The sequence below is a fragment of the Bradyrhizobium sp. CCH5-F6 genome, from assembly GCF_001556045.1.
Lineage (GTDB): Bacteria > Pseudomonadota > Alphaproteobacteria > Rhizobiales > Xanthobacteraceae > Bradyrhizobium.
Genome location: NZ_LSIC01000073.1, coordinates 57,672 through 170,041 on the forward strand (window position 1 = coordinate 57,672; position 112,370 = coordinate 170,041).

Genomic DNA, 112,370 nt, shown 5'->3' on the forward strand with positions numbered 1-112,370 from the left:
GACGGCACCTTCCGCAAGCTCGCCAAGGAGATCGGCAAGCCCGAGCTCGGCACCGATCCGCGCTTTGCCCGCAACAAGGACCGCATCGCCAATCGCGAGGCGCTGCGCGCCGAGCTCGCCGCGGTGTTCAGCCAGCACGAGGCCGAGCCGCTGTGCAATCGCCTGCTCGCCGCGGGCCTGCCCGCAGGCCCGGTGCAGAAGATCGACCAGGCGTTGACCAACCCGCACACGATCGCGCGCGGCGATATCATCGAGAAGGACTGGTACAAGGGCGTGGCCTCGCCGATCCGGCTCGATCGCAGCAAGCCGAGCCTGCGGCGCCTGCCGCCGAAATTCAGCCAGCACGCGGCGGAGGTGCTCGGCGAGTTCGGGTATTCCAAGGCCGAGATCGACGCGATGGTCAAGAACGGCACGGTCTGCGGCCCCGAGCGCAAGCGCTAGGGCTTCAATAAGCTTCAGTGTTGCCGCATCGGCAGTGCGCTCCCTCCCTCGCTTGCGGGGGAGGGCTGGGGAGAGGGTGTCTCCGTGAAGAGACAATCCCCCAGAGGATAAAGCCCTCACCCGGCGCTGCGCGCCGACCTCTCCCGCAAGCGGGAGAGGTTTGGAGCCCGCGGCCTGACCGTCAGCCTCACACAACGATGCCGCACTGCGGCGCGGACTGCGCATATGCAGCGTGGGCGGAGGAGTGCGCGCACGGCTTGGCCTATTTTCCGGCTTCCCCCTTGCCGCGCTTGCCGCTTTCGTTTCGGCCGCTTACACAGTCATGTGAACGTCATATGGCGCTGCTAGCGCAAGCGATCATTTTTGACGGCCCAAGGGAGGTTACTTGATGGCTCTTCGACATTTTGGCGCAGCTGCTGCTGTTGCACTCGCGGTGGGTCTCGGCTCCTCGCCGGCCCTCGCCGTGACCGAAATCCAGTGGTGGCACGCGATGACCGGCGCCAACAACGACGTCATCGTCAAGCTCGCCAACGACTTCAACGGGGCGCAGAGCGACTACAAGGTGGTCCCGACCTACAAGGGCAACTACGCCGACACGATGAACGCCGGCATCGCCGCGTTCCGCGCCGGCAATGCGCCGCACATTATGCAGGTGTTCGAGGTCGGCACCGCCACCATGATGGCCGCGACCGGTGCCGTGAAGCCGGTCTACAAGCTGATGGCCGAGACCGGCGAGAAGTTCGATCCGAAGGCCTATCTGCCCGCGATCACCGGCTACTATTCGACCTCGAAGGGCGAGATGCTGTCCTTCCCCTTCAACTCGTCGTCGACCGTGATGTGGGTCAACCTCGACGCGCTAAAGAAAGCGAACGTCGAGATCCCGAAGACCTGGCCTGAAGTGTTCGACGCGGCCAAGAAGCTGAAGGCGGCCGGCCACGCCACCTGCGGCTTCTCGAACTCCTGGGTCACCTGGGTCAATCTCGAGCAGCTCTCGGCCTGGCACAACGTGCCGCTGTCGACGAAGGCCAACGGCCTCGACGGCTTCGACACCGTGCTCTCGTTCAACGGACCGCTGCAGGTCAAGCATCTCGAGAATCTGGTCGAGCTCCAGAAGGACAAGACCTACGACTATGCCGGCCGCACCAACACCGGCGAAGGCCGCTTCACGTCGGGCGAATGCCCGCTCTACCTGACCTCGTCGGCCTTCTTCGGCAACGTCAAGGCGCAGGCCAAGTTCGCCTTCACCGCGGTGCCGATGCCCTATTATCCCGACGTGAAGGGCGCGCCGCAGAACTCGATCATCGGCGGCGCCTCGCTCTGGATCATGGGCGGCAAGTCGACCGAGGAGTACAAGGGTGTCGCGAAATTCCTGACCTTCCTCTCGGACACCGATCGCCAAGTCTACATCCACAAGTCCTCGGGCTATCTGCCGATCACCAAGGCGGCCTATGAGAAGGCCAAGGCCGAAGGCTTCTACAAGGACCAGCCCTATCTCGAGACGCCGCTGCTCGAGCTGACCAACAAGGAGCCGACCGAGAATTCGCGCGGCCTGCGCCTCGGGAATATGGTGCAGCTCCGTGACGTCTGGGCGGAAGAGATCGAGCAGGCGCTGGCTGGCAAGAAGACCGCCAAGCAGGCGCTGGACGCGGCCGTCGAGCGCGGCAACACCATGCTGCGTCAGTTCGAAAAGACCGCCGTGAAGTAAGGCGACAGGCGGCAGGCCGGTCAACCGGCCTGCCGCTGCTGCGGGCATCATGCAAAAGCAAGCCATTTTCCAGTCGAAGCTATTGCCCTACGCGCTGGTTGCCCCGCAGCTCGCGATCGTGCTGATTTTCTTCTACTGGCCGGCCTTGCAGGCGGTGATCCAGTCCTTCCTGCTCCAGGACGCCTTCGGGCTCTCGACCACCTTCGTCTGGTTCGAGAACTACGTCGATCTGTTCAAGGAGCCCGCCTATTTCGAGGCGATCCTGCGGACCTTCTTCTTCTCCTTCGCGATCGCGGTGTCGTCGCTGTCGTTCGCGCTGCTGCTCGCCGTGATGGCGGACAAGCCGCTGCGCGGCTCGATGCTGTACCGGACGCTGCTGATCTGGCCCTACGCGGTGGCGCCGCCCGTCGTCGGCGTGCTCTGGATCTTCATGCTGCATCCCTCGCTGGGCGTGCTCTCGCGCTACTTGCGCGCCCTCGGCATCGACTGGAATCCGCTGCTCGACGGCGACCAGGCCGCGGCCCTGATCATCCTCGCCGCCGCCTGGAAGCAGATCTCCTACAATTTCCTGTTCTTCCTCGCCGGCCTGCAGAGCATCCCCAGAAGCGTGCTCGAGGCCGCAGCGATCGACGGCGCGCGCCCGATGCGGCGGTTCTGGACCGTGACCTTCCCGCTGCTGTCGCCGACCATCTTCTTCCTCCTGGTCGTCAACATCGTCTACGCCTTCTTCGACACGTTCGGCATCATCGACACCATGACCCGCGGCGGCCCCGGCAAGTCGACCGAGACGCTGGTCTACAAGGTCTATACCGACGGTCTGCTCGGCGGAAATCTCGGCAGCTCGGCGGCACAGTCGGTGATCCTGATGATCATGGTCATCGTGCTGACTGGCATCCAGTTCCGCTTCGTCGAACGCAAGGTGACCTACTGATGGTCGAGGAAGAGGGCTTCCGGCGCTACGTCGCCCACATCATCCTGTGGATCGGGATCGCGATCGTCGCCTTCCCGGTCTATCTCGCCTTCGTGGCCTCCACCCAGGACAACGCGGTGATCGCCAACGGCCAGATGTCGCTGCTGCCCGGCGGCCATTTCCTCGAGACCTACTACCAGACGATCTTCGTCGGCACGAGCGGCTCGACCCGCGAGCCGGTCGGCAACATGATGCTGAACTCGCTGGTGATGGCGCTGCTGATCGCGGTCGGCAAGATCGCGATCTCGATCATCTCGGCCTATGCGATCGTCTATTTCCGCTTTCCGTTCCGAATGCCGATCTTCTGGCTCATCTTCATCACGCTGATGCTGCCGGTCGAGGTGCGCATCTATCCGACCTACAAGATCGTCGCCGATCTGCACATGCTCGACAGCTATGCCGGCCTGTCGCTGCCGCTGATCGCCTCGGCGACCGCGACGCTGCTGTTCCGCCAGTTCTTCATGACGGTGCCGGACGAGCTCCTGGAAGCCTCGCGCATCGACGGCGCAGGTCCCTTCCGCTTCTTCTGGGATACGCTGCTGCCGCTGTCGCGCACCAACATGGCCGCGCTGTTCGTGATCCTGTTCATCCTCGGCTGGAATCAATATCTCTGGCCGCTGCTGATCACCACGCGCGACGACATGCAGACCATCCAGATCGGCATCCGCAAGATGATCACCACCACCGACGCGCTGACCGAATGGCCGATCGTGATGGCGACCGCCGTGCTGGCCATGCTGCCGCCGGTGTTCGTCGTCGTCGTCATGCAGAAGCTGTTCGTGCGCGGACTGGTCGAGACGGAAAAGTAAGAAGTGAGTTTCCATGGCTAACGTCACCCTGCGCAATGTCCGCAAGACCTATCCCGGCGGATTCGAGGCCATCAAGGGCGTCGACGTCGATGTCGGCGACGGACAGTTCTGCGTGCTGGTCGGCCCCTCCGGCTGCGGCAAGTCCACCTTGCTGCGCATGGTCGCGGGGCTCGAGACCGTCACCGGCGGCGAGATCGACATCGGCGGCCGGATCGTCAACCAGATCGAGCCCGCCGACCGCGACATCGCGATGGTGTTCCAGAACTACGCGCTCTATCCGCATATGAGCGTCTACAACAACATGGCCTACGGCCTGCGCAACCGCGGCATGGCGGAGGCGGAGATCAGGACCCGCGTCGACGAAGCCGCGCGCATCCTCGAGCTCACGTCGATGCTGGAGCGCAAGCCGCGCCAACTCTCCGGCGGCCAGCGCCAGCGTGTCGCCATGGGCCGCGCCATCGTGCGCCAGCCCAAGGTGTTCCTGTTCGACGAGCCGCTCTCCAACCTCGACGCCAAGCTGCGCATCGCGATGCGGGTCGAGATCCGCAAATTGCAGCGCCGGCTGAACACGACGTCGATCTATGTCACCCACGACCAGCTGGAGGCGATGACGCTCGCCGACATTCTCGTGGTGATGAATGGCGGCCAGGTCGAGCAGGTCGGCAATCCCCTGGCGATCTACGAGAAGCCGGCGACGACTTTCGTCGCGTCCTTCATCGGCGCGCCGCCGATGAACCTGATGTCGACGCGGCCGGAGGAGATCCGGTCGCAGCTCGCCGGCAGCGCCGCGGCCGACGCCGGCATTCTCGGCATCCGCCCGGAAGACTTCGTCATCACCGACCAGACCCCGGACGGCGGCGTCGCCCTGCCGCTCACCGTGGAAGCGATCGAGCGCGTCGGCGCCGAAACCTTCGTCTACGGCTCCCGCGAGCAGGAAGACCAGCGCGTCGCGGCCACGCCCGGCGAGCTGCCGCCCGGCGAGATCATCGTCCGCATTCCCGGGACCGAAGCGCCCGCGATTGGCGCGAGGATCCGCGTCGCGGCGGTGCGGGCGAAGCTGCACCTGTTCAGCGGCGATGGGCGGACGCGGATCGAGACCTGACCGGTTCCGCAAGGCCGATCGATCAAAACTGCGAAAACAACCCCATGCACAGTAGAAGGGAGCTTGTTTTCATTGGGGAAATTCAGCGGCATTTTCGTCACCCCCAGGCCTGATCACTGAAAGCATCCGCGCGATGTCCGGGCTCGGCGACGGACGGCCCTGGCCCATCCACAGCCCTCGGCTACGTCCTTGAACCCACAAGGGAACGTGCCCATATTGCTGATCAAGGGGTGCCGCTTCCGGGCCCCGACACACCAAAGTCGCTTCTGCGAGGACTTTGTAAACTATGTCTCGTGTTCCAACGCTCTCCAGTCCCTTCCTGCTGGGCTTCGACGAGATCGAGCGCGTGCTCGACCGCGTCGTCAAAGGCGCCGACGGCTACCCTCCCTACAATATCGAGAGGTGCGGCGGCTCGGATGGCCAGCCCGAGCGTTTGCGCATCACGCTGGCGGTCGCCGGATTTACGCGCGACCAACTCGATGTAACCATTGAGGAAAACCAGCTCGTGATCCGCGGGCGGCAGCAGGACGACAAGACCCGGCAATACATCCATCGCGGCATCGCCGCGCGCCACTTCCAGCGCACCTTCGTGCTGGCGGAGGGGATGCTGGTGCTGGGTGCGGACCTGAAGAACGGGCTGTTGTCGATCGATCTGGCCCGGCCAGAACCGGAGAGGATCGTTAAGACAATCGCTATCAATGAGCACGAATAATGGAACGAGTAGCGGACTCGACCGCTTAGTGTTCCAGAGGAGTCGAGACCATGAGTGAAGGTCACGTTGCGTTCGAATACGAAGCCAAGAACGTCTCTCCGGAGACGCTGGCAACTCTGGGCGAAGGGCATATCGCCTATGTGAAGCAGATCCGCTCGGAGGACGTTCCGGGCCTGTTTCCCGAGGCGCCGAAAATCGCGCCGGGCCTCAAGCTTTTCGCGCTCCACGCCGCCGACGGCACGCCGATCATGCTGACCGACAGCCGCGAAGCCGCGGTCGCCAACGCCTGGAGCAACGAGCTGCAAGCGGTGAGCGTGCACTGAGCGCTCCAAGAGTCGCAGGAATAGAGTTTCAAGCGGGCACGCCTTCACGCGAGGCGTGCCCGTTTTGCTTTGACCCATCAAGGCCATTTTCCCTTGAATGGCTGCCCGCGAAAGACTCTATCGACAACCGTTGTCACCATATTTTCCGAGGGCCTGTCTTAAAGGGGGCCAGCTGTCCGAACTCCACAAAGTTCAATATCACAGAACAGCAAGCTTGATGGACCAGGATCGACGACGTCTCCGATAACGCCACTACCGAAATAGACTTGCGGCTGCCGCCCGACGGCTTTCTTGCGGCCACGGTAGTAAACGAAGGGGATGCCCGGCTGTATGATTCTTCGATACTTTCTCGGAAACTGATAAGAGACGCCCGTCTTGTCGGCGCACTTTGATCTTCGATTCCGTGGCTTCATTTTGCGAAAGAACGAGCGGCATCTATCTGTCTCGCGCGAGTGCGGCTTGTAGTAAGAAATCTTTCAATCGATCGCTCAAGTCGAGCTGGCTTCTTGAGTTCGCACTCCCAAACGGTATGTACGCGCCAACCCAACCGACGCAGTGCGCTTTTGTTGCGGAGGTCTCGAGCTACGTTATGCTCGAACTTGAGCGTCCAAAAATCGATGCGGCTCTTGGGAGTTGAAGCTTTCTTGCAATTGTGATGGCGATGCCAAAAACAGCCGTGCACAAAAATGACTGCTCTCAACGAAGGAAAGACGATATCAGGCGTGCCCGGCAAGTCCCGGCGATGGAGGCGGAACCGAAAGCCGAGCCGATGTGCAATCCTTCTTACAGTTATCTCGGGCGATGTATCGCGTGACCGAACCCGCCTCATCAGAGCGGACCTTCGTTCAATCGATAATCGGTCTACCATCCAGTTATTCTGCCGCTTGACTCATTATCGGAACATCAAGTTTGGCGCGAATACGAGACAGCAATGCGGCGGCCAATATGGGGCTAACGCTGTTCCCGATCATTCGAAAGCTGTGCCACACCGTGGGATGGAATCGAAATCCGTCCGGGAAGCCTTGAAGACGGGCCGCCTCCCGAACGGTGATCACCCTATGTTGCGATGGATGGATTGGCCGAACGGCTTGGTAGGACCCGCGGTCGGCCCCAGTGCCCGCTCGCAATGTAGGGCACTGCCCCTTCCAAGAAAGCCGGACATGCTTTCCGACTTCGTCTTTGCCGCCCTGCTTTACAGACGCGAACCTTTTGGAAATCTCTGGACGGTGCGGTGTTTTCTTGTGACCGGTTACAATTTGCGTCCGACCCCGCAAGCTCTGTGCGTATCGGGAGCGCTCACTGTCAGCACTCGACCGCCAAAGATCATAGCCGCCAGAATCGGTACCAATCTCAGTAAGGTCGGCGAGGTCGGATATCGCGTCTCTCACCGTGGCCGGTTGCGATGTGCCAACGAACATTGTCGCATCCATCGGCGCCATGCGATCGGAGTCGAATCCGTAAACAAAAAGCCGTGGACGTATTGTTGCCGCTCCAAAATCCGCGGGGCTTAGGAGCATCGGCCCAATGACCTTGTAAGTGCTCGGCAGCAATGCGATGCCGCAATCAAGAACATGCCTGTTATGTGCAAACCCCAGACCCCTAACATTCTCCATGAGGAAGAACTTTGGGCGTAAATCTCGAACAAGTCTGAAGAAGTCCGTTAGTAGATCGCGTCGAGGATCGGCAGCATCCTGGCGTCCAATTGCACTAAAGCCCTGGCAGGGCGGTCCGCCAATGATCCCATCAATTGATCGGGGTATTGCCCGCCTGATCGTTGACGCGCTGGTGCTCGCAATGTCTGCAATTTGCAGCGGAGCAGACGAGAAGTTCCGCGTAAACGAATGAGTAAGGTTTCGATCTATGTCGATAGAGAGTGCGGTCTCGAATCCGGCTCGGTGCGCTCCAAGCGTGAAGCCGCCGCAGCCACAGAAAAGGTCGAGCAGGATTGGGCGATCAGCAGCGGCTTTCGGCATCAGACTAAGGTGTAACAGGTTTTGGTTAAAAAGTTCGATGCCGGGATTGGCTTTAACCTCTGGCTCGCGCAAGTTGTAGGCGACGATTTTAACGCAAAATACTAGCGGGCTCGGTTAATTGCAACCGACCTAGGGCTCGCGAGCGGGGGATAAAAATGGCGAAGAAGGCGGTTCTGACCGGGACTAATCCTTCTCTGACGATGCGAATCAATAAGCGCTTCTTCGTGGAGATGCTTACCAGAGACATCGAACTCGAAGATGCAATCCTGGACTTACTCGACAATTGCCTCGACGGAATCATTCGCAGTTCGAAAAAATCGACAACGTCAGCCAAGGCTTTTCGGGGGTATTGGAGCAAGATCACCCTGTCCGCAGATCGATTTACGATCGAGGACAACTGCGGCGGCATTCCCCAAAAGCTAATCGAACGGGCGTTTGGCATTGGACGAAACGTTGATCCGAACGAGCATTACAAGACCATAGGCATCTACGGCATCGGTATGAAGAGGGCGATCTTCAAGATGGCGCTCGAAGCGTCCGTTGAATCGCACGGCGATTTTGGTTTCGAAGTCAGCATAAACGAGAAATGGCTTCGTAGCGAGGACCTGTGGCGGCTGGACTATAAGCGAAAGCGCCTTCCCTTTGAGCATGGTACGCGGATTACCGTTACGAAGCTGCGCCCGGAAATCGGGAAGATGTTTGATACGAAGTCGTTCGTGACGAGGCTAAACTCGTTCATCTCACAGCACTATGCCATTATACTCAACAAAGGCTTCCGAGTTGAGCTTAACGGTGTCGATGTGGAGCCTGCGCCGGTTGCCATTCTGTCTGCTTCTGCAGAAGAAATTGCGGCGGGTAACGCTGCGATGGCGCCTTACATGCTCAAGTTTGAAACACCCACCGTGAAAGCGTCGCTATGGGTAGGCATGTATCGGACTCCTTCTGATTCTGAAGGTGACGAGGAAAGCGAAACGGAGCAGAGACAAACGCGAGACAACTCGGGCTGGACGATTATCTGCAACGACAGGGCTATCGTTTCAAATGACACAACGATTCTGACTGGATGGGGTGAGGCAGGCGTTCCTCGATTTCATCCCCAGTTCATCGGAATCCGGGGCATTCTTACGCTGGACTCGGATAAACCTCTCGATCTTCCGCTCACGACCACTAAGCGCGGCCTCGATGCATCGTCGACTCTCTATCTGAATTTAAAGGAGTACATGCGGGAGGGGACTAAGCGCTTCACGAACTTCACCAACCATTGGAAAGCTGATCGCATTAAAGCAAAGAAGCTGTTCCAAGATGCGGAGCTCATGGAATTGCCCGCACTCAAGGCACTCCAGAGTAAAGTCACATTCGACGCGTTGCGTAAGCTTCACGGAGCGGAACGCTTTACGCCCAATCTTCCGGCCCCAGAGCCAAGCCAGATGAAGCGAATAAGCTTTCTCAAAGATCAGTCAGATATCGCGCGCATTGGCAAAGCGCTCTTGGATGATCCTACGGCGAAGCCATCGGACGTAGGTGTCGCGTGCTTTGATGATGTAATGAAGCGGATTTCAAAGAAATGATTGACGCAACCGAGCTCACCCCGGCAGGAGCAGCGGGAGCATTCGGCGTAAATTACGCTCTGCGCCCGCACAAGTTCGTTGATCGACGGATTTTCGTGGAAGTGCTGTCTCGCTACGCCGCGTACAGATCCATTCAGGATTTTGTCTACGTGGGACTCGGCAGCTTCGCCATGGAAGATCACAAACTGATGAATGCGTCGTTTGGCATGGTGAAGTTAATCTCGCTTGAGATAGATGCGGACGTGTTGAATCGACAGAAGTTCAACTTACCGCTCTCCTGCATCGTACCTACGGCCTACTCGACGGAGGATTTCGTGTCGCAGAAGGCCGCAATCCTCAAGGCGGCCGGAGTAAGCGCAGATCACAACTCGGCGGTTTGGTTCGACATGACCGATGCCACGACATTGCGGGCTTGTCTGGATACGTTTGAAGGACTGCTTAGGGTGAGTGAGCCGGATGATGTTGTCCGGATAACTGTGGATGTAGACGAGAAGACATTAGCGAGAGTATCCAAAGAGGTCTCATTCGAGGAGACAACAGAGCTCCGATTTGAAGCGTTGCGGGAGATGTTGGGTGATCAACTCAAGCCTGGCGCGAAGGCCAAAGACCTCGGCGATAAGTTAGGTGTCGCTCGCTTGGTCGTCTATGCGTTCAATATGGCGGCAGAATCTGCGTTCAGCGCGGGCGGCCAGTTCGTATTCGAGCCGCTATCCATCACGACTTATGCCGATGGCCACCGGATGCTCAGCGTCACGGGTGTGGTCATACAACAAGAGAAGGTCAAGAAGTGTCGCGAGCAGATGGGACTGGACTCAGTTCCAGGAGCCGTCCGCAACTGGGATGAATTGGTCGACGTTGAGATTCCTCAGCTTACCATTTGGGAGAAGCTGACTCTCGACAGGGAAATTCATACGAAGAGTTCGGTAGACTTGGCTGCCATGATGAATTTCAAACTTCACGAAAGCATCCCGACGACGGCCCTAATTGATGGCTTCCGCAGCTTTCAAAGATTCTACCCAACATTCCGACACGTAATACTATGAAGCGCAGCGGCTTTCCTATCTGCTTTCAAGGCTTAGGAAGCGACGGAGACCGTAAGTCCTTAGCCTCAGAACCAATCGCGATTCGAGCCCGTCACAAAATTCCTGCGCGTCAATACCTCGACTGTTTGATTTGTAGCGAAATGAGTCGGTCAAGGTCCGCCTTAATTGTGCAGACAGTCTGTTGGCGTTTGTAGATATGATCGACTCGAATTCTTTGGAGTTTCGGGAGATGCCGGTCTCCAGATGTTCAAGATCGAGTCCCTTCAGGGTGAAGCGCATAAACAGCATGCATTGGTCGTTGTCGCGCGAAATGTGGAACTTGACATTCCAATCTTTGAGCGTCGCTAGTGATCGATTGAAGGTGATTTCTTCCACCTTCAAGAGGTGCCCTCCCAGACGCAAGCGTTCGCTTTGAGGTGTTAGATCCATACCAAATCGTGTAAGCCGCGTCTTATTCAGTGCGGGCCATCCGAGCTTTCCTGTCTCCGGTGCCACCAACAGGTATCGTTGCCGCTTCGTAAGCACCTCCGCCGCTCCATCAATTATCCACTGCGTGAGGTCTACGTTAGGCGAGGCAAGCAGTGTGTAATGGGAGTTCCAGGAGGACCACATGTCGCTGCCTAGATGCTGAAGGGTCAGAAACGCTCTGCCGCTCGCAGGCGCTGAACGAACAGCTGATCGCAGCGTCGAATATACGTTGGCTGTCTTTTCAAGGAGTGCCCGCCGCTCGCGCCGCTCCTTCTCTTCTTTCTCCCAACGAAGTCTCCGCGCTCTAAGCGCCTCTGCGGTGCGAACGGACGAGTCGACGTCACGGATGGCAGCCTGAAGTTCCTCGAACTTCGCTCGGAGCGGTTCAATCTGCTTTTCCATGTCATCGATCATCGAAAGGGTAATAGGATGCGAGGATTGCAACCATCGATCCAACTCCTTCCGCACCTCTGCCGCTCTGGCAGGTTCAACGATCAGTACGGAAGCTTCTCGGTTCTGAAGGCCGCCCTCAGTCAGATTTTGGCTTCCGATCGAGCAGAAGACTTCAGAAGAGACCACTTTGGCATGCAAATTATCGGAATGGCTCAGTTGAAAGCCAGCCAGGACGATTCGGCGAAGCGTGGCCAAGGAGGATGCGCCGGAGGCAAAGTTCTCTGCCCGGAACGTCGTGAGAATTTTCACGGTTGAGGGCGCGACGCCCGTTAAAAGGTCCTCCGCGATGGTCGAAGTCAGGTACGGCGATGCCACAATCAAATTATGTTCAGGCGAACACCGCAATTGCTCTCCTACCGCTTCCAGCATTGATCGGAGGAGGGGGCGGACTTCTGGGGACGGATCGATTTCCATGGCGAGCTTCTTAAAAGGAGTGCGCTGAAGTCACGTTTACCCAAGGTGGCGTCTCCGGCGGCAGCCTTCATCGAGGCTCCGATGGCAGAGGGAACGCGTCACGAGGCTGGTAAACAATGATGAAGAATAGTAGAAAAACGACAGTAAAATCAATGACCTTTGCCGGCGCTACAGCAATCCTTTCCTGAGCACCGGTTTATCCAAGTCCTGCCTTAGTCTAGTCCGTCGTCACATCCTCCACGCCGAGTTCAGGTCGCATAACCTTCCCGCCTCAACGCACCGCCGGCATCAGCGCCCGCAAAATGTCCGGCTTCCAGGCTTGGCGCTCGCTGTCGAAGGCCGCGAAATCGTGGTCGAACTGCCAGTAGGCCCATGCCCAGCCGAGCCGCTCCGCGCTGCGCGCCACGAACGACAGATATCTCGTCCGTGCTTCGGCTGGCGCGGCTTCGTACACGCCGAACTCGCCGACATAGATCGGGCGCTTCTCCCTTTCGGACCAGGACCGGATCTTCTCGAAATCGGCGCGAGCCTTGCTCTCGTCCTCCGCAGTGCCCCAATCAAGCGGACCGATTCGCGAGAACGTCGGCGACCACGGCGCGCCCTGATGCGTGAAGCGTATCGGCGCGTAATAGTGAAACGTGACGATGAGGTTTCGGTCGTCCGACGGCAGGACCAGATCGTCGACAGGCATTTCATCGACGTTGAGAACCGCGGCAATGACCGTCCGCCTTGGGTTGGTGGCGCGGATGATGCCGAGACACTCGTTCAGAAGGGCGTTCCAGCTTGCGGACGTCATCTGCCCGCCCGGCTCGTTGAGGACCTCGAAGACGAGCTTCGGATATTTTCCGGCGTAGCGCGCGGCGATCTGCGTCCAGAACGCTTTCAGCTTCTCGGTGCACTCGGAGACGTCGCGCTGGCAGACATGGGTATCGTGCTCGTCCAGAATGGGGATGAGCTTTCGGGCGAGCACCTCCTCGATGACGGCATCAAGCCGCCTCAAGACGGTTTCTTCCAGCAGATTTCCCTCGCCCATGAACTTGAAGCCGAAGAAATTGATGCGGACGTGCGAGAACCCGGCCTTCCTGATCGCAGTGAGGTTATCCAGCCGGAATGGCGCGTTCCGGCCTCCCTCCCAGATGCCGTCGTAGCCAAGGATGTTGATGCCGCGCCCCAATGCCACGGGAGCGGGCGCGGTGCCCTGCCCGGCCGCGTCGGCCCGGGAGCAGATTGCGAGGACGGATATTGCCGAGGCGATAGCGAAGGTCACCCACCGGCGGGCGGCGTAGACGGTGCGCATCCTTGTTTTCCCCATCATTGCCGCAGCTGTTGCTGAGGCACCGGCCTGCACACCGCGAAGAAGAAGGCGACGAGAAGCACCGAGGTGAACATCGTCGAGCGAAGGAACATCGTCTCCGTGAAGTTGGTCTGAAAGCTCAGGACGACGAAGCCGATGATGAGAGCGCAGTGGCCGCGATCGATCGACCGGGTCGCGATCAAATACAGGACCTTGTCCGAGAACAGGAAAACGCTCGCGACGAACAGCACGTATCCCAGAAATCCCGTTTCGATCATCACCGCGATGTAGCCGCTATGATAATTGTCGAGCACCCAGCCATGGTTCTGGTTGAAATAGTCGTAGATCGAAGGACGCGTCCAGAATCCGTTGATGCCGAAGCCCAGGAGCGGCGCGTCGTTGAAATGGCTGATCGCATACTGCCAGATGAAGGTCCGCTCCGTCAGATTGATCGTGGTTTCGCCGAGATGGATGGAATCGTAACCGGTCACATAGAAATACAGGATCAGCAGCGCGGCCAGGATGCACATGATGAATGGCAGCACCGCATAGACTTTCATGCAGCGGATCGACCACATCGAGGTGAACAGCAGCGCGCCCGCGGCGACGGCAACGGCACCGGCGCCGCGCGACTCCGAAGCGACGACGCAGGTCGATGCCAGAAGGAACATCGAGAGGAAGGCAATCCATCCCTGCCCCGTCATCTTCCGATAGCAGGCAAAGAACATCAGATAGGCGCTGATGAAGCCGAGCGTCTGCTTCGATTCGTATATTCCTTGCCACTGGCCATTGTGCATCCAGCTCTGGTCCACGCCGATCTCGGGCACGAAGACGGCGCAGAATGCCGAGGCGGCAACCAGGATGAAGAGTCCCAGCGCCGTCGATCCGACGATCTCGTCGATGTCGATGCGCGTGATGAGGCAGTACGCACCGAAGGTCGTCACCACGAGTGCGGCGCTCTTCATGATCGCCGCGGCGGCGAGGCCGGCCCAGAGAACGGAAATGGCGGCGAAAGCGTAGAAGGCGACCAGCGCGATCAGATCGGGATTGGGCTCCACCCGCACGCGCGGGCGTACGAAGGCACTGGCGTAGATCAGGATGCCCCACATCAGGAGCGCAACGGCCTGTTGCACATAGCTCCACTCCGCACGAAGCAGCGCGGGATTGAAGACGCCCATCGACGCGACGACGTTGACGGTGATCGAGACACGGATCACCCCTCTGGCAAGCTTCTCCACGCCGACGCCGGGCGCTTTCGAGATCGCGCCGTCGCCTGCCGTGGAATCCGCCGCGGGGTGTAGGCTGGTCATGAGCCGACCTTCCCGAGGCACGGTTAATAATTGCTTACCGCGCGGCGCGACCGCCTCCGCGGCCGGCGTTTCCTCGGGCGTTCGGTTTCAGCCGGGGCGGCGAACCGTGTCCCGGAGTGGGCCCTAAGCCGCGGTCGCCGGCGGCAGCGCCAGCACCGAATAGATCGCCTGGGCATCGCGCGAGGCGCGGAGCTTCTTGGCGATGTCCTGGTCGCGCAGGAGGCGCGCGATGCGGGCGAGCGCCTTGAGGTGATCGGCGCCGGCGCCTTCGGGTGCGAGCAGCAGGAAGACGAGATCGACAGGCTGGCCATCCATCGCCTCGAAATCGATCGGGCGATCGAGCCGCGCGAACAGGCCGAAGATCTTTTCCAGCTTGGGCAGCTTGCCGTGGGGAATGGCGACGCCATAGCCCACCGCGGTGGTGCCGAGCTTCTCCCGCTGCAACAGCACCTCGAAGATCGAGCGTTCGTTCTGCCCGGTCAGCTCGGCGGCCCTGGCCGCGAGCTCCTGCAGCGCCTGCTTCTTGCCATTGACTTTCAATGCCGGGAGAATCGCCTCGGGTGCGACCAGATCGGTAATCGGCATGGAAGCTTTCCGAGGTGAATTAAACCGTCAGGTTCCGATGTGGCCGTCTTGGAAGCCAAGCCTGGCCGGTGTCAATAACACGAAGCAGGAAGAGGACTTAGCCCAAGTCCCCGCAAGATCCTGATGTGGGGCGCTTCTACTCCAACGCAATCCCGGTGCCAACTCCCGCGTGCGGCTTTGCCGCGGTCATTGTTAAGGGCGGAATCGTAAGGCTTCCCGCCCGGGCCTAACCGTCCGCCTTGCCGTCGACCTTGGCTCCCGGCGGGTCGATCCAGCCCACATTGCCGTCCGCCCGGCGGTAAATGATGTTCACCCGGCCCGACGAACCATGCTGGAATACCAGGCAAGGCGCACCGGTGAGGTCGAGTTCCATGACCGCCTCGCTGACCGAAAGCTGCTTCAGCGACGTGGTTTGCTCCGCGATGATCACGGGGCTGTACCCGGTGACGTCCTCCTCGCCCTCGCTGGGGGCCTCGAGCACATAGCTCGTCGCGTCCAGCGCAGCCATTGCTTCGGAGGCGACATGGGCCTTGCGCGCGGAGCGGTCCTTGAGCCGGTTCTTGTAGCGACGCAGCCGCTTCTCGATCATCACGAGCGCCTGGTCGGCGCTGGCATAGGCATCCGGCGCGTTCGAATCGGCCTCCAGCGTGATTCCCGAATCGAGATGCAACGCGCAATCGGTGCGGAAGCCGAAGCCGTCCTTGCTCAGCGTGATGTGACCGGAATAGTTGCCGTCGAAATATTTGCGCAGCATCTCGTCGGTGCGATCGGCAACGCGGCCGCGCAAGGCCTCGCCGACGCTGATGCTCTTTCCCGAGATTCGAAGAGTCATGTGATGCCTCGCCTGGATTGACCGCCTAGCCTGGACCGCTCGCGCAGGGGGAAATGAGAGTAGCGCGATTTCGCGCCAGCGCAATCAGGCCGGCTCGGTGTTGCGGGAGCGATCGGACATGGCGGTGGCAAGGACGTTACCAAGAGCGCTCTGCTTGTCGCGGCGGCGTTGCACCGAGGAGGGAATGCGCATGGCTTCGCGGTATTTCGCGACCGTGCGGCGGGCAATATCAATGCCCGAGGCGCGCAAGCGTTCCACGATGGTGTCGTCCGACAGGATCGCCGTGGGCTCTTCCGCGTCGATCAGCTGCTTGATGTGGTGACGCACGGCTTCCGCCGAATGCGCCTCGCCGCCATCGGCCGAAGCGATCGAGGCCGTGAAGAAATATTTCAGCTCGAACGTGCCGCGGTTGGTCGCCATGTACTTGTTGGCGGTGACGCGCGACACCGTGGATTCGTGCATCTGGATGGCGTCGGCGACGGCCTTCAGATTGAGCGGCCGCAAGTGCGCGACGCCATGGGTGAAGAAGCCGTCCTGCTGGCGCACGATCTCGGTTGCAACTTTCAGGATGGTGCGGGCTCGCTGGTCGAGCGCGCGCACGAGCCAGGTCGCGTTCTGGAGCGCGTCGGTGAAATAGGACTTGTCGCCGTCCTTGCCGACCTTCTTCGACAGCTCGGAATAATAGGTCTGGTTGACCAGCACACGCGGCAAGGTGTCGCTGTTGAGCTCGACATGCCAGCCGCCGTCGGGCCCCGGACGGACATAGACGTCGGGCACCATGGTCTGCAGGCGCGCCGAGCCGAACTTCATGCCGGGCTTGGGATTGAGGCGGCGAATCTCGCCGATCATGTCGGCGATGTCCTCGTCGTCGACGCCGCAGACTTTACGCAAGGAGGCGATGTCGCGCTTGGCGAGAAGATCGAGATGCTCGACCAGGGCCTGCATCGCCGGGTCGTAGCGATCGAGCTCGCGGAGCTGGATCGCCAGGCATTCGCTGAGAGAGCGTGCGCAGACGCCGGGCGGATCGAATTTTTGCAGAACGGCGAGGACGTTCTCGACCTCCTGCTGCGACGTGCCAAGACGCTCGGCGGCCTGGCCGAGATCGGGCGGCAGATAGCCGGCCTCGTCGACGAGGTCGATCAGGTACTGGCCGATCATGCGCTGCGCCGGCGCGGTGAAGGCGACCGAGAGCTGCTCGGCGAGATGGCCCGACAACGTTGTCTCGGCCGCGACAAAAGCTTCGAGATTGTAGTCTTCGTCACCAGAGGCGCCGCCGCCCCATTCGGTGTAGGTGGTCGGCGCGGCGTCCTGGGCGTTGCGCGCCGCAGCTTCGGCCGGCTCCTCGGAAAAGACGTTGTCGAGGCCGGTGTCCAGGGTCTGCTCGATCTCGGCGCGGGTGCCGAGATCCTTGCTCATCCACTCTTCCTGGCCCGGCTCGAAACCGTCGGCGCTGCCGCTGAAGCCGTCCTCGCCCTGACCGTCGCCCTGGCCGCCCTCGGAATCGCCATAACTCCCGGCCTCGGCCGGAGCTTCTCCTGCGGGGGCCTCGTCACTGGCCCGTTCCAGGAGAGGATTACGCTCGAGCTCCTCTTCCACGAAGGTCGTGAGATCGAGATTGGACAATTGCAGCAGCTTGATCGCCTGCATCAGCTGCGGCGTCATGACCAGCGACTGCGATTGCCGGAACTCTAGTCTCTGCGTGAGGGCCATGAAGCAAGAACCGTTCCCAGAAAATTGGTCCGATTTTTGCTTATCCTAGTCCGAGCCCGATGTACACGTCTTGACGAAACGCAAAAACGGGCTAGAGGCGGAATTCCTCGCCAAGGTAAAGACGGCGAACGTCCGGATCGGCAACGATCTCATCCGGAGTTCCCTCGGTCAAGATTTCCCCGGCATAGACGATATAGGCACGATCGGTCAGGCCGAGCGTCTCGCGGACATTGTGGTCGGTGATGAGCACGCCGATGCCGCGGTTGGTGAGGTGGCGGACGAGGTCCTGGATGTCGCCGACTGCGATCGGGTCGATGCCGGCGAAGGGCTCGTCGAGCAGCATGTAGTTCGGCCGCGTCGCCAGCGCGCGCGCGATCTCGACGCGGCGGCGCTCGCCGCCGGACAGCGCGATCGACGGCGATTTTCTCAGGCGCGTGATGTTGAACTCGTCGAGCAGCGAATCCAGCTGCTGCTCGCGCTTCTTGCGCGAGGGCTCGACCACTTCGAGCACCGCGCGGATGTTCTGCTCGACGGTGAGGCCGCGGAAGATCGAGGCTTCCTGCGGCAGATAGCCGATGCCGAGCCGCGCCCGCTGATACATCGGCAGCTTGGTGACGTCGTGGCCGTCGAGCTCGATCGCGCCGTCGTCGGCCTTGATCAGGCCGGTGATCATGTAGAACACGGTGGTCTTGCCGGCGCCGTTCGGGCCGAGCAGGCCGACCGCTTCGCCGCGGCGCACATAGATGCTGACGCCGCGCACCACCTGGCGGCTGCCAAAGGACTTCTTCACGCCATGCACAGCCAGGAAGCCCGGCCGCTTCAGAAGCTGCGGTCCGCCGGTGCCGTTGGACCTGCTGGCCGCCCTGACGGGGTGAACCGCCTGCGGACGCGACGGCTCGGCCGGGTAGTCTCCCTGGAACTGGTCGGGTGCGCGCATCGGCTGGTCGCGGGCGGTCGGCGGCGCGTCCCTGACAGGACTGGCCACGAGGCCCCCGACGCTGTCGCCGAGCGAGGTGATGTCCTGACGCGCAAATCCTGGCCGGCCGCGCTTGGCGGGGCGCCGACGGAACATGCTGAAGAGATCGACCATCCCCGCCTTCTAGCCTTGCGCGGTTTTCCTGCGCGTTTTCCTGCGCGCTCTCTTGCGAAGTTCGCGCGTTCGGCCGCGCCGGCCTTGCGATTCGCCGGTGCAGCATGAGTGAAGGGATGTCTCATGCCCAGTGAAACACGCCCGAAAAGCGGCGGACCCCGCTTCGAAAGCCCTGCGCGCTAGATACAGTCTCGCCGGGCAAGCTTCAACCTCGGATCGGGGATGTCCGACACAAGTGATTGAATTTACTTTTGTTTACTTGCGCCCGGCAATTGCATGGGCGGCGCCGCGGCGGGCTTGGCCCCCGGGCCGCAATCATTGCTGCCGCCCTGCGGCAGCAGCGCCTGCACGCGGCCGTTGTCGGATTCCACGCGCGATACGCCGGTCGTCATGTCGACCATCAGGCGATCGCCGCGCAGCACGTTCCTGCACTGCGTCAGGACCACTTGGCCGCCCGAGCCGCCGAGCATGGTGATGAGGTTGGTCCTGGTGTCGAACACGGCGGTATCGCCTGTCACCACCTGGTCCTTCTGGGTCACCACGACATTGCCGCGCGCCTCGAGCCGCTTGATCGAGGAACTGCCGCCCGGCCCCGGCGTCGCCGACTGCATCGGCGCCGATTTCGTGCCCTTCGCCGCGGGCTGCGGCGCGGCGGGCTTGTCGCCCGAATCATAAAACACCACCAGCGATTTCGAGGTCATGGTGGTGTCGCCCTGCACGACCTTCACGTTGCCGGCGAAGGTCGCCTCCTTCTTCTTGTCGCGCATCTCGAGCGAGGCGGCTTCGATCTGGATCGGCTGGTCGCGGTTCTGCGAAAAACCCTGCATCGCGTTGGGCACGCCTTGCATCGTGCTCTGTGCGACGGCCGCACCCGTGACGAGCAGCGCGAGGCCGGCGGCAAGCGCGGCCTTGCTGACAACAGCGTCACGCGTAAAGCAGTTCATCATGGAAATCACTTTGAATTGGCAGATTTGTTCTGTGGCGTACGTGTCTTGGCCGGCGGTGCAGGCTCGGTGGGCGCCGGCTGTGCGGCAGCGGGCTCGTCCAGCTTGTCGAGGTGCATCACCACGTTGCCCTCGAAGCGGATGAGTTCGCCGCCTTCCGTGATCCGCAAGCGATCGGCGGTCAGCGTGCCGTTGGTCAGCTTGACGTCGACGCGTTCATCGGAAGTGACCATGCCCTTGTTCATGTCGACGAAGGCCGAGTTCAGCCGCGCCTCGTAGCCGGTCGAAGTGCGCAGGAAGATGTCCTTGTGCAGCTCGAGCTGCTGCTGCTTGTTGTCGAAGCGGCCGTTGCGCGCATCGAGGAATAGGGTCGACTGATCCTCCATCAGCACCTTGGCGCGGAGGTCGGAGAGATCGACATGGTCGGGGTCGGTGATGTCCTGCGTCGCGGCCTTGGCCCAGAGCTCGTAGGGCCGCTGGTCCGGCGTGAAACCGGCGAGGTGCGGAGATTCCATCGTGATCTTGGTACCCGAGACCACCAGGTTTCCGGAATCGAGCGGCAGCTTCGGAATCAGCATGCGGAAGGGATTGAACACCGACACGCCGACGATGGCCGCCATGGACAACAGCACCGCGCCCGGCACCGCGACACGCAGAATCCGCACCAGGCGGCTGTGGCGCGCCGCGCTGGCGAACTTCGCCGCAAGCGCGGCGTCGTAGGTGGGATTCTGGGCCGAATTCACCTGGGCTCCTGAAGTCCTGGGCTCCTGACGTATCGCTCGTCCGGTTGGCGGGCACCCCCATTGTATCCGGCACCGCCCAAATATGCAGCCGGCGACAGGCCGTTACGAAAGTGTCCGAAACGGGGCGGCAATCTCAGGCTAACCGCCGCACGGGACCTCAGGAATGCGCGAAAATGTCCTCTTCCGCCCAGCCCTGGAGGTCGAGCAAGGCGCGGGTCGGCAGGAAGTCGAAACAGGCCTGCGCCAGCTGGCTGCGGCCTTCCCGGACCAGCATGGCATCGAGCCGCTCGCGCAAGCCGTGCAGATGCAGCACGTCGGAGGCGGCGTAGGCGAGCTGGGGCTCGGTCAGGCTGTCGGAACCCCAGTCGCTGGATTGCTGCTGCTTGGAGAGGTCGATGTTGAGCACCTCGCGCACGAGGTCCTTGAGGCCGTGGCGGTCGGTGTAGGTGCGGGTCAGGCGGGAGGCGATCTTGGTGCAGTAGATCGGCCCGGTCATGACGCCAAAGGTCTGGTACAGCACCGCGACGTCGAACCGCGCGAAGTGGAAGATTTTCGTGACGGCGGGATTGGCCAGCAGCGCCTTCAGGTTGGGCGCATCCGTGTGCCCCTTGGGGATCTGCACCACGTCAGCGCTGCCGTCGCCGGGCGAGAGCTGGACCACGCAGAGCCGGTCGCGGTGCGGGTTCAGCCCCATGGTCTCGGTGTCGATCGCCACGGCTCCGGTGTAGCGGGCCAGGTCGGGCAGGTCGCCGCGGTGCAGGCGTACGGTCATGGCGTGTCAAAACCTCGGGTCGAATCGGTGCGTCGATATCATAGGCCAATCGGATGGGTCGCGATGTAGCCACTGGCGGCAGGTCACGCAAGCGGCGGCGAGCGCGATGACGGTGCCCGCGCCTCCGAGCCACTGCTCTTTTCGAGAAACAGATTTTCAGCGCCCCATGGACATCGTGCCGGTCCGCCCTATTGTTGCGGGCTTCCCCCTCCCGCCCTGAATCAGGTGTCATGACCGAACAGACGTCAGCCGCGCCCGCCGACGACCGACAGCAACGGCAACGCGGCTTCTCGCGCTATCAGGCGCTCCTCATCGCGCTGCTCGCGTTCACGCAGTTCACGATCATCCTCGACTTCATCATCATGTCGCCGCTCGGCGCCATCCTGATGCCCTCGCTCGGCATCACGGCCGGGCAGTTCGGCGTCGCGGTGTCGGCCTATGCATTCAGCGCGGGACTCTCAGGCATCCTCGCTGCCGGCTTCGCCGATCGGTTCGACCGCAAGCGCCTCCTGCTGTTCTTCTATGTCGGCTTCACGCTCGGCACTGCGCTCTGTGCGGCCGCGCCAAACTACCATGTGCTGCTGCTCGGCCGGATCGTGACCGGATTGTTCGGCGGCGTGATCGGCGCGGTGGTGCTCGCCATCGTCACCGACCTGTTTCCGCTGCAGCTGCGCGGCCGCGTCATGGGCTTCCTCCAGACGGCGTTCGCCGCGAGCCAGGTGCTCGGCATTCCCGCCGGACTGTTTCTCGCCAATCACTGGAACTGGCATGTCTGCTTCGCGGCGATCGTCGTGGTGTCGATCGCGGCGATCGCGATCATAGCCCTCGTGATGGAGCCGGTCGATGCGCATCTGAAAGTGAGGCAGGACAAGAACGCGTTCCGTCATCTGATCGCGACGCTCGGAGAGCCGCGCTACACGCTCGCCTTCGCCGTCACGACGCTGCTGGCGACCGGCGGCTACATGCTGATGCCGTTCTCCAGTGCCTTCACCGTGCACAATCTCGGCATCGACATCGCGCATCTGCCGACGATCTATCTCGTCTCCGGCCTGTTCAGCATCGTCACGGGACCGCTGGTCGGCAGGGCGAGCGACACGTTCGGCAAATATCCGACCTTCGTGTTCGGCTGCGCGATGACCGTGGTCATGGTGCTGATCTACACCCATCTCGGCCATGTCTCGCTCGCGACCGCGATCATCGTCAACGTCCTGATGTTCGTCGGCATCTTCTCGCGGATGATCCCCTCGCAGGCGCTGATGTCGGCGATCCCCGATGCGGGCCAGCGCGGCTCGTTCAGCGCGGTCAGCGCCTCGCTCCAGCAGCTCTCCGGCGGGCTCGGCTCGGTGCTCGCCGGCGCGATTATCGCGCAAGCGCCCGACGGCACGCTGATCCATTTCGACCGGATCGGCTACGTCGTCGTCGCGACGACGATCATCACGCTGGTGATGATGTATTTCGTGCAGAAGTCGGTCGCGGAGCGGGCGGGGAAGCGGGTGGTGTGATGATGGGGGCGCAGAGGCCGATGGTCCGCCTCGATGGGTGAAACCGCTCGAAGCATCTTCGATCACGACGAAATTACGAGCGGCGTTGCCAAACCAACGGATCGCGGCTCGTGTGAAAAACCGCGATGACGTAGACCGCATCATGCAGCTCGCGAAACACGACAATGTAGGGGAACCGGCGCAGCATAGCTCGACGCGTGTCCTTATAGGCGAACGGAAACTGCCTGGGGTGCTCAGCAATCCGGATCAGCGCTGCGCGCAAGGCGTCGCGAAATTGCGGCACGACGTGTGGAGCGTGAATGTCGTACCAACGGATTGCATCGATGAGGTCGGCCCGGGCGGCTTGTGTAAAGAGAAGCCTGGCCACTTATGGCGACCGACGATCCAGCTCCGCGTCGATATCCTCCCAAGGGACGGCTTCGCGGCGGTCCGCGTCGAAGGTCGCGAGCCGACGGTCGAGTTCGGCCTCGTGAGCCGGGGTTAACGGCACATCGGCAGGGGAGAGGCTGTCCCAAAGCTCACCGATGAGCTCGAGCCGCTCCTTGGGCGTCAAACGGCTGATATCGAGTGTCGCCATGATCCGACCCCTTTGGTCCTTTTGCCAACGAAATCACAATCTTCTCAGTCGCGTCGAGAAAAATATCGTGGCTGTGGCAGGCTCCGGAAAGAGGCGAAGTCCGACAATTCCGGACCTATCTCGCAATATTGAATCAGACTGGATTGCCTCCGACCCCGCGGATTGCGCGTCGCAGGGAATCGGATTGGAAAAGATGGTGCCCAGGAAAGGACTCGAACCTTCACGGCCGTTAAGCCACTGGCACCTGAAGCCAGCGCGTCTACCAATTCCACCACCTGGGCATGCCGTTTGGGGCACGGAGGCGGTTACTACGGTTCGGTGACGCCGTTGTCAATTCATGCGTGAAGCCGGTTCGGGATGCCGATTGCGCATCGCAAACCGGGTCGATACAAGCCTGACGACACGCTACTCAGCTGCAGGAACCGACCCCATGGCATCGAATCTGGACACGCTCGTCACGGTTTTCGGCGGATCGGGGTTTTTGGGCCGGAACGTGGTCCGGGCCCTGTGCAAGCGCGATTACCGGGTCCGGGTCGCGGTGCGGCGGCCGGAACTCGCCGGATACCTCCAGCCCTCCGGCAAGGTCGGGCAGGTCCACACCGTGCAGGCGAACCTGCGCTATCCGGCCTCGGTCGAGGCGGCGCTGCGTGATTCGCACGTCGCGATCAACCTCGTGGGCGTCCTCACCGAGGGCGGCGCGCAGACCTTCGACGCCGTCCAGGCCAGGGGCGCCGAGACCGTCGCCAAGGCGGCGGCCGCGGCCGGCGCCAGGCTGGTGCATGTCTCCGCGATCGGCGCCGATGCGCAGTCGCCCTCGAGCTACGCCAGGGCCAAGGCGGCCGGCGAAGCCGCGGTGCTGGCCGCCGTGCCGTCGGCGACGATCTTCCGCCCCTCCGTGATATTCGGGCCCGAGGACCAGTTCACCAACCGCTTCGCGGCGCTGGCCCGGATCTCGCCGGTGCTGCCGTTGATCGGCGGCGACACGAAGATGCAGCCGGTCTATGTCGGCGACGTCGCCACCGCGATCGCCGAGGCCGTCGACGGCAAGACCAAGGCGGGCGCCACCTACGAGCTCGGCGGGCCGGAAGTGCTGACCATGCGCGAGATCATCGAGACCATCCTCGACATCACCGACCGCGAGCGGATGCTGATTCCGCTGCCGTTCGGCCTCGCCCGCTTCCAGGCCAACTTCCTGCAATTCGCGCCGGGCGCGCTGAAGCTGACGCCGGACCAGGTCACGCTGCTCGTGCGCGACAACGTCGTGTCGGATGCGGCGAAGGCAGCCGGCCTGACGCTGGAAGGGCTCGGCATCACGCCGGATTCGCTGGAGGCGATCGCCCCGCAATATCTGTGGCGCTTCCGCGCAGCCGGCCAGTTCCAGCGCAAGAGCGCGTGAGGCCGGTTAACGTCTCCCGTTTGCGGGCAGCGTAGGCCGCCTCTGGCGGCCGTCCTCGAGAACCCCTCCCCAGCCCTGGGAGCCGCACCAACCGGGTTGCTGCTCTACCGTCCCAGCGCCAGCGCGATCAGGCCGAGCGTTCCGACGATGACGCGCCACCAGGCGAACACCACGAAGCCGTGACGGGTGAGGTAAGTCAAAAACGTCTTCACCACGATGATGGCGGTGATGAACGACACCACGAAGCCGATCGCGACGATGTTGATGTGGTCCATCGTCATCTCGGCACGGCTCTTGTAGAAGTCGTAGGCGAACGCGCCGATCATGGTGGGGATCGCAAGGAAGAACGAGAACTCCGCCGCGGCGCGCTTGTCGGCTCCCAGCAGCATCGCCGCGACGATGCTGGCGCCGGAGCGCGACACGCCGGGGATCATCGCCACGCACTGCGCGATGCCGATATAGAGATACATCAGCAGCGGAAATCTGGTGGCGTCATGCTCGCGCGGCTTGAGATCGAGCTTGTCGACCCAGAGCAGGATGGCGCCGCCGACGATCAGCGTGAAGCAGATGACCCATGGATTGAACAGCAGGCTCTTGATGTACTTGCCGGCGACGAGGCCGACGATGACGGCCGGCAGGAACGCCACCAGCACGCCGATCACGAAGCGCCGTGCATCAGCGTCGCCCGTGAACAGGCCGATCACGACGTCCCACAGCTTCCTGAAATACAGCCCGACGATCGCGAGGATCGCGCCCAACTGGATCAGGACCGTAAACGAATCCCAGAACGCGCCTTCGCCGAGATGGAAGAAGCGCTCCGCAAGCAAGAGGTGGCCGGTCGAGGATACGGGAAGGAACTCGGTCACACCCTCGATGATGCCGAGGATCACTGCCCGTATTGCGTCTGACATATTTACGATCCATTTCGGCTGGAAAAGCGGGGCCCTTCTCGCCTATTCGTTCCCATGCCGCAATCGCAAAAATGCGACATCACGACCTTGCTTCGCGGTTTTGTCGGACTAGTGTGGCGCCGCACAAACATTGATGGATTCTTAAGCACCATCAAATAGTCAAAGGCTTCATGTTTACGCTGTTTCATCATCCGTTCTGTCCGCATTCGCGCTTCATCCGCCTGATCGCGGGCGAATACGGGCTCGACCTGAAGCTGGTCGAAGAGCGCAGCTGGGAGCGGCGCGAGGCGTTTCTGCTGCTCAACGCCGCCGGCACGACGCCGGTGCTGGTGGACGAGGAACAGCCGCCCGTACCGGGCGCGGCGATCATCGCCGAATATGTCGACGAGGCCTATGGTGCCGCGATGGGCCCCAAGCGGTTGATGCCGGAGACGCTCGCCGAGCGCGTCGAGGTGCGCCGGCTGATGGCCTGGTTCAACGAGAAATTCTTCGAGGAGGTTTCGCACCCGCTCGTCACCGAGCGCATCTACAAGCGCTTCATGAGCGAGGAGAACGGCGGCGGCCCGCCCTCGGCCGACGTGATGCGCGCGGCAAAGGCGAATGTACGCTATCATCTGGCCTATATCGGCTGGCTGGCGCAGACGCGCAACTTCCTCGCCGGCGACCGGCTCACCTACGCGGATCTCGCCGCCGCGGCGCATCTCTCGGCGATCGACTATCTGGGCGACGTGCCATGGAGCGAGGACGACGCGGCAAAGACGTGGTACGCGCGGGTGAAATCACGCCCGTCGTTCCGTCCGCTGCTGAGCGAATGGCTGGCCGGCGTGCCGGCGTCGCGGACCTACGTGGACCTGGATTTCTGAGTGCCGATCCGGCTGAACTGAAGTCGGCGCTCACACGCGAGGCGCGCGCGCTCGGGTTCGACTGCATCGGCGTCACGGCACCCGGCACGATCGAGCGCGCCGGACAATACTTCCTCGAATTCATCGCCTCGGGCGGCCATGGCGACATGGACTGGCTCGCCGCGCAGCCGGAGCGCCGCGTCGATCCGCGCGGACTCTGGCAGGACGTGCGCAGCGTGATCATGCTCGGCGTCAATTACGGCCCCGACTCCGATCCGCTGGCGATTCTCAAGCAGCCCACGCGCGCGGCGATCTCGGTCTACGCGCAGGGCGACGACTATCACGACATCATCAAGAAACGGCTGAAGGCGCTGGCACGCTGGCTGGTGGCAACCGCGCCGTCGGACGTGAAGGTGTTCGTCGACACCGCAGCGGTGATGGAGAAGCCGCTGGCGCAAGCGGCGCATCTCGGCTGGCAGGGCAAGCACACCAACCTCGTCTCGCGCGAGTTCGGTTCATGGCTGTTCCTCGGCGCGATCTACACCACGCTCGACCTGCCGCGCGACGACGCCGAGATCGACCATTGCGGTTCGTGCCGGGCCTGTCTCGACATCTGCCCGACGGCGGCATTTCCCGCGCCCTACAAGCTCGATGCGCGGCGCTGCATTTCGTATCTCACCATCGAGAACAAGGGGCCGATCCCGCACGAATTTCGCAAGGCGATCGGCAACCGCATCTATGGCTGCGACGATTGCCTCGCCGCCTGCCCCTGGAACAAGTTCGCGCAGGAAGGGCGCGAGGCCAGGCTCGCCGCGCGCGACGAATTGCGCGCACCTCGTCTTGCCGAGCTCGCACGGCTCGACGATGCGGCGTTCCGCGCGCTGTTCACGAAGTCGCCGGTGAAGCGCATCGGCCGCGACCGCTTCTTGCGGAACGTGCTGATTGCGATCGGCAACTCGGGCGAGGTCGCGCTGGCGGAAGAGACGCGGCGATTGCTGGGGGACGCGAGCCCGCTGGTGCGTGGCGCTGCGGTGTGGGCATTGGAGCAGTTGGTTTCGCGAGATGAGTTTGCGACGATCAAGAGCGCTGCGATAGCCGACGAGCACGACGAGAGCGTGCGAGCGGAGTGGCACGCCGCATCCTAACTCTCCACTGTCATGCCCCGCGAAGGCGGGGCATCAAGTACGCCGCGGCCCATCGATTCGATCACGACCGCCTCGGAATACTGGATCGCCCGGTCAAGCCGGGCGATGACACCTGTTGTGTAGCGACGACGAACGCTCTCGCCGCCCTTGATTTCCCTGCGCGTTTCTTCAATCTCGCGCGTCATGACAAACATGCCTTTCTTCACCCGCGACGGCGAGACATTCCACCCGACGGAAGTCGCCAATGGCCCGTGGGATCCGAAGTCGCTGCACGGGCGCGTCATCATCGGCCTGCTCGGCTTCGCCATCGAGGAACGACATTCCGGGCCCGAATTCGTGCCGGCGCGGCTCACCGTCGACATGTTTCGGCTGCCCACCATCGACAAGCCGATCCAGGTGACGACGCGCCTCGTGCGCGACGGGATGCGCATCCGCGTGGTGGAAGCAGAGTTCGTCTCCGGCGGCGTCAGCATGGCGCGCGCCTCGTGCCAGCTGCTGCGGCGGACGCAAAACCCTGAAGGCAATGTGTGGTCGCCGCCGAACTGGGACGCGCCGAAGCCGGCCGAGATTCCCAAGCCGACCGATCCCAGGCTCGGCATGAACGGCAAATGGGCGACGCGGCCCATCGTCGGCCACATGGGTTCGCTCGGACCGCGACGGCTGTGGATGAGCGAGGTGCGCGAGCTCGTCGCCGGCGTGCCGATGACGCCGTTCGTCCATGTCGCAACCGGCGCCGATTTCGCCAGCCCGTTCGCCAACGCCGGCGACAAGGGGCTCGGCTACATCAACAGCGACGTCACGATCTATCTGCACCGCCTGCCGATCACGGAGTGGATCGGCTTCGAAGTCGTGAACCACCACGCCACGGACGGCGTCGCGATCGGCGAATGCTGGCTCTATGACGAACAGGGGCCGATCGGCACCGCCACGGTCGCAGCGCTGGCGCAGCGCAAGCCGATGGTGAATCCATCGAAGCGATAGCTCACCGCCGTCATTCCGGGGCACGCGTAGCGTGAGCCCGGAATCCATCGAGCAGCAAGAATGGTGTCGAAATGGATTCCGGGTTCGTGCTTCGCACGCCCCGGAATGACCGCATGGAGAGAGCCGGCTCAGCGCAAATGCCGCTGCATCTCCGGCCGCGCCTTCAGCTCAGCGCCCTGCCTGCCAGCGATCTTCGCAATTCTTTCAGGCGCGAACTTCAGATCGACGAACGCCGGCGCGGTGTTGGCGACCTCGTGATAGCTCGCGATCTTGCCGACGCGCAGCGTCATGATCGCGACGCCCTCGAACATCGCGCGCGCGCCGTTTGCTTCCGGCAAAGTCGATTTGTAGCTGAAGGTGTAGCGCGCATAGAGCGTGGTGCCGTCGGTGACGGGATCGTGCATGTCCCAGCGGAAATCCGTCGCCGTGCGATAGAACCAGTCGTCGATCAACGCCGCGATCTTCTCGCGACCGGCGAAGGCGCCGTAGAAGACGTCGTGATAGACGCCGTCCTCGGTGAACAGTTCGGCGAACGCCTTGCCGTTGCGCTGCTCGACCGCGTCGCAGAAGGCGCGCAGCATGGCGGTGGTGGTCATTGTTGCCTCCCTTCCCATTGCTGTCGTGCCCCGCGAAGGCGGGGCATCCAGTACGCCGCGGCTCCTCGGTTCAACCGCGACGGCCTCTGGAATACTGGATCGTCCGCCCCAGTGCGCAAGGGCGCACAAGGCGGACGATGACATCGAATGCCGGGCAACAGTTTCACCCGATCTCGGCGACCGCGGCAAGAAGGCGCGCGATGTCCTGCGGGCGGGAGAGGCGGTGATCGCCGTCCTGGATCAGGGTCAGCACGACGTCGTCGGCCGGCAGGCGGTGGGTCAGCGCAAACGCGTGCTGCCACGGCACATCAGGGTCTTTCGCGCCTTGCAGGATGCGGACCGGGCAGCCGAGATCGATCGCGCTGCCGAGCACGAGATGGTTGCGGCCCTCCTCGATCAGGTTCCGCGTGATCGGATAGGGCGAGCCGTCGCCGTACTCCGACGGCCGCAGCCAGACGCCTTTGGTCTCGATCTCTTTCTTCACTGCGGGCGGAAAATTCTTCCACATCAGCTCCTCGGTGAAGTCGGGCGCCGGCGCGATCAGGACGACGCCGGCCAGCGAGGCCTTGCCGGGACGCTTCTTGATCTCGCGCGCGAGCAGGAGCGCCATCCAGCCGCCCATGGAGGAGCCGATCAGGATCTGCGGGCCGTCGCAATATCGCTCGAACACCGCGACGCTCTCCTCCAGCCAGCGCCCGATGGTTCCGTCGGCGAAGTCGCCGCCGGATTCGCCGTGGCCGGAATAGTCGAACCGGACCATTGCGCGGCCGTGATCACGTGCGAAGGCGTCCAGCGCCAGGGCCTTGCTGCCCTGCATGTCCGACTTGAATCCGCCCAGCCAGACCAGTCCGGGCCCCTGTCCACGCCGACTGCGTACCGCGATCCGGCGGGCGGACAGCCCCTCGCCCACATCGATGAAGTCGAGCATGGCATCGGGATTTGCATCGGTCATGGAACGTTTACTCTGGCTGTGCGGTTTGAGCTGTCCCGGCGCGGTCGCAGGATGCAACCTGATGCCGACATTGGCCCTTTGGGACGCTTGCGGAACAGAAGCAAGGTGTCTATGTCGTCAGCGTGCCCAGGCGTGACCAAAATGCCTCGCATTTAACGGTTTTTCACGTTTGCACGAGCGACTTGCTTGCCGGCTAACGCTTCTTCCTTCAGAATACCCGCTTCCTTCACAACATTGGAGAACCACCCATTCGCCGTCCTAATAAAGCTCCGCCCGCTGCCAGCAAAGACGGGCCGCGCATCAATGATGATATCCGCAATGCGCAGATCCAGCTGATCGACCAGACCGGTGAGAACAGGGGCACGGTCGAGACCGTCCTCGCCATCCGGATGGCTCAGGAAGTCGGCATGGATCTGGTCGAAATTTCGCCGAATGCCAGCCCTCCCGTCTGCAAGATCATGGACTACGGGAAGTACAAGTATTCCGCTCAGAAGAAAGCAGCGGAAGCGCGCAAGCGGCAGAAGACGGTCGAGATCAAGGAGATCAAGCTCCGCCCGATGATCGACGACCACGATTACGACGTGAAGATGCGCGCGATGCAGCGGTTCTTCGAAGAGGGTGACAAGGTCAAGATCACGTTGCGCTATCGTGGTCGCGAAATGGCGCACCAGGAGATCGGCACCAAGCTGCTGGACAAGATCAAGACCGACGTCGCCGAGCTCGCCAAGGTCGAGCAGGACGCAAGGTTCGAAGGTCGCCAGGTCGTCATGGTGCTGGCGCCGCGCTGATTGCAGCTGTTTGGGGCTTGGGAGTTCAACGGCCCGTCCGGATGTCCGGCGGGCCGTTTTGATTCAGGTCCGCGTCGCCCGCCAGGTGCCGCTGCACTGGTCGCCGGAGATGACACCTCTCCACGAGCCGGCGCCGTTCACGCCGGCAAGCCGGCCGCCGCCGCTGGCGTGGGAGGCGCCGACCGAGACCTGGACAGCCACAGCGCCGGAGCGGTTGATCCGGCCCGAGACCCGGCCGCCGCCCGCGGACGAGACGCGGCTGCCTGTTACGGTGAAGGGAACGCTGTAGCCGGAGCTGCAATTGCCTCTGGTGGTGGCGAAAGTGACGTTCCAGACTCCGTCATAGCCGCCGCGGGCCTCGGCGGTCGAGGGCAACGCGGCTGCGGCGAGCACGGTGAGGAGCGCCAGGCGGCGCGGGCGAGCAAAGACGGACGAGAACGAGATCGATTGCGGGAAATGGGCCATTTTGGTCCTGCTTCAGGCGGCACGGCTTGGACATGAGGCGGCAACACCGGATAGTCGCCGGGCCGGTTCCGCCGGTTCATCGTTGCCAATCGGCCCGTCCTCTGTCATAAGCCCAGCCTTCATCGCCCGGCTGATCAAGGGCTGCCGTGGCGGTGTCTCGTGCGGGTTTTGCGCTCGTTCGCAAAACTTGAGCACAATCAACGCTCTAACGAGCATTTTAGACGGCCAACCGCCTTCACGGGCGGATTTCTGTTGTGGCCATAGGAGAGCCAAATGCCCAAGCTGAAGACCAAATCGGGCGCTAAAAAGCGCTTCAAGGTGACTGCCACCGGCAAAGTGATGCACGCCCAGCGCGGCAAGCGTCACGGCATGATCAAGCGGACGAAGAAGCAGATCCGTCAGCTCCGCGGCACCCGCGTGCTGTTCAAGACCGACGGCGACAACGTCAAGAAGTACTTCTTGCCGAACGCCTGATCGCGTCCACGATCACTGCCACCTCGCGCCGCATTCGCGCGGCGATCCGAAAACCAAGTCATCTCTGAAGGATTTTTGTCATGTCTCGCGTCAAACGCGGTGTGACCGCCCACGCCAAGCACAAGAAAGTCTACAAGGCCGCCAAGGGCTTCTATGGCCGCCGCAAAAACACCATCCGCGCCGCCAAGCCGGCGGTCGAGAAGGCGATGCAATATGCCTTCCGTGACCGCAAGCGCAAGAAGCGGACGTTCCGCGCGCTCTGGATCCAGCGCATCAACGCGGCCGTCCGTCCGTTCGGCCTGACCTACAGCCGATTTATCGACGGCATGGCCAAGTCCGGGATCACCGTGGACCGCAAGGTGCTGTCGGATCTCGCGATCAGCGAGCCCGCCGCGTTCCAGGCGATCGCCGAGAAGGCCAAGGCTGCGCTGGCGGCGTAACGCGGCGACGGCTGCGCTGGCGGCTTAACGCGGTCAGGGCTGCGTTGGCGACCTGAGGCTTGCGTTAGCGGGCCTTCTGGCCCGTAGCCTTCGGTGCGCGCTGCGCGTAGCGCTTGGCGACCTCTGCCCGACAGAAAGCAGCAAACGAGACATACATGGTACCGGACTTGTTCCGGTATTTCTGGTCGCAGGCGCGCATCTCCCTTTTGTAGGCCTGCTGCTGCGCCGTGTTGAGTCCGGGCAGGAAGTCGGCCTCGCATTTCCTTTCGACGGCAGCGCCAAGCTCGACATCGCCGCTCGCGCCCGATTGGCAGTCCCGAAACACCTTCATCGCGCTTTCGCAGCTGGTCTGCTTGTTGATGGCGTCGACGACCTCGTCCGACGTCATGGATGTTTCCATGCAGACCATGGCGTGCGCAGGGGTGCCAGGGTTCGACAAAACGATGGCCAGAAAGGCAGAAAGCACGGCAAGGCAAGATCTCGAGATCATCGGGGTGGTCTCCTCGTCTTCCCTTCGTGCCGTGCCGATGCGCCAGGTTCAACCCAACCTGCCGCGGCCCGAAATGACCGGCTTTTTGCTTGACGTTACTGCCTTCGGGCGGCGACAACCCAGCCGAATTTTGGCAGCAAGGATTTGACTGTGTCCAACCTCGCAACGCTCGAAACGTCCATTCTCGACCAGATCGCCGCCGCCGGAGACGAGGCCGCCCTCGAGGCGGTGCGCGTCGCCGCCCTCGGCAAGAAGGGCTCGATCTCGGCGCTCCTTGCCACGCTCGGCAAGATGTCCCCGGACGAGCGCAAGACGCAGGGCGCCGCGATCAACCTCACCAAGGACAAGGTCAGCGAGGCGCTCGCCGCGCGGCGCGACGTGCTGAAGTCGGCCGCGCTCGATGCGCGGCTGGCGTCCGAGACCATCGACGTCACGCTGCCGCTGCGCGATGCGCCGACCGAGGCCGGCCGCATCCATCCGCTAAGTCAGGTCTGGGACGAACTGACCACGATCTTCGCCGACATGGGATTCTCGGTGGCCGAAGGTCCCGATATCGAGACCGACGACTACAACTTCACCAAGCTGAATTTCCCGGTCGGCCATCCCGCGCGCGAAATGCACGACACCTTCTTCTTCCATCCGAAGGAGGACGGCTCCCGCATGCTGCTGCGAACCCACACCTCGCCGGTGCAGGTGCGCACCATGCTGAGCCAGAAGCCGCCGATCCGCGTCATCTGCCCGGGCCGCACCTACCGCATCGATTCGGACGCGACCCATACGCCGCAATTCCACCAGGTCGAAGGCCTCGTCATCGACAAGACCTCGCATCTCGGCCACCTCAAATGGATCCTGCACGAGTTCTGCAAGGCCTTCTTCGAGGTCGACCACATCAACATGCGCTTCCGTCCCTCGTTCTTCCCGTTCACAGAGCCGTCGCTGGAAGTCGACATCCAGTGCCGCCGCGACAAGGGCGAGATTCGCTTCGGGGAAGGCGAGGATTGGCTCGAGATTCTCGGCTGCGGCATGGTGCACCCGAACGTGCTGCGTGCCTGCGGCATCGATCCCGACGAGTACCAGGGCTTTGCCTGGGGCATGGGCATCGACCGCATCGCCATGCTGAAATACGGCATCGCCGATCTGCGCCAGCTGTTCGACAGCGACGTCCGCTGGCTGTCCCATTACGGCTTCAAGCCGCTCGAAGTGCCGACGCTTGCTGGGGGGCTGAGCTCGTGAGGGCGGCGATCGGCCATACGAAGACTCTCTCCGTTCCCTCCCCCCTTGTGGGGGAGGGTCAGGGAGGGGGGTAGCCGCGGATGCCGCACGCAGTTGTAAGCGAACGTCAGCGCAGCCGGGCGAAACAGCTTCGCCGAGCGATGACGCGCGCCGAAACACTGCTATGGCGCCACCTGAAAGCTAACCGCATGGATGGTGTTGGCATCCGTCGCCAATCGCCAATCGGAAACTACATCGTCGACTTCGTGTGCTTCTCCTCAAAACTCATCATCGAGCTCGATGGAGAATCCCATGATTTCGAGGAACGTCAGAAGAAAGATGGGCGTCGTGACGCTTTCTTCGCAGCCGAAGGCTTTCAGGTTCTGCGCTTCACCAACGATCAGGTGATGACGAACCTTGAGGGAGTTGTTGAGGCAATTCGCCAGGCAACTTCTGTCAGAGCCCGCGGCTTACCCCCCTCCCTGACCCTCCCCCACAAGGGGGGAGGGTCAGGGAGGGGGGTACAAGATCAATTCGTAAACACCGACAAGAGCCGAGGCACACAGCCATGAAATTCACCCTCTCCTGGCTGAAGGATCATCTCGAGACCGACGAGCCCTTGGAAAAACTCGCCGAGAAGCTCACCATGATCGGACTCGAGGTCGAGAACATCGAGGACAAGGCGAAGGCGCTGAAGCCGTTCACCATTGCGAAGGTGATCTCGGCCGAGCAGCATCCGAATGCGGATCGCTTGCGCGTCTGCATGGTCGACACCGGCGATGGCGGCGCGCCGGTGCAGGTGGTGTGCGGCGCGCCGAATGCGCGTGCCGGCCTCGTCAGCGTGTTCTCCCCGCCCGGCACCTACATTCCCGGCAAGGATATCACGCTCGGTGTCGGCACCATCCGCGGCGTCGAGAGCCGCGGCATGCTGTGCTCGGCGGCGGAGCTGCAGATCTCGAACGACCATAACGGCATCATGGAATTGCCAGCGGATGCGCCGGTTGGCTCTGCCTACGCCGAATGGGCAGGGCTCGGCGATCCCGTGGTCGAGATTAACCTGACGCCGAACCGGCAGGACTGCACCGGCGTGCACGGCATCGCGCGCGACCTTGCCGCCGCCGACATGGGCAAGTTCAAGGACCCGACCATCAAGCCGATCAAGGGCGAATTCCCGTGTCCGGTGAAGGTGACGGTCGAGGACGCCGCGCTGTGCCCGGGCTTTGCGCTCCGCCTCGTGCGCGGCGTCAAGAACGGACCGTCGCCGGAATGGCTGCAGAAGCGGCTGACCGCGATCGGTCTGCGCCCGATCAACGCGCTGGTCGACATCACCAACTTCATGACCTTCGACCGCGCGCGGCCGCTGCACGTGTTCGACGCGAAGAAGGTCAAGGGCAGCCTCGTGGTGCGCCGGGCCCGCGACGGCGAGAGCCTGCTCGCACTCGACGGCCGCACCTACAAGCTCGATCCCTCGATCTGCGTGATCGCGGATGAGAACGGCGTCGAATCGCTCGCCGGAATCATGGGCGGCGAGGCCTCTGGCTGCGACGAGAACACCACCGACGTGCTGATCGAATCGGCGCTCTGGAACGAGATCAACATCGCCCAGACCGGCCGCAAGCTCGGGATCAATTCAGATGCGCGCTACCGCTTCGAGCGCGGCGTCGATCCCGCCTTCATGGTGCCGGGGCTGGAGCTCGCGACCAAGCTGGTCATGGAGATGTGCGGGGGCACGCCATCCGAGACCGTCGTGGTCGGCAAGGCCTTTGGCGACGACCGCCTGATCGAATTCCCCATCACCGAGGTCAAGCGGCTCTCCGGCATCGACGTGCCGCAAACCGAGATGAAGCGCATCCTGACCCATCTCGGCTTCATGATGGCCGGCCCGGGTCCGGTCGTGAAGGTGGCGGTGCCGTCCTGGCGCACCGACGTGCACGGCAAGGCCGACATCGTCGAGGAGATCGTGCGCATCTTCGGCGTCGACAAGGTGCCGGAGACGCCGTTCGAGCGCGGCGAGGACGCGCGCAAACCGGTGCTCACCCCGCTCCAGCTCCGCACCCGCCGCGCGCGGCGCGCGCTGGCGAGCCGCGGCATGGTCGAGGCCGTGACGTGGTCGTTCATCGCCAAGCCTGCGGCGGAATTGTTCGGCGGCGGCCAGCGCGAGCTGGAAGTGGCCAACCCGATCGCGTCGGACTTGTCCGACATGCGCCCGACCCTGCTCGCGGGCCTGACCGCGGCCGCGCAGGCCAATGCCGATCGCGGCTTCGGCGATGTCGCGCTGTTCGAGGTCGGTCAGATCTTCAGGGGCGATCGCCCGCAGGACCAGTTCATGGCGGCGAGCGGCGTACGCCGCGGCTTTGCGTCCTCTGAAGGTCTCGGACGGCACTGGACCGGGTCGACGCAGGCTGACGCCTTCGATGCCAAGGCCGACGCGCTGGCGGTGCTGGCAGCCAGCGGTGCGCCGATGCAGGCGCTGCAGATCGTCGCCGGCGGACCTGGATGGCTGCATCCGGGGCGCTCCGGCACGATCCAGATCGGTCCGCAGAACGTGCTCGGCTATTTCGGCGAGATGCATCCGCGCGCGCTCGAGGCGCTCGGCGCCGACGGTCCGCTGGTGGTGTTCGAGGTGATCCTCGACCGCATCCCGGAGGCGAAGAAGAAGCCGACCCGCGCCAAGCCGCTGATTGAGCTCTCGGCCTTCCAGCCGGTGTCGCGCGACTTCGCCTTCATCGTCGACCGCGCCGTGAAGGCCGGCGATATCGTCCGTGCCGCGCAAGGCGTCGACAAGAAGCTGATCACCGGCGTGAACGTATTCGACGTCTACGAGGGCAAGGGCATCGACGACGGCAAGAAGTCGATCGCCATCGCAGTGACGATCCAGCCGCGCGAGAAGACGCTCACCGACCAGGAGATCGAGGCGGTCGGAGCCAAGATCGTGGCGGAAGTCACGAAGAAGACCGGCGGTACCCTGAGAGCATGATGCCGAAAAGCGTGACGCGGTTTTCGGACGACATCATGCTCCAGAAGCAACCAGCATGAGCCTTGCGGACTTTCTTCCGAAGGACGTCAGCCTCACCATTGCGATGGCGCTCTGCGCCGTCGCTTTCGTTTCGGGCACGGCGCGCGGCTTCTCCGGCTTCGGCTCGGCGCTGATCTTCATGCCGCTGGCGAGCAGCATCGCTGCGCCCCGGCTCGTTGCAGCCCTGCTGCTCGTCATCGATTTCGTCGCGGCAGCCCCGATGCTGCCTGACGCATGGCGCCAGGCCGACCGCAAGGCGACCGCGGTGATCGTGCTGGGCGCACTGATCGGCGTTCCGATCGGAACTTATCTCCTCAGCGTGCTCGAGCCCGTCACCACGCGCTGGATCATCTCCTGCTTCGTCGCGGCGCTGCTGCTTCTGTTGCTGTCGGGCTGGCGCTATCGCGGCAAGGACCACGCCTGGCTCTCTGTCGGAATCGGCGGCCTGTCCGGTTTCTGCAGTGGCCTCGCGCAGACCGGCGGCCCGCCGATCGTGGGCTACTGGCTCGGCCGCCCGATCGCGCCGATCGTCGCGCGCGCCAACATCGTGCTGTTCTTCGGCGCCTCGGATTTCTTCTCGATGGTCAGCTACGCGTCGACGGGTCTGATCAGCCGCGAGTCGCTGGTGCTCTCGCTGATCGTCGGGCCGGTCTATGCGATCGGCGTCGCCTTCGGCGCGTCGCTGTTCGGCCGCGCCAGCGAGAAGGTGTTTCGCGGGATCTGCTATGCGCTGATTGCGACGGCGGTGGTTGCCGGACTGCCGGTGCTGGACGGGATTTTGCGTTAAACCTCCGTTGTCGGTGGCTTAGCTGCCCTTACTGCCGCGGCGCGCGGCGCTTCTTGGTCGACTGTGTCGGCACGTCCGCCGAGTCGTCCTTGAGCGCGCCGATCTTGCGCAACGCCGCGTCCGCCGCGCGTTCGCCGCTTTCCCAGGCGCCGTCGACGGTACCCCACAATGTCTCATGGGTGGCTTCGCCGGCGATGAACACATTGCCGATCGGCTCGCTCAGGATCTTGCGCGAGAGCTGACCGCCGGGCGAAGACGCCGACATCGCGCCCATGACATGGGGCGAGGCATTCCAGCGCGTCGCGCTGGTCTTCTGCACGGCGGAAGCGGCTTCGCTGCCGAACAGTTTCGTGATCCACTCCTTCGCGAAGGCGGCCATGGCCTTCTCGCCCTGCTCGGAAAGATCGCGGCCGAAGGAGCCGCCGACATCGATCGAGCACAGCGAGGAGCCGCCGATATTGGCGAACATGAGCGCCGTGCGCGTCGAGTTGCTCTGTTCGATGAGGATATCGTCACGCGACAGGCCGAGCGGATTGCCCGGCAGTTGCAGAAAGATGTGATCGTAGCTGCCGAGGCCGAGCTTCGATGCCGCGTCCAAGGTCCGTTTGGGCATGTCGGGTGCGAACTTGATCGCGCCCGATGTCAGCACGTTGGTCGAGACCGTGACGATGGCGGCACGCGCCGCGATCCTGCCGGCTTGTGTCTCCACGCTGACGTCGCGGTTGCTCCAGGCGATGCGGTTTGCCGGCGTCGACAGCGCCACCGGGGTCTGCTCTGCGAGCCTGGTGATCAGGGTGCCGAGGCCCTGACGACAGGCGATCGCCGCGTTGCGGTCCTGCGCACGTCCCTTGTCGATCGCGGACAGCTCCTTCAGGTCCTTGCCGGCAAAGTTCGGGCCCAGCATGAACTCGACCGCGCCGGCCCAGTCGCCGAGATCTTTCGGCAGCGCGGACGCGCAGGATGTATCCAGCTTGCCGCGCGCGGCCTCGTCGATGGCGCGGTTGGCGCGCACCAGCGCTGCCAGGAACTGCTCGGTCTCGCCCGCGCGCGCGTTGCGGCGGCCGATGCGCATCTTCTGGCCCGATGGCGCCGGCAACACGTCCAGCCCGGCGCTGCGCGCCAGCCGGATCATCGGATTGGTGTCGGCATTGTGCATCCAGCGTGCGCCGCGGTCGAATGGCGTATCGAAGGTGGTGCTGTCCGTGATGCAGCGGCCACCGATCTGGCCCGCGGCTTCCACCACGATGACCTTGCGGCCCGTCGCCATGATGCGCCGCGCTGCGGCAATGCCCGCAACTCCCGCCCCGATCACGACGATGTCCGCCTCGCGCGGCAGGGGCGCGGCGCTCGCGCCCAGGACCGGCATCGCCGCAAAGGCCGCCGACGCCGAAAGGAAACCGCGGCGCGTGATTGTCATGTCATGGTTTCCGGGGACTTGCGGCAAACGGGAACAGCCCGCGAACCTTGCCGTATCTGACGTTGCACGGCAACCATCACGGTGAATCAATCGTGCTTGATCTCACAGAGTGATGAACCGAATTGCAACACGTTTCGACCATGATACAGAAGGGAAAAAGGCGGCTGGAAAAGGCCGTGGGGGGAGTTCGACATGGGGACGGTCCTGGATTCGGTCGGCAAGCTGATTGCCGCGTACCTCTCGAAGGAGGTGCCGGGCTATGAGCCGTTCACACCAAGCGATCCCGAGCATCTGCGCGGCGTCATCGAGCCCGGCGACGTGCTGCTGGTCGAAGGCAACAACCGCATCTCCGGCATCATCAAATATCTGACGCAGTCGACCTGGTCGCATGCCGCGCTCTATGTCGGCCCGGTCGCGGGTGCGGAGGAGCCCGACGGCGAGCCGCATGTGCTGATCGAGGCCAATATCGGCGAAGGCGTCACCTCGGCGCCGCTGTCGAAATATTTCCCCTATCACACCCGCCTCTGCCGCCCGGTCGGGCTGTCCTATGAGGACCGCACCACGGTCTGCCGCTATGCGATCAACCGCATCGGCTTCGGCTACGATACCAAGAACATCGTCGACCTGATGCGTTATCTGTTCCCGATGCCGATACCGCAGCGCTGGCGCCGGCGCATGATCGCGATCGGCTCCGGCGACCCGACCAAGATCATCTGCTCGGCGCTGATCGCGCAGGCCTTCGACGCGGTGCGCTATCCGATCCTGCCGAAGATCACCAAGGCCGGCAGCCGTGCCGCCCGCCGCGAGATCCTGCACATCCGCGATTCCTCGCTCTACATGCCCCGCGACTTCGACATCTCGCCCTATTTCGAAGTCGTCAAACCCACCATCGTGCACGGGTTCGACTACACCGCCCTGCACTGGGCCGACAAGCAGAAGCCGCTCGAGGAGGTAGCGGGCTCATTCGGTGTGTTTCCAGAAACGGTCTTGGCGCCGCCGCTCGTTCCTGAAGCGATTGACGAAGAGACGCCGGCTGAGATTCGGCTTACGCAAATGATGGATGAAGCCGCGGAGATCAACGCCACTTTCTCCGAGCATTTTGTGCAGCTGAACGAACTCGCGCAATATCGGGCAGGGCGTCGCAGAGATATGTGCGAGGTCGCGGCGTAGCTTCGCTGTCGACCCCGCGAAAGCGGTCATTGCGAGCCTATGCGAAGCAATGACAGCGGAATACCGTGCTAACGCTCCGCCCGGCCGATCACCGCCATCAGCTCCGCGATCTTTTCGCGCTGATCGGCCTTGTCGCCGCTCGCAATCGCGTGCTCGACGCAATGGGCGACGTGATCCTTCAGGACCTCCTCCTCGACCCGGCGCAGTGCGGCACGCACGGCCGAGATCTGCGTCACGATGTCGATGCAGTAGCGGTCTTCCTCTACCATTTTCGACAGGCCGCGAACCTGGCCCTCGATCCGGCCGAGACGTTTTCCGACGGATGTCTTGATGTCCTTGCGCATGCGGTCTATATACCCCTACCGGGTATAGGTTTCAAGACCGGAGCATGGCAATGAACAACAGCGAGCCCCGTCACGACGCGGAAACACATTCCGGATGCGGCTGTTCCGCGAAAGCTGCACCGCCGCCGGCGAAGCCCGCGGCATCCTCGTGCTGCGGCGGCGATCATTCCAGCCATGCCCATCATCACGGCCACGACCACGGTGATTCCGCGAACAAGGTGAAGGACCCGGTCTGCGGCATGACGGTCGACCCGGCGACGTCGAAGCATCACCTCGCATATCACGGCGAGACCTTCCATTTCTGCTCGGCCGGCTGCAAAACCAAATTCGCCGCCGATCCCGCCAAATATCTTGCGAAGGAGAAGGCGCCCGAGCCGGAAATGCCTGCGGGCACGATCTACACCTGCCCGATGCATCCGGAGATCCGCCAGGTCGGACCGGGCAGCTGCCCGATCTGCGGCATGGCGCTGGAGCCCGAGGTGGCGAGCCTCGAGACCGGACCCAACCCTGAGCTCGCCGACATGACGCGACGGTTCTGGATCGGCGGCGCGCTGGCGCTGCCGGCCGTGGTGCTGGAGATGGGCGGCCATCTCGCGGGCCCGCACAATTGGATCTATGCTACGGTCTCGAACTGGATCCAGCTCGTCTTCGCCACACCCGTGGTGCTGTGGGCCGGCTGGCCGTTCTTCGTCCGCGGCTGGCAATCGCTGCTGACGCGCAACCTCAACATGTTCACGCTGATCGCCATGGGCACGGGCGTCGCCTATGTCTACAGCATCATCGGCACCGTGGCGCCGCAGCTGTTCCCCGACACCTTCCGCGGTCATGAGGGTGCCGTCGCCGTCTATTTCGAGGCGGCTGCCGTAATCACCGTCCTCGTGCTGCTCGGCCAGGTGCTGGAGCTGCGCGCCCGCGACGCGACCTCGGGGGCGATCAAGGCGCTGCTCCAGCTTGCGCCGAAGACCGCGCGCCGCGTCGCGCCTGATGGCAGCGAGCATGAGGTCGAGATCGACACGCTCCATGCCGGCGATTCCTTGCGTGTTCGCCCCGGCGAGAAGGTGCCGGTCGACGGCATCATCCTGGAGGGGCGCTCGTCGCTCGATGAGTCCCTGGTCACCGGCGAATCCATGCCGGTCACCAAGGAGACCGGTGCGAAGGTCATTGCCGGCACGCTGAACCAGTCGGGCAGCTTCGTGATGCGCGCCGACAAGGTCGGCCGCGAGACGCTGCTGTCGCAGATCGTGCAGATGGTCGCGGACGCTCAGCGCTCCCGCGCGCCGATCCAGCGCCTGGCCGACCAGGTCTCCGGCTGGTTCGTGCCGACGGTGATCGTCGTCGCCCTCGCTGCCTTCGGCGCCTGGGCCTGGTTCGGACCGGAGCCGCGGCTGGCGTTCGGCCTCGTCGCAGCCGTCAGCGTGCTGATCATCGCCTGCCCCTGCGCGCTCGGACTTGCGACGCCGATGTCGATCATGGTCGGCGTCGGCCGCGGCGCGCAAGCGGGCGTGCTCATCAAGAACGCCGAGGCGCTGGAGCGCATGGAGAAGATCGACACGCTCGTGGTCGACAAGACCGGCACGCTGACCGAGGGCAAGCCCAAGGTGGTCGCGATCGTGCCGGCGGCCGGCTTCGCGGAAGATGACATCCTCCGGCTGGCGGCCAGCGTCGAGCGGGCCAGCGAGCATCCCCTGGCCGACGCCGTCGTGCGCGCGGCCAGGGAGAAGCAGCTCGCCCTTGGCCAGGTCGAGCAATTCGATTCGCCGACCGGCAAGGGCGCGACGGGCAAGGTCGACGGCAAGACCATCGTGCTCGGCAATGCCAAATACCTCACGTCGATCGGCATCGAGACCAGGACGCTCGACAATGAAGCCGAAAGGCTGCGCGGCGACGGCGCGACCGTGATCAACATGGCCGTCGACGGCCGGCTTGCCGGCCTGTTCGCGATCGCCGATCCGGTCAAGGCCTCGACGCCGGAAGCGCTAAAGGCGCTCGCGGCAGAAGGCATCAAGGTCATCATGCTGACCGGCGACAACCGGACGACGGCAGAGGCGGTGGCGCGCCGGCTCGGCATCGCCGATGTCGAGGCCGAGGTGCTGCCCGACCAGAAGAGCGCGGTGGTCACCAGGCTGCAAAAGGCCGGCCGCATCGTCGCGATGGCCGGCGACGGCGTCAACGACGCACCGGCGCTGGCCGCCGCCGAGGTCGGCATCGCCATGGGCACCGGCACCGACGTCGCGATGGAGAGTGCCGGCGTCACCCTGCTCAAGGGCGATCTCACTGGCATCGTGCGGGCGCGCAAACTGTCGCAGGCGACCATGAGCAACATCCGCCAGAACCTGTTCTTCGCCTTCATCTACAACGCCGCCGGCATTCCGATCGCCGCGGGGATCCTCTATCCGGCCTTCGGCGTACTGCTGTCGCCGATCATCGCCGCGGCGGCGATGGCGCTGTCGTCGGTGAGCGTGGTCGGCAACGCGCTGCGGCTTCGTGCGACGCGGCTGTAGGGACACTGCGTAGTCCGGATGGAGCGCAAGCGAAATCCGGGTTCTGCCAACAAATCGAGACTGCCCCGGATTGCGCTTCGCTCCATCCGGGCTACGGTTCATGGACTATACAGGCGGCACGCACGGAGAGGACCTGATGCAGCGGATTACGATCACGATCGAGGACGATCTCCTGGCGGAGATCGATGCCGCAGCCGAGGCGCGTGGCTACCAGAACCGCTCCGAGATCATCCGCGATCTCGCCCGCGCCGGCCTGCAGCAGAGCACGGAAGACACGGCGCAGACCGGCCAATGCGTGGCCGGTCTCGTCTATGTCTACGACCACGCCGCGCGCGATCTGTCAAAACGCCTGGTGCAGGAATTCCACGGACATCACGATCTCGCGCTGGCGACGCTGCACGTCCATCTCGACGATGACAATTGCATGGAGATGACGGCGCTGCGCGGCGATGCCGACGAGGTCAGGCATTTCGCGGACCACATCATCGCTGAACGCGGCGTGCGCTACGGCCGCGTGGTGATGATCCCGACCGGAGAAGGCAAGCCGGCAAAGGCGCGGAAGCACGGGCACCGGCATGGCTAGCTGGGCGCTTGCGTGCCCCCGACCGGGACACGGTCGTGCCTGGGGCAGCCGGTCGCCCTTGCCGAAGCCGCATTGGGTGTCTACCTCTCGCGAAGTGTTGACCTGAGAGGATCCCCCATGCTGGATGCCGCCATCAAGGCGCTGTCGCAAATGATCTCGCCGCCGATGCGCTCGATCCTGTGGCGATCGATCGGCCTTGCGCTGGTGCTGATCACCGTGCTGGCGATCGGTTTGCAACGGCTGCTCAGCTGGTTTGCGACCTCCGGTGAGGTCTGGCTCGAAGGCCTGCTCGGACCGGGCTGGCATTCATCGATCGAAGTCCTGTCGTGGATCGTCTCGATCGCGGCGGGCCTCGGCGTCGTGTTCGGCGGCATCTTCCTGATGCCCGCCATCACCTCGCTGGTGGCGAGCCTGTTCGTCGACGACGTCGCCGACATCGTCGAGCGCGAGCATTATCCGGCCGAGCGGCCGGGCGTGGCGCTGCCCTTGGGCCAGGCGATTCTTGAAGGCGTCAGGACTGCCCTGCTGACGATCGTGGTCTATCTGGTCGCGTTGCCGCTGGTGCTTTTCGCCGGCGCCGGCTTCCTGGTCTTCTTCCTCGCCGCGGCCTGGCTGCTCGGCCGCGAATATTTCGAGCTCGCGGCGATGCGCTTCCGCCCGCCGGAGGAAGCCAAGGCGATGCGGCGCGACAACGCCGCCACCATCTTCACCGCCGGGCTCTTCATCGCCGCCTTCGTCTCGATCCCGATCGTCAATCTGGCTACGCCGATCTTCGCCATGGCCTTCATGGTCCACATGCACAAGCGCCTGTCCGGCCCGCGGCCCGAGCTGATCGAGCCGGCGCGGCAGGTGCGGTGACGCTTACGTCACCGTCAGTCCGCATTTGCGCAGCAGCATCCTGGCGAAGCCGAACGGCGCGGGCGTGAATGGGCCCGTCGGCGCGCGGGTGACCAGCGCGACGATTGCGAGCGCGGCTATCGCCAGCCAGAAGCACAGCCAGAAGCCGTCGATATAGGCGAGCACATTGGCCTCGCGCTGGACGATGCCCGCCAGCGTGCCGACCGCGCGCGGCTGCGCCGATCCCGTGCCGTGGGCGGCGAAGCGATCGGCGAGCTGCTTCAGTCTCTGCACCACATCGGCATCGCCGACTGCAAGGTTCTGGCCGAGATAGAAGGAATGGACCTGCTCGCGCACGCGCAGCCAGGTGCCCATCAGCGCCACGCCGATCTCGGCGCCGCCGAGCCGCATGATCTGGATATAGGCGGCAAAGGAGGTGGCACGGCTCGGATCGGAGTTGGACAGCAGCGTGATGATCAGCGGCAATAGCGTCAGCGACTGCCCGATCGCCTGGAGCAGCACGATGCCGATGAAATCCTCGCGCGCCCAGACGTGGGTGAGTTGCGTGCCCCAGAGATTGGCCGCGGCGAAGCAGGCAAAGCCCACGACGACCACCGTCCGCGCATCGAAATGCCGCAGCAGCCAGATCGAGACCGGGACCAGCAAGAACATCGGCAAGGCGCCATGGGTCAGCAGCAGCATGCCGCTCTGCTCGGGCCTGAGCAGCGCGATGGTGGCGAGGAAGTTCGGCACCAGCGACGCATTGGACAGGCTCGTCAGCGTGTAGAGCAGGATCAGGACCAGCCCGAAGCCGATGTTGCGCGAGAACAGCACGTTCACATGCGCCCAGGGCTGCCTGACCAGCGATTCGTTGACGAGAAATGCCAGAAACAGCACCGCGCCCGCTGCGAGCAGTGCCATCACCGTGCCGGAGCCGAGCCAGTTCAGCCGGTTGCCCTGGTCGAGCCCGGCATAGATCATCGAGACCGAGGCCCCGAGCAGCAGCATGCCGCCCCAATCGGCCTCGCGCAGCAGCGCGCGGTTCACCGGCTCGTTCGGCGTGCCGAGATAGACCATCAGGCCCATCAAGGGCGCGATCACCACGCCCTGCCAGTATAGCCATTGCCAGCCGAGATGGTCGACATAGAAGCCGACCAGCGAGGTCGATGTGTCCAACGCGAAGCCGACGCGGATCGCATAGATCGAGATTGCCGGCAGCCACCAGCGGATCGGCAGATTGCGGAACACGATCATCAGCGTCGCCGGCACGAAGGTGCCGAGCAGGAGGCCGTGCACGACGCTGAGCACGAGCAACGTCGTGTATTCGTGCACGAAGGGAATGACGAACGAGACGGCGGCGTAGACGAGGCTGGGGATGCCGAGGACGCGGCGCAGGCCGAACACCGTGGCGAGCCAGGCCACCGCAGGCGCGATGAAGATCTGCGAGCCGATGCCGGCCGTCGAGAGCCAGGCGCCCTCGTCGAAGCCGAGCGAGAATGCGCCGCGCAGGTCGGGCAGGCCGACCGTGGTCAGCCGGCTGTCGAAATTGGCGAGGAACGAGCCGAGCAACACCGCCGCGACGGCGAACAGGGGCTGCGGCGCGACGCCGCCGCGCGAGAGCGGCCCGCGATCGGCATCGTCATTTTCCGCCATTTGCGCCCTTGGTGTCGATGCTGGTGACCACCGACATGCCCGGCACCAGCCGCGCCAGCAGCGGCTGGTCGTCGTCGAACTGAATGCGCACGGGAATGCGCTGAACGACTTTTGTGAAATTGCCCGTCGCGTTGTCGGGCGGCAGCAGCGCCACCTGTGCGCCCGTTGCCGGCGCAATGCGCGCGACCCTGCCGCGCAGCGTCTCGCGCGGAAAACTGTCGACGGTGATCTCGACCGGCTGGCCCGGTGCCACGTGCGTGAGCTGGGTCTCCTTGTAGTTCGCGATCACATAGACCTTGGGCAGCGGCACCACGTTGATGAGGTTGGTGCCGATATTGACGTAATCGCCGGGCTGCACCTGGCGCTCGCCGACAACGCCGTCGAACGGCGCGGTGATCTTCGTATAGCCAAGCTTGAGCCTCGCACCCGCAAGAGTCGCCTTGGCCGCCGCGACATCGGCGGCGCGCTGCTTCCTGGTGCCTTGCAGGACCTCGAGCTGGTGCTGCTGGGCCGCGATCACGGCGCGGCTCGCGCGCACGTCGGCCTGCGCCTTGGCGTAAGCGGCCACTGCCTGCTCGAGGCGCTGCCGCGTGCCGGATTCGGTCTGCGACAGGGACTGCTGGCGCTCCTGCTCCTGTCGCGCCTCCACTTCCAAGGCTTCTGCGGAGAGACGCGCAGCCTGGGCCTGCGCGATCGTCGCATATTGCAGCTCGATCTGGTTGGCGAGATTGTCGAGCGCGGCCTGCGCCGCGGCGACGGCGGCTTCGGCCTGCGCGACTTGCGCCTCGTAATCGGCGGGGTCGATCTGGATCAGGAGATCGCCGGCCTTGACGCGCTGGAAATCGGTGACTCCTACGGTGAGCACTTCGCCCGAGACGCGGCTCGACAGCCGCGTCAGCTCGGCGCGCACATAGGCGTCATTGGTGGTCTGGACCACGGCATTGCCGACCCATTCGTCGAAGCGCAGCGTCGCCAGCGCGACGAAGGCGAGCGCAACGACGACTGCAAACAGCGGGATCGCGAGCCGGCTCCAGAGCGAGGTGGCGGGGCGCTGCGTCGGCTTCGGTGGTGGGGCAGGCGCTGCGGCGGGAGGCGACGATGGAACTTGCTCTTGTTGACTCACGACTGAACCTCAAACGAACTCACCGCGATCTCACACCGTCTTCTCCGGCCACCGGCAGAGATCGTTGATCAGGCAGACCTCGCAGCGCGGCTTGCGCGCGAGGCAGGTGTAGCGGCCGTGCAAAATCAGCCAATGATGGGCATGCAGCATGAACTCGGCCGGGATGACCTTTTCGAGGCCGAGCTCGACCTCGAGCGGCGTCTTGCCCGGCGCAAGTCCGGTGCGGTTGCCGACCCGAAACACATGCGTGTCGACCGCCATGGTGTGCTCGCCGAAGGCCATGTTGAGCACGACGTTCGCCGTCTTGCGTCCGGCGCCGGGCAGCGATTCGATTTCAGCACGGGTGCGCGGCACCTCGCCGCCGAACTCGGTCAGCAGCTTTGCCGACAACGCGATCACGTTCTTCGCCTTGGTGCGATAGAGGCCGATCGTCTTGATGTACTCGCGCAGGCGCTCCTCGCCGAGATCGACCATTTTCTGCGGCGTGTCGGCGACCTCGAACAAGGCGCGCGTCGCCTTGTTGACGCCGGCATCGGTCGCCTGTGCCGACAGCACCACGGCCACCAGCAGCGTGAACGGATTGACGTGCTCGAGCTCGCCCTTCGGCTCCGGATTGGCCTTGCGGAAACGGCTGAAGACCTCGCGGACCTCGGCCGGCGTCCAGGGTTTTGCAGCTTTGAGCGATTTCTTCGCAGGCGCTTTCGGTTTGGCCGCGACCGGCTTTGCCTTTTTATTCGGCACCGCCGCTTTGCGCGGGGCCGGCTTGCGGGTGATTTTCGCCATGATCGGGATATACTGAGGGACGATGAGCACAGGCAACGAAATAGAGCGCAGCGATTCCCAAGACCCGCGCGACGTGCAGATCTTCTCTGCGCTGCTGACGCCACACCGCTCCCTGAACCGCACCGGCTTCCTCGCCTTGATGGTGTTCGTGAGCGTGGTCAGCTTCGTTGCGGGCCTCGCTTTCCTGATGATGGGGGCGTGGCCGGTGTTCGGTTTCTTCGGCCTCGACGTTGTCGTGATCTGGTGGGCCTTCAAGGCCAATTTCCGCGCCGCGCGCGCCCGCGAGGAAATCGTGGTGACCCCGTCCGAACTGCGGGTGCGCCGCGTCAGCCATCACGGCCAGGTCGCCGAATGGACGTTCAATCCGCTCTGGGTCCGGCTCGACATGGAGATCGACGAGGACTTTGGCATCGAGCATCTCTATTTGATCTCGCGCGGTCATCAGATCCAGATCGCCCGCTTCCTCGGCCCCAATGAAAAGGCGAGCTTTCACAAAGGCTTGGTCGAGGCGCTGAACGCCGCCAGGCGCGGCCCGACCTATAATCCGATCACCTGATTCCGGGTCGGGAATCGGGTGGTTTCGAGCCATCCCTTCTCCTACATTTCCGGTCATGATGACCCTCGCGATACATGACCAGCGCCTGGCCAAGCCGGGCACCCAGAACGCCGCGTTGCGCGACTATGATTCGGTGCGCCGGGCGATCGCCTTCATCTCGGCGAACTGGCGCGCGCAGCCGACCATCGAGGCGATGGCGGATGCGGCCGGCGTCACGCCGGATGAGCTGCACCATCTGTTCCGGCGCTGGGCCTCGATCACGCCGAAGGCCTTCATGCAGGCCCTCACCCTCGACCACGCCAAAAACCTGCTGAGGGATTCCGCCAGCATCCTCGACGCGGCACTCGACTCGGGCCTGTCGGGACCGGGCCGGCTGCACGATCTTTTCGTCACGCACGAAGCGATGTCGCCGGGCGAATGGAAGAACGGCGGTGCCGGCCTCACCCTGCGCTACGGCTTCCATCCCTCGCCGTTCGGCACCGCGATCGTGATCGCCACCGATCGCGGGCTGTCCGGACTCGCCTTCGCCGATCCCGGCGAAGAGAAGATCGCACTCGCCGACATGACGCGGCGCTGGCCGAACGCCACTTATGTGGAAGATCACGAAGGCACCGCGCCGCTCGCGGCGCGTGTCTTCGACCCGAAGCTGTGGCGACCGGACCAGCCGCTGCGCGTGGTCCTGATCGGCACCGATTTCGAGGTACGGGTGTGGGAGACGCTGCTGAAGGTTCCGATGGGACGCGCGGTGTCCTATTCCGACATCGCCTGCAACATCAACAGCCCGAAGGCCTCGCGCGCCGTCGGCGCGGCGGTCGGCAAGAACCCGGTTTCCTTCGTCGTGCCCTGCCACCGCGCACTCGGCAAGAGCGGCACGCTGACGGGCTATCACTGGGGCATCACGCGGAAGCAGGCAATGCTGGGCTGGGAAGCCGGGCAGCTGGGGATGCAATAGGGTCGATGTCGTAGGGTGGGTTAGCCGGAGGCGTAACCCACCTCTTCTATTTCCGTTACGGCAAAGATGGTGGGTTACGCTGCGCTAACCCACCCTACGAGATCTCGACTAACCCGCCAGATCCAGCTTCGAAGCCACGGTCGAATCGGCATTGAGCCGGTAGATGATCGGCACGCCGGTGGCGAGCTCGCGCTTCAGGATGCCTTCGGGCGAGAGCTTCTCCAGCACCATGATCAGCGCGCGCAGCGAATTGCCATGGGCGGCAACCAAAGTGCGCTTGCCGTTGAGCACGGCGGGCAGGATTTCCTGCACGTAATAGGGCAGCGCGCGCGCCAGCGTGTCCTTCAGGCTTTCGCCGCCGGGCGGCGGTACGTCGTAGGAACGGCGCCAGATCAACACCTGGTCCTCGCCCCATTTCTTGCGCGCGTCGTCCTTGTTGAGACCGGAGAGATCACCGTAGTCGCGCTCGTTCAAGGCGAGGTTCTTCGAGGTCGGCAGACCGGTCTGGCCGAGCTCGGCGAGGATGAGATCGAGCGTGTGCTGCGCGCGCGTCAACACCGAGGTGAAGGCGACGTCGAATACGAGACCCTGTGCCTTCAGCTTGCGGCCGGCTTCCTTGGCTTCGTTCACGCCGAGCTCGGTGAGATCGGGGTCTTTCCAGCCCGTGAACAGGTTCTTCAGATTCCATTCGCTCTGGCCGTGGCGCACGAGCACGAGAAGACGTTCGCTCATTGACTGCTTTCCGTTTGGTTCGATCAGAAATCGGCGAGGCCGAGCACGTCGGCCATCGAGTAATGTCCCGGCGTCTTGTCGTGCGCCCACAACGCCGCCTTCAGCGCGCCATGGGCGAACAGCATGCGGTCCTCCGCCTGATGCGACAGCGTCAGGCGCTCGAACGGGCCGAGGAAGGTCACGCTGTGGTCACCGGCGACGGTTCCGCCGCGCAAGGAGGCAAAACCGATATTGCCCGGCCGGCGGGCGCCGGTGATGCCGTCACGACCACGCTCGGAATGGTCATCGAGGGTTATGCCGCGGCCGGCGGCTGCGGCCTGGCCCAGCATCAATGCCGTGCCCGAGGGCGCATCGACCTTCATGCGGTGGTGGCTTTCCACGATCTCGATGTCGAAACTCTGGTCGAGCGCCTTGGCAACGCGCTTGACCACGGCGGCGAGCAGGTTGACGCCCAGGCTCATATTGCCTGACTGCACCACGACCGCGCGATTGGTGACGCTCTTGATCACGGCGTTGTCGGAGCCCGACAGCCCGGTCGTGCCGATGACGTGGACGATGCCGCGCTCGGCGGCGATCGCGACATTGGCGATGGTCGCCGCCGGCACCGTGAAGTCGAGGATGCCGTCTGCATCCCTCGACATCGCCCAGAGATCGGCGGACAGCTTGATACCGTTGGCCGGCAGGCCTGCGAGCAGGCCGGCATCCTTGCCGAGCAGTTCCGAACCGGGCGCCTCAAGCGCGCCCGCCAGCACCGCGCCCTTGCTCTCGGCAATCGCTCGCACCAGCGCCCGGCCCATCCGGCCGCCGGCTCCTGCAACAATCAAGCGCATGTCGGACATGGTCGATCCTTTCAATGGCCCTATTACCGGTCGCGGGCCGTTTGGGCAACCGATGGAACCAGGGGGATGCGCTGACGGGGGTTTAACCGCGGGCGGGCAATTGCGGGCTCTCGCAGACCAAAGGCAAAATCATCAGATCAATGCGATTGAACCGGAAGTTCCCAGCGCTCTCTCAGCACGACCTGGCCGGCGTGCTCAACAGTATATTCGGCCTTGTAGGTGCCCTGCTCCCAGCCATTGGCGGGGCGCTTCCGACCCGTGGATAGAAAAGCTTGCGCTTTATTGTTCTCGACGGGCGCAGCGTTGTTTTCGGCGATCACCTTGCCGGAGGGCCCGCTGAGGACAAGTCGCTGAACGTCGCCTGATTTCAAACCGATGATACGCACAAAGGCGACGATTGCCGCCGACGCCGCCGAAGGCAATTCGGCGTCCGTCCTTCCGTCCTCGATGAATTCCATCGTCACCGGGGTCGTCGCAAAACCCGTGTTCAGAACGGCCCGTTCCTGGTAGCGAAGCCGCGCCTGCAGTGCAGGTTCCCACAGCATCTCTCCTCCGCCACAGGATTCCGGGCTCGCGCCGTGGGCAAAAGGATCTGTGATCGAACCGTCGTGCCGGACCGTGAAGTGGAGGTGAGGATACTCGGTCAAACCCGATAGACCTACCCGGCCCAGCGGCTGCCCTCGTGTCACGGTGTCGCCGGGCTTCACCCGAAGACTGCCCGTTGCGAGATGACAATATTGCGTTTCCCAATGATCGTCGTGCTGGACCAGAACGCCATTGCCGCATTCGACGTCACGAACAGCCTCGCGCGCGCCTTTGTGGAACGCTCCGTCCGGCAGATTTTCCCGAGTTCGAAGGACGCGTCCGCTTGCGGACGCGAGAACGTCAACGCCAGCCCGTTGCGCCTGCAGCGAGGGGAGCCGAAAGTCAGTTCCGTTGTGCCCATCGTATGTCAGCGTGCCGCATTTGAAGTCCCTTGCGGCCGGTGATGGGTCCCGATCCGTATAGTTTTGGATGTAGCAGGTCTTCCCGGGCTCGCAGGCGATCGGCATTCCCAGCTGGATGCGCTCGGCAAGGCCATGTCCAGGGGTTGCGAGCACTGGGATCACAATCACGGTCGAAAGAAGGAAGGCGGTTGTTGCGGGCGAACGGGTTGGTGTCATCATGAACGCTTCGAACATCGATCTTGAAGTCGTCGATCAGGTCTCTCCAAATATTGCACCTATCCGATCAACCGAGAGACGGATGCAAACTGGCGGACCGACTTCTCGCGCAGGCCAGAGCCGAACGGCGATTGCGTGAGATGATGAAGTACAAAGAACTCGGATTGTCGGTTGATTCCCAGTTTGAGCATTATGCGCTTGGTGTAGGTTCTCACCGTTGCTTCGGTTAGCCGCAGTTCAGCACCGATCTTTCGCGGACACTTGCCTTGAAGGATCCGAGTGACGATCCGCTCTTCCGCGAAGTTCAAGCCGAAAGCCGCGGCAATACGGTGCGCTCCCGAAACCTCATCGAACTGCGGCACGATGACAAGCGCCTTTCCGGTATCACAAGGCGGCGGCGCAGCCCCGATTCTGGCAAAGGCGAACCGCTCACGCTCGGTTGAAAGAGGCACGGTTGTATCCAGCCACTCCCGATCGGCGCGCGAACCCAATGATTCGCGAACCGCCTCCCTCAAGGCAGCAGTCACCGAACTGTTATGCCCGGCCAGCTTGTCTCCATTCGCCTTGAGGAGATCGCCTTTGGCCATCAGCGATTGCGCGCTGCCGTTGATTTCGTGAATGCGAAGATCTTCGTCGACGATGAGGGCAGGAAATGCCAAGACTCCAAGCCAGGTCGCCGCATCTTCCTGGCGCTGCTGCAATCGCACCAGATCGTGGGCGGTCTCCCAGATCGCACGCACCGCGCGCACGAGGCATGGAACCTCGGCCCGCGTAAGTCCCGATTGACGCCATCCCGCGACGAAGACGACGGTTACGCCCTCGCAAGCGGCGAACCGTCCTATCACGGAATGACCATTGATATCCGGCTCGGGCCCGATCAGCTTTCGCACGAAAGTGGTGCGCAGATGGACCGGTTCGAGCAGCGTACAGCCTGTACTGGCGCCCTTTCGAGCAATTCGCGCCACCATGGCCGTGCACGAAGGATCGATGGTCGCCTGCCCGATCCGCGCCTGCAGCAATCGTTGGCCGGAAGCTCGACGCATCGCCGCGGCAATATAGCAGCTGCGGCATTCAAGCAGCTCGGCAATCCCCCTCCCGAAATGCTCCATCGCCATCTGGCCGATACTCTCGTCGGCAGGGCTCGCAAATTGTTCTACCAGGCCCTCAGTATCGATCGTCGAGCGTGCGCTCTCCGTGGGATAGAACCCGATTCCATTCTGCCAGTGGGGCAGTACCTTGCCATTCTCGTGCAAGCGCTCCTCCCGCAATATCGATGCCGCCGGCATTGCGCCAGCAGCCTAACTCTCCCTGAAAGCGCGGTGGATCCGCAGCACCATGGGCTGCAGCAAATACTCCGCAAAGGTTCTTTCTCCCGTCTCGACGAACACCTCGACGGGCATTCCGGGCAATAATGACGAAAGGTAATATGCTGTCTGCGTGGTGGTCCCTAGCTCGAGTTCCGCCATGTAGGAGGCGACGCCCGTCTTCGGGTCATTCAGCGCATCCGCGGCAACTGCAACGACCTTCGCATCCAGCATCGGTATCCGGCGGATGTTCAATGCGAGGACGCGCACGCGCGCCGTCTGTCCGACATAAACCTCCTGCCTGTCCGTCGGCTTCAGCGTCGCCTCGATGACAAGCCGATCTTGAAGGGGGACGATTTCCAGAAGAGTTTCCCTGGGCGCAAGCACGGCACTGAGATCCCTGCTGTTGAGGCCGACGACCTTCCCACTTTCAGGTGCACGCAGTTCGGATCGAACAAGCTGATCACGCAACGCGGCAATTCGATGTCGAAGATCGCCAATCTCCTGGCTGGTGGCGTGCAGCTGCTTTGCGATGTCCCGATTCTGGTTCAACTCCAGCTGTCGACGCCTATCGTCCAGTTCGGCGATCTTTGTTCGTGCCTGCGAGATTGATGCTGCATTGCGAGCGATCTGCCCTTCCGTTTCAGCCTGGCTGCGTTGTAGAGCCAGTAAACGCGGCTTCCGCGCGAGCCCCTTGGCGAGCAGGGAACTCGTATCCGCGATTTCTTCCTTCAAAAGGGCAAGTTGCTGTTCTGCCCCCTTGGTGTCGCCCTCCAGGCCGCGGATGGTATCCTCCAGTTGCAGCATCTGTTGATCAATCTGCTTTCGCTCGCCGTCGATCGCCGTCAACCGCGCCGCAAACTCGGCCCGCTGGGTCAGTACGGCAACGCCCGCGGCCGCAGCAGATCTCGTTCGCAGCTCATCCGGAAATCGTATCTCTTTTTCGCCGGCCTGTTCGGCGGCCAATCGCGCTTCCATGGCAAGGTCCGCAAACAGCTTCGTCTCGAGCGAACCGAGCATCGCCTCGATCTGCGTGGTATCGAGCCGCGCAATCACTTGACCGGCCTGGACACGATCATTCTCTCTGACCAGGATCGACTTGATGATGCCTCCCTCGAGGTGCTGCACGGCTTTGCGCTTTGAATGCACTTTGATGAAGCCGGACGCCACGACAGCGCTGCGGAGCGGAACGGTGGTCGCCCAGACGCCGATGCAGCAGAACTGCAGAACGAGCAACACGCACCCCCACACCACGATGCGCCGCATGTCGGAGCGTGGTTCATTGAATGTTGCCCACCGCTCGCCGGTCACGGCATGGCGTGGAATGACGATGTTGCGAGCATGGCCTTGCGACGTCATCGACTCGCTCCTCCGGTCCTGAGCACGCGGGACTCTTGTTCGCGGTGACCGTCGGTCGACTTCGATATCGGCGTGACCTCGGATAGACGGAGGGGCAGAACCTTGCTGGGCGGGCCAAAGGCGAGCTGCATGCCGTCTCTCAGCAGCAATACGGCATCCGCGATCGTCAGGAGGCGGGGCCTGTGCGTCACGATGACCAGCGTTGCGCCGCGCGCCCTGACCTGCAAAGCCGCAGAGCAGAGCGCTTCCTCGCCTTCCGGGTCAAGGTTGGCATTTGGTTCGTCCAGCAGCATCAGCTTGCGGTGGCCGAAGAACGCTCGCGCGAGGCCAATCCGCTGGCGCTGACCACCTGAGAGCTTGCTGCCGTCGCGACCGATCTCCGTCTGATAGCCAGATGGCAGGGAAAGGATCATGTCATGCGCGTGCGCGAGCATCGCTGCCGCGGTGATGTCTTCGTCGCGCGCGCTTTCGTCGAATCCGGCGATCGCCTCTGCGACGGTGCCGCCCACGAGCTGCACGTCCTGGGGAAGATATCCGACGAACTTGCCGAGCTGATCAGCATCCCAATTATGGAGAGCGGCATGATCCAGCCGGATCGTGCCGCTACTCGGCAGCTCGAGGGCCGCCATCAGCCGCAGCAGGGTCGATTTTCCGGCGCCCGTCGGACCTATGACGACGACGATTTGCGAGGGTCGGCACTCGAAATTTATACCCGCGAGAATGGGGCGTTTGGCTCCAGCGGGCCTGTAGGCCACGCGATCGACGACCAGCCTGCCGGACGGCATCGGAAGCAATGTCTTTCTCTTTCGCGCCAACACCGGCGCAGCGGCGGCCTGGACCTGTGTCCATGCCTCCTGCGCGGATGTGAGCGCGCGCCAGGCTGAGATCAGGCTTTCCATCGGCTGGAGCGTGCGCGCGATCAGCAGTGAACTCGCGATCAGGCTGCCCGACAGCACCTCGTTTTGAAGAACCAGCCAAGCGCCCGCTCCAATCGCCGCAATCTGCAGGATCGTCCTGATCATGCGCGCGGCAGCGCCGATCGCGTAGACACGTTCACTGGCTCGAACGACGGGCGACAGTGCCTGATCGTTGAGCCGCATGAATTCCCGAACTGCGCCGAGAGTCCACCCCATCGCGCGCACGAGGCTGGCATGCCGGACGATCCCGTCCAGGGCAGCCTGCGTCCGCAGTGCGGCTCCCGACGCCTCGGCCGTTTCGGTGCGCGCGATCCGCCGGCTGATGATGCCCAACACCAGCAGAATTGCCGTCCCCACCAGGGCAATGGCCCCATACCAAACGTGGAGAAGGAATAGAATGAGAATGAAGGCAGGAAGAAACGGCGCATCGATGAGCGTCGTAACGGTGCCGCTCGCCAAGAAGGTTCTCAGTTCGCGGACCTTGACGAGATCGTGCGTCCCTCCATCGCCGCGACTTGCCGCGTCCACGATGGTGCCTTCGAGGACGATCGGAGCGACGCACCGCTCGAAGCCAACGGCGAACCGGCTGAGGAGGCGGCTGCGCAGGATATCGAAAGCGGCGCTGAACACGAGAGCCGCTGCGGCGATCATCGTGAGACCGACAAGCGTTTCAACGCTGCCGCTGCTGATCACCCGGTCGAACACCTCGATCGAATAGAGGGGAACGACCAGGAGCAGCAGGTTCACCGAGATACTGAAGGCCACGACCCACACGACTGCGGACCGCCCCGGAATCAATCCGAGCAGCGATCTCTTACCAGGCGCTGGGCCCTCAGGCGGACGCAAATACATGACCGGCAGGCAATATCACCGACTGACTCATACAGACTTCAGAAATGCAGTGGCGGGGCGGATCGGTAGCCGCCCCGCCGAACGGGCCTCAGACGACTTCAATGACCGTGGACCCCGCGGCCACATTGATGTCATCGATCGTCGTGAATGGCGTTGCGCCTCCGGTCACGCCGTCGAGTTGGATCGTTCCGAAGCCGAAATCGAGCACAGTGTTGGTGCCATCATCGCTGACGACGACCGTGGTCGGGTCGAAGCCCGGTGCAGCATCGACCTGGATCAGATCACCATCGGTAAGACTGAAGTCCGTTATCTCGTCATCACCGAAGTTGGTGGCGGTATCGTCGCCGAAATGATAGGTGTCGGCGCCCGCCCCACCCGTCATCACGTCGTCTCCCGTGCCTCCGTCGAGGACGTCGTTGCCGTTACCGCCATCCAGCTCGTCATCGCCTGCGCCGCCGGCGAGCGTATCGTTGCCGTTTCCGCCCGCGAGCGTGTCGGCGCCGTCACTGCCGTTCAACGTATCGTTGTTGTCGCCGCCGGCAAGAGTGTCATCGCCCGCGTCGCCGTTCAGCGTATCATTGCCGGTGCCGCCACTGAGTTCGTCGGCGCCGTCACCGCCGTTCATGGTGTCATCTCCGGCGCCGCCCGACATGGTGTCGTCTCCGGCGTCGCCGAACATCGTGTCGGTCCCGGCGCCGCCCTCCATGAGGTCGGCTCCGGCGTTTCCATTCATGGTATCGTTGCCATCGTCGCCGTTGAGCGTGTCATTGCCGGCGCCGCCGTTCAGGACGTCGTCGTCGGCACCGCCATTCAACGTGTCGTTTCCGAGACCGCCATTCAGCGTGTCATTGCCCTCGTCGCCGTTGATGACATCGTCGCCGAGGCCTCCGTTCGCCGTGTCGTTTCCGAGGCCGCCATGCAGCGTGTCATTGCCGGCATCGCCATTCAGCGTATCGTTGCCTGCGTCTCCCCAAAGGGTGTCGGCTCCGGCGCCGCCGTAGACGGCGTCATCGTCATCTCCACCGTGGATGGAGTCGGCGCCTGCGTCACCATAGAGCTGATCGTTCCCCAGGCCGCCGTCGATCGTGTCATTGCCTGCGTTGCCGTGGATCGTGTCGAGGCCGGCATTGCCCGAAAGATTGTCGTCTCCCGCACCGCCGTTGACGGTATCGTCGCCGTCGCCACCGGCGATCGTATCGACACCGGCATTGCCATTCAGCGTATCGTCGCCGGCACCGCCATCGATGTTGTCGTCGCCCGCGCCTCCGTTCACGAGGTCGGCGCCGTCCAACCCGGTGATCGTATCGTTGCCTGCCAACCCGTTGATCTGGTCGTCAGCTGCCGTTCCAGGAATGATATCGTCGCCTGCCGTTCCGTTGATGAGTGCCATGACTTCCGCTCCTTGATTCAAGGTTTTCGTGATGCGGGTAGGCTTGCCTCCGGTCAGGGACGTGTGCCTTGCTTGGGCTGATCTCTCATCGTCCCTGTTGTACAGTTCGAGCAAAGCAACCTTGAATGAAAATTGGGCAGGGTCGCAATCCCCATTTGGGGACAAAAGAATCCTTGGAACAAAGCTGAGTGAGGAGCGCGACGGGAGCAGGTGGCGCGGCGACTTTCCCCTTCAGGGAAAGTGCTGGAACCGGCTCCACTGCATCCGGCTTGTATGTACCTGGGCGCCGATCTCGCCACAATTTGGCGAGACGACGGACAGGCGAAGGGCGTTCGCTGATCAGCCCGTCATTCACGTGAAGAATGACGGCGCGCAGCCGCCATTCTAAAGCGGAATGGGCTTAAGTTGAATCGATTGCCGCGGCTCGTTCACCTCTCCCGCAAGCGGGAGAGGGAGTTCACTTCCCCCTGTAGCTATTTGACCTGATCTCATCACGCTTTAAGACGGCTGCGGACCGTCATAACCCTCGATGATGATGAGGTCGGCGATCGAGTGCGGCTGCCGCACCTTGATGTTGGCCTGATATTCCGGCGAGTTGTAGCAGGCGAGCGCGGTCTCGTAGTCCGGGAATTCGATCACGACGTTGCGGTTGCGGCTGGCACCTTCGACGGTGGTGAACTTGCCGGCGCGGACGACGAAACGGCCGCCCCATTTCTTGAAGATCGGACCGTTGGCGACCGCGTAGGGTTTGTAGCCCTCGTCATTGCTCACGTCGACACGCCCGATCCAGTAACCCTTTGCCATCGTCGTTCTCCCTTGTTGATTAGCTGAGCGCTTGCGCGATTTCGGCCTGGATCGCGTCGGCCGCCGCCTTGGGGTCGGCGGCCTCGAGGATCGGCCGCCCGACGACGAGATAGTCGGCGCCTGCAGCGATCGCGCGACCCGGCGTCATGACGCGCTTCTGGTCGCCGGTCGGTGAGCCCGCCGGACGGATACCAGGCGTGACGAGGCTCATCTGATGCCCGACGATCTTGCGCAAGGCACCCACCTCTTCCGGCGAGCAGACGAGTCCATCGATGCCGAGCACCTGCGCCTGCTGCGCGCGCGCTTCGACCAGCTCGGAGACGCCGAGCCGATATCCGGCCGCGTGCAGATCGTCGTCATCGTATGAGGTCAGCACAGTGACTGCGAGAATCTTCAAGCTCGATGCGCCACGGCCTTCGACTGCCGCCTTCATGGTCTGCGGATAAGCGTGGACGGTGAGGAAAGTCGCCCCCAGCCTGGCGACACTCTCGACACCGCGCATCACCGTGTTGCCGATGTCGTGCATCTTGAGATCGGCAAACACCTTCTTGCCCTCGCCGGCGAGCTTGCCGATCAACGGCAGGCCGCCGGCATAGGCGAGCTGATAGCCGATCTTGTAGAAGGTGACGCTGTCGCCGAGCCTTGCGACCATCGCCTCGGCAGCCTCCGGGCTCGACACGTCGAGCGGAACGATCAGGCGGTCCTTGGGGGCGATTTCGGCTGGCGTCATGTCACCTCACATCATGCGTTGGGAAAGGTCGATCAACTGCGCTACCAGCTCCTTCAGCGCGGCGATATCGCCCTCGTTCTTCAGCCTGTCCATATCGTCATAGGCCTGGTCGGCAAAGGCGAGCGTGAGCTGGCTGGGAATGACATTGGCGTGGCAGGAGGAGAGGATCAGCCGCAAGGCCTGGAGCGCGCGGGCCGCACCGAGCCGGCTCTGCGAGGCGCCAGCGAGCGCGAAGACGCGGTTGCGGAACACCTCGCCGCGCGCCTCGTGCAACTCGTGCACGCGGCTGACCCAGTCGATCGCGTTCTTGAGAAGCGGCGGCACCGAGGCGTTGTATTCGGGCGAGACGATGAGGACGCCGTGATGGGCGCCGATCATGCGCTTGAGATTGATGGCGTGCTTGGGCACGCCGGATTTGGCCTGGAGATCGCCGTCGTAGATCGGCAGCGGAAAATCGGCCAGCGAGATGCGGGTGACGTCGACGCCGGCCTGGGCGAATTCATACGCGGCGACCGCTGCAAGCTTCGCATTGTGCGAGCCGGTGCGCAGCGAGCCGGGAATGATCAGGATTTTGGGAGCAGACATCCAATCCCATGCGTTCGGCGAAACGAGCCCGCCGCGCAAGAGCAGGAGCCGGCGGAATTAATCCTTGCGATACACCCAGACGCGGGCCGGCGGAAGGTTCATCCAGATCCGTTCCGAAGCCTCTGTGGACACGCCGGGAAGCGATTTCGGGATCGGCGGCACCACCGCATAGGTGAACTGGATGAAGGGCGCGCCGGGCGCGAGAGCGGTGAAGGCGTCACGGATGAGCCGCAGCCGCGTCAGCATCGGTTTTGTGACCAGCGGCAGGCCCGAGACGACCGCGCTGGCCGGCGCGCTCAGCACATTCCAGAGCGTGTCGCGCAGGCGATAGGCATCGCCCTGCACCACCTTGGCTTGTGGGTAGCGGTCGCGCAGCAGCGCGCAGAAGCCGGGATTGTATTCGACGAGGACGAGACGCTTCTGGTCGACGCCGCGCTCGATCAGGGCCGAGGTGATCGCACCGGTACCGGGCCCGAGCTCGACCACCGGGGCGTCCGAATCGACATCGACATAGTGAGCCATGGTCCGGGCCAGGAGCTTGCCTGACGGCATGACCGCGCCCATGTGCAGTGGTTTTTCGATCCACGACCTGAGAAAGCGCACCTCGTCATCGAGACGAGGCTTCTTCAACGCACGCGCGGACGATGGCAATGGCATGTCGGGACCGGACGGGACCGCGGGACCGCGGCGTGTCAGAAAATGGTCATAAAGACGTATAGGCCGAAGGCGGTACGGTCAAGACGAGTCAATTCGCCCGATTGCCGAAGAAATCCTTGACCTTCGCGAAGAAGCCCTCGGATTCCGGCTGAGTGTTGCCGGAGGAGAGCTTGTCGAACTCGGCCAGCAATTCCTGCTGCTTCTTGGTGAGGTTCTGCGGGGTTTCGACCACCACCTGGACGTACATGTCGCCCATCTGGCGCGAACGCAGCACCGGCATGCCTTTTGATGCGATGCGGAATCGGCGGCCGGACTGGGTCCCGGGCGGCACCTTCACCTTGGCCTTGCTCTTCTCGATCGTCGGCACCTCGAATTCGCCGCCGAGCGCTGCCGTCACCATCGAGATCGGCACCCGGCAATGCAGATCGGCGCCGTCGCGCTGGAAGAACTGGTGCTGGGCCAGCGACAGGAAGATGTAGAGGTCGCCGGGCGGGCCGCCCCGGACCCCGGCCTCACCCTCGCCGGCGAGCCTGATCCGTGTACCATCCTCGACGCCTTGCGGAATATTGACCGAGAGGGTCCGCTCCCGTGTGACGCGCCCCTGGCCCGAGCAGGACGGGCAGGCATCCTCGATCATCTGACCGCGGCCCTGGCAGCCGGGACAGGTCCGCTCGAGCGTGAAGAAGCCCTGCGACTGCCGCACGCGGCCGGCGCCGCCGCAGGTCGAGCAGGTCTTCGGCTTGGTGCCGGCCTTGGCGCCAATCCCCGAGCAGGCCTCGCAGGTGACCGAGACCGGGATCTCGATCTGCGCGGTCTTGCCGCCAAAGGCTTCCTCGAGGGTGATTTCCATGTTGTAGCGCAGGTCGGCCCCACGCTCGCGGCCGCCGCGGCCGCGCTGTCCGGCCATGCCGAACAAGTCTTCGAAGATGTCGGAGAAGGAGGAGGCGAAGCCCGCGCCGAAACCGGCGCCCCCGCCGCCAAAGCCGCCACCCTGCTCGAATGCGGCGTGGCCGTAGCGGTCGTAGGCAGCGCGCTTGTCCTTGTCCTTCAGGACCTCATAGGCCTCGTTGATCTCCTTGAACTTGACTTCGCTGGTCTCATCCCCGGGATTGCGGTCGGGGTGGAATTTCATCGCCAGCTTGCGGAACGACGATTTCAGCTTGGACTCGTCGGCGTCGCGTTCGACTTCCAGGGTTTCGTAATAGCAGCGCTTGGTGGACGTGGACATGATGAGCTCGGTCTATCCAATCGCGATTCAAGTTGGGGCGAAACAACGCTGACACGCGACGACATGAGCACCCTTCCGCCTTGCGGCAGGGCGCTGCCTGGCAGCGCTGAGAATAACGGCTGGAGATTGATCGATCGTAGCGGAAGCGTGCTCCTGCGACCTCGACACGACGGCCTCCCCCGCGAAGGGGGAGGCCGAAGAAGCGTGTGGGGTCCAAGCCGCCCGCATCGTCACCCTCTCGGGGTTCAGGCGGACTTCTTGTTGGTCTTGTCGTCGTCGACTTCGGTGAACTCCGCATCGACGACGTCGTCCTTGGCCGCATCCTTCTTGGCGTCGGCCTCGGCCTGCTGCTTGTACATGGCCTCGCCGAGCTTCATCGAAGCCTGCGCCAGCGTCTGGGTCTTGGCCTTGATCGCCTCGGCATCGTCGCCCTTCAGCGCTTCCTTGAGGTCGCTGACGGCATCCTCGATGGCACGGCGCTCGGTCTCGGCGACCTTCGATCCGTGCTCGGCGAGCGCCTTCTCGGTCGAATGCACCAGGCCATCGGCCTCGTTCTTGGCGGTCACGGCCTCGCGGCGCTTCTTGTCCGCCTCGGCATTGGCCTCGGCGTCCTTGACCATCTTCTCGATGTCGGCTTCCGACAGACCGCCCGAGGCCTGGATGCGGATCTGCTGCTCCTTGCCCGTGGCCTTGTCCTTGGCCGAGACGTTGACGATACCGTTGGCGTCGATGTCGAAGGTCACCTCGATCTGCGGCATGCCGCGCGGAGCCGGCGGGATGCCCATCAGGTCGAACTGGCCGAGCATCTTGTTGTCGGCCGCCATTTCACGCTCGCCCTGGAAGACGCGGATGGTGACGGCATTCTGATTGTCTTCGGCCGTCGAGAACACCTGGCTCTTCTTGGTCGGGATCGTGGTGTTGCGGTCGATGATGCGGGTGAACACGCCGCCCAGCGTCTCGATGCCCAGCGACAGCGGGGTCACGTCGAGCAGCAGCACGTCCTTGACGTCGCCCTGGAGCACGCCGGCCTGGATCGCGGCGCCGATCGCCACGACTTCGTCCGGGTTGACGCCCTTGTGCGGCTCCTTGCCGAACAGCTGCTTCACGACCTCCTGGACCTTCGGCATGCGCGACATGCCACCGACCAGAACGACTTCGCCGATCTCACCGGCGGTGACGCCGGCATCCTTCAGCGCCTTGCGGCAGGGCTCGACGGTCTTCTGGATGAGGTCGTCGACCAGCGCCTCGAACTTGGCGCGGGTGAGCTTCATCGTCAGATGCTTCGGACCGGTCTGGTCCGCGGTGATGAAGGGCAGGTTGATCTCGGTCTGCGTCGTCGAGGACAGCTCGATCTTGGCCTTTTCAGCGGCTTCCTTCAGGCGCTGCAACGCGAGCTTGTCGTTGCGCAGGTTGATGCCCTGCTCCTTCTGGAACTCATCGGCCAGATAGCCCACGAGACGCATGTCGAAGTCTTCGCCGCCGAGGAAGGTGTCGCCGTTGGTCGACTTCACCTCGAACACGCCGTCGCCGATCTCGAGAATGGAGATATCGAAGGTGCCGCCGCCGAGGTCGTACACGGCGATGGTGCCGGCCTTGGTCTTGTCGAGGCCATAGGCGAGCGCGGCCGCGGTCGGCTCGTTGATGATGCGCAGCACTTCGAGGCCCGCGATCTTGCCGGCGTCCTTGGTCGCCTGGCGCTGGGCGTCGTTGAAGTAGGCGGGAACGGTGATGACGGCCTGATCGACCTTCTGGCCGAGATGGGCTTCCGCGGTCTCCTTCATCTTCTGCAAGATGAACGCCGAGACCTGCGAGGGCGAGTAGGTCTGGCCGTCGGCCTCGACCCAGGCGTCGCCGTTGGAAGCCTTCACGATCTTGTACGGGACGAGCTTCTTGTCCTTCTCGACCATCGGGTCGTCGTAGCGGCGGCCGATGAGGCGCTTCACTGCGAAGAAGGTGCGCTCGGGATTGGTAACGGCCTGGCGCTTGGCCGGCTGGCCGACGAGGCGCTCGCCGTCATCCGTCACGGCGACAATCGAAGGCGTCGTGCGCATGCCTTCGGAATTCTCGATGACTTTGGCGTTCTTGCCATCCATCACGGCGACGCACGAATTCGTGGTGCCGAGGTCGATCCCAATGACCTTTCCCATGGTCCTGATATCCTTCTTTTTGCGGCAGGTTGGCTGGGCCCAGAAGGCACCCGAACCGAAACCCCCTAAGATCAAACATCCGCGATATTGCGATGATTGAGGCTCATATAGGAGGGGGGGAGGGGCCCGCAAGGACCGAAGCTACGTTTCTGCCGCGAAAACATTGGGTTTTGAAAGATGATGTCCGGCCTCCACCGCCCTTGCGGGTGAGGAATTATTAACAGGTCCGGGCCATGGCAAGCCCCCGCTACCGCAACCCGCTCCGCCCTGTTGCGGCAGGGCCAAAGCCGCTAAAAGGCGGACTGGCCGGACAGCCCGCGCAGCTGCTTCGCGCGACAAAGCGGCCCGGTCGCCGACCATCGAACGGCCTCAATGTGAACCAATCAGAGTGCCCATGAAGCTGATCCGCCCCCTCGCCGCGCTCACCCTCCTCGCCGTAACAGCGTTTCCGGCCATCGCCGCCGACGCCGTCTTCCCACCTGGCTTGCGTCTCGGCATGGTGCCGTTGATCGGCCTCAGCACGGCAAAAACCTTTCCGGGCTTCGAGAGCGAGGACGGCAACGTCAAGGTGCTGATCACCGAGCTGCCGCCGGCGGCCTATGGCGAGGTCGTGAGCGCCTTCAATTCAAATCCCGCCGGGGCCAACGGCGTCAAGCAGGACAAGATCGAGACCCCCGCCGGTCTCGCCTATTTCACCACCGAAAGCGGCAAGGCCGGCGATACGCCGGTGAAGCGCTATTCGATGATCGTGCCCGGTGCCGGCTTCTCCGGCTATGTCGCGGTGCAGATTCCCGAGAATGCGACCAAGATCTACACGGATGAAGCGGTGCGGCAGATGTTTGCGAGCGCCGTGACCCGCAAGCAGGTTTCTGCCGAGGAGCAGATCGCGCTGATGCCGTTCAAGATCACGGATCTCGCCGACTTCAAGGACATCCGGACCCTCGCGCCGGGCAGCAGCATCATCCTGGCCGACGGCGACGAGAGCACGGGCTACGAGTCGAGGCCGTTCATGATCCTCGGCGTGATCGGCGCCACCCCGCAGCAGGCGGACGACCGCGCCCGCTTCGCCCAGGAGGCGGCGCTCCAGATCCCCGGCGTGCGCGAGTCGCGCATCACCATGTCGGAGCCGATCCGCATCAACGGCCAGCAGGGATTCGAGACCCGGATCGATGGCGTCAGCGGCAAGGACAAGGTGCCGGTGACCGTGGTGCAGTGGATCCGCTTCTCGACCGGCGGCGCATCCTTGCGCATCATCGCCAGCGCCCCGCGCGACAAGTGGTCCGCCGCCTTCACCCGCTTCCGCGCCGTGCGCGACGGTATCCAGCCGAAGGGCTAGCTGCATCCGCAAGCGATATGCGCTCCCTCCCTCGCTTGCGTGGGAGGGCTGGGGAGATGGCTGTCTCAACAGCGACGGTTCTCCCAGAGAGAAGAACCCTCACCCGGCAGCGTTGCGCACCATGAAGATCGATCAGTTCGGCGCGCCGCTCGACTCATTGTTGTTGGCCGCCGACGCGGCCTTCGCGCCGCCCTTGGCGACGCCGACCAGCGCCGGGCGCAGCACGCGCTCGCCGATGGTGTAGCCGGCCTGCATGACCTGAACCACGGTGCCCGACGGCACCGACGGATCGGGCACTTCGTACATCGCCTGGTGGAAGTTCGGGTCGAATTTCTGGCCCTGCGGATCGAGCTTCTTCACGCCATGCTTTTCCAGCGCGCTGTGCAGCGAACGCTCGGTGAGCTCGACGCCTTCGATGAGCGCCGTCAGGCCGGGATCGGCCGCAGCACGCGCCTCGGCCGGAACGGCATCGAGCGCGCGCTGGAGGTTGTCGGCGATGTCGAGCACGTCACGGGCAAAGCCGGTGATGCCGTAGAGGCGGGCGTCGGCGACTTCCTTGCTGGTGCGCTTACGGAGATTCTCCATCTCGGCCAGCGTCCGCAGCATCCGATCGCGCGCCTCGGCGGCCTCCTTCTGCAACGTCTCCACCGAACCGGGCTCGGGATCATCGGGCATGACGTAGGGTTTCGACACCACCGGCTCGCCGGTCGCGGCAGTCGTGTCTTGGGGTTGCCGGTCTTGCTCGGTCATCGGCTAATCTCGAACTCGTTTCCAGGGATTGTTGGCCCGGATATCGTGCCTAACCCGGCGAAAATCAAGCGCCCGTGATCGGGGAAGCGCGGGTCAGCCCCCCAGGAGGCGGCTGACGATGCGGGCGGCGTAGTCCACGGTCGGGATCACGCGGGCATAATTCAGCCGCGTCGGGCCGATCACGCCCAATACGCCGACGATGTGTCCTGCGGCATCCCGATACGGCGAGATGATGGTGGAGGACCCCGACAGCGAAAACAACTTGTTCTCGCTGCCGATGAAGATACGCACCCCCTCAGCGGTTTCGGCCCGGCCGAGCAGGTCGATCACGCCGCGCTTGGTCTCGAGATCGTCGAACAGCAGGCGAACCCGCTCCAGATCCTCCAGCGCGTGCAGATCTTCGAGCAGATTGGCATGGCCGCGGACGATGAGCTGGCGATCCTCGTTCTCGCCGCCGGACCAGCTGGCGATGCCGGCCGAGATCACTTTTTGCGTCAGCTGATCGAGCTCGGCGCGGGCCGCGCCGAGCGCGGTCTCGAGCTCGAGCCGCGCCTCGGCCAGCGTACGGCCGCGGATGCGGGCATTGAGGAAATTGCCGGCCTCGGCGAGCGCCGAGGAGGGAACTCCGGGCGGCAGCGTCAGCACGCGGTTTTCGACCTGGCCGTCCTCGCCGACGAGGATCACCAGCGCTTTCTCCGGTTCCAGGCGGACGAACTCGATATGCTTCAGCCGCGCATTGGACTTTGGCGTCAGCACGACGGCTGCGGCGCGGGTCAGGCCCGACAGCCGCATCAGGGCCTGGTCCAGCGCCGCCTCGACGGACTGTGCTTCGCCGACGGAGGAGAGCTGGCTCTGGATCGACTGCCGCTCGGCCTCGTTGAGATCGCCGACCTGCATCAATGCATCGACGAAGAAGCGCAGGCCGAGTTCCGTCGGCAGCCGGCCGGCGGAGGTGTGGGGCGCATAGATCAGTCCGAGCTGCTCCAGATCGGCCATGACGTTGCGGACCGAGGCCGGCGACAGCGGCGTCGCGATCAGGCGCGAAATATTACGCGAGCCGACCGGCTCGCCGGTCGCAAGATAGCTTTCGACGATTTGACGAAAGATGTCGCGAGAACGCTCGTTGAGCTGGGCAAGGCCTGCGCGCGGCGCGATCAGATGGATCGGATCGTGATGGGCCACAGACGGTAACTCCTCTCAGATGCTTATAATTTGTCCATCCGGGACGCTTCTGACAAGCGTTGCATTTGCGGCCTCCATATCAGGGGTGAAAAAACCTTGCCGCCCACCCTCGCCCCACCTACAAGCACCGCGAACAGCCTTTTCCCGTGAGTTTTGGAGGATTCCCATGCGGCCAAGCCGCCGTGCGCCCGACGAATTGCGCCCCGTGACGCTGGAGCGCGGCGTGGTCAAATATGCGGAAGGCTCGTGCCTGGTGAAATTCGGCGATACCCACGTGCTGGTCACCGCCACGCTGGAGGACCGCCTGCCGCCGTGGCTGAAGGGCCAGGGCCGCGGCTGGGTCACCGCCGAATACGGCATGCTTCCGCGCGCGACCTCGGAACGGACCCGCCGCGAGGCGGCCGCCGGAAAGCAGAGCGGCCGCACCGTCGAGATCCAGCGCCTGATCGGCCGCTCGCTTCGCACCATCATCAATCTCGAAGCGCTCGGCGAGCGCCAGATCACGGTCGATTGCGACGTGCTCCAGGCCGACGGCGGCACGCGCACGGCCTCGATCACCGGCGCCTGGGTCGCGCTGGCCGACTGCATCAACTGGATGAAGGCGCGCAACATGGTCAAGGCCAACGTGATGCGCGACAACGTCGCCGCGATCTCCTGCGGCATCTATAACGGCACGCCTGTGCTCGATCTCGACTATGCCGAGGATTCGGAAGCCCAGACCGACGCCAATTTCGTCATGACGGGCGATGGCCGCATCATCGAGGTGCAGGGCACCGCGGAACGCGAGCCGTTCACCGAAGCCGAGCTCCTGGCGCTGATGGCGCTGGCCCGCAAGGGCATTGCGCGTCTGGTGGACTTGCAGAAACTGGCTGTGGCGTAGTCAATAGGCCATGCACCGCCGAATCACGGACAAGCTGGTCATCGCGACCCACAATCCCGGCAAGCTCGCCGAGATGCGGGAGCTGCTTGCGCCGTACGGCATCGAGGCGGTGTCGGCCGGCGAGCTCGGCCTGGGCGAGCCGGACGAGACCGGCACCGATTTCCGCAGCAACGCCGCGATCAAGGCGATCGCGGCGGCACAGGCAACCAAGCTTCCCGCCTTCGCCGACGATTCCGGCATCGTGGTCGACGCGCTCGATGGCGCGCCCGGCATCTACAGCGCGCGCTGGGCCGGCCCCGCCAAGGATTTCAATGCGGCGATGGCGCAGATCGAGCGCCTGCTGCAGGAGCGCGGCGCCACCACGGCCGACAAGCGCAGAGCGCATTTCGTCTCGGCACTCTGCGTCGCCTGGCCCGACCATCATCTCGAAGAGGTCGAGGCGCGTGTCGACGGCACGCTGGTCTGGCCGCCGCGCGGCAATGCCGGCTTCGGCTACGATCCGATGTTCCTGCCCAACGGCCACGACCGCACCTTCGGCGAGATGACCAGCATCGAGAAGCACGGGCTGCCGCCGCTCGGCCTCGGCCTGTCGCATCGCGCCCGCGCCTTCGTGAAACTGGCGGAGATCTGCCTTGAGCCGCGCTAGAGCGTCTGCGAGCGAAGTGGATACCTGTTCGCGCCAGGAAAACGCGTCAAAACAAGAATCCAAAGCCTTCGGCGTCTACGTGCACTGGCCGTTCTGCCTGTCAAAGTGCCCCTATTGCGACTTCAACAGCCACGTCCGCCACGCCGCGATCGACGAGGCCCGCTTCGCCTCCGCCTTCGCGCGCGAGATCGCCGCGACCGCCGAGCGCGCGCCCGGGCGTGAGGTCACCTCGATTTTCCTCGGCGGCGGCACCCCGTCCCTGATGCAGCCCGCCACCGTTGGCGCCGTGCTCGATGCGATCGGCAAGCACTGGTCCGTCGCAAGCGACGTCGAAGTCTCGCTCGAGGCGAACCCGACCAGCGTCGAAGCCACGCGCTTTGCCGGCTATCGCAGCGCCGGCGTCAATCGCGTCTCGCTCGGCGTGCAGGCGCTCGACGATGCCTCGCTGAAGGCGCTGGGCCGGATGCACAGCGCCCGCGAGGCGCTCGAGGCCGTCGCCATCGCGCGCCGCTCGTTCGACCGCTATTCGTTCGACCTGATCTACGCCCGCCCCGACCAGACGCCGGCGATGTGGGCCGACGAGCTGCGGCACGCGATCGATGAAGCGGCCGAGCATCTGTCGCTCTATCAATTGACGATCGAAGAGGGCACGCCGTTCTTCGGCCTGCACCAGGCCGGCAAATTGAAGACGCCGGACGAAGCCGTTGCGCGCGCGCTCTACGACGTCACGCAGGAGACCTGCGACAGACTCGGGCTACCGGCCTACGAGATCTCCAATCACGCGCGGCACGGCGCCGAGTGCAGGCACAACCTGGTCTATTGGCGCGGCGATGAATATGCCGGGATCGGTCCGGGCGCGCACGGCCGCCTCGACATCGACGGTATCAGGCACGCCACCGCCACCGAGAAGCGTCCCGAAGCCTGGCTGATGCGCGTCGAGAGCAACGGCCACGGCATCGTCACGGACGATCTGCTCAACAGCGAGGAGCGCGCCGACGAATTCCTGCTGATGGGGTTGCGCCTCGCCGAGGGCATCGACCCCGAGCGCTACAAGGCGCTCTCGGGCCGCCCGCTCGATCCCAAGCGCATCGCGCTGCTGCGCGAGGAAGGCGCGATCACGGTGGATCCGACGGGCCGGCTGCGCGTGACCAGCAGCGGCTTTCCGGTGCTGGATGCGGTGGTCGCGGATCTGGCGGCGTAGCGAGATCTTGTAGCCCGGATGGAGCGAAGCGTAATCCGGGACGGTCTCGCCGTGCGGAAAGAACCCCGGATTTCGCTGCGCTCCATCCGGGCTACGAAACCGTTACGCCCCAAAACTCTTCGGCGAGCCCGCGACAGCAACGCCGCCACCCTGCGTCACCTTCATCACCGCGAGCCCGCGTTCATTGGTGCCATCGGCGCGGAAGCGGAACAGGCCGTCGATGCCTGCAAAGCCGGAGGGGTTGGTGAGCACGTCGGACGAGAAGCGCGTGGTGCCTTGCGTGCGCGCGAGTGCGGCGACGAGCGCGACTGCGTCGTAAGCGAGTGTCGCGGTGCGCACTGGCTCCGCGCCGTACTTCGTGCGGTAGCGGCCGGAGAAGGCGCGGAAGCCGGCCGGGTCGGGCGCGGCGTAGAGGCCGCCCTGGAGCGCGGCGCTGGCATAGACGCGCGGATTGTCCCACAGGCCGGTGCCGAGCAGCTGGATGTTGCGCAGGTTCGCACCCGCCGCCGTCATCGCATCCGCCACTGAGACGACGGCATCGCCGTCATCGGCAATGAACAGCGCGTCGGCGCTGCCGAGCTGCTGCGCGACGGTGCGTGCCGGGGTGGCGCGATCGGCGCCGTATTTCTCGAAGGCGACGATGCGCCCGCCACGGCGCGGCACAGCCGCCTTCACCGCGGCCTCGACGACATTGCCATAAGCGTTGTCGGGCACGAGCACGGCGACGGAGCGCTTTCCGATGCTGGCCGAATATTCGACGATTCGGTTGACGTCGGACTCCGGCAGGAAGCTGAGCAGATAGACGCCGCGTCCGGCGATGCTGGAATCGGTCGAGAACGCGATCACCGAAATGCCGCGCGTGCGCGCAACCTGCGCCACCGCCGGCACCGACTGCGCGAACAGCGGCCCGAGGATGATCTCGGCGCCCTCGTCGACCGCCTGCTGCGCGCCGGCTTGTGCGCCTTGCGGGCTGCCATTGTCATCCTTGATCAGGAGCTGGATGTTCGGGTTCTGGAACTCGGCCAGCGCCATCTCGGCGGCATTACGCATCGATTGCGCCGCGAGACCGGCATTGCCAGCGGCGGAGAGCGGCAGGATCACGGCGACCTTTACGCCGCCGGTGCCGGCGGTCGTCGCCTGCTGCGGGGGACCTGCCGGCTGGGCCGGCGGCGCGGAGCTCGAGAACGGGTTGGAGAACTGGCTGAGACTTTGCTGCACGCCGGCGCAGGCCGACAGCACGGGCGCACCGAGCAGCAGGCCGAGCGCACTGCGCCGGGTCGCCCCCGACGATCGGGACCCCGGAACGGGAGACTTTGGATGACGCGGGCCCACCATGGCAGCTTCTCTTCTCACCGGCCGTCGCCCGCCGGTCACGACATTCCCTCCACGACACAAGCCGCGGATTCAGGCATATTGTCGGCGAATAGTTAACCAAAACAAAAGGATAACAACCGCTTAACGCGACCGCTTCCCTGTCCCGGCAGCTCTTCGCCGTCACGCATTCAGCATCAAGGCGGCGTTTCCGTCGTGAATATGGCGCAAGGGGGTTCATTCCCTCCCGACGTGATCCTGGATCGATCACATTCCCGTCCGTTCCTCGCCCCTCACCTCGGCACGATCTTTTTCGACCACCCGGTTCCCAGCCCTGCGGATCGTGCCTAAGTTGACTTCATTATGCGCGCAAAGCCGGCTCCGATAAATACGCCTGAAGCTCAAGACACCGCCTCGCGCGGTTTCTCCATCGATGCCCATCGGCTCGCGGCGCCCAAGGCCGCGCCGGGTCTCTATCTGGTCGCGACACCCATCGGCAATCTCGGCGACATCACCCTGCGGGCGCTTCAGACGCTCGCCGGCGTCGACGTCATCGCCTGCGAGGACACCCGCATCACGCGCCGCCTGACCGAGCGCTATGCGATCGCGGCAACGCTCAAGCAATATCACGAGCACAATGCGGAAGCGGCGCGGCCGAAGCTTCTGGCGGCGCTAGCGCAAGGCGGCTCGGTCGCGCTGGTCTCGGACGCCGGCACGCCGTTGATCTCCGATCCCGGCTTCAAGCTGGTGCGCGAGGTCTGCGCCGCCGGTCATCCCGTGTATGCGCTGCCCGGCCCATCCTCGGTGCTGGCGGCGCTGTCGGTGGCCGCGCTGCCTACCGACCGCTTCTTCTTCGAGGGTTTCTTGCCGGCGAAATCCGCGGCCCGCCGCACACGCCTGGCCGAGCTTGCGCGCATCGACGCGACGCTGGTGATGTTCGAATCGGGCAACCGGATGCAGGACACCCTGACCGATCTGGCCGGGATCATGGGCGAACGCGAGGCCGCGGTCTGCCGCGAGCTGACGAAGCTGCACGAGGAGGTCAGGCGTGCGCCCCTCGCCGAACTCGCGCGGCAAGCCGATGCGCCGGAGACGCGCGGTGAGTTCGTTCTGGTGATCGGCCCGCCCGCAGCGGACGCCGACGTGCTGGCATCGGATGCGCTCGACGGACTCCTGCGCGAGCAGCTTGCCGCAAACAGCGTCAAGGATGCCGTGGCCCATGCGGTCGCGCTGTCGGGCCGGCCGCGCCGCGAGGTCTATGCCCGTGCGCTCGAGCTCGCAAAGGATCTGCGGGGCGGCGATGGCGAAGACTGAGACGCCTAAGGAACCGAAGGTCGCCTCGCCCGAGCGCGTCGCCGCGTTCCACACCGGGATTTCCGCCGAGAGCCGCGCCGCGGCCTATCTGATGGCCAAGGGCTACCGCATCCTCGCCAAACGCTATCGCACCCCGCATGGCGAGATCGACATCGTGGCGCGACGCCGCAACCTGATCGCTTTCGTCGAGGTCAAGGCGCGGGCGACGCTGGATGACGCCGCCTTCGCCGTCACGCCGCGCCAGCAGCGGCGCATCATCGACGCCGCGCAAGGCTGGCTCGCAGCGCATCCCGAGCATGCCGAATTCGAATTGCGATTCGACGCCATGCTGATTGCGCCGCGATCACTTCCGCGCCATGTGTTGGCGGCATTCGACGCCTCGACCTGAAAGGCAGATCATGAAACTGAACGTCGCCGTCCAGATGGACCCCATCGCCCGCATCAACATCAAGGGCGATTCCACCTTTGCGCTGCTTCTCGAAGCGCAGAAGCGCGGCCATGGCCTGTCCTATTACACGCCCGACAAGCTCTCGATGGTCGGCGAGGAGCTGGTCGCGCCGGTTCAGCTCCTGACCGTGCGCGACGAGCCCGGCAACCACTTCACGCTCGGCGAGCCCCGGCGCGAAGCGCTGAACGGCTTCGACGTGGTGCTGCTCCGCCAGGACCCGCCGTTCGACCTCGCCTACATCACCTCGACGCACTTCCTGGAGCGCATCCATCCGAAGACGCTGGTCGTCAACGATCCCGCCTCCGTTCGCAACGCGCCGGAAAAGCTGTTCGTGATGAACTTTCCGCAGCTGATGCCGCCGACGCTGATCTCGCGCGACCTCGACGAGATCAACGCGTTTCGCGACAGGCACGGCGCCGTGGTGATGAAGCCGCTGCACGGCCATGGCGGCGCGGCGGTGTTCCGCGTGATGCCGCAGGACATGAATTTCGGCTCGCTGTTCGACATGTTCTCGGTGACGTTCAGGGAGCCCTGGGTGGTCCAGCAATTCATCCCCGAGGTGAAGCACGGCGACAAGCGCATCATCCTGGTCGACGGCGAATTCGCCGGCGCGGTGAACCGCGTGCCGGCCGCCGACGACCTCCGCTCCAACATGGTGCGCGGCGGCGCGGCCCAGGAGACCGAGCTCACCCCGCGCGAGCGCGAGATCTGCGCCACCGTCGGCCCGGCACTGCGCGAGCGCGGCCTCCTGTTCGTCGGCATCGACGTCATCAACGGCAACCTCACCGAAATCAACGTCACCTCGCCCACAGGCATCCGCGCCATCGCGCGGCTCGGCGGCCCTGACGTCGCGGCGAAGGTCTGGGACGTGATCGAGCAGAAGCGGGCGAAGTAGCGCCGGCGACGCTGGCGTCATTCCATCACCGTCGTCCTGATGTGCTCGTCCTACATGGCAGGACGAGCACCGGCGCGTCGCGGTACACCTTGCGATGGCTCGCGGCTTCGAGCCTCTCCGTCACTAACCACCCGTTCACCATGACGCCCACGCGCCGCATTCGAGCGCGTGCGCCGGTCTGCGTGAAACTACGGAGCCGCTGGCCGATCGAATAACGCCGCGTTCACCATCTGCCGAAATCCGGCATCGCCGCCGGCTATCGCATCCAGCCTCGCAACACCCCTTATACTTTTGCTCCCTACTCATCGACACGGGGGAACACGCCACGTGCGGTTCGAGTGCCCCGCGTAAGAGTACAGGCGTATGAACACCGCACGCATTGTCGTTCTCGTCATCGCATTGGGCGCCGGCGGCGTCGCTGCATATCTGGCGAGCGGCTACCAGAATGCGCCCGCCCCTGCCCAATCCGTCGCCGAGAAACTGCCGACGGTCGAGGTCCTGGTCGCCAAGAACGACATCCAGCTCGGCCAGGCGGTGAAGCCTGACGACCTGATATGGCAGGCCTGGCCTATCAGGTCGTCAGGCTTCACCGCCTGGCCGGCGGCGACCGCGAGCAACGCCTTCATCCGCCGCGACAGCAGGCCCGAGGCACAGACCCAGATCGCCGGCTCGATCGCGCGCGTGCCTTTGATGCAGGGCGAGCCGATCCGCGAGCAGAAGCTGGTCAGGGCCGAAGGCTCCGGCTTCATGGCCGCGATCCTGCCGTCCGGGATGCGCGCCGTCTCCACCGAGATTTCAGCCGAGACCGGCGCCGGCGGCTTCATCCTTCCGAATGACCGCGTCGACATCGTCCTGACGCGCCGGCTGAAGAATCCCGACGGCGACAACAATGGTCCGACCGCCGGCAACGACCTCGTGCTGTCCGAAGTCATTCTCACCAACATCCGCGTGCTCGCGATCGACCAGGCGCCGAAGGAAAAAGACGGCCAGAACGCCGTCGTCGGCAAGACCGTCACGCTCGAGCTCAGACCCGACCAGGTCGCCACGCTCTCGGCCGCGCGCCAGGGCGGCACGCTGACACTCGCGCTGCGCAGCATCGTCGACGCCAACGCAGTCGACGGCACGCCCGAGGAGCAGGCGATCAAGCGTCCGGGCGGCGTGAACGTGATCCGTTACGGCGTGCAGGCACGGCAACTGACGTCACAGAAGTGATGGGGACAGCATGAACCACGGGGGTGATCGGACGGGCCTGCGCATTCGGGGGAATCGCGCGCGCTCGTTCTTGGCGGGGACGATGTCGATGCTGGGGCTGCTCGCGGCCTCCGACGTCGTCAGAGCTGCGGATGCGCCGGTCGGCGACCAGGCGCCGATACAGGCGCCGGACCTCGGCGTGTCGCCCGTCGCGACGGTCGCACCCGCGAGAACGCGCTTCCTGTCGCTCGGCGTCGGCAAGTCCGTCGTGATCGACCTGCCGCGCGAGGTCAAGGACGTACTCGTGGCCGATCCCAAGATTGCCAACGCGGTGATCCGCTCGTCCCAGCGCGCCTATATCATCGGCGGCCAGGTTGGCCAGACCAACGTCGTGTTCTTCACCGCCGACGGCCAGCAGGTCGCCTCCTACGACATCGCCGTGAAGCGCGATCTCAACGGCATGCGGGCGGCGCTCCGCCAGTCCTTGCCGGGCGTGCAGATCGAAGGCGTCGGCGACAGCGTGATGCTGACCGGCTCGGTCTCGAGCCCGGTCGAGGCCCAGCAGGCGGGCGACGTCGCCGCAAAGCTCGTCGGCGGCCCGGACAAGGTCGTCAACAACATCGTCGTGCGCGGCCGCGACCAGGTGATGCTCAAGGTCGTGGTCGGCGAAGTCCGCCGCGACATCGTCAAGCAGCTGGGCGTCGATCTCAGCGCCAGCCTGAACGCCGGCACGGCTGTGGTGAACTTCAACAATTCCAACCCGTTCTCGGTCTCTGGCGGGCCTATCGTCGGCAGCAACGGACTCGGCGTCGCCGGCCTCTCCAATGGCGTCGCCACCGTCAGCGCCACGATGCGGGCGATGGAAAGTGCCGGTGTCATGCGCACGCTGGCCGAGCCGAGCCTGACCGCGATCTCCGGCGAATCCGCCACGTTCGTTGCCGGCGGCGAGTTCCCGATTCCCGCAGGCTATACCTGCGATCCGGTCACCCGCTCCTGCGCCACCCAGGTCACCTACAAGAAGTTCGGCATCTCCCTGAACTTCACCCCGGTCGTGCTCAGCGAGGGCCGCATCAGCCTGCGCGTGATGACCGAGGTCTCGGAGCTGTCGAACACGAACTCGATCACGTTGACGCAGGCGGTGTCCGCGACAACGAACAACTCGATCACCATCCCCTCGATCCAGACCCGCCGCGCCGAGACGACGCTGGAAATCCCTTCGGGCGGTTCGATGGCAATGGCCGGCCTGATCCAGCAGCAGACCAAGCAGGCGATCAACGGCCTGCCCGGCGTCGACCAGGTGCCGATCATCGGCGCGCTGTTCCGCAGCCGCGACTTCGTCAACAACGAGACCGAGCTGATGGTGATCGTGACGCCCTATGTGGTGCGCGCGGTCGCCCAGAAGGAATTGTCGCGGCCCGACGACGGCTTCGCACCGGCCTCGGACGCGCAGACGGCGCTGCTCGGTCGCATGAACCGCCTCTATGGCGTCGCGCGCCGGGTCGATCCGATCAACGGCCCGCCCGGTGATTTCGGCTTCATCATCGACTGAGACGAGCGGTTTGGGGACCGGAGCAGGAAACGGGGCAAGAGGGGACCAGGCGATGACGAACACATCGGCCGATCGACGTCGCAAGCTGCGGATCGCGCTGGCACTGACGGGCCTGTCCGTCATGCTCGGCGCCTGCAACACCACCGAGATCGTCACCCAGACGGTGCCGACCGACTATCGCCAGCGCCACCCGATCGCGGTGCAGGAAGGCAAGAAGTCGATCGTGATCTTCGTCGGCAAGGCGAGAGGCGGTCTCTCGGCCGCACAGCATTCGGACGTCGCGGGCATCGCCCGGGACTGGGGGCACGAAGGCACCGGCTCCGTCGTCGTCGACGTCCCCGTCGACACCGCCAATTCGCGCGCGGCTGCAGCGACCTATCAGGAGATCCGGTCCGTGCTCACGTCCGGCGGCGTGCCGTCGCGTGCCATCGTCCAGCATCCCTATCGCCCCGAGGATCCCGGGCTGCTGCCCACCATCCGCGTCAGCTATTCGAAGATCGCGGCAGTCGCCGGTCCCTGCGGGCTCTGGCCGGAAGACGTCGGCCCCTCCATCCTCGACCCCGGCTACAGCGAGAACCGGCCTTATTTCAATCTGGGCTGCGCCAGCCAGCGCAACCTCGCGGCGATGATCGACAACCCGGCCGACCTCGAGCAGCCCCGCGCCGAGACGCCCTCCTACACCGCACGGCGCAACATCGCGTTCGACCGTTACCGCAAGGGCACGCCGGTCGCGACGCCTTCTCCCGAATCCGACAAGGCCAAACTCAGCGACACCGGCAGATGACAGCTCTCCACGACGAAGACGCGGACGACCCGCGGCACCCCGAGGAACACATTGCGCCTGTCCCTCGCATTTCGGTGCAAGCCTTTTGCGAGACCGAGCAGACGCTGGCCGCGGTGACCGCGGCGGGACAGGATCGCCGGCTCGCCAAGGCCCACCTCACCGCCAAGGAAGGCGGCCTCGCCGCGGCGATCGAGGTCTATGAAACGATGCCGACGCCGAACGTGATCGTCATCGAGTCCGACGGCACGCGCGACCTGCTCGAAGGCCTCGACGATCTCGCCGGCGTCTGCGATCCCGGCACCCGCGTGGTCGTGATCGGCAGCCCCAACGACACCGCGCCCTATCGTGAGCTGGTGCGCCGCGGCGTCAACGATTACGTGGTCGGACCGGTCGAGACCCTCGACGTCGTCCGCTCGATCTGCAGCCTGTTCTCGGCTTCCGAGGCCATCATCACCGGCCGCGTCATTGCGGTGGTCGGCGCCAAGGGCGGCGTCGGTGCGTCCACCGTCGCGCACAATTTGGCCTGGACCATCGCCCGCGACCTCGCACTCGACTCCGTCGTGATCGATCTCGACCTCGCCTTCGGCACGGCGGGCCTCGACTACAACCAGGATCCGGTGCAGGGAATCGCCAATGCGGTGCTGTCGCAGGACCGGCCGGACACGGCGCTGATGGAGCGCCTGCTCGCCAAATGCACCGAGCGCCTCAGCCTGCTGGCGGCACCCGCCACGCTCGACCGCGTCTACGATTTCGGCGCCGAAGCCTTCGATGCGGTGTTCGACACGCTGCGCATGACCACGCCCTGCATTGTGCTCGACGTTCCCCACCAATGGTCCGGCTGGACGCGGCGCGCGCTGGTCAACGCGGACGACATCGTGATCGTGGCCGAGCCCGACCTCGCGAACTTGCGCAACACCAAGAACATGCTGACCGTGCTGAAGGCGGCACGCCCCAATGATCGCCCGCCGCTGTACTGCCTCAACCAGGTCGGCATGCACAAGCGCGCGGAGATCGAGGTCAAGGCGTTCGCCAAGACCATGGAGAGCCAGCCGATCGCGGTGATCCCGTTCGATTCGAAACTGTTCTCGACCGCCGCCAACAACGGCCAGATGATCGCCGAGGTCTCCAGAACCCACCGCACCACCCTTCTGTTCCAAAGCATGGCGAACCGCCTCGTCGGCCGCGGCGAGGTGAAGAAGCCGAAGCGCTCGCTGCTCGAGCCGCTGCTGAAGAAGCTGAAGGGCAGATCGGGGCGCAGCTCGGCCCCGCATCGCAAGGCGTCGTAGGGACTGGGGCGTTTTCGAGCCGAGTGGATCCGGCTCGACTCCGGAAAACGCGTCAGAACAGGAAATCAATCAAAGACGAGCGAGCTACTTGTCCGCCCGTTGCTGCTTTTTCGCCACCAGCTGCCGCAGCGCCGTGACCTTTGCCGCCGCCTGATCGGGCGGCAGATCGGCCCTCACGATGGCCTCGGCTTCGGCCTGCTTTCCCTCCAGGCCGAGCACGAGCGCGAGATTGGCACGCACGCGGGACTCGGCGGGATTGCGCTCATGCGCGCGGCGCAGGGTTTCCTCGGCGCGCGGCAGATTGTTCTGGAGCATGTAGGACAGGCCGAGATTGGACAGCACCTGCGGCTCGTCGGGCGCAATCTTCAAGGCGCTGGCGTAATATTGCTGCGCCTCTTCGTTGCGGCCGAGCTGGTCGAGCGCCGCGCCCTGCGCCGAGAGGATGCGCCAGTCCGGATCTTCCGGCGAGTGCGCGCGGCTGAGGACGTCGAAGGCCTGCTGGAAATTGCCGTTGTCGGCGAGCGCGCGGCCATAGCCGGCGAGCAGCGCCTTGTTGCTGGGATGGGCGAGCACGGCCTGCTCCAGCACCGCCACCGCCTGGGCGCGCTGACCGGTCTCGCGCAGCGCCTTGCCATAGGCCAGCGCAACGCCGGGATCACCGGGCTTGCCGCGATAGCGCTCGCGAAGCGCGTCCATGTCGGGCTTGGTGTCGGGCTTGGCGTCGGCCCTGCCGGCCGGCTCCGACTTGATGCCGAGCGCGCCGGTCACATCGTCGATGCCGGCGGTCTGGCAGCCGCCAAGGCCAAGCACCAGAAGTGCGGGAAGCAGGAATCTCGCCGGGAAGGCGAGGGGCGAACGCTTGGACATACTCTGATCACTCGGCAACTGATCAGAGATGCTTACCGATTAACGCTAAAGTCCCGTTAAGGACGCGCCCGGTGAGACCTTAGTCGACGAATTCGGCGCCGAACTCGCAGCCGATGCGCCAGCGCAGGCGGCATTGGCGGGAATAGTCGGGCGCGAAGATGATGGTGAATTGCGGCGGCACTTCCAGGAATTCCGCGACCACCTTCACGCCACCGTCCGAAATATCCGTGATCGTGCAATCCCGCGGCAGCGACCCCGCGCCAAAATGAATCTTGGCGAGCCGGCTGCACACCCGACGCTCGCTTCTCCGGCGATTTACCAGCATCTTCCCACTTCACTTGTTAGACTACGGCCCATCCCGCAGGCTCAGCAGTAGCGAACATTCGTTGGAATGTGCTGAGGACAGAAGCCCGCATTCGAGGCGTTGTTTCCGTGCCGTGTTTACGAAGGGTTAGGGGTGTCCGGCCCGGTCGATTTGTTCCCGTATTGTTCTTGCCAAGGACTGTCTCGCTCTGCTACCCTCGATTGTGCAAAGAGGGCAGGCTGTTTCGAGCATGGTTCAACGGGTTTCCACCGTCGCCTTTGAGGGGATCGAGGCCCGCGCGGTCGACGTGCAGGTGCAGGTCGCCCCTGGCCTGCCGGCCTTCGCCATCGTCGGCCTGCCGGACAAGGCGGTGTCCGAGGCGCGCGAGCGGGTGCGTTCGGCGCTGATCGCCTCGGGGCTGGCGCTGCCGGCGCGACGCATCATCGTGAACCTGGCACCGGCCGATCTGCCCAAGGAAGGCAGCCATTACGACCTGCCGATCGCGCTTGGCCTGATGGCGGCGATCGGCGCGATCCCGCCGGATGCGCTGGCCGGCTTCACCGTTCTCGGCGAGCTCGGCCTCGACGGCTCGATCGCGCCGGTGGCCGGCGTTCTTCCCGCCGCGATCGGCGCCAATGCACGCGAGGAAGGGCTGATCTGCCCCGCAGCCTGCGGCTCCGAGGCGGCGTGGGCGAGCCCGGACATCCAGATCATCGCGGCGAGCTCGCTGATCCAGATCGCCAACCATTTCAAGGGCACGCAGGTGCTGTCGCGGCCCTCGCCGAAGGTGCATGAGGCCGCCGCCTCCACGCTCGACCTGCGCGACATCAAGGGCCAGGAAAGCGCCAAGCGCGCTCTGGAGATCGCGGCCGCCGGCGGCCATCACCTCCTCATGATCGGCGCGCCCGGCGCCGGCAAATCGATGCTTGCGGCGCGCCTGCCCTCGATCCTGCCGCCGCTCTCCCCGGGCGAGCTGCTCGAGGTGTCGATGATCGCCTCTGTCGCCGGCGAGATCGAAGGCGGCGCGCTGACGGCGCGGCGGCCGTTCCGCTCGCCGCATCACTCCGCCAGCATGGCCGCGCTGACGGGCGGCGGCATGCGCGCCAGGCCCGGCGAGATCTCGCTGGCGCATCAGGGCGTGCTGTTCCTCGACGAATTGCCGGAGTTCGATCCGCGCGTGCTGGATTCGCTGCGCCAGCCACTGGAGAACGGCGAGGTCGCAGTGTCGCGCGCCAATCACCGCGTCACCTATCCTGCCCGCTTCATGCTGGTCGCCGCGATGAACCCCTGCCGCTGCGGAAATGCGTTCGAGCCCGGCTATGCCTGCAAGCGCGGCCGCATCGATCGCTGCACCGGCGACTATCAGGCGCGGATCTCGGGTCCCCTCATGGACCGCATCGATCTGCGCATCGAGGTGCCGGCCGTGACCGCGGCGGACCTGATCCTGCCGCCGCCCGCCGAAGGCTCGGCCGAGGTCGCGGCGCGCGTGGCCGCGGCGCGCGACATCCAGCTCGCGCGCTATGCGGCTGCAGGCTTGCCCCACATTCGCACCAATGCGGAGGCGCCCGCCTCGGTGCTGGAGGAGATCGCAAAGCCGGATGCGCAAGGCCAAAAGCTGCTGCGCGATGCCGCCGAGACCATGCGGCTGTCGGCGCGCGGCTATCACCGCGTGCTGCGGGTGGCGCGCACCCTGGCCGACCTCGATCACGCCGACAAGATCGGCCGCCTGCATCTCGCAGAAGCGCTGTCCTACCGCGCGCTCGCGGAGGATGTGCGGCAGATGGCCTGATCATTCCGCGCGTCAACCCGGCGGTAACGAGTTTCCTTTACGCTCTGCAAACCATAAGGCCCGCGAGTTTCGGTTGTGAGTTCCCTGGGGCCGGGCGAGTAGAGTGTCATGTTGCGTCTCAAGATCCTGGCCTCGGTTGTTCCCCTGTTGGCGGCTGCGGTGTTCGCCCGCGCCGAGATCGGATCGGTCTCGCAGCCCTGCATCGCGCTCGGCGAGACATCGGTCGAGCTCACCTCCCTGTTCTGGACCGCCGGCGTGCATGTCGCCTTCACCGACGATCCCGCGCGGGCCACGGTACGGGTCCAGATCACCGAGGACGCAGACACAGCGGACTTCACCGTGGTGGACGACGGCATCGGTTCCGAGCCGGACTCCTGCCAGGCCAATCCGTCGCGGCGTCTCGTCTCGATTGCCGCTGAGCCGGTCGATGGCGGCCAGGTGATCTATCTCTCCAGCGAGGGACCGGCGGATTATCGCATCTATGTGCGCTCGAAGACGTTCTCGCAGCGCGAGGCGGCGGCGCTGATCGTGGGCGCCCGCGGCGGCCACCGTCACCTCCAGGCCGCCTCGCTCTGAGCCGTTAACATTCCGTCAACCCTGTTTGGAGGCGGCCGCCAAGCCGCAAACTGTTCGCAAGGTCGACGCGACATCGTCGCATGCGGCATCACAGGTTTTGAGGAAAAGGTCGGGATCGGTGGCGATGGGTCGGACGTTCCGGATCAAGGTGCGCATGCGCCGCTTCAGGCGGCAGCATCCCAGGCTGGCCTTCGCGATCCGCTCCTTCATGATCTTCTCGGCGACGTTCGGCGCCGCCTATGGTTTCGTCTCCGGCAGCCGCTCCGAGAATTCCGGCTACGATCCGAATGCGTTTGCGATCGGTGCGAGCTTCCTGTTCGCGCTCGCCTGTCTCGGCCTTGCGACGCTGAGCATGCGGCTGCGCTTCGTCAACAAGCGGCTGCGTGCGCTCGCCGCCCACAACGAGGCGCTGATCGACCGCAATTGGGAGCTGAAGGAAGCCGAGGAGCGTGCCCGCAGCCTGTTCGAACAGCAGGGCGACCTGATCGTGCTGCGCGACACGAACGGGTGCATCACCTTCGCCAACGAGCCCTATTGCGCACTCGCGGGACAGCCGCGAAGCGCGCTGGTCGGCACGCGCTTTGATTTCGACGTGCTGGAACAGGGCGACAGCGCTCGCGAGAGCAGCGGCACCCGCGTCCACGACCAGAAGATCGCAACCCCGCTCGGCGCGCGCTGGATCGCCTGGCGCGAGGGCTATGTCCGGCGCGATGCCGGCCAGCCCGCCGAATTGCAGAGCGTCGGACGCGACGTCACCGACCGGACCGAGACCGAACGCGCACTGGCCGACGCCCGCGACCAGGCCGATACCGCCAACCGCGCCAAGTCGCGTTTCCTCGCGATGGCCTCGCACGAGATCCGCACGCCACTCAACGGCATCATCGGCATGGGCGGCCTCCTGCTCGACACCACACTGACGCCGGAGCAGGCGACCTATGCCAGGGCGGTGAAAACTTCGGGCGAAGCCTTGATGGCGCTGATCGAGGAACTGCTCGACTATTCCAAGATCGAGGCCGGCAAGCTCGACCTCGATCAGCGTCCCTTCGCGCTTTCGGCCCTGGTCGAGGAGATCACCGAGCTGCTCGCGCCGCGCGCACAGGCGAAGACGCTCGAGATCGCCGCCTATGTCGACGAGCGCCTGCCGCTCGAGGTGGTCGGCGACGCCGCGCGGCTGCGCCAGGTGCTGCTCAACCTCGCCGGCAACGCCATCAAGTTCACCGCGCACGGCGGCGTTGCGCTGATCGTCGAGCCCGGCATCTGGCCGAACGAGATCAGCTTCCTGGTCCGCGATACCGGCATCGGCATCGCACCGGACGCGCAGCAGCGCATCTTTCGTGAGTTCGAGCAGGCCGACGAGCGCGTCGCCCGCACCTATGGCGGCACCGGACTCGGCCTTGCCATCAGCGAGCGCATCGTCAAGCGCATGGGCGGACGGATCACGCTCACGAGCGAGCCGGGCAGGGGCTCGACCTTCGAGGTCGCGGTGCCGCTTCCGCCGTCGCAGGCCAGCGCCGGACAGACGGCATTTCCGAGCCCCGATCTCACCGGCAAGTCGATGCTCCTCGTCGCCGACGGCATCGAGGCCTCGTTGATCGCACGACGCCTTGAGCGCTGGGGCGGCCAGATCTGCATGGTTGGGGATGCGGCGGTCGCCGAAGCACTTCTGCCGGAACGCTCGTGGCACGCGGTCCTCATCGATCGCGCGATCGGTGCTGCCGTCGCCGACCGTCTAAGCGAGGCGGCACTGACGCATGCACTACAGCGCCTGGTGCTGCTGACGTCGAGCTCGCGCCACGAGAAGCTGTCGCCAGCCTTCACCGGCTTTCTGATCAAGCCGCTGCGCGCCGCCTCGCTCGCCGCACGTCTGGCGCTGACGCCGGAGGTTCCTTCGCCCGATCTCGCGCCCGAACCGCTGGCTGAATCCTCGGAAGGAGGAGCGCCGCCGAAAGGCCTGTCGATCCTCGTCGCCGAGGACAATGAGATCAATGCGCTCTTGATGCGCTCGCTGCTGACCAAGCTCGGCCACCGCGTCGTCATCGCCGTCCATGGCGAGGCGGCGCTGGAATCCTGGCTCGCGGCGTCATCGGCCGGCACGCCCTATGACCTCGTTCTGATGGACATCCAGATGCCGCAGCTCGACGGCATCGAGACGACGAAACGCATCCGCGCGCACGAGGCAGCCACGGGTCGCCAGCACACGCCGATCCTGGCGCTCACCGCCAATACGCTGGCCGAAGACCGCTATGCCTGCTTCGAAGCCGGAATGAACGGCTTCCTGATCAAGCCGCTCGACCGGGAGAAGCTGGACGAGGCGCTGGCCGGGCTGGCCGCGTCACGGCACCCGGCGGTCTGACCAGGGTCCAAGGGAACTCTGGCTCGGCAGCAATCGACAATTGAAATCCAGCGCGTTGCGCGTCACCATCCTCCGGGGGCATTTTGCAACAGAGGATTTTGTGCATGAACGTGCTTTCCCGCCTCGCTCTCGTTGTTTTTCTCGCCGGATTTTCCCAGCACGCTGCGGCCGATACGCCGGAACTCATCACATCGCTGAAGCAGGGCGGTTACGTCCTGATCTTCCGACACACCGCCACCGACGATAGCCAGAAGGACGTCTACCCCTTCAAGTTCGACGACATGAGCGCGCAGCGTCAGCTCAGCGAAAAGGGCAGGGACATGGCGCGCCAGATCGGAACGGCGGTCAAGGACCTCGCGATTCCGATCGGCGATGTCTACAGCAGTCGGCTTAACCGCGCGGTCGAGACCGGCAAGCTGATCTCCGGCCGCGAGGTCACGCCGGTCGATGCGCTCACCGACAGCAGCAATGCCAGCGCGTCGGGCATGGCAAACCCGACCGGCGCCAATGCAAAGGCCGGGCAGGCCGTGCGGCAGCTCGTCGATGCGCCGCCGAAGACCGGCACCAACACCTTCCTGGTGACCCACAAGACCAACGTTGCCGATGCCTTTGGCAAGGAAGCCGGCGATGTGCAGGAAGGCGAAGCCTTCGTCTACAAGGCCAGCAGCTCGGGTCCCGCCACCTTTGCAGGGCGGATCAAGCTCGCCGACTGGAACGCAAAAGCCGGCAAGTGAGGGCCGGCACCCGGCCCGGACTGCCGGCGGCATAGAGCAGACTTTCTCAATTCCATAATGCGCGGAACGCATCTCGCGGCGGCGTATTGGCAAACCGGCATTGCGAGCGCGGCCGCGTCGTTGGCGGGCGATTGGCCCGGCATGACTTGCCGCTCCGCCGCAGTCCTGTGATACCAACCTTCCGTGGATAGCAACTGAAAGCTGGCGAACGCGTGAGAACATCAGAAGACCGCTCATTCCTCATCTTGCTTGCCGCGATCTCCATTGCGTTCGCGTGGGTGCTTTGGCCGTTCTTTGGCGCATTATTGTGGGCCATCCTGCTGGCCATCATCTTTGCACCCCTCTATCGGCGCGCCCTGGAAACCCTCCCGGGAAAGCACAACCTTGCCGCATTGTTCACTGTCGTCGTCGTGATCGTCATGGTCCTGATCCCCGTGGCGATCGTCATCGCTTCGCTCATCGACCAGGGTGGCGAGCTTTATCAGCGCGTTCAGAACGGGGAGATCAGTTTCGAGCATCCTCTGCAGCAGCTGAAATCGGCGCTGCCCGGCTGGGCTGCTTCGATTTCGGATCGGCTGGCCAGTATCGATCTTTCGGCCCTGAGGGAGCGGCTATCGGGTCTGGTCGTCCCGGCCGGCCAACAGATCGCCGGGCATGCGTTCAACATCGGCCAGTTGACGCTGGAGTTCGTCGCGAGCCTGCTCGTGATGCTTTACCTGCTGTTCTTCCTGCTGCGCGACGGTGACGAGCTCAACGCACGCATCCGCGACGCGCTCCCGCTGCGCCCGAGCCACACCGCAGAGATCTTGAATGCGTTCATTCTCGCCGTTCGGGGGACGATCAAGGGGATCGTGCTCGTCGCCCTGATTCAGGGAGCGCTTGGCGGGCTGATTTTCTGGCTGCTCGGCTTGACTGCGCCCCTGCTGGCGGGCGCCCTCATGGCGCTGCTTTCACTCCTGCCCGTGCTCGGCTCCGCGCTGGTCTGGGCTCCGGTCGCACTCTATTTGCTTGTGGCAGGCGCAGTCACGAAGGGCATCATCCTGCTCGCCTTCGGGACTTTCGTGATCGGCCTGGCGGACAATTTTCTCCGCCCGATCCTGGTCGGCCAGTCGATCCAGATGCCGAGCTATGTCGTGCTGATCGCCACCCTGGGCGGCCTTGCGGCCTTTGGAGCGAACGGCTTCGTCATCGGCCCCCTCGTCGCCGCAATGTTTCTAACGGCCTGGCAGATTTACATCGGCTCGAAGATGCAAAAAGAGATCCGGAAATGACCTCTCATACGGCATAGGCGACAAAGCGCGGCGCAGAGAGCTTCTCGGGTGGCGTCTGAGTGCCCCGGAAGATGGTGTCTGCCTTGGCCGCGCGCTTGCAGTGCGGGCATACGAAGAGATGCGCGATGATCGGGGTCGGCTCGTCCGCGAGCAACTCGGAACGGAACCACTTCATCTCGATGTGACAGTCCGGGCAGGTCGGTGCTTCGAGCTGCTCGGCCGCGCTTCTGAGACGATCAACCATGTTGCCTTTCCTGCCGTTTCCCAAGGAATAGCGGAATGGCCATCGCAGGTCTGCTACAAAAGATACCTTGCTCGAACCGGCCAGCGCCACGTTCACGGCGCGATCATAGCCGCCTGAGCGCCACGCTCTCCACCGTGTGGTCGGCGCCCTTCTTCAGGATCAGCGTCGCGCGGGGACGCGTCGGCAGGATGTTGTCCTCGAGATTGGCGAGATTGGTGCGTTCCCAGATCGCGATCGCAGTGGCGGTGGCTTCCTCGTCGGACAGCAGCGCGTAGCGGTTGAAATAGGACTTTGGATTGGTGAAGGCGGTGTCGCGCAACGCCAGGAAGCGCTTGATGTACCATTGCCGCAGTGCCACCTCGTCGGCATCGATGTAGACCGAGAAATCGAAGAAGTCGGAGACCACGGGCACTGCCTTGCCGTCGCGCGGCAGCTTGCCGGTTTGCAGCACGTTGACGCCCTCGACGATCAGGATGTCGGGCTGGTCGATCTCGGCCCACTGGTTCGGCACGATGTCATAGGTCAGATGCGAATAGACCGGCGCGCGCACATGGCGGCGGCCGGCCTTGATGTCGGAGAGGAAGCTGAGCAGCAGCGGCAGATCGTAGCTCTCCGGAAAACCCTTCTTCTGCATCATGCCGTGCCGTTCGAGCACCGCGTTGGGATAGAGAAATCCGTCAGTTGTGATCAGTTCGACCTTCGGCCGCGGCGACCAGCGCGCCAGCAGCGCCTGAAGCACACGTGCCGTGGTGGATTTCCCGACCGCAACCGAGCCTGCGACGCCGATGATGTAGGGCACCTTGCGATCGCGGATGTTGAGGAACTGGCGCTCTGCGTAATACAGGCGCTGCATGGCGTCGACATAGATCGACAACAGGCGCGACAGCGGAAGATAGATGTCCTCGACTTCCTGGAGATCGAGGCGGTCGTGCAGCGAGCGCAGCCGGTCGAACTCGCCCGGCTCCAGAGTCATCGGTGTGTCGTCGCGAAGGCGCGCCCACTGCTCGCGCGTATAGACGCGATATGGATTATACTGCTGCTCGGGTGCGCGGATATCCATGACGCGACCTCTCCACTTCGGCTAGCTGCCGCTCTTGCGCGACGCCTTCTCTTCCAACCCTGACATATTCGTGCGCTTGTCCAGCGCGGCTTCGACCTCTTCCAGCTTTACGCCGCGAGCCTTCAGCAGCACAAGGAAATGATAGAGGAGATCGGCACTTTCGGCGATCAGATGCGCGCGATCGTTTTCGACTGCAGCGATTACGGTTTCGACTGCTTCTTCGCCGAACTTCTTGGCGCAATGCTCGGCGCCCTTGTCGAGGAGCTTGCGGGTATAGGACGCTTCGCCACCTGAAGCCGCGCGGGCGTCGATGGTCTCGGCCAGATCGTGGATCGTGAAACGCGGCATCGGACTTACTCGGAAACGCACAGGGCCACGGCGGCCATCCGCCAATCTAGCATTCTTATGAACCGAAGTCGTCAGGCATCCAGGCGCATCGGCAACCCGCGCCGCGCCATGTGCTCCTTGGCTTCACGGATGGTGAATTCCCCGAAATGGAAGATCGAGGCGGCCAGCACGGCCGTGGCGTGCCCGTCGCGGATGCCGTCGACGAGATGGTCGAGATTGCCGACGCCGCCCGAGGCGATCACGGGAACGGGAATGCTGTCGGCGATCGCACGGGTCAGCGGAATGTCGAACCCCTGCCTGGTGCCGTCGCGATCCATCGAGGTGAGCAGGATTTCGCCGGCACCGAGCGAGACCACTTCCTGGGCATATTCGATGGCATCGATGCCGGTCGAGTTGCGGCCGCCATGGGTGAAGATCTCCCAGCGGTCGCCGCCCGGGCGCTTGACCCGCTTGGCGTCGATCGCCACCACCACGCACTGCTCGCCGAATTTTTCGGCAGCTTCCTTGACGAACTCGCGCCGCGCCACTGCGGCGCTGTTGATCGAGACCTTGTCGGCGCCGGCGCGCAGCAGCGTCTTGATGTCGTTGACCTCGCGCACGCCGCCGCCGACGGTGACGGGCATGAAGCAGGCTTCCGCCGTGCGCCGGACGACGTCCAGCATGATGCCGCGGTTCTCATGGGTCGCGGTGATGTCGAGGAAGGTGAGCTCGTCGGCGCCGGCGGCGTCATAGGCGATCGCGGCTTCGACGGGATCGCCGGCATCGCGCAGATCGACGAAGTTGACGCCCTTGACGACGCGGCCATCCTTGACGTCGAGGCAGGGGATCACGCGCACCTTGAACATCCGATGTCTCCTAGGCGCGCGCGTTGCGGATCAAGGTGAGGGCGGCGGCGGGATCGAGCCGGCCGTCGTAAAGCGCGCGGCCGGCGATCGCACCGGCGAGCTTTTTTGCGCGTGGCGTCAGCATCGCCTTGACGTCCTCGATCGAGGCGAGGCCGCCGGAAGCAATCACGGGGATGGAGATGCTGTCCGCCAGCGCGATCGTCGCATCGAGGTTCAGCCCCTTGAGCAGGCCGTCGCGCGCGATGTCGGTAAATATGATGGCGGCAACGCCGGCATCCTCGAAACGCTGCGCGATCTCCAGCACCGTCACCTGCGACGTCTCGGCCCAGCCTTCGACCGCGACCTTGCCGTCGCGGGCGTCGAGTCCGACCGCGACGCGGCCGGGGAATTTCTTCGCGGCCGCCTTCACCAATTCAGGATCGCGCACCGCGGCGGTGCCGATGATGACGCGGGTGATCCCCTTGTCGAGCCAGGCTTCGACGGTCTTGAGATCGCGAATGCCGCCGCCGAGCTGCACCGGGATTTTGATGGTCTTCAGCATCGCCTCGACGGCTTGCGCATTGACCGGCTTGCCGGCAAAGGCACCGTCGAGGTCGACGACGTGGAGATACTCAAAGCCCTGCTCGGCAAAGCTCTGCGCCTGCGCTGCGGGATTGAGATTGAAAACGGTCGCGCGCGCCATGTCGCCTTGCTCGAGGCGCACGCACTGGCCGTTCTTCAGGTCGATCGCTGGAAAGAGAATCACGGCTTCCATCGCAAAAAGTTCGAGATCAGGGCCAGCCCGAAGCGCTGACTCTTCTCGGGGTGAAACTGCGTTCCGATTGCGGTGTCCTTCGCGACGATCGCGGTGACGGGCCCGCCGTAATCGGCGCGCGCAAGCACGTCCGCTTCATTTGCGGCGTTCAGGTGATAGGAGTGCACGAAATAAGCGTGCTGGCCCTTGGGGCCGAGCGGCAGCTTGTTCAGCACCGGATGCTCCCTGAGCACGTCGAGCGTATTCCAGCCCATGTGCGGGATCTTCAGGCTCTCGTCGCGCGGGGTGATCTTCTCGACGTCACCGCCGATCCAGTTCAGGCCTTCGGTGACAACATGTTCCTTGCCGCGGCTCGCCATCAGCTGCATGCCGACGCAGATGCCGAAAAAGGGCCGCGCCTTGACGCGCACCGCCTCGGTGATCGCCTCGACCATGCCGTTGACGGCATCAAGCCCGCGCCGACAGTCGGCGAAGGCGCCGACACCCGGCAGCACCAGCCGATCAGCCTCGTAAGCCTGGTCCGGATCGCTGGTGACGAAGACCTTTTGCGGGATCTCCAGACTGCGCGCGGCGCGCTCGAACGCCTTGGCGGCGGAATGCAGGTTGCCGGAACCGTAATCGATGATGGCGACGCTCATCTTGACCCTCCCGGTTCTGGAAACAAACCAATGATGCCGCCGGCCGGAATCGGCGGCGGGTTCGAAAATTGCTGGCCCGGCGCGTTGCGGGTCGGCGGCGGGCCGCCACGATCGATGGCCCATTGATCGTTGACGATGCCGTGCTGCTTCTGGCTCCAGCGCTCGAAGAAGCGGCGCTCGGCGGTGTCGCCATTGTCGGCAACGACCACGTCGAGCTGCCGCCACTTGCCGCGCGACAAGGTCCAGCGACGCAGGCTCGAGGCCTCGAAGCCCATCAGCAGCGCGATGATGAGATTAGCGAAGACGACCGAGCTGCGGCCGACACCGAGGCTGTTCAGCCCCGCGCTGAACGCGGCCGTGAAAAGCACCCAGCCAATCAGCGCCAGCCACAGCCGATTCCACAGCAGCCAGAACGGACCGAAGATCATCGCCCAGAAATGGAAGCCGTCGCGCACGAAGACGAACTTGTCGGTCGCGCGCAGATCGGCTCCGCCAGGGAAGGGAGCGTGGACTGTGTAGACAGGCATGTTGATGCCCCGTTCTCTGAATTCAATGATACCGCAAGCAGCGCGCCTTGCCGCGGGACGGAATGTCAGCCGCCGAGCGAGCCCTTGGTGGACGGGATTTCGCCCGCCGCCTTCGGATCGATCGCAACCGCCGCACGCAACGCCCGCGCCAGACCCTTGAAGCAGGACTCGGCGATATGATGGCTGTTATCGCCATATAGGGTCTCGACGTGGAGAGTCACGCCGGCGTTCATGGCGAAGGCCTGGAACCATTCGCGCACCAGCTCGGTGTCGAATTCACCGATCTTGTCGCGGGGGAAGTCGGCCTTGAAAACCAGGAACGGGCGGCCCGAAATGTCGATCACCACGCGCGACAGGGTCTCATCCATCGGCATGTGCACGCCGGCATAGCGGGTGATGCCCGCCATGTTGCCAAGCGCCTGCTTGACCGCCTGGCCCAGCGCGATGCCGGTGTCTTCGGTGGTATGGTGATGATCAATGTGCAGATCGCCCACCGCCTTGACCGTGAGGTCGATGCGGGAATGGCGGGCGAGGAGATCGAGCATATGGTCGAAAAAGCCGATGCCGGTCGCGATATTGGCCACGCCGGTGCCATCGAGGTTCACGGAGACCTCGATGTCGGTTTCCTTGGTCTTGCGCTTGATCGTCGCGGTGCGCATTGAGAGCTTTCGCTATGGTTTGCCGAAAACGGCGGTCTTTTAACAGCCAAATGACGCCTTCGCTACTGCGGGAACGCTCCGGCAGGCCAGCACTTCCGCCTATGGTGAGTGAAATCTAGGGCCGGAACGGCCCGTTGTGCCCAGGTTGTCCCCTTTGCCCCGACCGCCTAAATCAGGTCGGACAACGAGGATCATTCATGCAGGCTTCCCAGAACAGCTCGCCGGTCTGGCACGGCACCACGATCTTGACGGTCCGCAAGGGCGGCAAGGTGGTGGTCGGCGGCGACGGCCAGGTCTCGATCGGCCAGACCGTGATCAAGTCCAACGCCAAGAAGGTCCGCAAGCTGGGCAAGGGCGACGTGATCGGCGGCTTTGCCGGCGCCACCGCCGACGCCTTCACCCTCTTCGAGCGGCTGGAAGCCAAACTCGAGCAATATCCGGGGCAGCTGACCCGGGCGGCCGTGGAGCTCGCCAAGGACTGGCGCACCGACCGCTATTTGCGACGGCTGGAGGCCATGATGATCGTCGCCGACAAGGACGTCTCCCTCGTGCTGACAGGCACCGGCGACGTGCTCGAGCCCGAGGCCGGCGTGATGGCGATCGGCTCCGGCGGCAACTATGCCCTTGCGGCGGCACGGGCCCTGCTCGACACCGACAAGGACGCCGAGACCATCGTCCGTCGCTCCCTCGACATCGCCGCCGACATCTGCGTCTACACCAACCGGAATGTCACGATCGAAAGCCTGGCGACCGGGTAGGGCGGAGCTTCACTTGTCCGAACGAGCATCCGCACGGTCGGTGCAACCTCTCCCGCTTGCGGGGGAGGTCGGCGCGCAGCGCCGGGTGGGGGCTGTCTCCTCTGGGGGACTGTCCCATCGTGGAGACACCCTCTCCCCGACCCTCTCCCGCAAGCGGGAGAGGGCGTGCAGCACCGCCGTGGTCGCGAGATGATTACCACCTACACCTTCCGCCCGATGATCAAAGCTGACATGCCGCTGATCCGGCGGTGGCTGGACGCACCGCATGTCGCCGAATGGTGGCATGATCCAGAGACCCTCGAATTCGTCGGCGGTGATCTCGATCATCCTGACCTCGCGCAGTTCATCGTCAGCAAAGACGGGCGGCCCCTGGCCTATCTGCAGTGTTACCAGCTCGGCGAATGGCACCTCAGCTTCGGTCCGCAGCCGATAGGAACACGCGGCCTCGATCAGTTCATCGGCGAGGCCGACATGCTCGGACGCGGCCACGGCTCCGCTTTCATCCGCGCCTTCATCGACCAGCTCTTCGCGCGTGGCGTGCCGCGCATCGTGATCGATCCGAGTCCTGCCAATGCCCGCGCGATCCGTGCCTATGAGAAAGCCGGATTTGTGCCGCAGCATGTCATTGTCACGCCCGACGGTCCCGCACTCCTGATGATTCGAGAGCCATGACACTCGCCGCGACCCCCGCCGCCAAAACCCCGACTGCCAAGACCACATTTCCGCCGCTCGCCTGGGTCGGCATCGCGCTGCTGCTGCTGGCACTGCAGGCCTCGATCCTGCTCGCGATGGGGCGCGTGCCAATCTGCACCTGCGGCACCGTCAAGCTTTGGCATGGCGTGGTGAACAGCTCGGAAAACTCCCAGCAGATTGCCGACTGGTACACATTCTCGCACGTCCTGCACGGCTTCCTGTTCTACGGCCTGACCTGGCTGCTGTTCGCACGGCTGCCGTTCCTGCCTTTGTCCTGGCCGGCCCGGCTGATCGTCGCCATGCTGATCGAGGGTGCCTGGGAGATCGTCGAGAACTCACCTCTCATCATCGAGCGCTACCGCGCCGGCACGATCTCGCTGGACTATTACGGCGACAGCATCGTCAATTCGGTCTCGGACAATCTGGCCATGATCCTGGGGTTCCTCGTCGCGCGCGTACTGCCAGTCACAGCGACCGTCCTGCTTGGACTTGCCTTCGAGATCATGCTGGCGCTCCACATTCGCGACAATCTGACGCTCAACATCCTGATGCTGATCCATCCGATCGAGGCCGTGAAACAATGGCAATCCGGACCGCCCATCATCTGACCTAAAATGCGGCTTGTCCTTGGCCGCCTCCCGCCCTAGCTAAACAGACATGACAGACTTCTCTCCCCGCGAAATCGTTTCCGAACTCGACCGCTTCATCGTCGGCCAGGGCGACGCCAAGCGCGCCGTCTCGATCGCGCTGCGCAACCGTTGGCGGCGGCAGCAGCTCACCGGCTCCTTGCGCGAAGAGGTGCTGCCGAAGAACATTCTGATGATCGGTCCCACCGGCGTCGGCAAGACCGAGATCGCGCGGCGATTGGCAAGGCTCGCAAACGCGCCGTTCCTGAAGGTGGAAGCCACCAAGTTCACCGAGGTCGGCTATGTCGGCCGGGACGTCGAGCAGATCGTCCGCGACCTCGTCGAAGTCGCGATCGGCCAGGTGCGCGAGCGCAAGCGCAAGGACGTGCAGGCGCGGGCGCAACTCGCGGCCGAGGAGCGCGTGCTCGATGCCTTGGTCGGCGCCAATGCGAGCTCGGCGACGCGGGAATCGTTCCGCAAGAAGCTGCGCGCCGGCGAGCTCAACGACAAGGAGATCGAGGTCGAGACGCAGTCGTCCGGCGGCGGCATGCCGATGTTCGAGATCCCGGGCATGCCCGGCGCGCAGATGGGCGCGATCTCGCTCGGCGACATTTTCGGCAAGTTGGGGGGCCGCAGCAAGACACGGCGGCTGACGGTGGAGAGCTCGCACGAGATCCTCGTCAACGAGGAATCCGACAAGCTGCTGGACACCGAGCAGCTGACGCTGGAGGCGATCAGTGCGGTCGAGAACAACGGCATCGTGTTCCTCGACGAGATCGACAAGATCTGTGCGCGTGACGGCCGCGTGGGCGGCGACGTCTCGCGCGAGGGCGTGCAGCGCGATCTGCTGCCGCTGATCGAGGGCACCACCGTCTCGACCAAGCACGGCGCGGTCAAGACCGATCACATCCTGTTCATTGCCTCCGGCGCCTTCCACGTCGCCAAGCCGTCCGACTTGCTGCCGGAATTGCAGGGTCGCCTGCCGATCCGCGTCGAGTTGCAGGCGCTGACCCGCGACGACATGCGCCGCATCCTGACCGAGCCTGAGGCTTCGCTGATCAAGCAATATGTCGCCTTGATGCAAACCGAGGGCGTGACGCTCGACATCACCGACGGCGCCATCGACGCGCTGGCCGACGTCGCGGTCGCCGTCAATTCCACCGTCGAGAACATCGGCGCCCGGCGGCTCCAGACCGTGATGGAGCGGGTGCTGGACGAGATCTCCTTCACCGCCCCCGACCGCAGCGGCGAGACCGTCCGGGTCGATGCCGATTTCGTGCAGAAGCACGTCGGGGATCTCGCCAAGAACGCGGATCTGAGCCGGTTCATTTTGTAATTCTGCTTCAGTCCGCTATCTATCCGCCGTCTGATCGGAATCGGCCTCGCCTATCTCGTGATGTTCGGGATGGTGTTCGATTATTCGCGCTCGATCTCGAACTGGGCGGTCTGCATGATCCTGATCCTGCTGCATGCGCACGCGTCGGAAACATCCGGCCGTTCTGACGCGACTTGGCCTAACCATGGAGTCGGTGCGCTCCCTCTACCGCAAGCAAGCGGGAGAGCAGTGGAGCCGCTAACCTCTCGCCCGCCTGATACGCACATACAGCGCACCCTCGCCGCCGTGGCCGATATGGGCGGTCTCGAAGCCGACGACGAAGGCGCGGAATTCCGGCAGGCTCAGCCATTCCGGCACCTGGCGGCGGAGCACGCCGCTCTCGCCGCCGCTGCGTCCCTTGCCGGTGATGACGAGCACGAAGGTCAGGCCGTCGTGATGGGCGCGGTGCAGGAAGCCGGCCAACGCGCGATGGGCGCGCGTCTGGGTCATGCCATGCAGATCGAGCCGCGCCTCGATCTCGCTGCGGCCGCGCGAAAGTTTTGTGCGCTCGCGCTTGCCAAGCGGCGCCAGGGGCGGGACGGACGGCTTGGTCACGCGCGGTGACGGCGCGGCGGCGACGGGCCGCGGCGACGACGCGGGTCGCACGGACGGACCTGCGGGTGATGGCTCAGCGTGCGGGGTGGACGGCGCCTTTGCCGCGCGCCGCTTCCTGAGCGGTTTGACCTGCTTCGAGACGAGATCCCACAGCTCGCGCTCTTCTTCGCTCAGCGCACGGCGGCGCGGCGAGGGGCGAGGCTCCAGCACGGGCGGACGGGACGATCGCGTCATTGTTGCCGATGAGGACGATTCTTCACCGGCCGCCGCGGCTCCGAAGCGGGCTCGATCGCGGGACGCGGCACCGGCAGCGGAACGGGACCGGCGATGGCAAAGGTTTCGTTCTTGCCTTGCGCCGCGGCGGCCGCGGGCGTGCCCGTCCTTGCCGGATCGGTTTGCGGATACAGCTTTGCGATCTTCTCCGAGGGCCTGGGGTCCGGGATCGGCAGCTTCGCGGCGCGCGGGGCGGGATCGAGGCTTTTCGGCACCAGCATCACGAAACGCATGGGATGGCGCAGCCGCCCGGAGACACGGCCGGCCTCCTGGCCAGCACCGAAAAAGAGATCGGCGCGCGCGGGGCCGATGATGGCCGAACCGGTGTCCTGCGCGATCATCAGCCGGTTGAACGGCGTCTTGGCACGTTCGGACTCGATCGGCAGCTCGCCCTCGATGAAGAACGGCGTACCGTAGACATGCAGCGCCTTGTCCACCGCGATCGAGCGGCCGGCCGTCAGCGGAATGCCCTGCGCGCCCACCGCCTCCTCCTTGTCGGAGAGGTTGACCTCGCGGAAGAAGATGTAGGCACGGTTGGCGCGGCGCAGCTCCTTGGCGCCCTCGGGGTTCTGCGCCATCCACTCCCTGATCTTCTGCATCGACATCTCCTCTTTCGGGATGATGCCGCGCTCGATCAGGATGCGACCGACGGCGGTATAGGGATAGCCGTTATAGGCGTCGTAATTGAGCCGAACCGAGCTGCCGTCCTCGAACTTGATCCGCGCCGAGCCCTGGATCTGGGCGAACAGAAGATCGGTCGGGTCCTTGAGCCAGGCAATCTCGAGCCCGCGGCCGGCGATCTTGCCGTCCTCGATCTCGCCGCGGTCGTAATAGGGCACCAGCTTGCGACGTCCGATCTTGCGATAGACCGGGCCCTTGTTGGGCAGGCTGAGCGAATCCTGCTTGTAGCCGCGCACGAACAGGTTCGAGGGACGGCGATAGACCGGCACGTTGTAGACATCGGTCTGGGTGCGCGATCCCTCCAGCACCGGCTCGTAATAGCCGGTGACAAAGCCGTCGGGCTCGCCGAGGCGTGAGATGCGCAGCGGCGCAAAATTCTCTTCGAAGAAGGTCTTCGCCTTGGCGTCGTCGGTGAGATCGAGCGTTTTGGCGGCCCGGCAGGGCTCGCTCAGCGAGGTGCCCAAGGCTTTGGGATCGAAGGCCTTGGGATCGGCCGCGCCGTTCTGCGCATTGATCGGCCGGCAGCTGGCGCGGAACGTCCTGTAGGCGGCAAGATGATTGTCCTCGTCCCAGCCCTTCACGTCCGCCCAGGCCAACGGCATATATTGCGCGCCGGGAATTTCGAACGGCAGGGAGAGCTGCGGATAGGGCAAGGCCCGCGGTGGAGCGGCAGGCTTTTGCGGAAGATGATGGTGATGACTGCGATGGTGGCGCCGTGCCGCCTCGGCGCCGAGCGAAAACGATGACAGCGCGACGGCACCCGCGCAGAGCGCCGCCGCGCTGGTCTTCAGAAAGACCTTAATTCGCGCTTCCGGTGCCAACCAGCTTCCAGTTCGGATCGCGAGAGGTGATGTCGCGGGCGAAAGTCCAGATATCGGTGATGTCGGCGACGGTGTCGGCGCTGCCGTCGACGATGTTGCCGGCCTTGTCGCGGGTGGCCGAGATCATCTGCGAAACGAAGCGCACGGTGAGCTGGGCGCTACGGTCGCGCAACTCGGCGCCGACGAGCTCGGCCTTGTCGATCGAGACGAAACGCGTCTCGGTCTTCTGTTCGTTCTTCTCGCGTTCCTTGATCGCGGCGTCGAAGCTTTCATAGACGTCCGACGACAACAGGTCGCGCAGCGCGCGGCGGTCGCCATTGGCGAAAGCCAGCACGATCATCTCGTAGGCGCCGCGGGCGCCCGAAATGAAGTGGCGCGGGTCGAAGGTGGAATCCTTCTCGAGGATGGCATCGAGGCCCTGCGCCAGCGCAGTGCCCGGCTCGGCCAGCCCCTTCCAGCGGTCGGTCGGCGGGACCGGCTCGGCCGTGGGCGCCAGCGGGGCCTGGTCGATCACCTTGCCCGGCATGGTCACGACGTTGTTGTCCTGGGTACCGCCAAGCGCATTGCGGGCGGCGGTTCGATCGAACGGCGGCCGCTCGTTGCCGGTGCGCTGCCCCAGCACGCTGCGCAGCCGCAGAAAGATGAAGACCGCGAGCGCCAGGAAGATGATGGTATAGATGTCCACGTCGAATTCGCTTTCTGGTCTTTGCTCTGGGTCTTCGCTTTGGGGTCGTTGCCGGGAAAATCAATCCGGCCAGTAGACCGTTCCCTACGGAAACGGCAAGTTCTACATCGCCATTTGGGTCCACGTCTGGTCCGGGGGATGTAGGCACGAAATCTTGCCGGGCCAATGGCGCCTTTTGGCACAGCAGTGAGTGTAGCGCGTTTTATGCTTGAGGGGAAACCCGATCGTGCCCGGAAATCGCGCATCTTCAAGCGTTTAAGGCCCGATTTCGCGTAAAAGGCATGATGAACGTCTAAGGAGCGGGGCGCGGCCCGGATTCCCGTTCCGGGACCGTTCGTCCTTGTGGAACGAGGCGGCCCTATGTTAGCCAACCGCCGCGAAATTCAGCCCCAATCGGGTAAGGAGAGACTTTCATGACCAACGGTAACGGCACCCCTCCCGAGGCGGCCCAGGCTCCCCAGCTCAACGTGCTGGCGCAATATACCAAGGACCTCTCGTTCGAAAATCCCAACGCGCCGAGCTCGCTCCAGCAGCAGAACCAGCCGCCGCAGATCAACATCCAGATCAATGTCAGCGCCAACAACCTCAGCGAACAGGAGTTCGAGGTGACGCTGACGGTCGAGGGCAAGGCTGAGGCCGCCAGCAAGGTGATGTTCTCGTTCGAGCTCGCCTATGCCGGCGTGTTCCGGATCGCCAACGTGCCGAAGGAGAACCTCCATCCGCTGGTCATGATCGAGTGCCCGCGCCTGCTCTTCCCGTTCGCCCGGGAGATCATCGCGACTGCCGTGCGTGACGGCGGGTTCCCCCGCCAGAACATGGAGCGGCAAATGGCCGCTCAAGGCCAAGCCGGTCAGGCCTGACCGGCCGCCACGGCGGCAGCTGGAGCGGGCAGGTACTCGTTCCAGATCGCCTTGTCGCCGAGCGTTGCGATGAAGGCCCGGTGGGCTTCGCGCTCGGAATCCGAAATCCGCGGCGCGAGCGGCACCGGGCGCTGTCGCCGCGGCGCATCGCCGCCGGCACTGACGCGGATCTCCTCGGATTCCGACGCCAGCAGCAGCTGCGACTGCCTGGCCCCAACCAGATCGACATAGACCTCAGCCAGCAGCTCGGCGTCCAGCAGCGCGCCGTGCTTGGTGCGGTGTGAATTGTCGATCGCGTAGCGGGAGCAGAGATCGTCGAGCCGGTTGGACACGCCGGGATGCTTGCGCCGGGCCAGCAGCAGGGTATCGACCAGCCGCTCGCGCGGGATCGCCGCGCGCTTGATCCGGTCGAGCTCGGCATTGATGAAGCTGATGTCGAACGAGGCGTTGTGGATCACCAGCGGCGCGTCGCCGATGAACTCCAGAAACTCGTCGACGACTTCGTGGAACAGCGGCTTCGTCGCCAGAAATTCGCTCGACAGGCCGTGCACCGCAAAGGCTTCCGCCGGCATGTCCCGTTCCGGATTGATGTAGACGTGAAAGCTCTGCCCCGTCGGCATCCGGTTGAGAATCTCGACGCAGCCGATTTCCACCAAGCGGTCGCCGCGAAGCGGATCAAGGCCGGTCGTTTCGGTGTCGAGGACGATTTCGCGCATGTCTTGAGAGCCGTGTGAGACGGCGAATCAGGCTCGCCGCTGCGGCATCTTAACGACCTCGGCCAGGATGTGCGCGATTTGCGTCCGCACCGGTTCAAGTCCGTGCGACGTATCCACTACGAAATCGGCGCGCTTGCGCTTCTCGACATCGGGCATCTGCTTGGCGATGATGGCGTCGAGTTTTGCCTCGTCCATCGTGCCCCGCGCCAGCACCCGCTCGCGCTGCAGTTCGGGGGAGGTCGAGACCACGACCACGGCGTCTACCCGCTTCTCGCCGCCGGTCTCGAACAGCAGCGGAATGTCGAGCACCACGACCGGCGCGTTGGCGGCCTCGGCGTCGGCAAAGAACTTCTGCCGGGAGGTGCCGAGCATCGGATGGACGATCTGCTCGAGCTGCTTGATCGCGGCGGGATCGTGCACCACGCGGGCCGACAGTTTTTGCCGATCGACCTTGCCGTTCGCGGTCGTGCCGGGAAAAGCAGTCTCGATCGCGGGAGCCGCTTCGCCTTCATAGAGTTGATGAACCGCGGCATCGGCGTCGTAGACGGGAACGCCGGCCTCCGCGAACAGTTTCGCGGTGGTGGATTTGCCCATCCCGATCGAGCCAGTCAGTCCAAGGATCCGCATCGAGCCATCGCCATGTCTGTCGTTCACACCGCAACTAGCCGCTCGCGGCGCAGGAACGCAAGGAGCGGCAGCAGCGGCAGGCCGAGAATGGTGAAATGATCGCCCTCGATGCGCTCGAACAAATGGATGCCGAGGCCCTCGAGCTGATAGGCGCCGACGCTGGTCGTCACTGCGTCGCCGGCGGCACCGAGATAGGCCGACAGCTCGGCCTCGGTCATCTGCCGCATGGTCATGCGCGCCACCGAGACGTCCTCAAAGACAATCTTTCCGTCATGCGCGACTGCCACCGCCGAATTCAGCTCGTGGCAGTTGCCGGCGAGCTCGCGCAGCTGTGCCATCGCCTGGGGACGACCGGCGGGCTTGTTGAAGAGACGGTCGCCCAAAGCCAGCGTCTGGTCCGCGCCGATCACGTGGCTCCCAGGATGGAGGACCGAGACGGCCCTGGCCTTCTCGCGCGCCAGCAGCAGCGCGATCTCGCGCGGATTCGAAAGCCTTGACGCAGCCTGGATGCCGCGTTCGTCGATATCGGCCGTGATTGCCTTGAATTCGAGCCCGGCATTGGCCAGCAGCATCTTCCGCGCACTGCTCTGCGAGGCCAGGATTAACGGAGATGAGCCGAGCCACAAACCCATCGCTGGATCATTCCGAAGGCCGGTTGCGCTGGCGATCGCTGTAGAGCTTCATGATCGCCGCCGCGGTCTCCTCGATCGAACGCCGCGTGACGTCCAGCAGCGGCCAATCATGCTTGGCGCTCAGCTTGCGTGCAAACGCGACCTCTTCGGTCACCGACTGCTTGTCGACATAGGTATCGCTGCCGGAATCTGCGCCCATGGAAAGCAGGCGATTCTGCCGAATCTGGATCAGGCGTTCCGGCGTCGCGTGCAGGCTCACCACCAGCGGCCGCGTCAAAGTCTCCAATTGCGAGGGCACCGGAATGCCCGGAACCAGCGGCACGTTGGCAGTACGTATGCCGCGATTGGCGAGATAGATCGATGTCGGCGTCTTCGACGTCCGGGACACGCCGACCAGGACCACGTCGGCCTCGTCGAGGCCTTCGACATGTTGGCCGTCGTCGTGGATCATCGTGTAGTTCAGCGCATCGATGCGCTTGAAATATTCGGCATTGAGCACGTGCTGGGCGCCGACACGGCCCGTGGTCGCAGCGCCGAGATAGGCTTCGAACAGCTGCATCACCGGGCCGATGATCGACAGGCTGGGAACATTGATCTGCTTGCACTTGTCCTCGAGCCTGGCGACCAGATCTTTCTCGAGCAGCGTGAACAGCACGATTCCCGGCGCCTCCTCGATCTCGTCGAGCACACGGTCGAGCTGCTTCTGGCTGCGCACCAGCGGATAGACGTGCTCGACCGGCGTCACGTTGGCGTATTGGGCCGCGACCGCGCGCGCCACCGTGATGAGCGTCTCACCGGTGGAGTCGGAGACCAGGTGCAGATGGAAATAATTGTTCGAGGTCGGCACAGAAACTCTTTGTATGAGGGCGGGGCGGTTTGTGGATTTCTGTGGAGCTTAACCCCTTGGAAAGGGATGTGCGACACCAGGGGCGGGACAACGGCCGATTTTCTTCACACCGCTGCCCGTGCGAACAAGTTCGGCGCCCGGCGATGAGGAAAACGGGATTGCGCGGATAACCGTATTGATAAGCTGCCGATGGAAGAGCGCAAGCCCTTGAGTCCGGACGGCTTATCCGAACGGTCCGAACCCGCGCTGGATATGTTGATGGATGTGAACAATCGGGCGTGAAGTGGCGGACGGAATTGTGTGAGTCCAATCCACGGTCACATAGACTCAAACCTTAAGATTCTAAAATTTTTAGGTTTAGAAGAGCCGAGCACGCGGATATGTGTGTGCACCCAAATTGATGAATGAATTCTTACCGGACTCGTTCCATCCACTGTTTGGTGAAGGGGCGCTTTCGAGCGACGTCTCGGTTCAGGTCGAGGCGGCGCGCAAAGCAAGTCATGGGAGGCTGCCGGCATGTACGAGTGGATCAAGGCGCTGCATGTGATCGCGGTCATCGCCTGGATGGCCGGCATGCTCTATCTGCCGCGGCTGTTCGTCTATCATTGCGAGGCGGAGATCGGTTCGAAGCAATCGGAAACCTTCAAGATCATGGAGCGCCGATTGCTCAAGGCGATCATCAATCCGGCCATGATCGTGACCTGGGTGGCTGGCCTCTATCTCGCCTGGTCCGGCCATTGGTTTGCGTCCGGCTGGTTGCACGTAAAACTGGCATTGGTCCTGGCAATGTCCGCAGTCCATGGCTTTTTCTCGCGCTGGTGCAAGGATTTCGCCGCCGACAGGCGACCGCGGACCCAGAAATTCTATCGAATAATCAATGAGGTGCCTACGGTTCTGATGATCGTCATCGTCGTCATGGTGATCGTGAAGCCGTTCTAGGCAGGGCGCGCGACGATTAGCTCAGCGCTTCTGCTTGCGGAGCAGGAAGCGATTTTCTATATTGTCGACATCCCACCCAACGCAGGCGGATGTGGTCGTGTCCGAGCCTTCCAGAGGCCGGACACCGCATCAGGTTTGAAGCCTCAACCGGCGCTCACCTTGCCAGACCTGCGGACCTTACCTTCTCACGTCCGCATTTCAGAGCCTCCTCGCACCCCCCTCTTTTCAGGTTACCCCACAGGACCACCCCAATGCGGGAAATTAAACTCCAGGATCTCAAGTCGAAGACCCCGGCTGAGCTCGTCTCGTTCGCGGAAGAGAACGGGGTCGAGAACGCCAGCACCATGCGCAAGCAGGAGCTGCTGTTCGCCATCCTCAAGCAGCTCTCGCTCGCCGAGACCGACATCGTCGGCGAGGGCGTCGTCGAGGTGCTTTCGGACGGTTTCGGCTTCCTCCGCTCGCCCGATGCGAATTATCTGCCGGGCCCGGACGATATCTACGTTTCGCCCTCGCAGATCCGCCGTTTCGGCCTGCGCACCGGCGACACGATCGAAGGCCATATCCGCAGCCCGAAGGAGGGCGAGCGCTATTTCGCGCTGCTGAAGGTCAACACGCTCAATTTCGAGGATCCGGAAAAGGCCAAGCACAAGGTCAATTTCGACAACCTCACGCCGCTGTTCCCGAATCAGCGCTTCCGCATGGAGATCGACGACCCGACGCGGAAAGACCTGTCGGCACGCGTGATCGACATCGTCGCGCCGATCGGCAAGGGCCAGCGCGCGCTGATCGTCGCGCCGCCGCGCACCGGCAAGACCGTGCTGATGCAGAACATCGCGCATTCGATCACGCACAATCATCCCGAATGCTATCTGATCGTGCTGCTGATCGATGAGCGTCCGGAAGAAGTCACGGACATGCAGCGCTCGGTGAAGGGCGAGGTCGTGTCCTCGACCTTCGACGAGCCGGCGGTGCGTCACGTCCAGGTCGCCGAGATGGTGATCGAGAAGGCCAAGCGCCTCGTCGAGCACGGCCGCGACGTCGTGATCCTGCTCGATTCGATCACGCGCCTCGGTCGTGCCTACAACACCGTGGTGCCTTCCTCCGGCAAGGTCCTGACCGGCGGTGTCGATGCCAACGCGCTGCAGCGTCCGAAGCGCTTCTTCGGCGCGGCCCGCAACATCGAGGAGGGCGGCTCGCTGACCATCATCGCGACCGCGCTGGTCGATACCGGCAGCCGCATGGACGAGGTCATCTTCGAAGAGTTCAAGGGCACCGGTAACTCGGAGCTGATCCTCGACCGCAAGGTCTCGGACAAGCGTACCTTCCCGGCGATCGATATCTCGCGGTCCGGCACCCGCAAGGAGGAGCTCATCACCGATCCGCAGGTGCTCAAGAAGATGTACGTGCTCCGCCGCATCCTCAACCCGATGGGCACGATGGACGCGATCGACTTCCTGCTCGACAAGCTGCGCTCGACCAAGAGCAATTCGGAGTTCTTCGAGTCGATGAACACCTGAGTGCAGTGCAGCAGAAGATTGAAGAGCGCCTCAGGGCGCTCTTTTCTTTTGTGCAGCTTTGTTGCGGCACCGGTGCAGCATGGCGCGAGCCCCGTCACCACATCTGCTCTCTCATAAGATATTGAGAAAGCGATGTAATTCTGGGCTCCTGCGAAGTCAGCCCGGCTGAATGGCCGGATTCCGCAGCAAAAGATATCATCTATTGCATTGCAGCATAGACTATTGCTGCGTCCTTGAGTGCAGCATTGTCGCCGCCTCACCCCGCAGGAAACGGATATTTGCCTTTTCCCTGCCGGACGGACAAATAGGCCATGCACCCCCGAGAGCAGACCATCTTTGCGCTGTCGTCCGGCCGTCCGCCAAGCGCGCTCGCCGTGGTGCGCGTGTCAGGCCCGCAAGCCAGCCTGACGCTAACGGCGCTGGCGGGGAAGCTGCCGACACCAAGGCGGGCGAGCCGCCGGCTGCTCCGCGACCGGGCAGGCCAGCCCATCGACGACGCGGTCGTGCTCTGGTTTCCAGGGCCGGGTAGTGCGACCGGCGAGGACGTCGCCGAGTTCCACGTCCATGGTGGACGCGCAGTGCTGACGGCGCTCTTCTCCGCAATTTCTAAAATTCCGAATATGCGGGCGGCCGAGCCCGGCGAGTTCACGCGGCGTGCCTTCGAGAACGGGAAGCTCGACCTCACCGAGGCGGAGGGCCTCGACGACCTCATTCACGCCGACACTGACCGCCAGCGTCGCCAGGCGCTGCGCCAGCTGCAGGGCCTGCTCGGCAACCGCGCCCGCGACTGGCGCGAGCGCATCATTGAGGCTTCGGCCCTGATCGAGGCTGGCATCGATTTTTCCGATGAGGGCGATGTGCCTGCCGAGCTGCTGGCGCCGGCAGTTAAGGCGATCGGAGCCCTCCACGACGAAATCGAAAAAGTGCTTGCGGCACAGGGACAAGCTGAACGCTTGCGCGACGGACTGGTGGTTGCCATCGCGGGCGAGCCGAACGTCGGCAAGTCGACTTTGATCAACCAGCTCGCGCGCCGAGACGTTGCGATCGTCTCGCCTTATGCCGGCACCACGCGCGACGTGATCGAGGTGCAGCTCGATCTCGACGGCTATCCCGTGACTGTCATCGACACCGCCGGCATTCGCGAGACCGATGATCCCGTGGAGCGGGAGGGCGTGCGCCGGGCCCGTGCGCGAGCCGGGGACGCCGACCTGGTCCTGTGGTTGGTGGAGGGCGGGCAAGAGATCGACCCGGAGGCCATACGTTCGCTTCGGAGATCCGGCGGCGGTTTCGCCTCGTCGGAGGATTCGGTCTGGATCGTCCGCAACAAGATCGATCTCGTCGGGGCCGGGGGCGTCGCGCCGCTAGGCGAGTTCGCGATCTCCGCGAGCCGGGGCGACGGCATCGCCGAACTGGTCGAGGCGCTCGTAACGTTCGCCGGTAGCTTTTTCGGAACGACGGAGGGCGCATTGGTGACCCGTGCACGGCAGCGCGATTTGCTGCGCCAGGCCGCCGACAGCTTGCGCCGGAGTCTGGAGCTTATAGAAGAGGGCGAAGAACTGGCGGCCGAAGAACTGCGAGCGGCTGCCTTTGCCCTGGGCCGGCTGTTGGGGCGAGTAGACGTCGAGGACGTCCTCGGGGCGATCTTTCAGAAGTTTTGCGTCGGAAAGTAGCGCTAGTTCTTCATGATAGAATTAGAGCTTGTTCCATTCCTTTGAGTTTCACGTGAAACAGGAACCAATGGGTTCCCGTCGTTTCACGTGAAACATAGCAGGCACTGGCTCGGTTCCATTCTGAGCTTCCCGTCGTGATCTTGTGCGACGAGGAACGGCGCTTAGGGCCTTTCTGTCACTCAATCTCGTCGTTGCGCGGAGCCCTTGCGACGAAGCAATCCCGTCGGTCTTCGTTCCGAGAAGTCCTGGATCGGTCGGCCGCTACGACTGCGTGGGGCGATGTTGCTCTTCGTCGATCGCCCAGGATTATCGGGCGACCTTCTCAAAACGTTCGCTTCGGCCTCCTCGATATTTGTTTCACGTGAAACAGCCAATGCCTTCAACGCTCTTTCTACTGTGCATGGGGTTGTTTTCGCAAAAATGCATTCTGTCCGGGCCCCCGCCTCTGTTTCACGTGAAACACGACCTCGACCTGAGTTTCCACTTCCGGCTTTTTCCGCCCTGGGATAGAAGTCCGCTCATGCGAACAGAGCGAGCAAGCTTCGACGTCATCGTGATTGGCGGCGGCCACGCCGGCTGTGAAGCCGCGGCTGTGGCCGCGCGAATGGGTGCAGCGACCGCTCTGGTGACGCATCGTTTCTCGACCATCGGCGCCATGTCCTGCAATCCCGCCATCGGGGGGCTCGGAAAAGGTCATCTGGTCCGCGAAGTCGATGCTCTCGATGGTCTGATGGGCCGCGTCGGCGACGCTGGCGGCATCCAGTTTCGCGTCCTCAATCGCCGCAAAGGCCCCGCAGTTCGCGGTCCTCGCGCCCAAGCGGATCGGAAGCTCTATGCGGCAGCGATGCAGACCGCGATCCGGGAGACTGAAGGTCTGACCGTTATCGAAGGCGAAGCTGACGAACTGGTCGTGGCTGATGGCCGGGTCATCGGGCTCCGCATGGCGGACGGCCGGGAGCTTCGGGCAGGGGCGGTTGTCGTCACGACCGGCACCTTCCTGCGCGGTCTGATCCACCTCGGTGAGAAGAATTGGCCGGCCGGACGTGTCGGCGAAGCTCCTGCGCTAGGTCTTTCCGGCTCCTTCGAGCGTGCCGGCTTCACCCTCGGGCGCCTCAAGACCGGCACGCCCCCCCGACTGGACGGCACCACGATCGACTGGTCCGCAGTCGAGATGCAGCCCGGAGACGAGCCGCCGGAACCGTTCTCGGTGATGACGGAGCGGATCACGAATCCGCAGATCCAGTGCGGGATCACCCGGACCACGGCCGCCACCCATGAGGTGATTAGGGCCAATGTCCATCGCTCGCCGATGTACTCCGGCCAGATCAAGAGCTCGGGACCGCGCTATTGTCCCTCGATCGAGGACAAGATCGTCCGTTTCGGCGACCGTGACGGCCACCAGATCTTCCTGGAGCCGGAAGGACTCGACGACAGCACGGTCTATCCCAACGGCATCTCGACCTCGCTGCCGGAGGAGGTTCAGCTTGCGATCCTCGCCAGTATCCCAGGCCTGGAGCGGGTGAAGATGGTACGGCCGGGCTACGCGATCGAATACGACCACATCGATCCCCGCGAGCTCGATCCGACCCTGCAGACCAAGCGCCTGCGCGGCCTATTCCTGGCCGGGCAGATTAACGGCACCACCGGATACGAAGAGGCGGCCGGGCAGGGCATCGTGGCCGGGCTGAACGCCGCCCTGGCCGCCAGCGGTGCCGCGCTGACGGTGTTCGATCGGGCGGATGGCTATCTCGGTGTGATGATTGACGACCTCGTCACCCGCGGGATCAGCGAGCCCTATCGGATGTTCACCTCCCGGGCCGAGTACCGGCTGACCCTGCGGGCCGACAATGCCGACCAGCGTCTGACCGAGAAGGGCATCGCGCTTGGATGCGTCGGCAGCGCCCGAGCACAATATCATCGCGCCAAGATGGATGCCCTGAACGCGGCTCGAACGCTGTCGAAGTCGCTAACCATCACCCCGAACGAGGCGATCAAGCACGGCCTGTCCCTGAACCGGGACGGCCAGCGCCGGTCGGCCTTCGAATTGATGGCCTATCCGGAGATCGGCTGGAGCCAGGTTCGTGCGATCTGGCCTGAGCTGGCTACGATCGACCCGGTGATCGCCACCCACCTGGAGATCGACGCCAAGTACGATGTCTATCTGGAGCGTCAGAGCGCCGACGTCGAAGCGTTCAGGCGCGACGAGGGGATGGTGCTGTCTGAAGTCGACTACCAGTTCGTCCCGGGTCTTTCCAACGAGGTCCGGGCCAAGCTGGAGAAGGCGCGGCCGTTCACCGTCGGCCAGGCCGGCCGGATCGACGGCATGACGCCGGCGGCGCTTGGTATCCTCGCCGCTTATCTCCGACGCGAAGCACGGAAGACTTCCAAAGCAATTGCATAGGCGTTTCACGTGAAACAGCGCGGATCGGGCGGGGACAGACCGCTATCGCGACGACCCGGAGCAGGTGAGGGTACTGATCGGCGAGCCGAGCTGGCGCCGGCTAGAATCGACAAAGCCAGGGCCAACGATCAGTCGCTGGACGCGATCATCGCAGCCGACAAAATCGCGGCGCTCAAGCTCGCTCCCGTTTCACGTGAAACCGAGGCCCGGCTCGATCGCTACATCGCCCTGCTGCGCGAGTGGCAGGCCAAGACCAATCTGGTCGCGCCTTCGACCTTGCCGCACCTGTGGACGCGGCACATCGCCGACTCGCTGCAACTGGTCGATCTCGCACCGACCGCAAAACACTGGGCCGACCTCGGCAGCGGCGGAGGCTTCCCTGGTGTCGTCCTGGCCTGCGCCATGGCGGGGACGCCGGGCGCGAGCGTCCACCTGGTCGAGCGAATCGCCAAGAAGGCGGCGTTTCTGCGCGAAGCGATTCGCGTCACCACATCTCCGGGAGTCGTACATCTCGCTGAGATCGGGGATAATGTGGATAGAATCACCGGCCCCGTCGATTGCGTCACCGCGCGTGCGCTGGCTCCGCTACATCAACTCATCGGCTTCGCGGAGCCGCTGATGCGCCAGGGCGCAAAGGCGCTATTTCCGAAGGGTCAAGATGTAGAGGCTGAATTGACCGAAGCCGCTAAATATTGGAATATTCAGCCGCAGCTCCACCCTAGCCGTACAGGCGACGGCTGGATCGTGGAGCTGAATGCCGCCGAACGGCGCGGGTGAGGCGTTCAGGGGTGAGTGGGGAATTGCGATGAGCGTGATTGACGAACCGCAGCAAGAACAGGCTGCCCAAGAACAGACCGCCGAGGTCCCGCATGGACACCCGCGCATTCTCGCGCTCGCGAATCAGAAGGGCGGCGTGGGAAAAACAACCACAGCGATCAATCTCGGTACGGCGCTCGCGGCGATCGGTGAGCGCGTGCTCATCGTCGATCTCGATCCGCAGGGCAATGCCTCGACCGGGCTCGGCATCGATCGCCGCAACCGCTCCTGCTCGACCTACGACGTGCTGATCGGCGAAGCCCCCTTGCGCGAGGCGGTGGTCTCGACCGCGGTGCCCCGGCTGCACATCGCGCCCTCGACCATGGACCTCTCCGGCCTCGAGCTCGAGCTCGGCACCACCCCCGGCCGGGCCTTCAAGCTGCGTGACGCCATCGGCGCGCTCAACAACAACGTCTCGCCGGACGCCGACTACACCTATGTGCTGATCGACTGCCCGCCCTCGCTCAACCTGCTCACGGTGAACGCGATGGCGGCGTCCGACGCGATCCTGGTGCCGCTGCAATGCGAGTTCTTCGCGCTCGAAGGTCTGTCGCAATTGCTCCAGACCGTGGAGCAGGTGCGCTCGACGCTCAATCCGAACCTGTCGATCCACGGCATCGTGCTGACGATGTTCGACTCGCGCAACAACCTCTCGAACCAGGTCGTCGCTGATGTGCGCCAGTTCATGGGCGAGAAGGTCTACAAGACCATGATCCCGCGCAACGTGCGCATCTCGGAAGCGCCGTCCTACGGCAAACCGGTGCTGGTCTACGATCTCAAATGCGTCGGCAGCGAAGCTTACCTGCGGCTCGCCACCGAAGTGATCCAGCGCGAGCGCGAGCTGCGCACGACGCATTAGCGGTGCTGTAATCCCGTAGGGCGGGTTAGCGCAGCGTAACCCGCCGATCTCTCGCCGCGAACAAACCTGTGGCGGATTACGCTTCGCTAATCCGCCCTACGATTCGAAATTCAGTTCTGGAGTGCTGCACCGTGAATCCAAGGGAGCTGGCGATGGCCGACGAAGCGCGTTCGCGACTGGGCCGAGGTCTTGCGAGTCTGATCGGTGACGTTGGCGGCGAGGCTCAGCACGTCGATCGTCCGCGCGCCCAGCGCAAGGTGCCCATCGAATTCATCAAGCCCAACCCGCGCAATCCGCGCCGCACCTTCTCGGAGACCGAGCTCAAGGAGCTCTCCGACTCCATCAGGCAGCACGGCGTGATCCAGCCGATCGTGGTGCGTCCGGTCAAGGGCGCGCAGGACCGTTACGAGATCATCGCGGGCGAGCGGCGCTGGCGCGCCTCGCAGCTCGCTGGCCTGCATGACGTGCCGATCGTTCCGGTCGACATCAGCGACAGCGATGCGCTGGAGTTCGCGATCGTCGAGAACGTGCAGCGCGAAGATCTCAACCCGATGGAAGAGGCGCAGGGCTATCACGCGCTCGCCAACGAATTCAAACGCAGCCAGGAGGATATCGCCAAAGTCGTCGGCAAGAGCCGCAGCCATGTCGCCAACATGATGCGGTTGACGAAACTGCCGGCTGAGGTGCAGGCCTTCATCGCGACCGGCGAATTGACCGCCGGCCACGCCCGCGCGTTGATCGGCGTCCCCGATCCGCTCGCCGCCGCCAAGCGCATCGTCGAGGAGGGGCTCAACGTCCGCCAGGCCGAGGCGCTGGCGCACGAGGAAGGCGTGCCCGAGCGCAAGCCGCAGAAGGCGCGCAGCACCGGGGGTAAGGAAAAGGACCCTGATACGATCGACCTCGAAAAGCGTGTCAGCGACGCGCTCGGTCTCAAGGTTACCGTCAATCATCGTGATCCCGGTGGCTCCGTGCAGATCAACTACCGCAACCTCGATCAGCTCGACGAGGTGATGAAGCGTCTCGCGAAGGGCGCGCTGTAGGCCCGTCCACTCTCCACGTCATTGCGAGCGAAGCGAAGCAATCCAGGGTCTTTCCGCAGAGAGACTCTGGATTGCTTCGTCGCTTGCGCTTCTCGCAATGACGTGGAGAGAGCGGAGGCTCAGCCTCGCCGCTTGGCGTTCGCGGCGATTGACATCAGTGCGCGCTGAGCGATGGCCGCGGCGAGGGTGGACTGCTTGCGGGTGTCGAGCGCCGCGGTTGCGAGCTGCTCGATGATGGCGGCGAGCCGCGCCGGGCTGAAATTGCGCAGCGCGGTTTCGACCGCAGGCTTCCGCGAAAAATGCAGGCGCGGAAAGCCGCCGTCGAGCACGGTGGAGGCTGGCGTGCCGTCGGCGATCGCGAGCGCGGATTTGTGCAGCCACGCGGCCTGGCGCTGCGCCGCGGAGATGATCACGCCGGGATAGGTGCCGGCGATCATGGCCTTGGCGAATTCGCTCTCGACGATGTCGGGCCGCCCGGCAAAGGCGCCGTCGACGATCGGGTCGAGTTTCAGCTCTGACGCGTCGGCGACCACGGCCATCACGTCCTCCAGCGTGATCTCGCCCTTGCCATGGGCGTAGAGCGTCAGCTTGCGAAGCTCGTTGCGCGAGGCCTGGCGGTCACCGCCGAGGAACGACATCAGCGCCGCGCGCGCGTCCTGCGCGATGCGCAAATTCGCAATGCGGAGCTCCTCCTCCATCAGCCTGGCAAGATCGCGCTCGGTGTCGGGATAGCAGCCGATCGCCACGGCCGTCTTGGCGCGCTCGCAAGTCTTGCG

Annotated in this window: 115 protein-coding genes and 1 tRNA gene (2 of these 116 cut by a window edge); 56 read left to right on the forward strand and 60 right to left on the reverse strand. The window is 64.1% G+C overall.

The annotated features are described in order from the left end of the window. The 7 genes from AX729_RS12770 to AX729_RS12800 all read left to right on the forward strand — a co-directional run. Positions 1-441: the final stretch of a CaiB/BaiF CoA transferase family protein gene (locus tag AX729_RS12770; protein ID WP_061023503.1), read on the forward strand. The gene continues 765 nt to the left of window position 1, outside the view; the window shows 441 of its 1,206 coding nt (coding positions 766-1,206); its start codon lies beyond the left edge, outside the window; the stop codon is at positions 439-441. A 388-nt stretch (positions 442-829) separates the two neighbouring features. Further along, complete coding sequence (ugpB, locus tag AX729_RS12775; RefSeq protein WP_061023505.1) at positions 830-2,146, forward strand: sn-glycerol-3-phosphate ABC transporter substrate-binding protein UgpB; 1,317 nt, start codon at positions 830-832, stop codon at positions 2,144-2,146. Between the two features lie 49 nt (positions 2,147-2,195). Further along, complete coding sequence (gene ugpA, locus AX729_RS12780; RefSeq protein ID WP_061023507.1) at positions 2,196-3,077, forward strand: sn-glycerol-3-phosphate ABC transporter permease UgpA; 882 nt, start codon at positions 2,196-2,198, stop codon at positions 3,075-3,077. Beyond that, complete coding sequence (gene ugpE / locus AX729_RS12785; RefSeq protein WP_061023508.1) at positions 3,077-3,925, forward strand: sn-glycerol-3-phosphate ABC transporter permease UgpE; 849 nt, start codon at positions 3,077-3,079, stop codon at positions 3,923-3,925. The genes ugpA and ugpE overlap by 1 nt, the downstream gene beginning before the upstream one ends. Before the next feature lie 13 nt (positions 3,926-3,938). Next, positions 3,939-5,027 (forward strand): sn-glycerol-3-phosphate import ATP-binding protein UgpC, encoded by a 1,089-nt coding sequence (locus AX729_RS12790; protein ID WP_061023510.1) that lies wholly within the window; start codon positions 3,939-3,941, stop codon positions 5,025-5,027. A gap of 286 nt (positions 5,028-5,313) precedes the next feature. Further along, complete coding sequence (locus AX729_RS12795) at positions 5,314-5,739, forward strand: Hsp20 family protein (RefSeq protein WP_035704151.1); 426 nt, start codon at positions 5,314-5,316, stop codon at positions 5,737-5,739. A 50-nt stretch (positions 5,740-5,789) separates the two neighbouring features. Beyond that, a complete protein-coding gene (locus tag AX729_RS12800; protein ID WP_011083553.1) occupies positions 5,790-6,062 on the forward strand; it encodes a BQ00720 family protein in 273 nt (90 codons plus the stop codon). Positions 6,063-6,471: 409 nt separating this feature from the next. Here the strand turns inward: AX729_RS12800 and AX729_RS38580 are convergent, their stop codons facing one another. Further along, entirely contained in the window at positions 6,472-6,930 is a 459-nt protein-coding gene (locus tag AX729_RS38580) for a very short patch repair endonuclease (protein WP_082770420.1), read from the reverse strand. A 4-nt stretch (positions 6,931-6,934) separates the two neighbouring features. Next, complete coding sequence (locus tag AX729_RS38585) at positions 6,935-8,035, reverse strand: DNA cytosine methyltransferase (RefSeq protein WP_082770425.1); 1,101 nt, start codon at positions 8,033-8,035, stop codon at positions 6,935-6,937. A 155-nt stretch (positions 8,036-8,190) separates the two neighbouring features. Between AX729_RS38585 and AX729_RS12805 the strand changes: the two genes are divergently transcribed. Both AX729_RS12805 and AX729_RS12810 read left to right on the forward strand, forming a co-directional pair. Further along, positions 8,191-9,603: an ATP-binding protein gene (locus AX729_RS12805; protein WP_061023511.1), complete on the forward strand. Its 1,413-nt coding sequence runs from the start codon at positions 8,191-8,193 to the stop codon at positions 9,601-9,603. Next, on the forward strand, positions 9,600-10,646 hold the full coding sequence (locus tag AX729_RS12810) for an O-methyltransferase (protein ID WP_061023513.1): 1,047 nt from the start codon (positions 9,600-9,602) through the stop codon (positions 10,644-10,646). Before AX729_RS12805 ends, AX729_RS12810 begins: the two co-directional genes overlap by 4 nt. Positions 10,647-10,661: 15 nt before the next feature. Here the strand turns inward: AX729_RS12810 and AX729_RS12815 are convergent, their stop codons facing one another. From AX729_RS12815 to AX729_RS12860, 10 genes are all read right to left on the reverse strand, one after another. After that, complete coding sequence (locus AX729_RS12815; RefSeq protein ID WP_156456913.1) at positions 10,662-11,981, reverse strand: phospholipase D-like domain-containing protein; 1,320 nt, start codon at positions 11,979-11,981, stop codon at positions 10,662-10,664. Between the two features lie 271 nt (positions 11,982-12,252). Continuing rightward, positions 12,253-13,278: a glycoside hydrolase family 5 protein gene (locus AX729_RS12820; protein WP_061023517.1), complete on the reverse strand. Its 1,026-nt coding sequence runs from the start codon at positions 13,276-13,278 to the stop codon at positions 12,253-12,255. A gap of 14 nt (positions 13,279-13,292) precedes the next feature. Beyond that, positions 13,293-14,585, reverse strand: coding sequence for an O-antigen ligase family protein (locus AX729_RS12825; RefSeq protein WP_061023518.1), 1,293 nt, complete (start codon positions 14,583-14,585; stop codon positions 13,293-13,295). Between the two features lie 123 nt (positions 14,586-14,708). Continuing rightward, positions 14,709-15,170, reverse strand: a complete 462-nt coding sequence (ptsN, locus tag AX729_RS12830) for a PTS IIA-like nitrogen regulatory protein PtsN (protein WP_061023520.1) — start codon at positions 15,168-15,170, stop codon at positions 14,709-14,711. Between the two features lie 226 nt (positions 15,171-15,396). Further along, complete coding sequence (hpf, locus tag AX729_RS12835; protein WP_061023521.1) at positions 15,397-16,002, reverse strand: ribosome hibernation-promoting factor, HPF/YfiA family; 606 nt, start codon at positions 16,000-16,002, stop codon at positions 15,397-15,399. An 84-nt stretch (positions 16,003-16,086) separates the two neighbouring features. Beyond that, on the reverse strand, positions 16,087-17,712 hold the full coding sequence (gene rpoN, locus AX729_RS12840) for an RNA polymerase factor sigma-54 (RefSeq protein ID WP_061023523.1): 1,626 nt from the start codon (positions 17,710-17,712) through the stop codon (positions 16,087-16,089). A gap of 91 nt (positions 17,713-17,803) precedes the next feature. After that, complete coding sequence (gene lptB / locus AX729_RS12845; protein ID WP_061023525.1) at positions 17,804-18,802, reverse strand: LPS export ABC transporter ATP-binding protein; 999 nt, start codon at positions 18,800-18,802, stop codon at positions 17,804-17,806. Positions 18,803-19,047: 245 nt separating this feature from the next. Continuing rightward, positions 19,048-19,749: an LptA/OstA family protein gene (locus AX729_RS12850; protein WP_061023527.1), complete on the reverse strand. Its 702-nt coding sequence runs from the start codon at positions 19,747-19,749 to the stop codon at positions 19,048-19,050. A 5-nt stretch (positions 19,750-19,754) separates the two neighbouring features. Next, entirely contained in the window at positions 19,755-20,489 is a 735-nt protein-coding gene (gene lptC / locus AX729_RS12855; RefSeq protein ID WP_061023529.1) for an LPS export ABC transporter periplasmic protein LptC, read from the reverse strand. A gap of 157 nt (positions 20,490-20,646) precedes the next feature. Beyond that, complete coding sequence (locus AX729_RS12860) at positions 20,647-21,261, reverse strand: ribonuclease D (RefSeq protein ID WP_061023531.1); 615 nt, start codon at positions 21,259-21,261, stop codon at positions 20,647-20,649. A 230-nt stretch (positions 21,262-21,491) separates the two neighbouring features. On the opposite strand from AX729_RS12860, the gene AX729_RS12865 reads away from it, so the two are divergent. Then, positions 21,492-22,763 carry an MFS transporter gene (locus AX729_RS12865; protein ID WP_061023533.1) on the forward strand — a complete coding sequence of 424 codons (1,272 nt, stop codon included), beginning with the start codon at positions 21,492-21,494 and terminating at the stop codon, positions 22,761-22,763. Between the two features lie 73 nt (positions 22,764-22,836). Here the strand turns inward: AX729_RS12865 and AX729_RS12870 are convergent, their stop codons facing one another. From AX729_RS12870 to AX729_RS12880, 3 genes are all read right to left on the reverse strand, one after another. After that, on the reverse strand, positions 22,837-23,130 hold the full coding sequence (locus AX729_RS12870; RefSeq protein ID WP_061023535.1) for a type II toxin-antitoxin system RelE/ParE family toxin: 294 nt from the start codon (positions 23,128-23,130) through the stop codon (positions 22,837-22,839). Then, positions 23,131-23,340: an addiction module protein gene (locus AX729_RS12875; protein WP_061023536.1), complete on the reverse strand. Its 210-nt coding sequence runs from the start codon at positions 23,338-23,340 to the stop codon at positions 23,131-23,133. It abuts the gene before it with no gap. Positions 23,341-23,534: 194 nt separating this feature from the next. Further along, a tRNA-Leu gene (locus tag AX729_RS12880) sits at positions 23,535-23,621 on the reverse strand. 149 nt (positions 23,622-23,770) lie between these two features. Here AX729_RS12880 and AX729_RS12885 point away from each other — a divergent pair. Continuing rightward, on the forward strand, positions 23,771-24,736 hold the full coding sequence (locus AX729_RS12885; protein ID WP_061023537.1) for a complex I NDUFA9 subunit family protein: 966 nt from the start codon (positions 23,771-23,773) through the stop codon (positions 24,734-24,736). Between the two features lie 104 nt (positions 24,737-24,840). Here AX729_RS12885 and AX729_RS12890 read toward each other — a convergent pair whose 3' ends face one another. Next, complete coding sequence (locus AX729_RS12890) at positions 24,841-25,647, reverse strand: undecaprenyl-diphosphate phosphatase (RefSeq protein WP_061023539.1); 807 nt, start codon at positions 25,645-25,647, stop codon at positions 24,841-24,843. A 170-nt stretch (positions 25,648-25,817) separates the two neighbouring features. Here AX729_RS12890 and AX729_RS12895 point away from each other — a divergent pair, with 170 nt between their 5' ends. After that, entirely contained in the window at positions 25,818-26,510 is a 693-nt protein-coding gene (locus tag AX729_RS12895; protein WP_061023541.1) for a glutathione S-transferase family protein, read from the forward strand. Next, entirely contained in the window at positions 26,459-27,634 is a 1,176-nt protein-coding gene (gene queG / locus AX729_RS12900; protein ID WP_061023542.1) for a tRNA epoxyqueuosine(34) reductase QueG, read from the forward strand. The genes AX729_RS12895 and queG overlap by 52 nt, the downstream gene beginning before the upstream one ends. Here the strand turns inward: queG and AX729_RS12905 are convergent. After that, positions 27,631-27,828: a hypothetical protein gene (locus AX729_RS12905; protein WP_061023544.1), complete on the reverse strand. Its 198-nt coding sequence runs from the start codon at positions 27,826-27,828 to the stop codon at positions 27,631-27,633. The two genes, queG and AX729_RS12905, sit on opposite strands and share 4 nt — an antisense overlap. Between AX729_RS12905 and AX729_RS12910 the strand changes: the two genes are divergently transcribed. Beyond that, positions 27,818-28,615: an acyl-CoA thioesterase domain-containing protein gene (locus AX729_RS12910; protein WP_061023545.1), complete on the forward strand. Its 798-nt coding sequence runs from the start codon at positions 27,818-27,820 to the stop codon at positions 28,613-28,615. The genes AX729_RS12905 and AX729_RS12910 overlap by 11 nt on opposite strands. 128 nt (positions 28,616-28,743) lie before the next feature. Here AX729_RS12910 and AX729_RS12915 read toward each other — a convergent pair whose 3' ends face one another. Both AX729_RS12915 and AX729_RS12920 read right to left on the reverse strand, forming a co-directional pair. Next, positions 28,744-29,211: a nuclear transport factor 2 family protein gene (locus tag AX729_RS12915; RefSeq protein ID WP_061023547.1), complete on the reverse strand. Its 468-nt coding sequence runs from the start codon at positions 29,209-29,211 to the stop codon at positions 28,744-28,746. Positions 29,212-29,374: 163 nt separating this feature from the next. Beyond that, the gene (locus AX729_RS12920; RefSeq protein ID WP_061023549.1) at positions 29,375-30,163 is read right to left on the reverse strand and encodes an alpha/beta hydrolase; all 789 of its coding nucleotides are present in this window, start codon (positions 30,161-30,163) and stop codon (positions 29,375-29,377) included. A gap of 248 nt (positions 30,164-30,411) precedes the next feature. On the opposite strand from AX729_RS12920, the gene infC reads away from it, so the two are divergent. Further along, the gene (gene infC, locus AX729_RS12925) at positions 30,412-30,951 is read left to right on the forward strand and encodes a translation initiation factor IF-3 (RefSeq protein WP_156456916.1); all 540 of its coding nucleotides are present in this window, start codon (positions 30,412-30,414) and stop codon (positions 30,949-30,951) included. A gap of 63 nt (positions 30,952-31,014) precedes the next feature. Here infC and AX729_RS12930 read toward each other — a convergent pair whose 3' ends face one another. Next, a complete protein-coding gene (locus AX729_RS12930) occupies positions 31,015-31,416 on the reverse strand; it encodes a hypothetical protein (RefSeq protein ID WP_061023553.1) in 402 nt (133 codons plus the stop codon). Positions 31,417-31,689: 273 nt separating this feature from the next. Here AX729_RS12930 and rpmI point away from each other — a divergent pair, with 273 nt between their 5' ends. Next, positions 31,690-31,890, forward strand: coding sequence for a 50S ribosomal protein L35 (gene rpmI, locus AX729_RS12935; protein ID WP_008539890.1), 201 nt, complete (start codon positions 31,690-31,692; stop codon positions 31,888-31,890). Positions 31,891-31,970: 80 nt separating this feature from the next. After that, the gene (rplT, locus tag AX729_RS12940; RefSeq protein ID WP_028179126.1) at positions 31,971-32,330 is read left to right on the forward strand and encodes a 50S ribosomal protein L20; all 360 of its coding nucleotides are present in this window, start codon (positions 31,971-31,973) and stop codon (positions 32,328-32,330) included. Positions 32,331-32,394: 64 nt separating this feature from the next. Here the strand turns inward: rplT and AX729_RS12945 are convergent, their stop codons facing one another. Further along, complete coding sequence (locus AX729_RS12945) at positions 32,395-32,718, reverse strand: hypothetical protein (protein ID WP_245325148.1); 324 nt, start codon at positions 32,716-32,718, stop codon at positions 32,395-32,397. A gap of 10 nt (positions 32,719-32,728) precedes the next feature. Between AX729_RS12945 and AX729_RS40460 the strand changes: the two genes are divergently transcribed. The 5 genes from AX729_RS40460 (at position 32,729) to AX729_RS12965 (ending at position 37,835) form a co-directional block, all read left to right on the forward strand. After that, complete coding sequence (locus tag AX729_RS40460) at positions 32,729-32,968, forward strand: hypothetical protein (protein WP_197433594.1); 240 nt, start codon at positions 32,729-32,731, stop codon at positions 32,966-32,968. Positions 32,969-32,970: 2 nt separating this feature from the next. After that, positions 32,971-34,053 carry a phenylalanine--tRNA ligase subunit alpha gene (pheS, locus tag AX729_RS12950; protein ID WP_061023557.1) on the forward strand — a complete coding sequence of 361 codons (1,083 nt, stop codon included), beginning with the start codon at positions 32,971-32,973 and terminating at the stop codon, positions 34,051-34,053. An 80-nt stretch (positions 34,054-34,133) separates the two neighbouring features. Beyond that, on the forward strand, positions 34,134-34,604 hold the full coding sequence (locus AX729_RS12955; protein WP_061023559.1) for an endonuclease domain-containing protein: 471 nt from the start codon (positions 34,134-34,136) through the stop codon (positions 34,602-34,604). Further along, a complete protein-coding gene (gene pheT, locus AX729_RS12960; RefSeq protein WP_061023561.1) occupies positions 34,601-37,009 on the forward strand; it encodes a phenylalanine--tRNA ligase subunit beta in 2,409 nt (802 codons plus the stop codon). The genes AX729_RS12955 and pheT overlap by 4 nt, the downstream gene beginning before the upstream one ends. 55 nt (positions 37,010-37,064) lie before the next feature. Beyond that, positions 37,065-37,835, forward strand: a complete 771-nt coding sequence (locus AX729_RS12965; RefSeq protein ID WP_061023563.1) for a sulfite exporter TauE/SafE family protein — start codon at positions 37,065-37,067, stop codon at positions 37,833-37,835. 28 nt (positions 37,836-37,863) lie between these two features. Here AX729_RS12965 and AX729_RS12970 read toward each other — a convergent pair whose 3' ends face one another. Further along, on the reverse strand, positions 37,864-39,252 hold the full coding sequence (locus AX729_RS12970; RefSeq protein ID WP_061023565.1) for a flavin monoamine oxidase family protein: 1,389 nt from the start codon (positions 39,250-39,252) through the stop codon (positions 37,864-37,866). 192 nt (positions 39,253-39,444) lie between these two features. Between AX729_RS12970 and AX729_RS12975 the strand changes: the two genes are divergently transcribed. Then, on the forward strand, positions 39,445-40,422 hold the full coding sequence (locus tag AX729_RS12975; protein WP_061023566.1) for a YiiX/YebB-like N1pC/P60 family cysteine hydrolase: 978 nt from the start codon (positions 39,445-39,447) through the stop codon (positions 40,420-40,422). A 68-nt stretch (positions 40,423-40,490) separates the two neighbouring features. On the opposite strand, the gene AX729_RS12980 is transcribed toward AX729_RS12975, so the two are convergent. Then, entirely contained in the window at positions 40,491-40,766 is a 276-nt protein-coding gene (locus AX729_RS12980) for a metal-sensitive transcriptional regulator (RefSeq protein WP_014438781.1), read from the reverse strand. A 50-nt stretch (positions 40,767-40,816) separates the two neighbouring features. On the opposite strand from AX729_RS12980, the gene AX729_RS12985 reads away from it, so the two are divergent. From AX729_RS12985 to AX729_RS12995, 3 genes are all read left to right on the forward strand, one after another. Further along, positions 40,817-43,267 (forward strand): heavy metal translocating P-type ATPase, encoded by a 2,451-nt coding sequence (locus AX729_RS12985; RefSeq protein WP_061023568.1) that lies wholly within the window; start codon positions 40,817-40,819, stop codon positions 43,265-43,267. Between the two features lie 136 nt (positions 43,268-43,403). Beyond that, positions 43,404-43,850, forward strand: a complete 447-nt coding sequence (nikR, locus tag AX729_RS12990) for a nickel-responsive transcriptional regulator NikR (RefSeq protein WP_061023822.1) — start codon at positions 43,404-43,406, stop codon at positions 43,848-43,850. Between the two features lie 117 nt (positions 43,851-43,967). Beyond that, positions 43,968-44,708, forward strand: coding sequence for a sulfate transporter family protein (locus tag AX729_RS12995; RefSeq protein ID WP_061023569.1), 741 nt, complete (start codon positions 43,968-43,970; stop codon positions 44,706-44,708). A gap of 3 nt (positions 44,709-44,711) precedes the next feature. Here AX729_RS12995 and AX729_RS13000 read toward each other — a convergent pair whose 3' ends face one another. From AX729_RS13000 to nth, 3 genes are read right to left on the reverse strand one after another with little or no spacing between them, the layout of a single operon-like run. Further along, positions 44,712-46,340 (reverse strand): MFS transporter, encoded by a 1,629-nt coding sequence (locus tag AX729_RS13000; RefSeq protein WP_061023571.1) that lies wholly within the window; start codon positions 46,338-46,340, stop codon positions 44,712-44,714. Beyond that, positions 46,327-47,463, reverse strand: coding sequence for an HlyD family secretion protein (locus AX729_RS13005; protein WP_061023573.1), 1,137 nt, complete (start codon positions 47,461-47,463; stop codon positions 46,327-46,329). The genes AX729_RS13000 and AX729_RS13005 overlap by 14 nt, the downstream gene beginning before the upstream one ends. 30 nt (positions 47,464-47,493) lie before the next feature. Further along, on the reverse strand, positions 47,494-48,246 hold the full coding sequence (gene nth / locus AX729_RS13010; protein ID WP_061023824.1) for an endonuclease III: 753 nt from the start codon (positions 48,244-48,246) through the stop codon (positions 47,494-47,496). 22 nt (positions 48,247-48,268) lie between these two features. Between nth and AX729_RS13015 the strand changes: the two genes are divergently transcribed. Continuing rightward, positions 48,269-48,802: a DUF2244 domain-containing protein gene (locus AX729_RS13015; RefSeq protein WP_061023575.1), complete on the forward strand. Its 534-nt coding sequence runs from the start codon at positions 48,269-48,271 to the stop codon at positions 48,800-48,802. Positions 48,803-48,857: 55 nt separating this feature from the next. Continuing rightward, positions 48,858-49,754 (forward strand): methylated-DNA--[protein]-cysteine S-methyltransferase, encoded by an 897-nt coding sequence (locus tag AX729_RS13020; protein ID WP_061023577.1) that lies wholly within the window; start codon positions 48,858-48,860, stop codon positions 49,752-49,754. Positions 49,755-49,862: 108 nt separating this feature from the next. On the opposite strand, the gene AX729_RS13025 is transcribed toward AX729_RS13020, so the two are convergent. The 13 genes from AX729_RS13025 to dnaK form a co-directional block, all read right to left on the reverse strand. Next, positions 49,863-50,486, reverse strand: coding sequence for a 2,3-bisphosphoglycerate-dependent phosphoglycerate mutase (locus tag AX729_RS13025; RefSeq protein WP_061023579.1), 624 nt, complete (start codon positions 50,484-50,486; stop codon positions 49,863-49,865). A 23-nt stretch (positions 50,487-50,509) separates the two neighbouring features. Continuing rightward, complete coding sequence (dapB, locus tag AX729_RS13030; protein ID WP_061023581.1) at positions 50,510-51,325, reverse strand: 4-hydroxy-tetrahydrodipicolinate reductase; 816 nt, start codon at positions 51,323-51,325, stop codon at positions 50,510-50,512. 137 nt (positions 51,326-51,462) lie between these two features. Beyond that, positions 51,463-52,506, reverse strand: coding sequence for a M23 family metallopeptidase (locus AX729_RS13035; RefSeq protein ID WP_245325149.1), 1,044 nt, complete (start codon positions 52,504-52,506; stop codon positions 51,463-51,465). A gap of 41 nt (positions 52,507-52,547) precedes the next feature. Next, positions 52,548-53,741 (reverse strand): helix-turn-helix transcriptional regulator, encoded by a 1,194-nt coding sequence (locus tag AX729_RS13040; RefSeq protein ID WP_197433586.1) that lies wholly within the window; start codon positions 53,739-53,741, stop codon positions 52,548-52,550. Between the two features lie 45 nt (positions 53,742-53,786). Further along, positions 53,787-55,151, reverse strand: coding sequence for an HlyD family type I secretion periplasmic adaptor subunit (locus AX729_RS13045; protein ID WP_061023582.1), 1,365 nt, complete (start codon positions 55,149-55,151; stop codon positions 53,787-53,789). Then, on the reverse strand, positions 55,148-56,833 hold the full coding sequence (locus AX729_RS13050; protein WP_245325151.1) for a type I secretion system permease/ATPase: 1,686 nt from the start codon (positions 56,831-56,833) through the stop codon (positions 55,148-55,150). Before AX729_RS13050 ends, AX729_RS13045 begins: the two co-directional genes overlap by 4 nt. A 175-nt stretch (positions 56,834-57,008) precedes the next feature. Further along, positions 57,009-58,310 (reverse strand): calcium-binding protein, encoded by a 1,302-nt coding sequence (locus AX729_RS13055; protein WP_082770423.1) that lies wholly within the window; start codon positions 58,308-58,310, stop codon positions 57,009-57,011. A 498-nt stretch (positions 58,311-58,808) separates the two neighbouring features. After that, the gene (locus tag AX729_RS13060) at positions 58,809-59,114 is read right to left on the reverse strand and encodes a DUF1330 domain-containing protein (protein WP_061023583.1); all 306 of its coding nucleotides are present in this window, start codon (positions 59,112-59,114) and stop codon (positions 58,809-58,811) included. 19 nt (positions 59,115-59,133) lie between these two features. After that, positions 59,134-59,844 carry an orotidine-5'-phosphate decarboxylase gene (gene pyrF, locus AX729_RS13065; protein WP_061023585.1) on the reverse strand — a complete coding sequence of 237 codons (711 nt, stop codon included), beginning with the start codon at positions 59,842-59,844 and terminating at the stop codon, positions 59,134-59,136. Positions 59,845-59,850: 6 nt separating this feature from the next. Then, a complete protein-coding gene (locus tag AX729_RS13070) occupies positions 59,851-60,429 on the reverse strand; it encodes an NADPH-dependent FMN reductase (RefSeq protein WP_061023833.1) in 579 nt (192 codons plus the stop codon). Positions 60,430-60,486: 57 nt separating this feature from the next. Next, positions 60,487-61,086: a class I SAM-dependent methyltransferase gene (locus AX729_RS13075; RefSeq protein ID WP_061023588.1), complete on the reverse strand. Its 600-nt coding sequence runs from the start codon at positions 61,084-61,086 to the stop codon at positions 60,487-60,489. Between the two features lie 88 nt (positions 61,087-61,174). Next, the gene (gene dnaJ / locus AX729_RS13080; protein WP_061023591.1) at positions 61,175-62,314 is read right to left on the reverse strand and encodes a molecular chaperone DnaJ; all 1,140 of its coding nucleotides are present in this window, start codon (positions 62,312-62,314) and stop codon (positions 61,175-61,177) included. A 245-nt stretch (positions 62,315-62,559) separates the two neighbouring features. Further along, entirely contained in the window at positions 62,560-64,461 is a 1,902-nt protein-coding gene (dnaK, locus tag AX729_RS13085; protein ID WP_061023594.1) for a molecular chaperone DnaK, read from the reverse strand. A 394-nt stretch (positions 64,462-64,855) separates the two neighbouring features. Between dnaK and AX729_RS13090 the strand changes: the two genes are divergently transcribed. After that, entirely contained in the window at positions 64,856-65,797 is a 942-nt protein-coding gene (locus tag AX729_RS13090; protein ID WP_061023595.1) for a hypothetical protein, read from the forward strand. Positions 65,798-65,929: 132 nt separating this feature from the next. On the opposite strand, the gene grpE is transcribed toward AX729_RS13090, so the two are convergent. After that, positions 65,930-66,547 (reverse strand): nucleotide exchange factor GrpE, encoded by a 618-nt coding sequence (gene grpE, locus AX729_RS13095; protein WP_061023597.1) that lies wholly within the window; start codon positions 66,545-66,547, stop codon positions 65,930-65,932. Positions 66,548-66,640: 93 nt separating this feature from the next. Beyond that, complete coding sequence (gene hrcA, locus AX729_RS13100) at positions 66,641-67,729, reverse strand: heat-inducible transcriptional repressor HrcA (protein WP_061023599.1); 1,089 nt, start codon at positions 67,727-67,729, stop codon at positions 66,641-66,643. Between the two features lie 166 nt (positions 67,730-67,895). On the opposite strand from hrcA, the gene rph reads away from it, so the two are divergent. Genes rph through hemW form a run of 3 tightly spaced genes read left to right on the forward strand, consistent with a single transcriptional unit; the run spans position 67,896 to position 70,456 of the window. Then, on the forward strand, positions 67,896-68,609 hold the full coding sequence (gene rph / locus AX729_RS13105; RefSeq protein ID WP_061023601.1) for a ribonuclease PH: 714 nt from the start codon (positions 67,896-67,898) through the stop codon (positions 68,607-68,609). Between the two features lie 10 nt (positions 68,610-68,619). Beyond that, positions 68,620-69,255 carry an RdgB/HAM1 family non-canonical purine NTP pyrophosphatase gene (rdgB, locus tag AX729_RS13110; RefSeq protein WP_061023603.1) on the forward strand — a complete coding sequence of 212 codons (636 nt, stop codon included), beginning with the start codon at positions 68,620-68,622 and terminating at the stop codon, positions 69,253-69,255. A gap of 16 nt (positions 69,256-69,271) precedes the next feature. Continuing rightward, positions 69,272-70,456: a radical SAM family heme chaperone HemW gene (hemW, locus tag AX729_RS13115; protein WP_061023605.1), complete on the forward strand. Its 1,185-nt coding sequence runs from the start codon at positions 69,272-69,274 to the stop codon at positions 70,454-70,456. A gap of 102 nt (positions 70,457-70,558) precedes the next feature. Here the strand turns inward: hemW and AX729_RS13120 are convergent, their stop codons facing one another. Further along, complete coding sequence (locus tag AX729_RS13120; RefSeq protein ID WP_061023607.1) at positions 70,559-71,791, reverse strand: penicillin-binding protein activator; 1,233 nt, start codon at positions 71,789-71,791, stop codon at positions 70,559-70,561. A 339-nt stretch (positions 71,792-72,130) separates the two neighbouring features. On the opposite strand from AX729_RS13120, the gene rsmI reads away from it, so the two are divergent. From rsmI to AX729_RS13155, 7 genes are all read left to right on the forward strand, one after another. Further along, positions 72,131-73,081: a 16S rRNA (cytidine(1402)-2'-O)-methyltransferase gene (gene rsmI, locus AX729_RS13125; protein ID WP_061023610.1), complete on the forward strand. Its 951-nt coding sequence runs from the start codon at positions 72,131-72,133 to the stop codon at positions 73,079-73,081. Further along, a complete protein-coding gene (locus AX729_RS13130; RefSeq protein WP_061023612.1) occupies positions 73,068-73,469 on the forward strand; it encodes a YraN family protein in 402 nt (133 codons plus the stop codon). The genes rsmI and AX729_RS13130 overlap by 14 nt, the downstream gene beginning before the upstream one ends. A 10-nt stretch (positions 73,470-73,479) precedes the next feature. Then, a complete protein-coding gene (gene gshB, locus AX729_RS13135) occupies positions 73,480-74,424 on the forward strand; it encodes a glutathione synthase (protein WP_061023614.1) in 945 nt (314 codons plus the stop codon). Positions 74,425-74,787: 363 nt separating this feature from the next. Beyond that, on the forward strand, positions 74,788-75,636 hold the full coding sequence (gene cpaB, locus AX729_RS13140) for a Flp pilus assembly protein CpaB (protein ID WP_061023616.1): 849 nt from the start codon (positions 74,788-74,790) through the stop codon (positions 75,634-75,636). Between the two features lie 10 nt (positions 75,637-75,646). Then, positions 75,647-77,164, forward strand: a complete 1,518-nt coding sequence (locus tag AX729_RS13145; protein WP_061023618.1) for a type II and III secretion system protein family protein — start codon at positions 75,647-75,649, stop codon at positions 77,162-77,164. Positions 77,165-77,216: 52 nt separating this feature from the next. Next, entirely contained in the window at positions 77,217-77,948 is a 732-nt protein-coding gene (locus AX729_RS13150; RefSeq protein ID WP_061023621.1) for a CpaD family pilus assembly protein, read from the forward strand. After that, positions 77,945-79,234, forward strand: coding sequence for a CpaE/TadZ family protein (locus AX729_RS13155; protein WP_061023623.1), 1,290 nt, complete (start codon positions 77,945-77,947; stop codon positions 79,232-79,234). Before AX729_RS13150 ends, AX729_RS13155 begins: the two co-directional genes overlap by 4 nt. An 84-nt stretch (positions 79,235-79,318) precedes the next feature. Here the strand turns inward: AX729_RS13155 and AX729_RS13160 are convergent, their stop codons facing one another. Beyond that, complete coding sequence (locus tag AX729_RS13160; protein WP_061023625.1) at positions 79,319-80,101, reverse strand: tetratricopeptide repeat protein; 783 nt, start codon at positions 80,099-80,101, stop codon at positions 79,319-79,321. Positions 80,102-80,180: 79 nt separating this feature from the next. Next, positions 80,181-80,426 (reverse strand): PilZ domain-containing protein, encoded by a 246-nt coding sequence (locus tag AX729_RS13165; protein WP_028145870.1) that lies wholly within the window; start codon positions 80,424-80,426, stop codon positions 80,181-80,183. A gap of 229 nt (positions 80,427-80,655) precedes the next feature. Between AX729_RS13165 and AX729_RS13170 the strand changes: the two genes are divergently transcribed. The 5 genes from AX729_RS13170 (at position 80,656) to AX729_RS13190 (ending at position 87,128) form a co-directional block, all read left to right on the forward strand. Next, entirely contained in the window at positions 80,656-82,194 is a 1,539-nt protein-coding gene (locus AX729_RS13170; RefSeq protein WP_061023626.1) for a YifB family Mg chelatase-like AAA ATPase, read from the forward strand. Positions 82,195-82,302: 108 nt separating this feature from the next. Then, a complete protein-coding gene (locus tag AX729_RS13175; protein ID WP_061023629.1) occupies positions 82,303-82,770 on the forward strand; it encodes a hypothetical protein in 468 nt (155 codons plus the stop codon). A gap of 124 nt (positions 82,771-82,894) precedes the next feature. After that, positions 82,895-85,123, forward strand: a complete 2,229-nt coding sequence (locus AX729_RS13180) for an ATP-binding protein (protein ID WP_061023631.1) — start codon at positions 82,895-82,897, stop codon at positions 85,121-85,123. A gap of 104 nt (positions 85,124-85,227) precedes the next feature. Beyond that, positions 85,228-85,857, forward strand: coding sequence for a histidine phosphatase family protein (locus AX729_RS13185; RefSeq protein WP_061023632.1), 630 nt, complete (start codon positions 85,228-85,230; stop codon positions 85,855-85,857). Between the two features lie 212 nt (positions 85,858-86,069). After that, complete coding sequence (locus AX729_RS13190; RefSeq protein ID WP_061023634.1) at positions 86,070-87,128, forward strand: AI-2E family transporter; 1,059 nt, start codon at positions 86,070-86,072, stop codon at positions 87,126-87,128. 4 nt (positions 87,129-87,132) lie between these two features. On the opposite strand, the gene AX729_RS13195 is transcribed toward AX729_RS13190, so the two are convergent. The 8 genes from AX729_RS13195 to hisB all read right to left on the reverse strand — a co-directional run bounded on the left by AX729_RS13195 (position 87,133) and on the right by hisB (position 92,203). Further along, positions 87,133-87,372 carry a hypothetical protein gene (locus tag AX729_RS13195; protein ID WP_061023636.1) on the reverse strand — a complete coding sequence of 80 codons (240 nt, stop codon included), beginning with the start codon at positions 87,370-87,372 and terminating at the stop codon, positions 87,133-87,135. Between the two features lie 103 nt (positions 87,373-87,475). Beyond that, positions 87,476-88,432 carry a type I pantothenate kinase gene (coaA, locus tag AX729_RS13200; protein WP_061023637.1) on the reverse strand — a complete coding sequence of 319 codons (957 nt, stop codon included), beginning with the start codon at positions 88,430-88,432 and terminating at the stop codon, positions 87,476-87,478. 21 nt (positions 88,433-88,453) lie between these two features. Then, complete coding sequence (locus AX729_RS13205) at positions 88,454-88,780, reverse strand: phosphoribosyl-ATP diphosphatase (protein ID WP_061023638.1); 327 nt, start codon at positions 88,778-88,780, stop codon at positions 88,454-88,456. A 71-nt stretch (positions 88,781-88,851) separates the two neighbouring features. Beyond that, positions 88,852-89,625, reverse strand: coding sequence for an imidazole glycerol phosphate synthase subunit HisF (gene hisF / locus AX729_RS13210; RefSeq protein WP_061023640.1), 774 nt, complete (start codon positions 89,623-89,625; stop codon positions 88,852-88,854). 10 nt (positions 89,626-89,635) lie between these two features. After that, positions 89,636-90,379 carry a 1-(5-phosphoribosyl)-5-[(5-phosphoribosylamino)methylideneamino]imidazole-4-carboxamide isomerase gene (gene hisA, locus AX729_RS13215; RefSeq protein ID WP_197433587.1) on the reverse strand — a complete coding sequence of 248 codons (744 nt, stop codon included), beginning with the start codon at positions 90,377-90,379 and terminating at the stop codon, positions 89,636-89,638. Beyond that, the gene (gene hisH, locus AX729_RS13220) at positions 90,367-91,017 is read right to left on the reverse strand and encodes an imidazole glycerol phosphate synthase subunit HisH (protein WP_061023642.1); all 651 of its coding nucleotides are present in this window, start codon (positions 91,015-91,017) and stop codon (positions 90,367-90,369) included. Before hisH ends, hisA begins: the two co-directional genes overlap by 13 nt. Then, on the reverse strand, positions 91,014-91,544 hold the full coding sequence (locus AX729_RS13225) for a DUF2628 domain-containing protein (protein WP_061023644.1): 531 nt from the start codon (positions 91,542-91,544) through the stop codon (positions 91,014-91,016). The genes hisH and AX729_RS13225 overlap by 4 nt, the downstream gene beginning before the upstream one ends. 65 nt (positions 91,545-91,609) lie before the next feature. Beyond that, positions 91,610-92,203 carry an imidazoleglycerol-phosphate dehydratase HisB gene (gene hisB / locus AX729_RS13230; RefSeq protein WP_061023646.1) on the reverse strand — a complete coding sequence of 198 codons (594 nt, stop codon included), beginning with the start codon at positions 92,201-92,203 and terminating at the stop codon, positions 91,610-91,612. 197 nt (positions 92,204-92,400) lie between these two features. Here hisB and hslV point away from each other — a divergent pair, with 197 nt between their 5' ends. From hslV to hslU, 4 genes are all read left to right on the forward strand, one after another. After that, the gene (hslV, locus tag AX729_RS13235; protein WP_061023647.1) at positions 92,401-92,961 is read left to right on the forward strand and encodes an ATP-dependent protease subunit HslV; all 561 of its coding nucleotides are present in this window, start codon (positions 92,401-92,403) and stop codon (positions 92,959-92,961) included. 189 nt (positions 92,962-93,150) lie between these two features. Beyond that, positions 93,151-93,633: a GNAT family N-acetyltransferase gene (locus tag AX729_RS13240; RefSeq protein ID WP_061023649.1), complete on the forward strand. Its 483-nt coding sequence runs from the start codon at positions 93,151-93,153 to the stop codon at positions 93,631-93,633. After that, complete coding sequence (locus AX729_RS13245; RefSeq protein WP_061023653.1) at positions 93,630-94,262, forward strand: DUF2585 domain-containing protein; 633 nt, start codon at positions 93,630-93,632, stop codon at positions 94,260-94,262. The genes AX729_RS13240 and AX729_RS13245 overlap by 4 nt, the downstream gene beginning before the upstream one ends. Before the next feature lie 49 nt (positions 94,263-94,311). Then, on the forward strand, positions 94,312-95,616 hold the full coding sequence (gene hslU / locus AX729_RS13250) for an ATP-dependent protease ATPase subunit HslU (RefSeq protein ID WP_061023655.1): 1,305 nt from the start codon (positions 94,312-94,314) through the stop codon (positions 95,614-95,616). Between the two features lie 237 nt (positions 95,617-95,853). On the opposite strand, the gene AX729_RS13255 is transcribed toward hslU, so the two are convergent. The 3 genes from AX729_RS13255 to AX729_RS13265 are packed head-to-tail and all read right to left on the reverse strand — an operon-like array spanning position 95,854 to position 98,670. Continuing rightward, on the reverse strand, positions 95,854-96,444 hold the full coding sequence (locus tag AX729_RS13255; protein WP_061023657.1) for a Smr/MutS family protein: 591 nt from the start codon (positions 96,442-96,444) through the stop codon (positions 95,854-95,856). Then, positions 96,441-97,985, reverse strand: coding sequence for a murein transglycosylase A (gene mltA, locus AX729_RS13260; protein WP_061023660.1), 1,545 nt, complete (start codon positions 97,983-97,985; stop codon positions 96,441-96,443). The genes AX729_RS13255 and mltA overlap by 4 nt, the downstream gene beginning before the upstream one ends. After that, on the reverse strand, positions 97,963-98,670 hold the full coding sequence (locus AX729_RS13265; RefSeq protein ID WP_061023662.1) for a Tim44/TimA family putative adaptor protein: 708 nt from the start codon (positions 98,668-98,670) through the stop codon (positions 97,963-97,965). Before AX729_RS13265 ends, mltA begins: the two co-directional genes overlap by 23 nt. Positions 98,671-99,083: 413 nt before the next feature. Between AX729_RS13265 and secB the strand changes: the two genes are divergently transcribed. Then, positions 99,084-99,530, forward strand: coding sequence for a protein-export chaperone SecB (gene secB / locus AX729_RS13270; protein WP_061023664.1), 447 nt, complete (start codon positions 99,084-99,086; stop codon positions 99,528-99,530). On the opposite strand, the gene dnaQ is transcribed toward secB, so the two are convergent. The 4 genes from dnaQ to AX729_RS13290 are packed head-to-tail and all read right to left on the reverse strand — an operon-like array spanning position 99,521 to position 102,352. Next, positions 99,521-100,246, reverse strand: a complete 726-nt coding sequence (gene dnaQ, locus AX729_RS13275) for a DNA polymerase III subunit epsilon (protein WP_061023666.1) — start codon at positions 100,244-100,246, stop codon at positions 99,521-99,523. The genes secB and dnaQ overlap by 10 nt on opposite strands. 27 nt (positions 100,247-100,273) lie before the next feature. Next, positions 100,274-100,873: a dephospho-CoA kinase gene (coaE, locus tag AX729_RS13280; protein WP_061023838.1), complete on the reverse strand. Its 600-nt coding sequence runs from the start codon at positions 100,871-100,873 to the stop codon at positions 100,274-100,276. A gap of 23 nt (positions 100,874-100,896) precedes the next feature. Next, positions 100,897-101,505 (reverse strand): Maf family nucleotide pyrophosphatase, encoded by a 609-nt coding sequence (locus AX729_RS13285; protein WP_061023668.1) that lies wholly within the window; start codon positions 101,503-101,505, stop codon positions 100,897-100,899. Between the two features lie 7 nt (positions 101,506-101,512). Then, complete coding sequence (locus AX729_RS13290; protein ID WP_061023669.1) at positions 101,513-102,352, reverse strand: pyruvate, water dikinase regulatory protein; 840 nt, start codon at positions 102,350-102,352, stop codon at positions 101,513-101,515. 516 nt (positions 102,353-102,868) lie between these two features. Between AX729_RS13290 and hemJ the strand changes: the two genes are divergently transcribed. The 7 genes from hemJ to AX729_RS13325 all read left to right on the forward strand — a co-directional run bounded on the left by hemJ (position 102,869) and on the right by AX729_RS13325 (position 111,594). Beyond that, a complete protein-coding gene (gene hemJ / locus AX729_RS13295; RefSeq protein ID WP_061023671.1) occupies positions 102,869-103,291 on the forward strand; it encodes a protoporphyrinogen oxidase HemJ in 423 nt (140 codons plus the stop codon). Between the two features lie 251 nt (positions 103,292-103,542). Then, on the forward strand, positions 103,543-104,808 hold the full coding sequence (gene rho / locus AX729_RS13300) for a transcription termination factor Rho (RefSeq protein WP_061023673.1): 1,266 nt from the start codon (positions 103,543-103,545) through the stop codon (positions 104,806-104,808). A gap of 311 nt (positions 104,809-105,119) precedes the next feature. Beyond that, the gene (gene mnmE, locus AX729_RS13305) at positions 105,120-106,478 is read left to right on the forward strand and encodes a tRNA uridine-5-carboxymethylaminomethyl(34) synthesis GTPase MnmE (protein ID WP_061023674.1); all 1,359 of its coding nucleotides are present in this window, start codon (positions 105,120-105,122) and stop codon (positions 106,476-106,478) included. A gap of 520 nt (positions 106,479-106,998) precedes the next feature. Next, the gene (gene mnmG / locus AX729_RS13310; RefSeq protein WP_061023675.1) at positions 106,999-108,879 is read left to right on the forward strand and encodes a tRNA uridine-5-carboxymethylaminomethyl(34) synthesis enzyme MnmG; all 1,881 of its coding nucleotides are present in this window, start codon (positions 106,999-107,001) and stop codon (positions 108,877-108,879) included. A gap of 135 nt (positions 108,880-109,014) precedes the next feature. Then, positions 109,015-109,656, forward strand: coding sequence for a 16S rRNA (guanine(527)-N(7))-methyltransferase RsmG (gene rsmG, locus AX729_RS13315; protein WP_197433593.1), 642 nt, complete (start codon positions 109,015-109,017; stop codon positions 109,654-109,656). Between the two features lie 28 nt (positions 109,657-109,684). Further along, complete coding sequence (locus tag AX729_RS13320; protein ID WP_061023679.1) at positions 109,685-110,554, forward strand: ParA family protein; 870 nt, start codon at positions 109,685-109,687, stop codon at positions 110,552-110,554. 152 nt (positions 110,555-110,706) lie between these two features. After that, positions 110,707-111,594, forward strand: coding sequence for a ParB/RepB/Spo0J family partition protein (locus AX729_RS13325; RefSeq protein WP_061023681.1), 888 nt, complete (start codon positions 110,707-110,709; stop codon positions 111,592-111,594). 119 nt (positions 111,595-111,713) lie between these two features. On the opposite strand, the gene holA is transcribed toward AX729_RS13325, so the two are convergent. Continuing rightward, positions 111,714-112,370, reverse strand: partial view of a DNA polymerase III subunit delta gene (gene holA / locus AX729_RS13330; protein ID WP_061023682.1) — the 3' portion only. The gene runs 372 nt beyond the window's last position; 657 of the gene's 1,029 nt are visible here — the last part of the coding sequence; its start codon lies off the right edge, out of view; its stop codon occupies positions 111,714-111,716.

Coding starts and splice junctions, on each gene's coding strand:
- ugpB (WP_061023505.1), top strand. CDS start 830: ATGGCTCTTCGACATTTTGGCGCAGCTGCTGCTGTTGCACTCGCGGTG.
- ugpA (WP_061023507.1), top strand. CDS start 2,196: ATGCAAAAGCAAGCCATTTTCCAGTCGAAGCTATTGCCCTACGCGCTG.
- ugpE (WP_061023508.1), top strand. CDS start 3,077: ATGGTCGAGGAAGAGGGCTTCCGGCGCTACGTCGCCCACATCATCCTG.
- AX729_RS12790 (WP_061023510.1), top strand. CDS start 3,939: ATGGCTAACGTCACCCTGCGCAATGTCCGCAAGACCTATCCCGGCGGA.
- AX729_RS12795 (WP_035704151.1), top strand. CDS start 5,314: ATGTCTCGTGTTCCAACGCTCTCCAGTCCCTTCCTGCTGGGCTTCGAC.
- AX729_RS12800 (WP_011083553.1), top strand. CDS start 5,790: ATGAGTGAAGGTCACGTTGCGTTCGAATACGAAGCCAAGAACGTCTCT.
- AX729_RS38580 (WP_082770420.1), bottom strand. CDS start 6,930: ATGGTAGACCGATTATCGATTGAACGAAGGTCCGCTCTGATGAGGCGG.
- AX729_RS38585 (WP_082770425.1), bottom strand. CDS start 8,035: ATGCCGAAAGCCGCTGCTGATCGCCCAATCCTGCTCGACCTTTTCTGT.
- AX729_RS12805 (WP_061023511.1), top strand. CDS start 8,191: ATGGCGAAGAAGGCGGTTCTGACCGGGACTAATCCTTCTCTGACGATG.
- AX729_RS12810 (WP_061023513.1), top strand. CDS start 9,600: ATGATTGACGCAACCGAGCTCACCCCGGCAGGAGCAGCGGGAGCATTC.
- AX729_RS12815 (WP_156456913.1), bottom strand. CDS start 11,981: ATGGAAATCGATCCGTCCCCAGAAGTCCGCCCCCTCCTCCGATCAATG.
- AX729_RS12820 (WP_061023517.1), bottom strand. CDS start 13,278: ATGCGCACCGTCTACGCCGCCCGCCGGTGGGTGACCTTCGCTATCGCC.
- AX729_RS12825 (WP_061023518.1), bottom strand. CDS start 14,585: ATGACCAGCCTACACCCCGCGGCGGATTCCACGGCAGGCGACGGCGCG.
- ptsN (WP_061023520.1), bottom strand. CDS start 15,170: ATGCCGATTACCGATCTGGTCGCACCCGAGGCGATTCTCCCGGCATTG.
- hpf (WP_061023521.1), bottom strand. CDS start 16,002: ATGACTCTTCGAATCTCGGGAAAGAGCATCAGCGTCGGCGAGGCCTTG.
- rpoN (WP_061023523.1), bottom strand. CDS start 17,712: ATGGCCCTCACGCAGAGACTAGAGTTCCGGCAATCGCAGTCGCTGGTC.
- lptB (WP_061023525.1), bottom strand. CDS start 18,802: ATGGTCGATCTCTTCAGCATGTTCCGTCGGCGCCCCGCCAAGCGCGGC.
- AX729_RS12850 (WP_061023527.1), bottom strand. CDS start 19,749: ATGATGAACTGCTTTACGCGTGACGCTGTTGTCAGCAAGGCCGCGCTT.
- AX729_RS12860 (WP_061023531.1), bottom strand. CDS start 21,261: ATGACCGTACGCCTGCACCGCGGCGACCTGCCCGACCTGGCCCGCTAC.
- AX729_RS12865 (WP_061023533.1), top strand. CDS start 21,492: ATGACCGAACAGACGTCAGCCGCGCCCGCCGACGACCGACAGCAACGG.
- AX729_RS12875 (WP_061023536.1), bottom strand. CDS start 23,340: ATGGCGACACTCGATATCAGCCGTTTGACGCCCAAGGAGCGGCTCGAG.
- AX729_RS12885 (WP_061023537.1), top strand. CDS start 23,771: ATGGCATCGAATCTGGACACGCTCGTCACGGTTTTCGGCGGATCGGGG.
- AX729_RS12890 (WP_061023539.1), bottom strand. CDS start 25,647: ATGTCAGACGCAATACGGGCAGTGATCCTCGGCATCATCGAGGGTGTG.
- AX729_RS12895 (WP_061023541.1), top strand. CDS start 25,818: ATGTTTACGCTGTTTCATCATCCGTTCTGTCCGCATTCGCGCTTCATC.
- queG (WP_061023542.1), top strand. CDS start 26,459: ATGGCTGGCCGGCGTGCCGGCGTCGCGGACCTACGTGGACCTGGATTT.
- AX729_RS12910 (WP_061023545.1), top strand. CDS start 27,818: ATGACAAACATGCCTTTCTTCACCCGCGACGGCGAGACATTCCACCCG.
- AX729_RS12905 (WP_061023544.1), bottom strand. CDS start 27,828: ATGTTTGTCATGACGCGCGAGATTGAAGAAACGCGCAGGGAAATCAAG.
- AX729_RS12915 (WP_061023547.1), bottom strand. CDS start 29,211: ATGACCACCACCGCCATGCTGCGCGCCTTCTGCGACGCGGTCGAGCAG.
- AX729_RS12920 (WP_061023549.1), bottom strand. CDS start 30,163: ATGACCGATGCAAATCCCGATGCCATGCTCGACTTCATCGATGTGGGC.
- AX729_RS12930 (WP_061023553.1), bottom strand. CDS start 31,416: ATGGCCCATTTCCCGCAATCGATCTCGTTCTCGTCCGTCTTTGCTCGC.
- rpmI (WP_008539890.1), top strand. CDS start 31,690: ATGCCCAAGCTGAAGACCAAATCGGGCGCTAAAAAGCGCTTCAAGGTG.
- rplT (WP_028179126.1), top strand. CDS start 31,971: ATGTCTCGCGTCAAACGCGGTGTGACCGCCCACGCCAAGCACAAGAAA.
- AX729_RS12945 (WP_245325148.1), bottom strand. CDS start 32,718: ATGACGTCGGACGAGGTCGTCGACGCCATCAACAAGCAGACCAGCTGC.
- AX729_RS40460 (WP_197433594.1), top strand. CDS start 32,729: ATGCAGACCATGGCGTGCGCAGGGGTGCCAGGGTTCGACAAAACGATG.
- AX729_RS12955 (WP_061023559.1), top strand. CDS start 34,134: ATGCCGCACGCAGTTGTAAGCGAACGTCAGCGCAGCCGGGCGAAACAG.
- pheT (WP_061023561.1), top strand. CDS start 34,601: ATGAAATTCACCCTCTCCTGGCTGAAGGATCATCTCGAGACCGACGAG.
- AX729_RS12965 (WP_061023563.1), top strand. CDS start 37,065: ATGAGCCTTGCGGACTTTCTTCCGAAGGACGTCAGCCTCACCATTGCG.
- AX729_RS12970 (WP_061023565.1), bottom strand. CDS start 39,252: ATGACAATCACGCGCCGCGGTTTCCTTTCGGCGTCGGCGGCCTTTGCG.
- AX729_RS12975 (WP_061023566.1), top strand. CDS start 39,445: ATGGGGACGGTCCTGGATTCGGTCGGCAAGCTGATTGCCGCGTACCTC.
- AX729_RS12980 (WP_014438781.1), bottom strand. CDS start 40,766: ATGCGCAAGGACATCAAGACATCCGTCGGAAAACGTCTCGGCCGGATC.
- AX729_RS12985 (WP_061023568.1), top strand. CDS start 40,817: ATGAACAACAGCGAGCCCCGTCACGACGCGGAAACACATTCCGGATGC.
- nikR (WP_061023822.1), top strand. CDS start 43,404: ATGCAGCGGATTACGATCACGATCGAGGACGATCTCCTGGCGGAGATC.
- AX729_RS12995 (WP_061023569.1), top strand. CDS start 43,968: ATGCTGGATGCCGCCATCAAGGCGCTGTCGCAAATGATCTCGCCGCCG.
- AX729_RS13000 (WP_061023571.1), bottom strand. CDS start 46,340: ATGGCGGAAAATGACGATGCCGATCGCGGGCCGCTCTCGCGCGGCGGC.
- nth (WP_061023824.1), bottom strand. CDS start 48,246: ATGGCGAAAATCACCCGCAAGCCGGCCCCGCGCAAAGCGGCGGTGCCG.
- AX729_RS13015 (WP_061023575.1), top strand. CDS start 48,269: ATGAGCACAGGCAACGAAATAGAGCGCAGCGATTCCCAAGACCCGCGC.
- AX729_RS13020 (WP_061023577.1), top strand. CDS start 48,858: ATGATGACCCTCGCGATACATGACCAGCGCCTGGCCAAGCCGGGCACC.
- AX729_RS13025 (WP_061023579.1), bottom strand. CDS start 50,486: ATGAGCGAACGTCTTCTCGTGCTCGTGCGCCACGGCCAGAGCGAATGG.
- dapB (WP_061023581.1), bottom strand. CDS start 51,325: ATGTCCGACATGCGCTTGATTGTTGCAGGAGCCGGCGGCCGGATGGGC.
- AX729_RS13035 (WP_245325149.1), bottom strand. CDS start 52,506: ATGTTCGAAGCGTTCATGATGACACCAACCCGTTCGCCCGCAACAACC.
- AX729_RS13045 (WP_061023582.1), bottom strand. CDS start 55,151: ATGACGTCGCAAGGCCATGCTCGCAACATCGTCATTCCACGCCATGCC.
- AX729_RS13055 (WP_082770423.1), bottom strand. CDS start 58,310: ATGGCACTCATCAACGGAACGGCAGGCGACGATATCATTCCTGGAACG.
- AX729_RS13060 (WP_061023583.1), bottom strand. CDS start 59,114: ATGGCAAAGGGTTACTGGATCGGGCGTGTCGACGTGAGCAATGACGAG.
- pyrF (WP_061023585.1), bottom strand. CDS start 59,844: ATGACGCCAGCCGAAATCGCCCCCAAGGACCGCCTGATCGTTCCGCTC.
- AX729_RS13070 (WP_061023833.1), bottom strand. CDS start 60,429: ATGTCTGCTCCCAAAATCCTGATCATTCCCGGCTCGCTGCGCACCGGC.
- AX729_RS13075 (WP_061023588.1), bottom strand. CDS start 61,086: ATGCCATTGCCATCGTCCGCGCGTGCGTTGAAGAAGCCTCGTCTCGAT.
- dnaJ (WP_061023591.1), bottom strand. CDS start 62,314: ATGTCCACGTCCACCAAGCGCTGCTATTACGAAACCCTGGAAGTCGAA.
- dnaK (WP_061023594.1), bottom strand. CDS start 64,461: ATGGGAAAGGTCATTGGGATCGACCTCGGCACCACGAATTCGTGCGTC.
- AX729_RS13090 (WP_061023595.1), top strand. CDS start 64,856: ATGAAGCTGATCCGCCCCCTCGCCGCGCTCACCCTCCTCGCCGTAACA.
- grpE (WP_061023597.1), bottom strand. CDS start 66,547: ATGACCGAGCAAGACCGGCAACCCCAAGACACGACTGCCGCGACCGGC.
- rph (WP_061023601.1), top strand. CDS start 67,896: ATGCGGCCAAGCCGCCGTGCGCCCGACGAATTGCGCCCCGTGACGCTG.
- rdgB (WP_061023603.1), top strand. CDS start 68,620: ATGCACCGCCGAATCACGGACAAGCTGGTCATCGCGACCCACAATCCC.
- AX729_RS13120 (WP_061023607.1), bottom strand. CDS start 71,791: ATGGTGGGCCCGCGTCATCCAAAGTCTCCCGTTCCGGGGTCCCGATCG.
- rsmI (WP_061023610.1), top strand. CDS start 72,131: ATGCGCGCAAAGCCGGCTCCGATAAATACGCCTGAAGCTCAAGACACC.
- AX729_RS13130 (WP_061023612.1), top strand. CDS start 73,068: ATGGCGAAGACTGAGACGCCTAAGGAACCGAAGGTCGCCTCGCCCGAG.
- gshB (WP_061023614.1), top strand. CDS start 73,480: ATGAAACTGAACGTCGCCGTCCAGATGGACCCCATCGCCCGCATCAAC.
- cpaB (WP_061023616.1), top strand. CDS start 74,788: ATGAACACCGCACGCATTGTCGTTCTCGTCATCGCATTGGGCGCCGGC.
- AX729_RS13145 (WP_061023618.1), top strand. CDS start 75,647: ATGAACCACGGGGGTGATCGGACGGGCCTGCGCATTCGGGGGAATCGC.
- AX729_RS13150 (WP_061023621.1), top strand. CDS start 77,217: ATGACGAACACATCGGCCGATCGACGTCGCAAGCTGCGGATCGCGCTG.
- AX729_RS13155 (WP_061023623.1), top strand. CDS start 77,945: ATGACAGCTCTCCACGACGAAGACGCGGACGACCCGCGGCACCCCGAG.
- AX729_RS13160 (WP_061023625.1), bottom strand. CDS start 80,101: ATGTCCAAGCGTTCGCCCCTCGCCTTCCCGGCGAGATTCCTGCTTCCC.
- AX729_RS13165 (WP_028145870.1), bottom strand. CDS start 80,426: ATGCTGGTAAATCGCCGGAGAAGCGAGCGTCGGGTGTGCAGCCGGCTC.
- AX729_RS13170 (WP_061023626.1), top strand. CDS start 80,656: ATGGTTCAACGGGTTTCCACCGTCGCCTTTGAGGGGATCGAGGCCCGC.
- AX729_RS13175 (WP_061023629.1), top strand. CDS start 82,303: ATGTTGCGTCTCAAGATCCTGGCCTCGGTTGTTCCCCTGTTGGCGGCT.
- AX729_RS13180 (WP_061023631.1), top strand. CDS start 82,895: ATGGGTCGGACGTTCCGGATCAAGGTGCGCATGCGCCGCTTCAGGCGG.
- AX729_RS13185 (WP_061023632.1), top strand. CDS start 85,228: ATGAACGTGCTTTCCCGCCTCGCTCTCGTTGTTTTTCTCGCCGGATTT.
- AX729_RS13195 (WP_061023636.1), bottom strand. CDS start 87,372: ATGGTTGATCGTCTCAGAAGCGCGGCCGAGCAGCTCGAAGCACCGACC.
- coaA (WP_061023637.1), bottom strand. CDS start 88,432: ATGGATATCCGCGCACCCGAGCAGCAGTATAATCCATATCGCGTCTAT.
- AX729_RS13205 (WP_061023638.1), bottom strand. CDS start 88,780: ATGCCGCGTTTCACGATCCACGATCTGGCCGAGACCATCGACGCCCGC.
- hisF (WP_061023640.1), bottom strand. CDS start 89,625: ATGTTCAAGGTGCGCGTGATCCCCTGCCTCGACGTCAAGGATGGCCGC.
- hisA (WP_197433587.1), bottom strand. CDS start 90,379: ATGGAAGCCGTGATTCTCTTTCCAGCGATCGACCTGAAGAACGGCCAG.
- hisH (WP_061023642.1), bottom strand. CDS start 91,017: ATGAGCGTCGCCATCATCGATTACGGTTCCGGCAACCTGCATTCCGCC.
- AX729_RS13225 (WP_061023644.1), bottom strand. CDS start 91,544: ATGCCTGTCTACACAGTCCACGCTCCCTTCCCTGGCGGAGCCGATCTG.
- hisB (WP_061023646.1), bottom strand. CDS start 92,203: ATGCGCACCGCGACGATCAAGCGCAAGACCAAGGAAACCGACATCGAG.
- hslV (WP_061023647.1), top strand. CDS start 92,401: ATGCAGGCTTCCCAGAACAGCTCGCCGGTCTGGCACGGCACCACGATC.
- AX729_RS13240 (WP_061023649.1), top strand. CDS start 93,151: ATGATTACCACCTACACCTTCCGCCCGATGATCAAAGCTGACATGCCG.
- AX729_RS13245 (WP_061023653.1), top strand. CDS start 93,630: ATGACACTCGCCGCGACCCCCGCCGCCAAAACCCCGACTGCCAAGACC.
- hslU (WP_061023655.1), top strand. CDS start 94,312: ATGACAGACTTCTCTCCCCGCGAAATCGTTTCCGAACTCGACCGCTTC.
- AX729_RS13255 (WP_061023657.1), bottom strand. CDS start 96,444: ATGACGCGATCGTCCCGTCCGCCCGTGCTGGAGCCTCGCCCCTCGCCG.
- secB (WP_061023664.1), top strand. CDS start 99,084: ATGACCAACGGTAACGGCACCCCTCCCGAGGCGGCCCAGGCTCCCCAG.
- dnaQ (WP_061023666.1), bottom strand. CDS start 100,246: ATGCGCGAAATCGTCCTCGACACCGAAACGACCGGCCTTGATCCGCTT.
- coaE (WP_061023838.1), bottom strand. CDS start 100,873: ATGCGGATCCTTGGACTGACTGGCTCGATCGGGATGGGCAAATCCACC.
- AX729_RS13285 (WP_061023668.1), bottom strand. CDS start 101,505: ATGGGTTTGTGGCTCGGCTCATCTCCGTTAATCCTGGCCTCGCAGAGC.
- hemJ (WP_061023671.1), top strand. CDS start 102,869: ATGTACGAGTGGATCAAGGCGCTGCATGTGATCGCGGTCATCGCCTGG.
- rho (WP_061023673.1), top strand. CDS start 103,543: ATGCGGGAAATTAAACTCCAGGATCTCAAGTCGAAGACCCCGGCTGAG.
- mnmE (WP_061023674.1), top strand. CDS start 105,120: ATGCACCCCCGAGAGCAGACCATCTTTGCGCTGTCGTCCGGCCGTCCG.
- mnmG (WP_061023675.1), top strand. CDS start 106,999: ATGCGAACAGAGCGAGCAAGCTTCGACGTCATCGTGATTGGCGGCGGC.
- AX729_RS13320 (WP_061023679.1), top strand. CDS start 109,685: ATGAGCGTGATTGACGAACCGCAGCAAGAACAGGCTGCCCAAGAACAG.
- AX729_RS13325 (WP_061023681.1), top strand. CDS start 110,707: ATGGCCGACGAAGCGCGTTCGCGACTGGGCCGAGGTCTTGCGAGTCTG.